At 44.6% G+C, this 95,413-nt stretch carries 76 protein-coding genes, 2 pseudogenes and 1 riboswitch (1 of these 79 running past the window's edge); of the genes and pseudogenes, 62 read left to right on the plus strand and 16 right to left on the minus strand.

What is annotated here, in order from left to right; genetic code table 11:
- The 14 genes from V1L65_RS15335 to V1L65_RS15400 all read left to right on the plus strand — a co-directional run.
- Nucleotides 1-405 carry the final stretch of an extracellular solute-binding protein gene (locus tag V1L65_RS15335; RefSeq protein ID WP_331700064.1) on the plus strand. It extends 957 nt beyond the left edge of the window, so 405 of the gene's 1,362 nt are visible here — the last part of the coding sequence; its start codon lies off the left edge, out of view; the stop codon is at nt 403-405.
- 272 nt (nt 406-677) lie between these two features.
- On the plus strand, nt 678-1,622 hold the full coding sequence (locus tag V1L65_RS15340) for a carbohydrate ABC transporter permease (RefSeq protein WP_331700139.1): 945 nt from the start codon (nt 678-680) through the stop codon (nt 1,620-1,622).
- The gene (locus V1L65_RS15345; RefSeq protein WP_331700065.1) at nt 1,619-2,509 is read left to right on the plus strand and encodes a carbohydrate ABC transporter permease; all 891 of its coding nucleotides are present in this window, start codon (nt 1,619-1,621) and stop codon (nt 2,507-2,509) included. Before V1L65_RS15340 ends, V1L65_RS15345 begins: the two co-directional genes overlap by 4 nt.
- Before the next feature lie 118 nt (nt 2,510-2,627).
- Entirely contained in the window at nt 2,628-4,499 is a 1,872-nt protein-coding gene (locus V1L65_RS15350; protein ID WP_331700066.1) for a sensor histidine kinase, read from the plus strand.
- Nucleotides 4,496-5,821 (plus strand): ABC transporter substrate-binding protein, encoded by a 1,326-nt coding sequence (locus V1L65_RS15355; RefSeq protein ID WP_331700067.1) that lies wholly within the window; start codon nt 4,496-4,498, stop codon nt 5,819-5,821. The genes V1L65_RS15350 and V1L65_RS15355 overlap by 4 nt, the downstream gene beginning before the upstream one ends.
- 5 nt (nt 5,822-5,826) lie before the next feature.
- Nucleotides 5,827-7,419: a response regulator transcription factor gene (locus tag V1L65_RS15360; RefSeq protein WP_331700068.1), complete on the plus strand. Its 1,593-nt coding sequence runs from the start codon at nt 5,827-5,829 to the stop codon at nt 7,417-7,419.
- 292 nt (nt 7,420-7,711) lie between these two features.
- On the plus strand, nt 7,712-8,650 hold the full coding sequence (locus V1L65_RS15365) for an ArsR/SmtB family transcription factor (protein WP_331700069.1): 939 nt from the start codon (nt 7,712-7,714) through the stop codon (nt 8,648-8,650).
- Nucleotides 8,651-8,854: 204 nt separating this feature from the next.
- Entirely contained in the window at nt 8,855-10,147 is a 1,293-nt protein-coding gene (locus tag V1L65_RS15370) for an ABC transporter substrate-binding protein (RefSeq protein WP_331700070.1), read from the plus strand.
- A gap of 17 nt (nt 10,148-10,164) precedes the next feature.
- Nucleotides 10,165-11,052: a carbohydrate ABC transporter permease gene (locus V1L65_RS15375; protein WP_331700071.1), complete on the plus strand. Its 888-nt coding sequence runs from the start codon at nt 10,165-10,167 to the stop codon at nt 11,050-11,052.
- Between the two features lie 3 nt (nt 11,053-11,055).
- Nucleotides 11,056-11,862, plus strand: coding sequence for a carbohydrate ABC transporter permease (locus tag V1L65_RS15380; RefSeq protein WP_331700072.1), 807 nt, complete (start codon nt 11,056-11,058; stop codon nt 11,860-11,862).
- Nucleotides 11,859-13,034, plus strand: coding sequence for a hypothetical protein (locus tag V1L65_RS15385; protein WP_331700073.1), 1,176 nt, complete (start codon nt 11,859-11,861; stop codon nt 13,032-13,034). Before V1L65_RS15380 ends, V1L65_RS15385 begins: the two co-directional genes overlap by 4 nt.
- 16 nt (nt 13,035-13,050) lie before the next feature.
- Complete coding sequence (locus tag V1L65_RS15390; RefSeq protein WP_331700074.1) at nt 13,051-14,838, plus strand: glycoside hydrolase family 2 protein; 1,788 nt, start codon at nt 13,051-13,053, stop codon at nt 14,836-14,838.
- A 469-nt stretch (nt 14,839-15,307) separates the two neighbouring features.
- A complete protein-coding gene (locus tag V1L65_RS15395) occupies nt 15,308-15,751 on the plus strand; it encodes a DUF1641 domain-containing protein (protein ID WP_331700075.1) in 444 nt (147 codons plus the stop codon).
- A 27-nt stretch (nt 15,752-15,778) separates the two neighbouring features.
- A complete protein-coding gene (locus V1L65_RS15400) occupies nt 15,779-16,957 on the plus strand; it encodes an NAD(P)/FAD-dependent oxidoreductase (protein ID WP_331700076.1) in 1,179 nt (392 codons plus the stop codon).
- Nucleotides 16,958-18,065: 1,108 nt separating this feature from the next.
- Here V1L65_RS15400 and V1L65_RS15405 read toward each other — a convergent pair.
- The gene (locus tag V1L65_RS15405) at nt 18,066-19,802 is read right to left on the minus strand and encodes an ABC transporter ATP-binding protein (RefSeq protein WP_331700077.1); all 1,737 of its coding nucleotides are present in this window, start codon (nt 19,800-19,802) and stop codon (nt 18,066-18,068) included.
- A gap of 222 nt (nt 19,803-20,024) precedes the next feature.
- Nucleotides 20,025-20,930 carry a helix-turn-helix transcriptional regulator gene (locus V1L65_RS15410; RefSeq protein ID WP_331700078.1) on the minus strand — a complete coding sequence of 302 codons (906 nt, stop codon included), beginning with the start codon at nt 20,928-20,930 and terminating at the stop codon, nt 20,025-20,027.
- A gap of 126 nt (nt 20,931-21,056) precedes the next feature.
- On the opposite strand from V1L65_RS15410, the gene V1L65_RS15415 reads away from it, so the two are divergent.
- From V1L65_RS15415 to V1L65_RS15435, 5 genes are all read left to right on the plus strand, one after another.
- Nucleotides 21,057-22,178 (plus strand): Gfo/Idh/MocA family protein, encoded by a 1,122-nt coding sequence (locus tag V1L65_RS15415; RefSeq protein WP_432500956.1) that lies wholly within the window; start codon nt 21,057-21,059, stop codon nt 22,176-22,178.
- A gap of 360 nt (nt 22,179-22,538) precedes the next feature.
- Nucleotides 22,539-23,915, plus strand: coding sequence for an ABC transporter permease (locus V1L65_RS15420; RefSeq protein WP_331700140.1), 1,377 nt, complete (start codon nt 22,539-22,541; stop codon nt 23,913-23,915).
- Between the two features lie 14 nt (nt 23,916-23,929).
- Nucleotides 23,930-25,438, plus strand: a complete 1,509-nt coding sequence (locus V1L65_RS15425) for an ABC transporter permease (protein WP_331700080.1) — start codon at nt 23,930-23,932, stop codon at nt 25,436-25,438.
- A 254-nt stretch (nt 25,439-25,692) separates the two neighbouring features.
- On the plus strand, nt 25,693-27,474 hold the full coding sequence (locus tag V1L65_RS15430; RefSeq protein WP_331700141.1) for an ABC transporter substrate-binding protein: 1,782 nt from the start codon (nt 25,693-25,695) through the stop codon (nt 27,472-27,474).
- A gap of 81 nt (nt 27,475-27,555) precedes the next feature.
- Entirely contained in the window at nt 27,556-28,014 is a 459-nt protein-coding gene (locus V1L65_RS15435; protein ID WP_331700081.1) for a hypothetical protein, read from the plus strand.
- Between the two features lie 437 nt (nt 28,015-28,451).
- Here the strand turns inward: V1L65_RS15435 and V1L65_RS15440 are convergent, their stop codons facing one another.
- Nucleotides 28,452-29,222, minus strand: coding sequence for a helix-turn-helix domain-containing protein (locus tag V1L65_RS15440; protein WP_331700082.1), 771 nt, complete (start codon nt 29,220-29,222; stop codon nt 28,452-28,454).
- 154 nt (nt 29,223-29,376) lie between these two features.
- On the opposite strand from V1L65_RS15440, the gene V1L65_RS15445 reads away from it, so the two are divergent.
- The 12 genes and pseudogenes from V1L65_RS15445 to V1L65_RS15500 all read left to right on the plus strand — a co-directional run bounded on the left by V1L65_RS15445 (nt 29,377) and on the right by V1L65_RS15500 (nt 39,492).
- Complete coding sequence (locus tag V1L65_RS15445; RefSeq protein WP_331700083.1) at nt 29,377-30,315, plus strand: nucleoside hydrolase; 939 nt, start codon at nt 29,377-29,379, stop codon at nt 30,313-30,315.
- A 61-nt stretch (nt 30,316-30,376) separates the two neighbouring features.
- Nucleotides 30,377-31,327 carry a ribokinase gene (rbsK, locus tag V1L65_RS15450; protein ID WP_331700142.1) on the plus strand — a complete coding sequence of 317 codons (951 nt, stop codon included), beginning with the start codon at nt 30,377-30,379 and terminating at the stop codon, nt 31,325-31,327.
- Between the two features lie 76 nt (nt 31,328-31,403).
- Nucleotides 31,404-31,612, plus strand: a pseudogene (locus tag V1L65_RS15455) (ATP-binding cassette domain-containing protein); the annotation flags it as partial.
- Nucleotides 31,613-31,677: 65 nt separating this feature from the next.
- On the plus strand, nt 31,678-31,911 hold the full coding sequence (locus tag V1L65_RS15460; protein ID WP_331700084.1) for a hypothetical protein: 234 nt from the start codon (nt 31,678-31,680) through the stop codon (nt 31,909-31,911).
- A 467-nt stretch (nt 31,912-32,378) separates the two neighbouring features.
- Nucleotides 32,379-33,359, plus strand: a complete 981-nt coding sequence (locus V1L65_RS15465; protein ID WP_331700085.1) for an aldo/keto reductase — start codon at nt 32,379-32,381, stop codon at nt 33,357-33,359.
- 127 nt (nt 33,360-33,486) lie between these two features.
- A complete protein-coding gene (locus V1L65_RS15470) occupies nt 33,487-34,830 on the plus strand; it encodes an LLM class flavin-dependent oxidoreductase (protein WP_331700086.1) in 1,344 nt (447 codons plus the stop codon).
- 11 nt (nt 34,831-34,841) lie between these two features.
- On the plus strand, nt 34,842-35,621 hold the full coding sequence (locus V1L65_RS15475) for an ABC transporter permease (protein ID WP_331700087.1): 780 nt from the start codon (nt 34,842-34,844) through the stop codon (nt 35,619-35,621).
- Nucleotides 35,622-35,717: 96 nt separating this feature from the next.
- Entirely contained in the window at nt 35,718-36,755 is a 1,038-nt protein-coding gene (locus V1L65_RS15480) for an ABC transporter substrate-binding protein (protein ID WP_331700088.1), read from the plus strand.
- Between the two features lie 63 nt (nt 36,756-36,818).
- A complete protein-coding gene (locus V1L65_RS15485) occupies nt 36,819-37,592 on the plus strand; it encodes an ABC transporter ATP-binding protein (RefSeq protein WP_331700089.1) in 774 nt (257 codons plus the stop codon).
- A gap of 29 nt (nt 37,593-37,621) precedes the next feature.
- A complete protein-coding gene (locus V1L65_RS15490) occupies nt 37,622-38,476 on the plus strand; it encodes a sulfurtransferase (RefSeq protein ID WP_331700090.1) in 855 nt (284 codons plus the stop codon).
- Nucleotides 38,477-38,859: 383 nt separating this feature from the next.
- Nucleotides 38,860-38,967, plus strand: a complete 108-nt coding sequence (locus V1L65_RS15495; protein ID WP_331700091.1) for a putative holin-like toxin — start codon at nt 38,860-38,862, stop codon at nt 38,965-38,967.
- A gap of 333 nt (nt 38,968-39,300) precedes the next feature.
- Nucleotides 39,301-39,492, plus strand: a complete 192-nt coding sequence (locus tag V1L65_RS15500; protein ID WP_331700092.1) for a hypothetical protein — start codon at nt 39,301-39,303, stop codon at nt 39,490-39,492.
- A 34-nt stretch (nt 39,493-39,526) separates the two neighbouring features.
- Here V1L65_RS15500 and V1L65_RS15505 read toward each other — a convergent pair whose 3' ends face one another.
- Entirely contained in the window at nt 39,527-40,264 is a 738-nt protein-coding gene (locus V1L65_RS15505; RefSeq protein ID WP_331700093.1) for a bleomycin resistance protein, read from the minus strand.
- Nucleotides 40,265-40,460: 196 nt separating this feature from the next.
- Between V1L65_RS15505 and V1L65_RS15510 the strand changes: the two genes are divergently transcribed.
- Both V1L65_RS15510 and V1L65_RS15515 read left to right on the plus strand, forming a co-directional pair.
- A complete protein-coding gene (locus V1L65_RS15510; RefSeq protein ID WP_331700094.1) occupies nt 40,461-41,165 on the plus strand; it encodes a MerR family transcriptional regulator in 705 nt (234 codons plus the stop codon).
- A gap of 395 nt (nt 41,166-41,560) precedes the next feature.
- Entirely contained in the window at nt 41,561-41,776 is a 216-nt protein-coding gene (locus V1L65_RS15515) for a hypothetical protein (protein ID WP_331700095.1), read from the plus strand.
- 122 nt (nt 41,777-41,898) lie between these two features.
- On the opposite strand, the gene V1L65_RS15520 is transcribed toward V1L65_RS15515, so the two are convergent.
- Nucleotides 41,899-44,175 (minus strand): preprotein translocase subunit SecA, encoded by a 2,277-nt coding sequence (locus V1L65_RS15520; RefSeq protein WP_331700096.1) that lies wholly within the window; start codon nt 44,173-44,175, stop codon nt 41,899-41,901.
- Between the two features lie 17 nt (nt 44,176-44,192).
- Nucleotides 44,193-45,161 (minus strand): helix-turn-helix transcriptional regulator, encoded by a 969-nt coding sequence (locus tag V1L65_RS15525; RefSeq protein WP_331700097.1) that lies wholly within the window; start codon nt 45,159-45,161, stop codon nt 44,193-44,195.
- A gap of 109 nt (nt 45,162-45,270) precedes the next feature.
- Between V1L65_RS15525 and V1L65_RS15530 the strand changes: the two genes are divergently transcribed.
- The gene (locus V1L65_RS15530; protein ID WP_331700098.1) at nt 45,271-45,765 is read left to right on the plus strand and encodes a GyrI-like domain-containing protein; all 495 of its coding nucleotides are present in this window, start codon (nt 45,271-45,273) and stop codon (nt 45,763-45,765) included.
- Between the two features lie 86 nt (nt 45,766-45,851).
- Entirely contained in the window at nt 45,852-46,316 is a 465-nt protein-coding gene (locus V1L65_RS15535) for a phage tail protein (protein ID WP_331700099.1), read from the plus strand.
- A 208-nt stretch (nt 46,317-46,524) separates the two neighbouring features.
- On the opposite strand, the gene V1L65_RS15540 is transcribed toward V1L65_RS15535, so the two are convergent.
- On the minus strand, nt 46,525-47,883 hold the full coding sequence (locus V1L65_RS15540; protein WP_331700143.1) for a catalase: 1,359 nt from the start codon (nt 47,881-47,883) through the stop codon (nt 46,525-46,527).
- 178 nt (nt 47,884-48,061) lie between these two features.
- Here V1L65_RS15540 and V1L65_RS15545 point away from each other — a divergent pair, with 178 nt between their 5' ends.
- The 5 genes from V1L65_RS15545 (at nt 48,062) to V1L65_RS15565 (ending at nt 53,483) form a co-directional block, all read left to right on the plus strand.
- Nucleotides 48,062-48,649: a uracil-DNA glycosylase gene (locus V1L65_RS15545; protein ID WP_331700100.1), complete on the plus strand. Its 588-nt coding sequence runs from the start codon at nt 48,062-48,064 to the stop codon at nt 48,647-48,649.
- 1,540 nt (nt 48,650-50,189) lie between these two features.
- Nucleotides 50,190-51,203 carry an HNH endonuclease gene (locus tag V1L65_RS15550; RefSeq protein WP_331700101.1) on the plus strand — a complete coding sequence of 338 codons (1,014 nt, stop codon included), beginning with the start codon at nt 50,190-50,192 and terminating at the stop codon, nt 51,201-51,203.
- A 51-nt stretch (nt 51,204-51,254) separates the two neighbouring features.
- Nucleotides 51,255-51,764 carry an SMI1/KNR4 family protein gene (locus V1L65_RS15555; RefSeq protein WP_331700102.1) on the plus strand — a complete coding sequence of 170 codons (510 nt, stop codon included), beginning with the start codon at nt 51,255-51,257 and terminating at the stop codon, nt 51,762-51,764.
- Between the two features lie 470 nt (nt 51,765-52,234).
- The gene (locus V1L65_RS15560; RefSeq protein ID WP_331700103.1) at nt 52,235-52,711 is read left to right on the plus strand and encodes a GNAT family N-acetyltransferase; all 477 of its coding nucleotides are present in this window, start codon (nt 52,235-52,237) and stop codon (nt 52,709-52,711) included.
- 70 nt (nt 52,712-52,781) lie between these two features.
- Nucleotides 52,782-53,483: a hypothetical protein gene (locus V1L65_RS15565; protein WP_331700104.1), complete on the plus strand. Its 702-nt coding sequence runs from the start codon at nt 52,782-52,784 to the stop codon at nt 53,481-53,483.
- 316 nt (nt 53,484-53,799) lie between these two features.
- On the opposite strand, the pseudogene V1L65_RS15570 reads toward V1L65_RS15565, so the two are convergent.
- From V1L65_RS15570 to V1L65_RS15580, 3 genes and pseudogenes are all read right to left on the minus strand, one after another.
- Nucleotides 53,800-54,789, minus strand: a pseudogene (locus V1L65_RS15570) (IS3 family transposase); the annotation flags it as partial.
- Between the two features lie 122 nt (nt 54,790-54,911).
- Nucleotides 54,912-55,112, minus strand: a complete 201-nt coding sequence (locus V1L65_RS15575) for a helix-turn-helix domain-containing protein (protein WP_331700105.1) — start codon at nt 55,110-55,112, stop codon at nt 54,912-54,914.
- A 187-nt stretch (nt 55,113-55,299) separates the two neighbouring features.
- Complete coding sequence (locus V1L65_RS15580) at nt 55,300-56,325, minus strand: hypothetical protein (protein WP_331700106.1); 1,026 nt, start codon at nt 56,323-56,325, stop codon at nt 55,300-55,302.
- Between the two features lie 327 nt (nt 56,326-56,652).
- On the opposite strand from V1L65_RS15580, the gene V1L65_RS15585 reads away from it, so the two are divergent.
- Nucleotides 56,653-58,521, plus strand: a complete 1,869-nt coding sequence (locus V1L65_RS15585) for a leucine-rich repeat domain-containing protein (protein WP_331700107.1) — start codon at nt 56,653-56,655, stop codon at nt 58,519-58,521.
- 174 nt (nt 58,522-58,695) lie between these two features.
- Here the strand turns inward: V1L65_RS15585 and V1L65_RS15590 are convergent, their stop codons facing one another.
- Nucleotides 58,696-58,866 carry a hypothetical protein gene (locus V1L65_RS15590; protein WP_331700108.1) on the minus strand — a complete coding sequence of 57 codons (171 nt, stop codon included), beginning with the start codon at nt 58,864-58,866 and terminating at the stop codon, nt 58,696-58,698.
- Nucleotides 58,867-59,017: 151 nt separating this feature from the next.
- On the opposite strand from V1L65_RS15590, the gene V1L65_RS15595 reads away from it, so the two are divergent.
- The 6 genes from V1L65_RS15595 to V1L65_RS15620 all read left to right on the plus strand — a co-directional run bounded on the left by V1L65_RS15595 (nt 59,018) and on the right by V1L65_RS15620 (nt 63,992).
- Nucleotides 59,018-59,650 (plus strand): TetR/AcrR family transcriptional regulator, encoded by a 633-nt coding sequence (locus tag V1L65_RS15595; RefSeq protein ID WP_331700144.1) that lies wholly within the window; start codon nt 59,018-59,020, stop codon nt 59,648-59,650.
- Between the two features lie 14 nt (nt 59,651-59,664).
- The gene (locus V1L65_RS15600) at nt 59,665-60,171 is read left to right on the plus strand and encodes a DUF4188 domain-containing protein (protein ID WP_331700109.1); all 507 of its coding nucleotides are present in this window, start codon (nt 59,665-59,667) and stop codon (nt 60,169-60,171) included.
- A gap of 372 nt (nt 60,172-60,543) precedes the next feature.
- Nucleotides 60,544-61,452 carry a helix-turn-helix transcriptional regulator gene (locus tag V1L65_RS15605; RefSeq protein WP_331700110.1) on the plus strand — a complete coding sequence of 303 codons (909 nt, stop codon included), beginning with the start codon at nt 60,544-60,546 and terminating at the stop codon, nt 61,450-61,452.
- A 21-nt stretch (nt 61,453-61,473) separates the two neighbouring features.
- A complete protein-coding gene (locus V1L65_RS15610) occupies nt 61,474-62,475 on the plus strand; it encodes a hypothetical protein (protein WP_331700111.1) in 1,002 nt (333 codons plus the stop codon).
- A gap of 26 nt (nt 62,476-62,501) precedes the next feature.
- Nucleotides 62,502-63,476, plus strand: a complete 975-nt coding sequence (locus tag V1L65_RS15615; RefSeq protein WP_331700112.1) for a hypothetical protein — start codon at nt 62,502-62,504, stop codon at nt 63,474-63,476.
- 222 nt (nt 63,477-63,698) lie between these two features.
- Nucleotides 63,699-63,992, plus strand: a complete 294-nt coding sequence (locus V1L65_RS15620; protein WP_331700113.1) for an RNA polymerase alpha subunit C-terminal domain-containing protein — start codon at nt 63,699-63,701, stop codon at nt 63,990-63,992.
- 290 nt (nt 63,993-64,282) lie between these two features.
- Here V1L65_RS15620 and V1L65_RS15625 read toward each other — a convergent pair whose 3' ends face one another.
- Nucleotides 64,283-64,888, minus strand: coding sequence for an SGNH/GDSL hydrolase family protein (locus V1L65_RS15625; protein ID WP_331700114.1), 606 nt, complete (start codon nt 64,886-64,888; stop codon nt 64,283-64,285).
- Between the two features lie 432 nt (nt 64,889-65,320).
- Nucleotides 65,321-66,202 carry an AraC family transcriptional regulator gene (locus V1L65_RS15630; RefSeq protein WP_331700115.1) on the minus strand — a complete coding sequence of 294 codons (882 nt, stop codon included), beginning with the start codon at nt 66,200-66,202 and terminating at the stop codon, nt 65,321-65,323.
- A gap of 281 nt (nt 66,203-66,483) precedes the next feature.
- Here V1L65_RS15630 and V1L65_RS15635 point away from each other — a divergent pair, with 281 nt between their 5' ends.
- The 11 genes from V1L65_RS15635 to V1L65_RS15685 all read left to right on the plus strand — a co-directional run bounded on the left by V1L65_RS15635 (nt 66,484) and on the right by V1L65_RS15685 (nt 87,700).
- On the plus strand, nt 66,484-71,034 hold the full coding sequence (locus tag V1L65_RS15635; protein WP_331700116.1) for an S-layer homology domain-containing protein: 4,551 nt from the start codon (nt 66,484-66,486) through the stop codon (nt 71,032-71,034).
- Between the two features lie 248 nt (nt 71,035-71,282).
- Nucleotides 71,283-72,323, plus strand: a complete 1,041-nt coding sequence (locus tag V1L65_RS15640; RefSeq protein ID WP_331700117.1) for a LacI family DNA-binding transcriptional regulator — start codon at nt 71,283-71,285, stop codon at nt 72,321-72,323.
- Between the two features lie 274 nt (nt 72,324-72,597).
- Nucleotides 72,598-73,953 (plus strand): ABC transporter substrate-binding protein, encoded by a 1,356-nt coding sequence (locus V1L65_RS15645; RefSeq protein WP_331700118.1) that lies wholly within the window; start codon nt 72,598-72,600, stop codon nt 73,951-73,953.
- A 78-nt stretch (nt 73,954-74,031) separates the two neighbouring features.
- Nucleotides 74,032-74,913: a carbohydrate ABC transporter permease gene (locus V1L65_RS15650; protein WP_331700119.1), complete on the plus strand. Its 882-nt coding sequence runs from the start codon at nt 74,032-74,034 to the stop codon at nt 74,911-74,913.
- Nucleotides 74,906-75,736, plus strand: coding sequence for a carbohydrate ABC transporter permease (locus tag V1L65_RS15655; protein ID WP_331700121.1), 831 nt, complete (start codon nt 74,906-74,908; stop codon nt 75,734-75,736). Before V1L65_RS15650 ends, V1L65_RS15655 begins: the two co-directional genes overlap by 8 nt.
- An 18-nt stretch (nt 75,737-75,754) precedes the next feature.
- On the plus strand, nt 75,755-76,984 hold the full coding sequence (locus V1L65_RS15660) for a Gfo/Idh/MocA family protein (RefSeq protein WP_331700122.1): 1,230 nt from the start codon (nt 75,755-75,757) through the stop codon (nt 76,982-76,984).
- A gap of 18 nt (nt 76,985-77,002) precedes the next feature.
- Complete coding sequence (locus V1L65_RS15665) at nt 77,003-78,985, plus strand: alpha/beta hydrolase family protein (RefSeq protein WP_331700123.1); 1,983 nt, start codon at nt 77,003-77,005, stop codon at nt 78,983-78,985.
- A 25-nt stretch (nt 78,986-79,010) separates the two neighbouring features.
- On the plus strand, nt 79,011-80,303 hold the full coding sequence (locus V1L65_RS15670) for a Gfo/Idh/MocA family protein (protein ID WP_331700124.1): 1,293 nt from the start codon (nt 79,011-79,013) through the stop codon (nt 80,301-80,303).
- Complete coding sequence (locus V1L65_RS15675; RefSeq protein WP_331700125.1) at nt 80,284-81,021, plus strand: glucosamine-6-phosphate deaminase; 738 nt, start codon at nt 80,284-80,286, stop codon at nt 81,019-81,021. The genes V1L65_RS15670 and V1L65_RS15675 overlap by 20 nt, the downstream gene beginning before the upstream one ends.
- Before the next feature lie 31 nt (nt 81,022-81,052).
- Nucleotides 81,053-82,318: an N-acetylglucosamine-6-phosphate deacetylase gene (gene nagA, locus V1L65_RS15680; protein WP_331700126.1), complete on the plus strand. Its 1,266-nt coding sequence runs from the start codon at nt 81,053-81,055 to the stop codon at nt 82,316-82,318.
- Nucleotides 82,319-83,032: 714 nt separating this feature from the next.
- Nucleotides 83,033-87,700 carry a DUF4838 domain-containing protein gene (locus V1L65_RS15685; protein ID WP_331700127.1) on the plus strand — a complete coding sequence of 1,556 codons (4,668 nt, stop codon included), beginning with the start codon at nt 83,033-83,035 and terminating at the stop codon, nt 87,698-87,700.
- Between the two features lie 341 nt (nt 87,701-88,041).
- Here the strand turns inward: V1L65_RS15685 and V1L65_RS15690 are convergent, their stop codons facing one another.
- The gene (locus V1L65_RS15690; protein WP_331700128.1) at nt 88,042-88,809 is read right to left on the minus strand and encodes a class I SAM-dependent methyltransferase; all 768 of its coding nucleotides are present in this window, start codon (nt 88,807-88,809) and stop codon (nt 88,042-88,044) included.
- Nucleotides 88,810-89,234: 425 nt separating this feature from the next.
- Here V1L65_RS15690 and V1L65_RS15695 point away from each other — a divergent pair, with 425 nt between their 5' ends.
- Nucleotides 89,235-90,329 carry an alcohol dehydrogenase catalytic domain-containing protein gene (locus V1L65_RS15695; protein ID WP_331700129.1) on the plus strand — a complete coding sequence of 365 codons (1,095 nt, stop codon included), beginning with the start codon at nt 89,235-89,237 and terminating at the stop codon, nt 90,327-90,329.
- Nucleotides 90,330-90,417: 88 nt separating this feature from the next.
- Here the strand turns inward: V1L65_RS15695 and V1L65_RS15700 are convergent, their stop codons facing one another.
- Both V1L65_RS15700 and V1L65_RS15705 read right to left on the minus strand, forming a co-directional pair.
- Nucleotides 90,418-91,053: a cyclodeaminase/cyclohydrolase family protein gene (locus V1L65_RS15700; protein ID WP_331700130.1), complete on the minus strand. Its 636-nt coding sequence runs from the start codon at nt 91,051-91,053 to the stop codon at nt 90,418-90,420.
- Complete coding sequence (locus V1L65_RS15705; protein WP_331700131.1) at nt 91,046-91,909, minus strand: bifunctional 5,10-methylenetetrahydrofolate dehydrogenase/5,10-methenyltetrahydrofolate cyclohydrolase; 864 nt, start codon at nt 91,907-91,909, stop codon at nt 91,046-91,048. Before V1L65_RS15705 ends, V1L65_RS15700 begins: the two co-directional genes overlap by 8 nt.
- 74 nt (nt 91,910-91,983) lie before the next feature.
- Nucleotides 91,984-92,067, minus strand: a riboswitch (ZMP/ZTP riboswitch).
- Between the two features lie 756 nt (nt 92,068-92,823).
- On the opposite strand from V1L65_RS15705, the gene V1L65_RS15710 reads away from it, so the two are divergent.
- The 3 genes from V1L65_RS15710 to V1L65_RS15720 form a co-directional block, all read left to right on the plus strand.
- Nucleotides 92,824-93,585, plus strand: a complete 762-nt coding sequence (locus tag V1L65_RS15710; RefSeq protein WP_331700132.1) for a DeoR/GlpR family DNA-binding transcription regulator — start codon at nt 92,824-92,826, stop codon at nt 93,583-93,585.
- Nucleotides 93,586-93,722: 137 nt separating this feature from the next.
- Nucleotides 93,723-94,817 (plus strand): alcohol dehydrogenase catalytic domain-containing protein, encoded by a 1,095-nt coding sequence (locus V1L65_RS15715; protein ID WP_331700133.1) that lies wholly within the window; start codon nt 93,723-93,725, stop codon nt 94,815-94,817.
- A 362-nt stretch (nt 94,818-95,179) separates the two neighbouring features.
- A partial coding sequence (locus tag V1L65_RS15720) for an ATP-binding cassette domain-containing protein (RefSeq protein WP_331700134.1) occupies nt 95,180-95,413 on the plus strand: 234 nt, incomplete at its 3' end.

Raw genomic sequence — 95,413 nt, forward strand, 5'->3', positions numbered from 1 at the left:
ACGCAAATGCCTGAAGGTGCAGGCAACTGGGGCGGTTCCTTTATTTCGCTTCCTAAGGAAGGCAAGCATGCGGATGAGGCATATGCCTTTATTTCCTGGCTGCTTGCAAAGGAGCAGCAAATCAAATCATTCCAGTCCAACGGCTTGATGCCTTCGATTCCGTCGCTATATGACGATCCGATTTTCACTTCCTATACGGATGAATTCTACAACGATCAAGAAATTGCCAAGGAGTTCGGCATTGCAGCGAAAACAGTTCGCCCGATTCGCTACGGCAAGCTGCATGACGCTACAGACGCCTTATTCAAGGAAGGCCTGCAAAACATTTTGGTTAAAAAGGCTGACCCTGCTAAGGAATGGGACGATGTTATGAAGAAGATTAACGAGCTGAACAAGCGCAGTTAAAGGTATTGTCTAACGAAGCTGGAGAGGCTGTCGATTAATTGCGGCAACGATAGATAAGCAGCTCTTTCGATTGCTTGTTGCCCTATTCACAATGAATCGACAGTCTCCAGAGATTCGTTACAATTACCAAACGGGGATTTTTCAACAGTTTGCAAATAACAGCTAGATGGCTGCAATTGTTATGAATGTAACAGCGTTCGAGCATGGCCGCTACTGACGGTTCACTGCTCGGACGCTTGCTTTCTATGAACGAGAGAATGGGGGTAATCTTTATGAGCCGATCAGCTCCTGCGGTTTCATCGGCCCGGTTAGCTGCCAAACCGCCTTGGTTAACGGAAAAACGGAGAAGCTCGCTGGCAGCCTATATGTATATCTCGCCGTTTTTTATTTTATTTGCCGTGTTTGGTGTGTATCCTATTTTTTTTACGATCTACTTATCCTTCTTCAAGTGGAATGGTCTAAGTGCGATGAAGTTCAACGGCTTTACTAATTATGAGCTAGTTCTCGGCGATCCGCTCTTTTGGTCTTCCTTTTACAACACCTTGATTATGGGAGTGCTTGGTACTGTGCCCCAATTAATCATTGCACTGCTTTTGGCTGTCATTCTTCATAACGGCATCAAGCGGTTTAAAAAAACACTGCGGGCCATTTTTTTCTTGCCTAACATTACATCAGTCGTCGCGGTTACGATCGTTTTCGGCGCCTTATTCTCGGCAAGGGGCATGGCTAACCAGTTTCTGGATTGGATCGGTCTTGATTCCGTTGCTTGGACAGCCGATTACTGGGGAGTCAAAGTGGCCGTGGCAATGATGGTGATGTGGAGATGGCTTGGATACAACGCAATTATTTATTTGTCAGGCTTGCAAAGCATTCCTCCGGAATTGTACGAGGCTGCCAAAATTGACGGAGCAAGCGCAAGCAAAGCTTTATTGTACATTACACTTCCTTTACTGAAGCCATTTATCGTGTTCACTGTACTGATCTCGACGATAGGAAGTCTGCAGCTGTTCACGGAGCCGTTTGTCTTTCTTAGTCCGGGCGGCACCGGTTCGACGAGAGAGGAAGGCATCACTATGGTTATCTATATGTACGGAGAAGCATTCCGCAACGGGTTCTTTGGTACGGCTGCCGCAACCTCTGTCATTTTGTTCATATTTACGATCCTATTTTCTCTATTCAATATGTGGATTACGAAGAAATCAGGAGGGGACGCATGATGAATGGAGCGCAAGGCAATTTGGCAGGGAAGCTGAATGGAAAAGCTGCAGGGGCAGGGGCAGAAGGCTGGCTGGCACGGCTTATTTTGTATGTATTAATTGGGCTCGGGGCGCTAGTGTCCGTGTTCCCGTTTTATTGGATTCTTGTCATTGCGAGTCGAACACGGGATGCCGTCTATCATATTCCGCCTGTCGTTACGCTCGGTGATCAAATAAGCAATAATTTTAACAATGTGCTGGCTAAAATAACGTTTTTCCGTGCTTTATGGAACTCCTTTTTCGTCTCGGGAGCGAGCACCATTTGCGTGCTTTTGCTCTGCTCGCTGGCAGGTCTCGCTTTCGCAAAGTATAATTTTCCAGGCAAAAAATGGCTGTTCGCTATCGTGCTCGGTACTCTGCTAATTCCGACTCAGCTTAATATCCTTCCCAATTATGTGGTGATGAGCAAGCTCTCCTGGATTGATTCGCATAAAGCGATTATCGTTCCAGGAATGGTTACGGCATTCGGCATCTTTTGGATGCGCCAATATATTAGCTCTGCCGTTCACAATGAGCTTATGGAAGCGGGAAGAGTCGACGGCTGCAGTCATTTTCGGATTTTTTGGAATATTGTGCTTCCCATTATTACCCCTGGCCTTGCCACGCTAGGCATCTTTAATTTTTTAAACGTGTGGAATGATTTTTTCTGGCCGCTAGTTGTACTGAAAAATAAGATGAATTTTACGATACAAATCGCTATGCAGCAGCTATACACGATCAATGACGGGATTGATTATGGAACAATTATGTCAGCGATCTTTTTCTCTACTTTACCTCTTCTCATCGTATTCATCTTGTTCAGCAGATGGTTTATAGCAGGGATTTCGACAGGTGCAGTAAAAAGCTGACAAATTTGTCTCACAAAGTGAAGGATTAGCGATGGCTGCATAGAAATGTAACAATATGTAAGGAGACTGATAGTTTGACAGTCTCTGTGATGCTAAATCCGGGCGGTGAGTTCACGGTATGACGCTGCGCAGAAAGATCATGCTGGCAATTATTGTTCTAATCTGTATACCCGTTACGATTATGGGGTTGTTCTCGTATCTATACTTTTCTTCGGTAATGGAACGGAAAGCAACTGAGTTTTACTCCAACTCCTTGCTGGAGACGGATCGCAAGCTGCAGTATGTCATGGGAGAAATCGAAGGGATTTCGGACTTATTCATTGTTCAGCCGCTCGTACAGCAATATTTGAAGCAATCAAGGGGGAAGGCGGTCCAGCCTTTGTCCGGCAGTCTAGGGGAGGATCGGCAGCTGGCCTCGGATCTTACCAATTTGTTGATGGCTCATCCCAAAATCCATTCCTTGAATTTATATTCGAATACTCACTTGCTTTATTATTCGAATGATACGGCTAACGTCAGCATGGCTGAGCTTAAGGAGCAGCCTTGGTTTGGCGAAATGGCTGCAAGACGAGGCCAGCCTTATTGGATTGGGCCGAGTGATAATTTTGGAATGATGGAAGGCGGCAAGCTTTTAACCCAGGTTCGGGTTGTAAAGGACTATTATACGCTTGAGGATATCGGGGTGATTATGCTTACTGTAAAAACCGATATTCTTGAAAATTTGTTTTGGGAAGCGGCGGCCGACAGCAGGGGAGATATTCTTCTCGTTAACGCAAGCGGCGAGATAATGTACAGTAAGTCTGGAGATATGCTTGGCCGATCGATCGACTTTCCTTTTCTCCAGCCGTTTGATACGCTGCTCCACAGCTCGTATACTGACACGATTGACGGGAACAAAATGTTCATTACCTATGTTTCCTCGCAAATTGCGGGCTGGCACTTGGCAGCGGTTACGCCTAAACAGGAGCTCCATGCGGAGTCCGTTAATATTAGAAATATTGCACTAGGACTGCTTATTCTGTCCTTGATTTCCGTTTTGGTCTTCGATCTGCTGTTTGTTTCGCCGGTCGTTCAGAGCATGAGCCGGGTTGTTTCGGGTATGAAGCAGGTTGAAAACGGTCGATTTATTGAGGTTCCTCGCTTCCGCCGAATGACGATGGACGAATCGGGTTTGCTGCTTCAAGGCTTTAATCGGATGAGCAAGCAGATCAGAGAACTGATCGGCCGGGTTGAGGAAGGGCAAAGACGGAAGAAGCAGGCTGAGCTTCAAGCTTTGGTGGCGCAAATTAATCCTCATTTCATATATAACTCGCTCGAATCTATTAATTCTATGGCTGTGCTGCAGGGTAATAAAGAAATCAGCCGAATGGTTATTTCGCTTGGCAAGCTGCTGCGCATAAGCATTAGCGAGCATCAGGAAACGATTACTTTAGCCAAGGAAATGGAGCATGTCGAGCATTACTTGCGCATCCAAAAAATCCGCTTCGAGGATAAATTCAAATATGAAATTGTCGTGCCTGGAGAGCTGAAGCATGCATCATGCATGAGCCTTATCATTCAGCCGCTCGTGGAGAACGCCCTATACCACGGCATAGAGAGAATGAGAGGAAAAGGATTTATTCGTATTGCTGCGCATGCATCCAAGCTTCATAATGATTTATTCATTGATGTAGCCGACAATGGCCCAGGCATGACAGAGGAGCGATTGCATCAGCTTTTTGTCGAATCCCTTGAGGAGGCCGTCAAGCATAAGCAATCGGGTGTGGGGCTGCGCAATGTCCATGAGCGCATACGGATTCATTATGGCGATCCATATGGCTTAATAATTTGTTCGGCGGCAGGAGAAGGGGCGGTCGTTCGTGTCAGAATTCCGCTCGAAGGCATGTTTGCAGAATTGCGGCATATGCTGCCTTCGGATAGGCAAAGCGCTGCTGCTACAGAAAGACAAGGCGCCGGGCAGGCACGCATAAAGGAGGCAGGAGAATTATGAAGCATAATCAGCTAATTGGAATGGTTTTTCTCCTATGCGTTTTTATGCTTTTAGGCGCTGGCTGCAGCACGCAAGCGGAGCTTTCTGAGCGAAAAATGACAATTAAGCTTCGTCATTTCTGGACGAAGGAGCATGACTTGCCCGTTGCCCGTATCATTGAGGACGTTGTGCGGTCGTATGAAGCTGATCATCCTAATGTAAAAATCGAATTCGAAGGTATGGATCAGACGTTCTATCGGGAACAAAAGCTGCGCAGCGAGATGGTCACTGGCAACCCTCCGGACATTTTGGCGTTATTCGGGGGTGGTGAGATAGAGCCTTACGTGCGAGCGGAGCGCTTAATTGACTTAAAGCCATTTTTGGCGGAGCGAGGAATGGATAAGCAGTTTATTGATCTTAGCCCTTGGAGCTTTGGAGACGGTATATATGGACTGCCGACCGAAGGATTCGCAGAGCCGATATTTTATAACAAGACGATATTTGCGAAGCTGGGCATCGCACCTCCGGAAAGCTGGGATGAGCTGCTCAACGCAATAAAAGCTTTAAAGGAAAATGGGTATATCCCTTTCGCGCTCGGAAACAACGAGAGATGGCCGGGTGCAATATATTACCACTACATTCTGCATCGCAATGCAGGTCCGGAATTGATTAACCAGATTGTAACCGGGCAAGAGAGCTTTAACAACCCCTTCTATAAAGCGGCTACAGAAGCATTTGCGGAGCTGATCGAGATGGATCCCTTTCCGAAGAGAAGCAATGATATGAGCAAAGAAGCGGCAGAGGAGCTGTTTATGTCCGGCAAGGCGGGCATGTATTTGAACGGCAGCTGGGTCATTAATGTGCTGCAGGGGGATTCGGCAGCGGAATCGTTCAAAAATGAAGTCGGAGTTATTAATTTCCCTTCAGTTGATCCCGCGTGGGAACTGGCGAACGGATTGACAGGCGGCTATACGATCGGGCTCGCTCTTTCATCGAAACTGCAGGGAGAACGGCTGCAGGCGGCTTATGATTTATTGGAGGATATATTTGCCCCCGAAGTGCAGGAGCGTATGGTATACGAAGCGATGCGATTCCCTTACTCGGCAAACTTTCAGGTCGATTATGAACGTACTGGACCTATATTCGCCGAGCTGGCTGAGCTGATTCGCAGTACGCCGCACCCGTTTATTGCCTATGACAACTTGCTTCCGCCATCCGTTTCATCGACATTTTTCGATGTGACGCAAAGCTTGATCGAGCAGGAGATGGATACGGGTGAAGTATTGAACAAGATGCAGGAATCGATTATTCAATACCGCGAATTAATTCGCAAAGGGGGCTAAGGATATTGGGGGACAACTATCGCGTATTGCTTGTAGATGACGAACCTATTATATTGCGCAGTCTTAAGGTGGTTATTCCCTGGGAGCAGCTCGGCATGGAAGTGGTCGGTGAAGCCCGCAATGGAGAAGAGGCCCTTGAGCTTATTGAAGAACATCTGCCGCATATTGTGTTAAGTGACATCAGGATGCCTTTAATGGACGGAATTGAATTAATGAGAAAAACGATGGCGGCCGACTCTATGCTTGTGTTCGTTATTCTCAGCGGCTATGGAGAGTTTAAAATTGCTCAAGAAGCTATTCGCTTAGGCGCCTTCGATTACTTGCTTAAGCCAATTGACCATGAGGAGCTGCTTCGAGTGGTGGGCGAGGCGAAGCGCAAGCTCGATGCTGACCGCGTTCAGCAATCCGAGAGAGAATATTTGCGCAACTCAGCGCAGGCGCTCTCATCCTTGCTCCATGAGGAAATGATGGCAGGAATTATTAAGGGAGTCAAGCCTGCCGCTGAGCGGCTGTACTGGATGAAGGAATGGGAGATTGAACACCCGTATCATCTTATTAGTATCGCCCTTGACGATTTCGAGCGTTTGTCTGATGAATGGGGAAGCGAGGATCGCAGGCTTTGGCTGTTCGCCGTCCAAAATATTTTGCAGGAATTCGGCAATGAACAGCATTATTTGACCTTGTTCACGCTTCATTACGGAGAATGGATTATGATTTTTCAAAATAAAGAACAGCTTGAGCTGGAAGAAACGGGTCAGACGGTCATTCACCTCGTTAAGAAATTTACAAGATTGTCGTGTTCGGTCGCTATCAGTTCGGCGTATGAAGGAGTAGCCAGTCTGAAGTATGCTTACCAAGATGTGCAGAGAACCTTAACGAAAAGATTTATTCAAGGAAAGGGCAAAGTGTACAGAAGCAGCAACGGCGACCGGGGGACTGAGTCAGGACCAGGACCGGGCATGGAAAACTTCGAAAAGTCGCTTCTGCAGTCCATGCGAACTCTCGACGATTATTTATTTGGGAAAACGATAGAGGAGCTTGAGCAAAACTTGATCAAGGCCGCGATATCCAAACAGACAGCAGCCGCAGCTTTAATCGAGCTGGCGATTATAACGAAGCGAAGCTTGACTAGCTTCAGCCTCAAAATGAAGCATGACGATCGCACCTTGCTGCAAAAGCTGCTGCTGTGCGGCACGCTGCAGGATATGGTGACGCTGCTTCGCGATGAGCTTGCCGGGTGGATGAAGCAAATGCGTGAGGAAGAGTCTGAATTTAACAGCAGGCAGCTTATTGCCAAAGCCAAAGAATATATCGACGGCAGGTACCATCACGATTTGGGGATTGACGAAGTATCTGAATATGTCGGTCTAAGCTGCAGCCATTTCTGCGTGCTGTTCAAGCAGGAGACCGGGGACACTTTTTTGGAATATTTGACGAGGCTGCGAGTAGAGAGAGCTTGTTCTATTTTAAAATATTCAGATGTAAAAGTGTACCAGATTGCCCCGCTGGTCGGCTATCGGGATGCAAAATATTTCACCCAAGTATTCAAGAAAACGATGGGCATGACGCCTACGGAATATCGCACTGCTTATGAATAGGCAGAATTCAAATTGTGGAAAAGTTAAATAATAGAGACGTAGTATAGATACTGTCCTATGGCTGGCTTTCGGTCCGTTAGGCAGTCTCTTTGTTATGCGGTCAGATAAATGTTTCGTTCTATTCGAATAGCTTCTTTTCGAAATTATATTTCCTTTCCCTTGTAATATTTGTTACATAAATATTGATTTATTACAAAAAAGTAATCTATAATTACTAGAAGAACAGCAGAATGCTATATCTGAAATTAGTCGGCTGTTGCCACAAAAATTACTAGGATGGTAGGTGAAGGCAATGTTACAAGTAGGAATGAACGAGCCGGAAAAGCTTGTAAAGGTTGCCCATGCCTTGTCGACGAGGGCGCGGGTGGATATACTCCGGCTGCTCAGTGCCAGGAGCATGAATGTGATTGAAATTGCTGAAGCGCTGTCTTTGCCAGTTTCTACAGTGGCTAACAATGTGAAAATACTCGAAGCGGCGGAGCTTATTTATACGGAGCTGCTCCCGGCAGTGCGCGGAGCGATGAAGGTATGCACGCGCAGCTATGATGATGTTCATATGATTCTTAATACGACGATTCGTGACTCGCAGGATGATAAGCAGGTATATGTAATTGATATGCCGATCGGCCAGTACAGCGACTGCGAAGTGTATCCGACCTGCGGGATCGCAAACGCAGAGGCGATGATTATACAAGAGGATGAGCCGGCCAGCTTTTATCATCCCAATCACATCGGCGCGGGTATAATTTGGTTTCGCAAAGGTTATGTCGAATATTTGCTGCCGCTAGAAATTCCACAAGGCTCGCAGATTGACTCTATAGAGTTTTCGATGGAAATTTGCTCGGAGGCTCCTAATTTTGATCATGATTGGCCTTCAGATATTTCTGTATGGGTTAATGGCGTGGAAATCGGCATGTGGACTAGCCCTGGCGATTTCGGCGATCGTAAAGGCAGGCTTAATTCTAACTGGTGGGTGCAGCAGACTACGACGCAATATGGTCTTTTGAAAACTTGGAGAGTCGATGCTGAACGGACGACGCTTGATATGAAAAAGGTGTCGGATGTAACGCTTGCGGATTTGAAGCTGGAACAGGGTCCGAGCGTTAGATTGCGTATTGGCGTAAAAGCTGACGCGCTTCATAAAGGCGGAATCAATTTGTTTGGCCGATCCTTTGGTGACCATGAGCAAGATATTGTCATGAAGGTGCATTATACAGCTGCAGAGCAGTAAAAAAATGAAGTGAGACGAGCATTAGTTGCAATTATATTGTAACTAATGCTTTTTTAATTAATTTATTACAATAAAACGATATGAAATCGTTGACAATTACCGTTTGTGATTCTATAATCGAACCGAAGATGCTAAATATTTGTATTAAAACAAATATTTTGTTTCATATCTCGACAAAATTTTCAATGTAAAGGGGATGAAGGAATGAAAAAATCGTTAGGGACGTCAATTTTACTGCTTTTGTCAATTGTTTTAGTGCTCAGTGCCTGCAGTGGAAGTAACTCTGGCTCTGGTGGAGGCTCGTCAGGCGGGAAAAAGGTTACGTTATCTTTCTGGACGTTGTTCTCAGGAGGGGACGGCGACAATATGCAAGCGATGATCGACGCGTTTAATAAAGAGCATCCCGATATTCAGATCAAAAATACGAAGCTGGAATGGGGAGAGTATTATACGAAGCTCATTACGGCAGTAGGTAACGGCAATGGGCCTGACATCGGCATTTCCCACACTTCACGACTCCCCGATTTAATTGATCAAGGCATCGTCAGCGAGCTGGACGCAGTAGCCTCGGCTGCTGGAGTTGATTGGTCCTCTTACAATCAGAACCTGCTAAATGCAACAATCGTTGATAGCAAGCATTACGCAGTCCCTATCGATACACATCCTTTCATCATGTACTACAACAAAAAGCTGCTTAGTGATGCAGGCTTGCTCGGTCCGGACGGAAAACCAGTGCTTGAGCAAGGAGCAGACAGTTTTGTAGCCTTCCTGAATACATTGAAAGAAAAACTCCCTAACTCTGTAACCCCATTTGCATTATCGCCTAGCAATGATGATCCATTCCGTTTTTGGTGGGCGCTGTATACCCAGCTCGGCGGCAATGATGTTATTTCTGATGATTTGTCGAAAGCGGAGCTGGATGAAGCGAAAGCAGTTCAAGCGGCCAAGTATATTCAAGATTTGTACCACACCCACAAGGTGATTAAGCTTAATGATCCTGACTTCTACAAAAATTTCCAAAGCGGCACAGCGGCGATCATGATGACTGGCGTGTGGGCTACGGGAACGTGGGAAGCGACGGAAGGATTGGAATTCGGAGCGATGCCGATTCCGCAAATTTATAATCAGCCAGCGACATGGGGCGACTCTCATACGATCATTCTTCCGGTTACAAAGAAGGAGGATCAGGCAAAGCGCGAGGCTGCGATGACCTTCGCCAACTGGATGGCAGACAATGGGCAGGTATGGGCAAAAGCGGGGCATATTCCAGCCAAGCCATCCGTGCTTGATAAGCAGGAATACAAAGATTTGCCATATCGCAGCGATTACGCGGCTGTAGCCGATACGGTGAAATTCAATAAGCCGTCAACAAAAAACTGGCAGGTTCGCGATATGGCGATGTTCAAGTTTTTGAATGAAATTTGGGCAAATAAAATGCCGGCAGAGCAGGCAGTCAAGGAAATGCAGGCGGAAATACAGAAGGTGCTGGACAAATAAAATAGAGGAGTATCGACATGAAGATGAGCAAAATGAAGGCGGATCTGCAGGCGTTGCTGTTCTTGCTCCCCTTCCTCGCCGTTTACTTTCTCTTTACGATCTGGCCTATGCTCAAAGGTGTAGGAATGAGCTTCTTCAAATGGACGCTTATTAAGAAAATGGAGTATCTGGGCTTTGGCAATTACGAAAAGTTATGGCATGACCAGGATTTTTGGGCATCGGTATGGCATTCCTTTTTATTCGTCGTATTAACTACGCCTACGATGGTTGTGCTTGCCATTGTGCTGGCGCTGATCGCCAATCGCAATTCGCGGCTGAAGCGCTTGTATCGCAGTGTGTTTTTCTTGCCCAGCGTCCTGTCGGTTGCGGTTGCGTCCTATTTGGGATTGTTTATCTTCCAGCCGTACACCGGATTTTTGAACTCATTGCTGCATATTCTGCATATTTTGCCTGAAGGGAAAGAAATATTTTGGCTGACGGAGCGGAATCTTTCCTGGATTGCCATAACGCTGTTAACGCTTTGGTGGACAGTAGGATTTAACTTCATTCTTTATTTATCGGCAATGCAAAATATTTCTGATGATGTTTATGAGGCTGCCCGCCTCGATGGGGCGGGCGACAGTCAAGTATTCTGGCGCATTACGCTGCCGCTGCTGGGGCCTATTACACGGACGATCATTATGCTGCAAATTATCGCTTCCTTCAAAGTGTTTATGCAAATTTACATTATGACCGGCGGGGGGCCGCTCGACCAGACGCGTCCAGTTATCCAATATATTTGGCAAACTGGCTTTAGGCATAATGATCTCGGCTATGCTGCAGCGATGTCTTATGTACTGTTCTTTATTTTGCTGGCGATGTCGGCGGTGCAATATTGGGTTAACAATCGGAAGGAGGCGAGCTGATCGGTGAAATGGCTGTATCGTATCGTGTCTATTGGCTTCGCTGCTCTGTTTGTTATTCCGCTTATTTGGATGCTTGTCGTGTCAATAAAAAAAGAAGGCATGAAAATCGTAACCGTCATAGACTGGTTCACCCCCCCATATTCGCTGGCAGTTTATGATGAGGTTATAACGGGCACGAAGCTTGTGTTATGGTCCTGGAACAGCTTGTTTGTAGCGGCGCTCGTTACACTGTTTACGATTTTGATTGCAGCAATGGCAGGCTTTGTTTTATCCAAAATACCGTTTCGTTACAAATCCTTTATGTTTTTGTTTGTACTGTCCGGACTGTTAATTCCTGGCGAGGCGACGCTTATTCCTCTCTATCAGGTCGCGAAGGATATGGATATTCTTAATTCTTATTCCGGTCTTGTGCTTCCTGCACTCGCATCGCCTATTGCTATTATTGTGCTCAAAAGCTTTTTTGACGGGGTTCCGAATGAATTGCTGGAGAGCGTGCAAATGGATGGCGGCGGCACTACGCGTATTTTTTGGAGCATGATGCTGCCGCTTACCAGACCGGCGCTGGCCTCAATGGCAATCTTAACGTTTATTGGCTCCTGGAACAATTTCTTGTGGCCATTCCTGTCGGTGACCGATGATAACCTGTTTACACTGCCAATGGGAATCCCGACTTTGATGGATCAATTTACAGAAGATTATGTGAAGCCGATGGTTATTAATACAGTTGCCTCGCTTCCGATTGTCGTCGTGTTCCTAATATTTGAACGTCAAATCATTAAAGGAATAAGTCTGTCGGGGATAAAAGGATGAGCGCGCTTCGGCATGCCGCTGCTGATGAGGGGATAGGTTATTTGCTGGAGGACCAGGCGATCGCAGCGGATAGAAACGCGATACCGGATGAGAAGGTAAACGTATCAGAGCTAGATATGCCTCAAATGGGAAAGGCAGGTGGATTGTCTCAAAGTGCACCTCAGCGTGATCAGGCAATTGATATTTTCAAAGGTATGCTGGTGCTTGGTATGGTGTACTGTCATGTCCTGCAATTTTTTAGCGATACACAGCTGTTTGCGAGTGCGTCCTATTGGATTGAAGCAATGAATTTAATTACTTTCTCGGGCTTCGTGTTTAGTTTTGGTTATGCCTCGCAGCTGGCTTATTACAGCAAGCCGCTGCAGCGTGCCGCCCCGCGCATGGCTGTAGCCGCGTTAAAGACACTTATAGCCTTTTACATGTCTGGCTTGGCTTATCGAATATATATTGACGGGCGAGCGATAAGCTGGTCGACATTGAAGCCGATTATTCTGCTTGATGATATGCCGGGCTGGTCGGAGTTTTTGATTTCTTTTACTTATTTAACCCTAGTAGGACTGATCTTATTTAAGCCTCTGAAATGGCTGGTTGAGCGGCGGCGGATAGCGCTGCTGACTGCTGCTGCCTTGCTAGCCGCAACCTGGATGCCATACGGCTCAATCCATGTTACTCAACTGGGACCACTTGTTGGTACGAGAGATTTTGCTTCCTTTCCTGTTCTGCAGTATTTTCCTTACTATTTGACAGGTATGCTGTTTGCCAGGTATCGGATAGGCTGGGACTGGCGTGTGCTGACAGCAGCAGCTGCCGCCACTGGTTTATTTGTATGGAGATGGCTGCAGGAGGATGCGCTGCCGGAGCGTTTCCCTCCTTCCATTTGGTGGATTATAGGTGCAGCATTTTTATTGTATCTCTACTATTTGATCGCTCGGTATGTGGGTCGTTATATGATGGTTAGCGCGCCAATCGAAGCGATGGGGCGCAATGTGCTCTGGTTTTTGATTATGAGCAATTTGCTTATATTTTCACTCAAGAGCAGACATGGGGATTTGCTGTTTAGTCCTCTCGAAGGTTTTATAATGACCGTATTGTTGCTGGCGTTCTCTGGATTTGGAATTTGGATCATCGCCAAAAAAACGGCAAAGCATGGACTAACCAAAACAACAACCTAAGGTAAGGTGAGCTGCAATGGCATTGAAGGATCACTATCGCAAGGACTATCCGCGTCCACAATATGTGCGCAAGGCTTGGCTTGATTTGAACGGCGCTTGGGATTTTGCATTTGATGATGATAATAAAGGGGAAAGTGAAGGCTGGCAGGCTGGCTTTGCGCCTGCACATACGATACAAGTGCCGTTTGTTTACGAAACAAAAGCAAGCGGTATAGGCGAAGAGAAGTTTCATCCCTATGTCTGGTATCAAAAAAAGGTGGCGGCAACGGAGGAGCAGCTTGCAAAGCGGGTGGAGCTTCATTTTCAAGCTGTAGATTATATCGCTAAAGTATGGATCAACGGTGTTTTTGCAGGCAGGCATGAAGGAGGCTATTCCGCTTTCTCCTTCGATATTACGTCCTATTTGCATGCCGGAGATGACAACATCATTGTTGTAAAAGCAGAGGACAGCGACAGCTGCACGCAGCCGCGCGGCAAGCAGCGCTGGAGAAAGGATAACTTTGGCTGCTGGTATGTCCAAACGACAGGAATATGGCAGTCCGTGTGGCTGGAATATTTGAGCAAGCAGTTTGTATCGCGGGTTAAGATTACGCCTCAACTAGACGATAACGCTGTTCATTTTGAATATGCGCTAGCTGGCCATGATTCGTCCAACGCAGCTTTACAGCTGACTACGATTGTTTCCATGGACGACGAGATCATCAAGGAAATAACGATGGCTGCGGATCGCAGCAGCCTGTCGGCGAGTGTGAGCTTGCTAAGTGAGAAGCGCGAGTGGAAAGTCGAACGCTGGAGCCCGGAAAATCCTAAGCTGTATGAAGTTGAATTCATCCTGAGAGCTGGCGATCAGGAGCTGGACCGTGTGCACTCCTATTTTGGACTTCGCAAAATATCGATTCAGCACGGCAAGGTGCTGCTCAATAATCACGCATATTATCAGCGGCTTATTCTCGACCAAGGCTATTGGCAGGACAGCCATTTGACTCCGCCTTCGGAGGAAGCGATTCTCGATGATATTCGCAACATTATGGCAATGGGCTATAACGGCGTGCGCAAGCATCAAAAAATAGAAGATGCGCGCTTCCTGTACTGGTGCGATGTACTGGGATTGTTAGTATGGTCTGAGGCAGCGGCTACCTATGAATTCAATGATGAAGCGGTTGATAGATTTACTAGAGAATGGCTGGATATCGTACAGCAGCATTATAACCATCCGTGTATCGTGACGTGGGTTCCGTTCAACGAGTCATGGGGTGTGGCCAATATATTTGCCGATGTGAAGCAGCAAAAATTTACGGAAGCAATCTATCATTTGACCAAGTCGATCGATCCTTATCGTCCAGTCGTTGTTAATGACGGCTGGGAGCATACGGTGTCCGATATTATTACACTGCACGATTATGAGGAGTCGGGCGAAGTGTTAAGCCGCCGCTATGCGGATAAGCAAGTGATCGTCAATAATGAAATCGCCTTTTCCAATTGGAAATATGCAATGGCGCAGGGTTATGAATATCGCGGGCAGCCAATTATGATTAGCGAATTTGGCGGTATTGCCTTCAAGAGCGAAACAGGCTGGGGATACGGCAATCAGGTTGCGTCTGACGAAGCCTTTATTGAAAGATTCCGCTCGATTACACAAGCAATTAAGGATCTGGACTATGTCGTCGGCTACTGTTATACCCAGGTCTCGGATGTTCAGCAGGAGGTTAATGGGCTGCTCACTGAAGACCGCAAGCCTAAAATTGATTTGGCCACTATAAAAGAAATTAATCTGGCGCCAAGAAAGAGCGCTCATGAACGTTAGAATTTGTTAGCAGTAATCTAAAAACCCTTGCCTTGCGCCTATAGGTGCGAGGTCTTTTTTTGAAAAGAAGCAACGCATAAGAGTTCAACTTACGTCTGTTTCTATATTTTTATTGATAAACGATTCTGTCCAACGTTCGGCGAAATGATAAATATCATTGATTCGACAGAAAATAATAAAATTCTTGAAAATAGGAATTGAACATTTTGAGAAAAAGGCATACTATAAACATATAGTAGTAAACGGGCTGTTACAGTTTGCGAGTTGTGAAAAAATTCACAATCTCAGCTATTTCAAAATATAAGAAAATATAAGTTTCCTGCTTATACCTGATCTTATATTTCTCCGGAATGAAACGCGCGATCGCCAAAAGATGGGGACAGCCGTTTCACCTTGAGTAGCTGTTAAATATGATTTTAACAAGCTTGACTGCATACAGTACGCTAAATTTAGGGAGGCTGCAATTCGAATGGTCGAAACAGAAACAAAACAACCTGAGAGCAGTACGGAATCAGTATCTGTACGTGAACTGGATGTGCTAGAGCAATTGTTGAAGCCGGAAGTTCAAAGTTCGCTTAATGTATTGGTAGAAAATTTGCCGAAGCTGGCAGAAATGGTTACAATGCTGACCAAAGTCTACGATGTTGCTGTTACAGTAGCTAACGACAAGGTTTTGGTAAACGACATGATTCATGGCGTTGGCGAGTTCGTTAAGCCGGTTCAAGAAACGGCAAAAGGAATCGCTTCTGCAGCGATAGAAGCAAATGACAGAGCACAGGCGGATGCGGCGGCGACGATCGGTCTTTTTGGACTGTTGAAAATGATGAAGGATCCGCAAGTACAATCTGCATTCCGTTTTGCGCAAAAGTTTTTGGATGTATTGTCCGAGCGCAAGCAAAACGCCAATTCATAAGCATTTAAACTAGAACGGAGGATTAGCATGTCTGAACAGATTTTAATTTTAGGTGGCGGATACGGCGGATTGCTAAGCGCACTTACTGCCCGTAAACATTTTTCAGCTGAAGAGGCGTCAATTACGCTTGTGAATCGTGTTCCTTATCATCAAATCGTAACTGAGCTTCATCGTTTGGCGGTAAATGGCCTGGATGAGAAAAACGTTGCACTGCCGCTTGATAAGCTGCTCAAAAATAAATCGATTAACGTAATTATTGACAATGTAGACAAAATTGATCCAGACAATAAGAAAGTTCAGCTGTCTAGAAGCGGAAACCTTGGGTATGATAAGCTTGTCGTAGCACTTGGCGGCGAGACAGCATTTTTCGGCATACCTGGTCTGGAAGAAAACAGCATGACCCTGAAATCAGTTGACGAAGCTAAGCGTGTTTATGCACATATACAAGCTCGTTTGGATGCTTATGCGAAGTCGAAGGACGAGAAGGATGCTGCGATCGTTGTTGGCGGCGGCGGCTTGACTGGTATTGAATTGACCGGAGAAATTGCTGACAAGCTGCAGGAATGGTGCGAAGCAAAAGGCATTAATCGCAGTGAAATCAAGCTTTACAATATCGAAGCAGGTCCAACAATTCTTGCTGGCTTCCCGGCTGAGCTATTGGAGCGTGCAAAAGCAAGCCTTCAAAACCGCGGTGTTAACCTAATTATGGGTGTTGCGGTAACAGAAGTACAAGGCACAAAGGTTATGCTGAAGGACGGAAGCTCGATCGATACGAATACATTCGTATGGACAGGCGGCGTAACTGGAAACCCTGTCGTTGCAGACTGCGGCATTGAAGTGAATCGCGGCCGTGCAACAGTGAACGAATTTTTACAATCGACATCTCATGCAGACGTATTCCTTGCTGGCGATAATGCTGTTGTATTTGGTCCAGAAGGACGCCCTTATCCGCCAAGTGCGCAAATCGCATGGCAAATGGGCGAGGCGATCGGCTACAACCTATATGCTAACTACAAAGGTATTCCTATGAAGTCCTTTGAATTTGTAAATTCCGGCGTATTGGCAAGCTTGGGACGCAAGGATGCAATCGGTACAGTTGGCGCAAGCCAGCTTCGTTTGAAAGGCGTTCCTGCTTCTCTAATGAAGGAAGCAAGTAATGTTCGTTACTTGTCGCATGTGAACGGTTTGTTCTCTTTGGTTTATTAATATTAAATGATAAGAAAAGCCCCATTCAAAAGAATGGGGCTTTTTGTTTTTTTGAGAGTCGTAAGAAAGTATGGATAAGCACATGTGGTGCACATATTGTTTGTTGCCCTTTCTCCAAGGAACCGACAACTTCGCTAGATGGACAGTCGTTCCGTTATTACGCCCAAAATCACAGTTTTCAGGTGGCAAAGTGACAGACGTTCCGTTATTGATCCTTAAATCGCAGAAAATGCTCCATTTGGAGACGTATAGCGGAATGAGTGACCGCGAAATAAAGAAAATGGCTGTTTTTAGGCAAATAACGGAATGAGTGACCACGTCCATTCATTGTGAGCAACATTTGGTAAGCAAAAGAAAAGATAACGGAGAGCAAGATTGGGATTCGTAAATCAAAGTGCATGAAATGTAGCCAAGTGAAGTAGAGTTAGGTGAAGTCAGATGAAGTCAGGTGAGAAAGGATACGTTAGCACTCATGAGGCTTAGCGATAGGAAGAGCCCCATTCAAAAGAATGGGGCTCTTTGAAGTTTTGCTGGTTAGCAAAAACTCTAACGAATCCTGGAAGCGCTATTTGGCCTAAAAAGCATCTTTTTAAAATCTAACGTAGATATACGATCTTATTGGTGCTCTAAGACGGCTGAAACGATGGTTTGTTCACAGATAGCGTAAACAGGATTCGTTACAATTTCAAAAGGGCTAATTTCGATGAAATAGCGCTTCTGAGCTTCGTTAGAACTTGGCGAGAGTCTGAACACTGCGCGTGTCCAATACGCAGTAGGTCCAGAGCATCTGAGCAATCAGCGACCAGATACAGCACCTAGGTACCACTAGATACGCGCCCAGGTATCACCAGATACAGAATCTAGGTACCACCAGATACGCGCCTAGGTATCACCAGATGCAGCGCCTAGGTACCACCAGATACGCGTCTAGGTACCACTTGATATAGCGCCTAAGTACCACCAGAGTACAGCGTCGCCTAGGTACCACCAGAATACAGCGCCTCAGGTACCACCAGAATACAGCGCCTCAGGTATCACTAGATATAGCGCCTGGATGTCACCAGATACTGCACCCGATACCGCGCTAGAGACCCGGCAGCATCCAATATCAGTTAGCAGCCATTGCTACCCAATGTCCTTCGTTAACCTGAACGAAGCTGGACTGCTCCAGCCCGTAAGGATCTGGATGCGAGTTGTCTTTCAGCGGCACAAGTTTTTTCTTCGCTTCAACTTTAGGGTCAGGAATTGGAATCGCTGCAAGCAGCGATTTGGTATAAGGGTGGATCGGGTTGGCATACAGCTCCTCGCTCTCAGCCAGCTCGACAATTTTTCCTTTATACATGACTGCCACTCGATCGCTTATATGCTTAACCATCGACAGGTCATGAGCGATAAACAGATAGGTGAGGCCGAGCTTTTGCTGCAGGTCCTCCAGCAGCTTCACGATTTGCGCCTGGATCGATACGTCCAATGCGGAGAGAGGCTCGTCGCAGACGATGAATTCCGGCTCGACCGCCAATGTTCTAGCGATGCCGATCCGCTGGCGCTGTCCGCCGGAAAATTCATGCGGGTATCTGAGCGCATGGGAAGCATTTAGCCCTACCATCTCGAGCAGTTCCTCGACTCTGCGCTGGCGTTCCTGCTTGCTGCCTGCTAATTTATGAACATCGAGCGCTTCTCCGATAATGTCGACAATCCGCTGTCTTGGATTAAGGGAAGCATACGGATCCTGAAAAATCATGCCCATATGTCTGCGCATGACCTTCATTTCTGAACGGTTAAGCTGCTGAAGCGGAATGCCTTTGTACAGCACCTCACCGCCTGTTGCTTCGTTCAGTCTGAGAATAGCTCGTCCCGTTGTAGATTTGCCGCTGCCTGATTCACCGACTACGCCAAGCGTTTCGCCTGCTTTTATATCAAAGCTTATATCGTTAACGGCTTTAATAATTTGACCCTTGCCCAAATCGAAATGCTGCTTCAAGGAGCGAACCTGCAGAAGCGGCACATCGTCCTTCTCAATAACAATGTTAGGAGCCTGCTTCGGTTTTTTCTTCTCATCCAAGCGGGGCAAGGCATTGAGCAATTTCAACGTGTAAGGATGCTTTGGACTCGCGAATATTTCTTCCGTCGTCCCGGTTTCGACTATTTCGCCATCCTTCATGACGACGACACGGTCGCACATGCCGGCTACTACGCCAAGGTCATGAGTAATAAGAATAATAGCAGTGCCAAGCTTCTGCTGCAGCTCCTTCATCTGATTCAAAATTTGGGCTTGAATCGTTACGTCAAGCGCAGTGGTAGGCTCGTCCGCAATAAGAAGCGAAGGACGGCATGCGAGCGCGATCGCAATCATAACGCGCTGGCGCATACCGCCGGAAAATTCATGCGGATATTGCATATAGCGTGCTTCGCTATTCGGAATGCCGACCATTTTGAGCATCGCGATCGCTTCTTTACGAGCTTCCTTCTTGCTTAGCTTTTGATGCTTGATCAGGCTTTCTTCGATTTGTTTGCCTATGCGCATCGTTGGATTGAGCGAGGACATAGGATCTTGAAAGATCATGCCGATATCCTTGCCGCGAATGCTTTCCATCTCTTTATCTGATTTGAATGCCAGGTTCTGGCCGTTAAAAAGCACCTCTCCGTTTTTAACCATGGATGGCGGTGAAGGCAGCAAGCGCATAATGGTGCGAGCGGTAACGCTCTTCCCGCTGCCTGACTCTCCTACGATGCCGACAGTTTCGCCCTTGTGAACCTCGAAGCTGACATTGCGGACAGCCTCAACCTCATTCTCATGAGAGAAGAATGAAACGGATAGGTTATTCACTTGCAATAATTTGTTCATATCGTCACCCACATCGTTGTTTATTGATAAATCGTAAAGCTATATATTTCGATCAAGCCGTTTGTCTTTTGAAAGATACGGCGTACTTACCTATTTACACTTACTTTATATTGTACAATGAATGAGCAATTGAGCCAAACAAAGTTTAAACATAATCCCACCTCTCTATTTTAAAAACATACTATACAGATGGGAATTATTCAATTGAAATAAAAGGAAACATCATTTATTCATCCGCGCTTTTACAGAACGAGCATACTCTGTAGGGCTCATGCCGTTTTCCTTTTTGAAAACCTTGGAAAAATAATGAATGCTGGCAAAGCCGAGCAGCTCGGAAATTTCCGTCAGATTATAGCAATCTTCGCGAATAAAGGCTTTGGCCTGGCGAATACGAGCCTTTGTAATATAGGCAACAACCGTACAGCCCAAATATTTGCGGAACAAAAGCTGCAGACGAGTGCGGCTGACAAAGAAATGACTGCATATATGGCCAATCGTAATAGGCTGGCTTAAATTCGCTTCAATATAGCTGCATATATGCTGAACGAGCGATTCTTCGCTATTTTCCCGTGCTGCCGTACTGAGGGTAGCTGCAGCATCCTCGGAGCGGTGCATTCTGCGCAGCAGCGAAATAAGCAAAATTTCCAAATAACAGCGAAGCAGCTGCTCGCTGCCGGGGATAGCGTCAGAACGCCGCTGCAATGGATGCTTAAATGGATATTCAAAAGCATTTTGCCCTTCGTTCATCATTTGTACAAGAAGCTTGCGTTCTTCCTCACCAAGCTGAATGACTTTATTCTCAAATCTTTGCATGGCGATGCTATGGCAGTCAAAGGTGAACACAATGACATTCGGAGCGATGCCATCAGCTGCGTGAAAGCTATGAAATTCATTGGGCTTATGAAAAATAATCGAGCCCTGCTTAAGAACATGCTGCTCATCATCTGTGCGCACTTCAATTTCTCCGCGGTCGACATAGAGCACCTCCCAAAAATTATGGCGCTCCCCTCGAAAAACATAATTTTTGCCGAATTCGAAATAGTAGAGGGTAATCAACTGCTCAATTACAATCGTTTGCTCAAGCAATGTTCTTTGCAAAGTATCAGGGTTATAGCCAGAACTTGTCATATCCGTCTTCCTCCATTACCCGCAGGCGTAGCAATAAAACAAATAACTGTGCTTATTGTACAAATCCATTTGAATCGTTCCTTATTATACTACTGTTATTCTACTATTTATTATAATCATTGGGGAGTGACTGTTTTGAATATCGGAGTAATTGGCTTAGGGTCTCGGGCACAAGGGGTATTGAGCTTTATTCAGAAGGCGGATAGTACTTGCAAAATAGCGGCGATTGCCGATCCGGGCAAAATGCAGGAGCAAGCCCAGAATCCATCAATAAATTATTACGAAAATGCTGATGATATGCTGCAAAATGAGTCTTTGGACGGCGTATTGATTGGCACTCGCTGCAATCTTCACACCGAGCTGGCGATGAAGGTATTGCCGACAGGCATTCCATTATATTTGGAGAAGCCGGTATCTACTACAATGGAAGATCTTCGCAAGCTGAAAGCTGCCTATGAGAAGCATCCATCACCGAGTCTTGTATCCTTTCCGCTTCGTTTTACGACGATTGTGCAATTAGCAAAAGAAATTATTGATTCCGGCAAAATAGGAACGGTAGAGCATGTGCAGGCTATTAACAACGTGCCATATGGAGGCGTGTATTTTCACAACTGGTATCGTGATGAAAGTATTACAGGCGGTTTATTTTTACAAAAAGCTACGCATGACTTTGACTATATCAATGCTGTGCTGGGCATGCAGCCAGTGGAGATTTGCGCGATGACCTCCAAGCAGATTTTTAAAGGAGACAAACCAGCGGGCTTAACGTGCAAGACGTGTGACGAAAATCGTACATGCGAAGAAAGCACAGCCTTCGATCCTGATTTGGCCGACGTATGGACGCATTGCGCATTTGGCGAGGACACAGGCAATGAGGACTCGGGCAGCGCATTGATCCGCTATGAGTCGGGGATGCATGCTTCGTATTCCCAGAACTTTTTTGCAAGGCGGGGAGCGGGGACAAGGGGCGCCCGTTTTCTTGGATACAAGGGTACATTAGAGTTTGATTTTACGACAGGGAAGCTGCAGGTTTTCATGCACCATACGCCACGTGTTGACACGTATCAGTATGAAATGAGTGAGGGGCATTTCGGCGGGGACGACGAGCTGGCTCGTAATTTTATTGAAATGATGCAAGGGAAGGCGGAATCAAAAGCTTCGCTGCAAGAAGGTTTGACAAGTGCACTTATGTGCTTGAAAGCGAAGGAATCTGCTGAAACGAGACAGTTCTGTAAAATTGAATGGTAAATCAAGGATATGATAAAAAGGCTAGGCAATATGCAGCAATGCTATTGCTTGGCTTTTTTTGATAGATAGGGAGGTGTAGGTTTTCGACGTATACCTGTTCCTCTATTTTGATTCTATAAATTTCTTAGATATTAAAAGGAAAGTATATAACTAAATGATATCTCTATGGAATGAAATATTGTATAATGAATGATATGTTGCACAATATAAGTATAGTTGACATTTTTCGACCGCTACAATAATATCTAGTATATCGATCGGAATTATATATTTAATTTTATAAAGGAGCGGAACCCATTGAGCGGACAAGCAGCTAGCAGTTTTAATCTAAATGAATCAATTTCAACCGTATACCGCAAAATGCTAATGCATCCTACCTATCGATTTTTTCTGCTCTTGGCCGGCGCGCCGGTTACGATCATTGTTTATTTTATATATTTATACCGCAAATCAAACAACGGCTATACTGAAGCTGCCTCTAAAAAACGTGAAGCCATGCTTGCCGAAGGGGTTATGGACAGGCTGCTGGCTGAAGCGCGCGACCAATTGACGCGCAAGCATCGTTTTTTTAACCAAAAGATAAGTTCAGATCAGCTCGAGCGGGAAGCTCGCCGATTAGCGGATAAAAAATTTGATGAAGAGCTCGCGGCAGCATTAAAGCAGCAAATTGTAGAAGGCAAAATAGACAAGGTAACCTTCGGAGATGCTTTCGAAGCATTGATCAGCAATCCCTTGATGCTTGCACTTTCTATAATAATAGGCTTTCCGATGTACATATTGGCATGGATTTTTTCTAATCCGTTTTCCAAGTACATTTTTGAACGTTTGCTTATGACTGTATTTGTCATTTTCGGAGTAGCTTTTTTTGTGTTTACGATTCTATATATTTCACCGATGAATCCTGCAGCCAACCTGCTTGGCGAAACGGCGACGAATGAGCAGATTGCAGCATTTAATCATCTTTACGGGTTGGACCAGCCTTATCTGGTTCAGCTTTGGAACAATTTGAAAGGAATACTCACCTTTGATTTAGGCAGGTCGTTTGCGGGTAATGAACAGGTGACAACCGCAATTGCCAATAAATTTCCCGTAACAATTACGCTTACTGCAATCGCAACATTGCTTGCCGTTATAGTTGCACTTCCTATCGGCATTATTTCAGCTACTAGATCCAATTCCTTTTTTGATTACACGTTTATGTTTATTGCCTTGTTAGGCTTATCTATACCAAACTTTTGGCAGGGCTTAATTTTTATACTTAACTTTTCAATTAAGCTGCCTTGGCTGCCTGCCACGTATAATCCGAACAATTGGCTTTCGGCTATTATGCCGATCGTTGTATTGGGTACGGCGCTGACAGCATCCGTATCGAGGATGACTCGCTCATCGACGCTGGAAGTTATCCATGAGGATTATATTACGACAGCCAAAGCGAAGGGCCTTTCCAGAGGACGAGTCCTTTGGAAGCATGCTATCGGCAATGCGCTTATTCCAATCGTTACCGTTATAGGCTTGCAGTTCGGCATTATGCTTGGCGGTGCCGCTGTTACGGAGCAGGTGTTCAACGTCAGCGGTATTGGAAGCTATATTGTAGTGAAGCAGTTTATTCCCGATATTCCTGCTGTGATGGGCGGGGTTGTATATACAGCGATAACGATTTCGATCGTTAATATGTTTATTGATTTGCTCTATGCTTTCTTTGATCCAAGAATCCGTTCCAAAATGAAACAATATTAAGGCAGGTGCTGCCCGTGGCAACTCTTTCATTAGTAAAGCAAGAGATACAGTTCCGAATAAAATCATGTCAAGAATACGCGCAAGCCAGCTTTGCCGGAGTTGTAACCTTGGCCTTGGCAGTCGTGCTGTTAATAAGCAGCTATTCACTGGAAACAGGACAATTCAAACCAATTGCACTTATTATTAGCGGAGTATATTTTGTATTTGCGCTGCTGCAATTTGGGGTATGGTTAAAAATCCGGACGGACTTGATCCGCCGCGGCGAGCTGAGCCGTTCAACACGCAGTCTCGGCTATGTCCTGCTGCTTAGCTTGCTGTCAGCGAATGTATTTATTGCGACAGCTGCTTTTCAGCTGATCAAAAAGAACAAGAGCGCGCTTTACACGCTTGCCGTGTATACGCTGCTTACAACAATTATTGTCTTTGCTGTATCTGCGCTTAATTTATTCAAGCCATATGTGGCTGATTGGTTTTTGATAGGCATGTTTTTATTAATTTCTGCCGCCGTGCTGCAGCTAATCAGTTTAATTATTGTTGCTAAATATGCGCATTTGCCAGTGATGCCGCGTTGGCTCTATTTCGTAGCTGCCGTATTAATCTTAACCGCTGCAATCGGCAATTTGTTCGCTCTGTTTTTAGGCATACTCATTATTTCTAAGCTGCGCGACAAGGATCATACATCAGGCTCAAAACTTGGCGAAGTTATTGAGCAAATATCGAGAAGCTCGACCTCGATGCTGGGCATGTTTTTCATTTTATTTCTTGTTCATTTGGCGATATCCAGTTATTTGACGTTTGATTATGATATGGCTATCGTTAATAATTACAGTGCCATTTTGCAATCTCCGAATTTAACCTATCCGCTTGGTACGGATAATTTCGGCAGAGATTTATTTTCCCGAATCGTATTCGGTGCTAGAATATCGCTCGTTGTAGGCTTGCTGTCAACGCTTATCCCGTTTGTAGTCGGGGGGCTGCTGGGCGTTATTTCTGGGTACTATGGACGTCAGACAGACAACATTATTATGCGGCTGCTTGATATTTTGTACGCAATTCCTGGTATATTGCTTGCTATCGCGATTATCGCAGCATTTGGAGCTAACACATTCAATCTGATTATGGCGCTTAGCGTAGGGTCGATCCCGACCTTTGCACGTACGATGAGAGCGAATGTCATGCTCGTATCCACCCTTGAATATGTACAAGCCGCGCGTGCATTCGGCGCAAGCGATATGCGCATTATGTTTAAGCATGTTGTACCGAATTCATTGGCTCCAATGATCGTAAAGTCCACTTTGACAATAGGTACCGCCGTCATTGCCACGAGCAGCTTGAGTTATTTGGGACTTGGCGTTGAGCCGCATATTCCAGAGTGGGGGAATATTTTGAAGCTGGGCAGCGCATATTTGGAATCACATGCTTTTACAGCGATCTATCCTGGCCTTGCGATAATTGCATTGGTGCTTTCGTTCAACTTTTTGGGCGACGGGCTGCGCGATGCCCTTGATCCAAGACATGATTAGACTGCAGCTTTACAGGCAAAGTTATTTTTCTAAATATAAGAAAGTATAAGTTTTTCCCTATACCTGTTCTTATATTTCATCGGTAAACGCGCTTGTCCAAAGGACGGCGATAAACGTTTATCCTTGCATCCGTGTATGAACACGAATTCGTACACGAATGGGAATTAGCATAAAACAAAAAAAGATTAACGGAGGGGTTCATCGTGAAGAAGCAAAGAAAGCTTATAGCTCTGCTGCTGTTAAGTATCGCCATTATGCTTAGCGGCTGCAAAGTAACAACAAAAGGCGAGGTTAATGAATCGCCGACTCCAGATGGCGGCAAAGAGGTTGTTACCGACAACAACCCGGTAGAAATTGAAGTGCTTGGCATGAGCAGCCAGCAGGATGATATTAATATCATTCGCGACCAGCTTGCCAGAAATGGCTTCACTGTAAAGCTGAACGTACAACCGGATTACGGCACGTACAAAGCTCAGCAGGATGCAGGAAACTTTGACATTTCTGTTTCCAGCTGGACAACGGTAACAGGCAACCCGGACTATGCCGTTCGTTCCTTGTTCAAAACAGGCGGCGACTACAGCATTTTGGCTGATCCTGAAATTGACAAGCTAATTGACACTGCAGGCACGCAAACACCTGAGCAATACGGCGAAACTTATAAGCAGTTCGAGCAGCAGCTTGTGCTGGACAAAGCTTATATCGCTCCTATGTATATCTCAAGAAAAGCACAAGCCTTCAACAAAGAAGTGTTGAATCCTGCTTCTGTACGTATTTCCAAATCCCGTTCTTTGCCTTGGGAAGAGGTTGATTTCAACGATACAAGCAAGCGTGACACACAAGCTATAGTGTTCCAGTCGACAATCCCGGTATTGACTTCTTTGGACCCAATCAAAGGTAATGACGGCTCCATCAACATTATTAACACGAACCAATATGTACGTCTTGTTAATCTGACGGATGATGACAAGGTTACTTCAGAAGGCTCTCTATCGTACAATCATGCGATTGCAGAAGGTAATTCCGAGTACTACTTTATTTTGCGTGACGACATTAACTTCGCCAAAATTGAAAACAAAAAGGTCGCAGATTCTGGCGAGCGTGTAGGCGCTGACGATGTTATCTTCTCGCTTGATCGCGCAAAAAATAAAAACTCTGTGCCAGATCACCGTACCTATACCTTGCATGAGCATATCAAAACAGCAGAGGTTGTAACTGATGTTGCTGCGCTTGACGCGATTAAAGTATCCGGCAGCAGCGAAACTGTAAAGTCTGCGCTTGAAAAAGGTCTGGATGCCAAAATTACTGAGCTTGTTTCCGATAAAACGCAATCCAGCAGTAAAGATGGCAAGTATCAGGTTGTAAAAGTGACAACAACACAGCCGTTCCCGCAAGTATTGAACTACCTGGCTCACCAATCAGCAGGTATCGTATCCAAGCAGCAAGTAGAAAAAATCAACACTTATGAGGTTGATAAGTTCGATATTAACAAAGACATTCCTTACGGCGACCAAAATACCGTAACAGAAGGCAATGCTTACAACAACACTTTGTATACAAGCGGTCCGTACATTTTGTCCCACAAAAATGATTATGAGGCTATTTTCTACAAAAACCCTGCTTACATGAAGGGAACTAAGCATGAGCCAAAAGTCAGCACGATCAAAGTACGTTTTATCAAGGATGCTGACAGTAACTTGTCCGCACTTCGTGCCGGCGAGATCGATCTGTTTTATGGTATTACAGAAAATAAATATGATACGATCAAAGGCGACAGCAAGCTGGAGCTGCAATCTATTCCAAGTAATGCTGTATCGTACTTGCTGTTTAACACAGCTAACCGTCCAGTTGCAAAAAGTGTAGATCTGAGAAAAGCTGTCCTTTATTCCATCAACCAGGATGACTTCATCGCATTCTATAGCGGCAATAAAGTAAAGGCTATGACCACTCTTTCTCCGCTTGTAAATACAGGTCTTGAAGTTAAAGCAGATGCAGCTAAAGTAAAAGAGCATCTTGCAGCTTATAAAGCAAGCAAATAAATTAGCTTAGTGTAAAGGGACTGTAGCCTGTCTGCCGATGACTGGGGCAGTCCCTTTGGCTATAGAAGGAAGGACTTATACATGACAACGAATCAAGCAAAAGTAAAGCTTTCGCAATGGGATGCGATCACACTGGAAACCTTGCGTGTTCATGGGTGGCCGGCCGACGAGCTGATCAGCCGTGTAAAAGCAGGCGAACTGCCTAAGGATGAAACCAAGTTCCAAGTGAAGTATGAGGAATTGACCAAGCTTGCTAATGAGCAGCCGGAGTTGTTCGAGCAAGCGGTTAAAGAAGGATACCAGATTAAATTCAGCACGCTGCGCGGTACACACAGCTGGATGCTGCTTGCTTTGCAAAAGGAAGGCGAGCTGCTGCTCGAGCCAGGCAAGGAGGCTGTTCATATTGCTTTGACTGAGGAAGAAAAAGCGAAGGTTGAGCAGACGTTATCGTTCGGCTGGCATGTTGTGGATCATGATGCTGCTGAGGCGGCGGATGGCAAGAAGGCGTACCGCATTGAGCCGATCACTCGTGGGGTATAATCCAGGCCGCTGAGGTTACCTACCTACAATGAATCGAAATGGTCACACGTTCCGTTATTTGCGTCAAAACCGTCATTTTTTTAATTTCGCGGTCACAAAATCCGCTATTTGGCTCAAAATGGGACTTTTTCTGCGATTTATGGATCAATAACGGAACGTCTGTCACTTCGCTTACTAAAAACTATGATTTTGAGCGTAATAACGGAACGACTGACCAGCTAGGGAGGAAAAGGCACAAGCAACTGTTAGGGATGCTGGCGGTTTTTGCATTACTGCTTTAAATTACAAGAGTCCCAGGGCATGCATCGCAGCCTTGGGACTTTTTCTATAAGATTTGCGCTCTACTGATAAGTTTTTTGTATATTAACAGTTAACGCACCTACCCAAAGGAGCACGTAGCTTCTTCCCCTCTTCCCCTTGCTTAGCTGCATGTTTTTTTATAAGCTTTTTTTGCTTATCGTTCCCTTATACTGCAGCGGACTGACGCCAAACTGTTTTTTGAACATCGCGCAAAATTGCGGCGTGTTGGAAAATCCGCATTCCAGTGCGATGGTCGTAATGGACTCACGGCTTTCGGCAAGCAGCTGCTTTGCCTTTTTAAAGCGATGTAGCATAATATATTGCATAGGCGAGTAGCCAGTGTTCTCTTTAAAAAGATGGCGGAAATAATCGTAGCTATAACCGTGCGTCTCCGCTAGCTTCGGTAAATTAATTTTGTCTGCTGCGTACTGCTCAATATAGCTTTTGGCGTAAAGAAGCTGATCTTCCGGCTCCGCATGCTGCAATTTCTCTCCTGATATTTTGCCAATCTCAACAATTAATTCTGTTAAATAGCAACGGAGCAAAATCGGCGAAAAGCTGTTTTTTCGCAGCATTTCCTCACCGAGCTTGTGCATCAGCTGCTTGATCGGCGCGTCCCCGGGCTCTGTATACACATGATTGCGCAGCGCAATCGGGTAATTGTTATAGGAAAATACGAGGAAGTGCACCTCGGTAGCCGATTCACGATATTCATCATGAGGGCAATTTGGCTCGATAACAGAAAATTGTCCTGCTTGATAAGGGTACACTTTATCGCCGATCGTTGTTCGCCCGTGTCCGCTTGCATAATAAACCAGCTCATAGCCATTATGGCTATGGAAATCAATATAGCTCTTTTCCTTCCTCGTATCCTTCGTAAAAAAATCCAGCTCACATTGAATATTCATAATAGCCTCCCCAGGAAGTGGCGTGTTTCAAAAAAGCCGAAAAGTATAATTTATTCTCCGAAAGATTATATAGCAGATGCCAATAAAATGGTAGATTAAAATAAGCATATTCCGTAATTTAATTATTAAAAACGTTTAAAGGAGAGGGCTGACTATGAAACAGCTGTCCAGTTTAACAGAGGAGCAGCGTTTGAAAAGATTAAATCCGCCGCAGGGAAAAATAAGCATGGTGCTTGATACAGATACGTTTAATGAAATTGATGATCAGTTTGCTATCGTGTATACGCTGCTGGCTAAGGAACGTATTGACCTAAAAGCGATATATGCGGCGCCTTTTCATAACTCCTTGTCCGACGGAGCAAAGGATGGCATGGAAAAAAGCTATGAGGAAATTCAACATATACTTCATCGCATGAATGTTTCAGATCATAATTTTGTTTTTAAAGGGTCTGAAAGCTTTATGTTGAAGGAGAATGAACCAATTGACAGCGCAGCAGCGCGAGATTTAATTGCAAAGGCAAAAGAGGCCAGTCCCGAATCACCGCTTTATGTTGTGGCCATTGGGGCGATTACGAATGTAGCTTCCGCCATTTTGTTAGCGCCAGAAATTATTAATCATATTGTCGTTGTTTGGCTAGGCGGTCATGCGCTGCATTGGCCGCAAACAAAGGAATTTAATTTGGTGCAGGATATTTGGTCTGCAAGAACGGTGCTGGATTGCGGTGCTCCGCTTGTGCTCATTCCATGTGCAGGTGTCGCTTCACATTTGATTACAAGCCTGCCTGAAATTAATGAGTATGTTAAGGACAAGGGGGCTATCGGACAATTTCTGGCGGAGCGCTATGAATCGTGTGCTAACGATCATTTTGCCTATTCGCGTGTCATTTGGGATATTTCAGCTATCGCTTGGCTGCTTCAGCCTGATGCAGTGCCTACTGATATTGTCCATAGCCCTGTTTTGACGGATCAGGTAACGTGGAGTGTTGATCACAGCAGGCACCTGATTAGAGTTGCAAATTTCGTTAACCGTGATATGGTTTTTAAAGATTTGTTTGGAAGATTGGATGCTGCATACAGGGAAGGCAAGTTATAATAAGGTACGTGTTAAGTTTGTTTGTTCAACTTTTAAAAGTACATGAGGAGCAAAACTTGTGATGGGAAAAACGCCTGTAATTGCCGTGTTAGGCAGCTTAAATATGGATATTGTAGTAAAAAGCTCAAGATTTCCGGTACCTGGGGAAACGATATCTGGTCAAGAGGTGCATTTTGTTCCGGGCGGCAAAGGCGGCAATCAAGCGGTCGCGGCTGCTCGTTTAGGCGCAGAAGTGCGTATGATTGGGTTTGTAGGAAATGATTCGTTTGGTGACGATTTGCTGCGTTCGCTTGCAGAGAGCGGAGTGAATACAAATGGGGTTCAGCGAGCACCGTTTGCTACAGGCATTGCTTCCATTGTGCTGGCTGACAACGACAATCAAATTATTGTAGTGCCAGGAGCGAATGGCTATTGCTTGCCTGCCAATATTACTGATTTGGAAGAACAAATTGCTGCAGCGGATATTTTGCTGATGCAGTTGGAGGTGCCGTTAGAAACGATCTGCTGTGCAGCTGAGCTGGCTAAAAAACATCATAAAACGGTTGTGCTAAATCCTGCGCCTGCTATGAAGTTGCCTGATGAGCTGCTGCAGCTCGCTGACTATATTACACCGAATGAGACTGAACTATATGCTTTGACTGGGCTGAAAGCAGATGAAGCATCGCTTGAAGAGGCGATTGATTCGCTGTTGGCGCAAGGTCCGGGCTGTGTAGTTGCTACACTTGGTGAGAAAGGCTCGATCTATAAGCAGAAGAATAAGGCTGCGCTGCACATGACAGCTTATCAGGTAGAAGTAGTTGATACAACAGGAGCGGGCGATTCTTACAATGCCGCGCTTACTTTTGGCATAGCTTCCGGTTATGATGAGGCAGCTCAGCTGCAGCTTGCCACTAGCGTCTCCGCACTGGCTGTGACACGCTTCGGCGCGCAGCCCGGCATGCCGACGATCGAGGATGTGCAGCAATTTCTGGGCAACAATAATGAAGAGAAAAATTACAATTTCTCGGGTTGATAATGCAGGAAAGCCCACATAAATAGCAGCATCGATGGCTTTGGATAGTCTTGCAATTTTTGTTCAATCGGCCTCCACCTTTGTACCGGAAATGCCTTTTTGGCGAAAAGCACCGGGTCTATTTTCCGAAAGCGAAAAAAACGGGCATTAATGGCTTTGGATCAAGCAGGTATTTTGGAAAAAGCATATGTGCGTGTGAATCAGTTGTCCGGCGGGCAGCAGCAGCGTGTTGCTTTTGCAAGAACTTTGGCGCAAAATCCACGCATCATATTGGCGGACGAGCCTGTCGCTTTTGTTATCCGGGTTGTGTTAATTGTGATTCGGACAATTCGAGCCATTTTTATGGCCTGATGTTTATTCGCGCAACTGGTCCGGGACCGCTCACGGGTGTGCTCACGATGTCGCTGGTAAGCATCAGCATGCTGTCCAACCAAGCTGTATTTGGATGTTATTGTGGATTTGGATACGTCTATATTGGAATCAATGGAGTCGCTTGGCTGCAATTTGATGGAGAAAATTCTCTTTGGCATTTTGCGGCAGCTACGCAATGTTTTTGTCGATCGTCATTTACAGATTTGATATGAATCTGCGCGATGCCGTCATTCTCGGCTTGTAGGCGCCGGAGGGATCGGTGCTCCGCTGATCTTTGCATGAATGCGTACCGCTGCTCTGGGCTGGCGCGATCCTAATCGGTCTAATAGTACTTATCTTTATTGTAGAGTATGTGTCGAGTCGGATTCTCAGCAAATTAATGAGAGGGTAATCAAGGTTAAAATAAATAGTGTGATTTCACAAATACCTCTGCAGTATACAGCTTTTTTTAGGCTGTTACTGGGAGGTGTTTTCTTTGTTTGAAGGCAGGAAATGTTGAAATCAAAGATAGCAGAGGGAGAATAAGTATAGATCCTGCCCGAATGAGGAATTTGTATTATTTTCTAAAAATAGGGTTGCAATATTAAAAACTCCGCTATATAATCCAACATAACCAATAAGTTAACTGTGGATTGACTGCATATTTAACTTCTTAGTCAACGAAGGGATGGTGGCAACGATGGAATATAAGTCATGGGGAAGAACAGGGTTGAAGCTTTCGCATATTAGTTTGGGCACAATGGCATTCGGCCGCTGGATTGATGAGCAGCACTCTGCAGCTATTATAGATGCCGCGCTGGAAGGCGGCATAAACTTGATCGATACAGCCGATGTATACGGCAAAGGCATGGATAATGGCAATCTGCGGCAAACCGGTGAATCGGAGCAAATCATTGGCCGGGCTTTGAAGGGCAAGCGCCATGATGTGATTCTCGCTACAAAAGTGAAAAATCCAGTAGGAACGGGCATTAACGACAAAGGGCTGAGCCGTTATCATATTTTTCGGGCGTTAGAGAAAAGCCTGCAAAGATTGCAAACCGACTATATCGATATTTATCAGGTGCATGGCTTTGATCATGAAACACCGCTCGATGAAACGCTGCGTGCGCTGGATGATCTGGTGCGGGAAGGAAAAGTAAGATATATTGCCTGTTCAAATTTTGCGGCATGGCAGCTGGCTAAGGCGCATGGCCTCAGCGCGCTGCACGGGTTTAGCAGATTTGAAGGCATTCAATCGGAGTATAGCTTGATCACTAGAGATATTGAGCGTGAGATCGTACCTTTTGTACAGTCAGAAAAGGTGGGGGTTATGGCTTATAGTCCGTTAGGCAGAGGCATTCTGGCAGGAAAATACAAGCAGGATGTACCGCCGCCGCCTGATTCGCGGCTTGCTGCTGGCGAGAAGCGGCTTGAGCTGCTGCTGAACAAAAGATCTGCTTATGATGTCGTCGAAGCTATACGTCCGCTTGCCACTCAGCGGGGATGGTCGCTCGCGCAATATGCATTGGCTTTTGTGCTGAGCCAGCCGGCTATTACTACTGCGATTGTCGGTGCTTCCAAGCTGGAGCAGCTGCAGGAAGCCTTGCACCTTGTTCAGTCTGGTGAATATCGCTTAAGTGAACAGGAGCTTCATGAGCTACTGTTGCTAACAGATAAATGACAAGTAGGTCGAAAAATTATATTTCATCTGGGAACTGCGCGTCTTCAGGCAAAAATGCCGAGAGACGTTTCTATTTACGGAAAGACTAAGTTTTCATATACGAAAAGTTTGATTAGGAGGATTATTCATGACGAGTCAATCAAAGAGAGAACTGCATTTAGGATTGTTTTTATTTTCGACAGGTTATCATCCTGCCGGGTGGAGATTGCCTGAGGCGATTACAGATGGGGCGTTTGACAACAAATTTCTGAAAAGGGTAGCTCGCAAGCTGGAGGAAGGGAAATTCGACTTTTTCTTCCTTGGCGACCGGCTCTCTTCGAGCCCTGAAATGCAGCATCAGTTTCCTTCCCAGATGATTCGTCTGGAGCCGTTTACGACACTGTCCTATCTGGCTGCGGCAACCGAACAGCTCGGATTGATCGTTACGGTGAATTCCACCTATTCAGAGCCTTATCATATTGCACGCATGACGGCATCATTGGATCATATTAGCGAAGGAAGGCTGGCGCTTAATATGGTCACGGGAGCTGATCCTAGCTCTGCATTCAACTTCAGCAGAGAAAAGCATTGGGATAATGCCAAGCGCTATGATTATGCGGAAGAATTTGTAGGGGTAGTGAAGAAGCTGTGGGATTCATGGGAGGACGAAGCGCTAATTCGCGATAAAGAATCCGGTTATTTTGCGGATAGTGAAAAGGTGCATCGGCTGGATCATAAGGGAGACCATTTCTCGATTGCCGGTCCGCTTAACGTGGCTAGGCCGCCGCAAGGGCAAATTCCATTGCTGTCTGCCGGTACTTCCGAACGCAGCAGGCAACTCGGAGCTGCCTATTCCAGTGCGATATTTACTGGCGATATTTTATTTGAGGAAGCTAAGAAATTTTATGCCGATATGAAAAGCAGGCTGCGCGATTACGGACGCGAGCAGAATGAATTGTTCGTACTGCCCGGTCTGTCACCGCTCGTAGGCCGAACCGCTGAGGAAGCGCGCGCCAAATATGCGGAGCTGAATTCGCTGCTGGTCACTAACTATGACTTAGGCCCATTATCGCAGCGTATTGGCATTGATCTAAGCGATTATCCGCTGGATGGTCCGCTGCCAGACCTATCGCTGTCTACTCAATCCGAAGAAAAGGTTAAACAATTAGTGGGACTTACTCAAAATGCTGTCGGTTATGAGGATATAACGGTACGCGACTTATTCCATTATTTCTCGGCGACATCACGCGGACACTTGCTTCTTGTAGGTGATCCTGTACAAATTGCCGATGAAATTGAACGCTGGTTCGTGAACGAAGCTGCTGACGGGTTTAACATTTGCCCGCCTTATATGATTGAAGCGCTGGAGCTGTTTGTTGACCTGGTTGTGCCGATTTTGCAGGAGCGCGGTTTGTTCCGCAAGGAATATACAGCCTCCACCTTCCGCGGCCACTTCGGCTTGTCGAAGCCGGCTAATCAATTTGCAAAGTAGGGAAGCGCATCATGAAAAAGAGCAAAAGAAGCTGGTTTAGCGGTATACGCATCGGACAGATTGCGCTGCTGCTAGCTGTGCTTGGCTTATTGGAGTTTGCAGTCAGGCAGGGAATAGTCGGCAGATTATACTTGTCGGAGCCGACTGAGGTACTGAAGCATATCGGGATACTATTCGGCAGCGGGCAAGTGTATGAGCATATTTGGATTACGCTCACAGAGTTTTTAACAGGATTTTTGCTATCTTCAGTATTAGGTATTGGAACAGGGATGGCGTTAGTGCTTATAAGAGGAGCAGAAGAGTTTTTTAGGCCGTTTCTATCCGCACTTATGGCGATCCCGAAAGTTACTATTATTCCGCTGCTTGTACTTTGGATTGGTATGGGCGTTACGCATAAAGTTGTTGTTGTATTTTTATTTTGCTATTTTACGATCGCCTTCAATACCATTACCGGAATTAAACAAACAGCTGACAATCATTTGAAAGTAGCGAGGGTGCTGGAAGCTTCCCGTGCTCAAACGATCTGGAAAGTAATTTTGCCTTCAGCAGCGCCGACTATATTTGCTGGCTTGCGGGTAGCAGCGGCAACGGGACTTGTCGGGGCGCTGTTCGGAGAAATGATTGCATCGCAGGCGGGCCTTGGCAACATGCTGGTTCAGGCTACTTCACTGTACGATACGGTTAAAGCATTTTCCATTATTGTGATCGTGACGGTCATCTCTGTTTTTATCATATGGCTGATCGATTTGCTGGAGAAAAAGGTTGTGTTGCGCTGGAAATCCACGTTGTAGCGGGGCGGCTGGCAGGGCAGGCATGCGTGTGCGCATTAAAAAGAGAGAGAACTGGGCATAGAGGTTAGATAAGCGAGAGAAAGGGAGAGGAAAGGAATGAAGAAAAGGTCTGCAATACAAAGAAGAAAATTAAGCATTCTTATAAGCGGCTTGCTTACGATGATTTTGATCGCTGGGTGCGCCAGCGCAGGAAACAGCGGCAAAGGCAACACAGGCACAGGAGAATCCGAGCTTGATCCGACTAATAAAAGCGAGCAGGAGTCGCTTATCAAAGTGAGGTATAACGCTTTTACAGGTGTGAGCGGGCTGGCCGTTCATTTTGGAGCGGAGAAGGGCTTTTTCAAAGAAGAAGGGCTTGATGTGCAATTTATTACGACGGATAATCCGGTGCCCGGCTTAACGAGCGGCGATATTGATATTGCGGATTTTTCGACGACTAGAGCGATTGTTGCTGCCGGCAAAGGAGCGCCATTCAAAATCGTATCCTCTCTATTTCGAACAAAGGGACCATTTTATTTGATAGCCAAAACAGATATTGCCTCAGTTGAAGATTTGAAGAGGAAGAAGGTTGGCGGCGCGGTATTCGGCTCGGGGCTGGATGCATATGCGCAAATTATTTTAAAAGAGCATGGGCTGTCCAAGGAGGAAGTAACCTATGTGGCTAACGGTGTGCATGAGGCAGCTTATGCTTCGCTTACTGCGGGCCAAGTGGATGCCACGATTATCCATGAGCCCTTTGTTTCCCTGGCTGAGAAGGAAGGCAAAGGCAAGCTGTTGGCTAAAGGCTGGGATTATTTGCCGAATTTCCATACAGGCGTTCTAGTAGCGAGTGATAGCTTCATCGCGAAAAACCCGGAAGCCATTGAAAAGCTGCTTCGTGCGTATTTGAAATCGCAGGAGTATGCCAAAGCAAATTTGGATGAATATAAGCAGTATTTTTCGCAGCATGTAAAAATTGATGCAGAAGTGCTTGACGCCATGTTCGAGCGCGAGGATGTGCTGTGGGAAAACAATTTGAATGTAGATCAGGCGGCGCTTCAGGAAACACAGGAAATTCAAGTACAGCTTGGTTTCCAGGATAAGGTATACGGACTTGATGAAATTTTAGATTTGCGATTTATTCCAAAGCAATAACGGATATCAATTCATTGCGGGGCAGGCTCAAATCTATAAGTAAAGAGCGATGGAGGTGTGACGATGCCTGGCTTTACAGTAGAAAATGTATCCAAAGTGTATGAAGGAAATCCGCCGGTTGAAACACTCTCCTCCATTCATTTGACGATAGAAGACGGCGAATTTGTAACGATACTAGGCCCAAGCGGCTGCGGAAAGAGCACTCTGCTGGAAATACTGGCAGGGCTGCAAACACCTTCAAGCGGCATTGTGACGTTTGACGGTGTTCCTTTTAAAGGACCGGATAAGCGAAGAGGTGTAGTGTTTCAAGACCCCTCCCTTTATCCTTGGCGCACTATTGCCCGGAATGTCGAGCTGGGGCTGGAGATTCGCGGTGACAATAAAAAGCAGCGAAGAGAAACGGTGATGCAGGTGCTTGAGCTGGTAGGGCTGGGCGGCTTTGAAAATAAATACCCGCACCAGTTGTCTGGAGGAATGAGGCAGCGGGCAGGAATTGCCCGAGCGCTGGCCAACCGGCCGGAGGTGCTGCTGATGGATGAGCCGTTCGGTGCGGTCGACCATCTTACCCGCTTGCAGCTGCAGGATGATTTGCTGCGAATATGGGAGGAAGAGAAAAAAACGGTTGTATTTGTTACGCATGATGTTTCGGAAGCCGTGTTTTTGGCTGATCGAGTTGTGCTTATTTCGCCGAGACCGGGAAAAGTAGCAGCCCAATTCAAAATTACACAGCCGCGCCCGCGCAGGCGGGATGATTTGCAGCTGCATGAAATTCAGACGCAAATCTATGCAGCTATTCATGATGTGAAAACGCAGGAAAATCTGGAGTTTACGATTTAGGAATTTAGGACAAAAAGGAGTGGGCTGTTATGGCAGATCAAGCAATTGTAGATGTAAACTGGCTGCAGAGGCATTTAGCTGATGTTGTTGTGTTGGATGTTCGCTACTCTTCCAAGGAGCAACAATACGGCAGAGATGCTTATGAGAAAGGACATATACCTGGGGCTCAATTCGTTGATTTCAAGCTTGCACTAACGGCACCGGCCCAGCAGCATGGCGGACGCAGTCCGCTTCCATCGCCCGAGCAGCTTGCCTTTACGTTCGGTCAGTTAGGAATTGATGAACGAAGCATAGTTGTTGTCTATGAAGATACCAATGGACCTGCTGCTTCCCGTCTTTGGTGGGCGCTTCGCTATATTGGGCTGGATCGTGTTTATGTGTTGGATGGAGGAATTATGGCTTGGGAAGAAGCGGGTTTTGCTTTGTCTACAGAAGAACCGCAAGTGGAGGCAAAAATATTGGCGCTGCAGCTGCGTGACAATTGGCTGGCTAATGTACATGATGTGCGTGCGGCAATTGCAGACGGATCAGCAGTGCTTATTGATTCTCGAGATAGAAGCCAGTACGTTGGCGAGACATCCCCATTCGATCCAGTTGCTGGACATATTCCAACCGCACGACACTACTTCTGGAAGGAAGCGCTGAATAAGCAGGAGCGATGGTTGTCGGCGGACCTGTTGCAGCAACGCTTCGGCGAGCTGAAGCCGGCAGGCAATTATATTGTGTATTGCGGTTCTGGCATTTCGGCTACGCCGAATGTTTTAGCGTTAAGGCAAGCGGGCTTTGAGAATGTGCGCTTGTATGCGGGAAGCTGGAGCGACTGGATTAGCTATGAGGGGAATCCGGTGGCGGTTGGGGATGAGGAGAAGGCGGAAAAAGAATAGCAGTTTTTACTCGATGAAAACATCGCCTTGCGGCTTATGAGCCGAGGCGATGTTTTTTTTGCTTCGAAGTCAACAGGGAATCAACGCTTGTGCTATGAAAATACTTAATTGAAGCCTAGAATCCAATGCAAGCCTGTATCCGTCACCTGGCCTTGATGCATCTTACTACTTTGTACGAATTTTTAGGGCTCTACATGCCTAATCAACATTAACACTAAGAGACTCCAGAGGAGCGAACAACAACGAATTAACAACCGTATTACAAAGGATAGAAAACCATAATTCCCTGCTTTCGCACTTACAAATTATGCTATAATTAGACAGGCACGTGGAACGGCTTGCAAGGGTGGTCGGCTACCTCTTTATAGAAGGGAGGGATGCCCATGGAGGTTAAAGATGCTTTGACGTTAATGATCGGATTCGGTGCGTTAATTGTAGCGCTGCTGACGTTGGTTGTTGCCATCATTGCAATAGTTAACCAAAAGAAATAGACCGCCCCCCTGCAAGGAATGCGGTCTATTTCTGATCTCATACCCGAAGCCGACCGCCTTTGAAGCGGTCTACTGTGCTGCCGGAGTCGTGTTAGTGCACGGCTCCTTCTTTAGTTTTATTATACCGCCCCCTGTTTATACGCGCAACATACAGAATTATTGGTATTTAATTTGTATCGAAGAGAGGGGACTATCATGAATTTGTATTATTCTATGATCTGTCGATTGCTGGACGGTAGGACGTCGATTCAAAATGAGGGCTATTACTACTGCCTATGCTTTTACAAGAGATGATTGCACGGATTATGGATTCGTCATGACAAAGACGATCGAATGAGACTTGTTTTACAGGGTATTCCCGGATATTCAGGAATTGATGAGCAGTTTAACGAGGAAATGAACCGGAATCGGCATTTGTCGGTTGCCAATTCCATCGATTATTGGTCTGACGCCATTCATAGCGATTATAGTTTAGAACCACCATTTACTTATATACAAGAACCAGGAGAAAGAAAGGGGCAGTGATTCTCCCGAAGTCCTCCTGATCCTCCTATGAAGATTAGCTTTGTCCTAAAGTCATTTTGAGTTCATCTAATCGCTCGGTTGCCTCCATCACTTCTTCAAGCTCTTGTTCAGATAGCGATAATTTCTCTGCTTCTCTAATAAAAGTCATCGCAAGATTTAGCTCGTCCATTGAAATTGCGACATCGGCTCGTAATACATAAGCTTTGTAGCGAAGCGTTATTGATACTTCTTCGGTTTTCGAAAAAACAAGCTCAAGTACTCTGGCTGCTTCTGCAGGTTCGTCTTTGGCATATGCTAATCGGTATGCGGTTTCTAATGCATTTGTAAACCTTGACGGGTGCACCACCATGTATTGATCGTTCTGGATTGGCTTAGAGGAGGCATGCTTTTGACCAATCAGCAAGCGATTTCCGGCAGGATCGATGAGGTTAAATCTTCGATCTTCTGCAAGATTGTTGAGCTTGGTGATTCTGGGAAATCCCTGGGAGGGGACTTTCTGATAAGTCTTTTTTAAATTTCCGCAAAATTCTTTGTATACGGAATCCACATCAGGAACGCTTACATAGCACATGCTGTATGAGTTGGATGGCTCTAATTGTTTCAGAACAAAAAAATGTAATTCCACGATACTGTGTCGGACACAAGCATATAGGTTTGGCTTAGCTTGCCGATAAGTTAGTTCAAACCCCAATGCTTGGTAGAAATCCAAATGTTCGTCGATGGACCTGCAAGGGAAAATAGGAATAGCTACGCCAGTTCGATTTGTTGACAAGTTATCAACCTCCATTTACTAGGTAATTTCATGCCGTAATCACCTTTTTTTCAGTGAAATCATCTTACTCCCTTATCGTACATCATTAGGGCAAATGCTAATGTTTAATTGAATTTATCCTTGTAGTACAATATGTAATAATTAAAACCCGTCATATGCTTTAATTATCATTTGTAGGTTTAAGAAAGGAGTTCAGATGAACGGTATTGAGATCGCCAAGAAATTGAATATCAGCACGAGTGCGTTAAGGCATTATGAATCTTGGGGTATTGTTCCTAAAGTTGAGAGAGCTGCGAACGGGTATCGCATCTATACAAAGGAACATGAGGCTTATTTTCAATGTATACGTGCGCTTATTCCCGGATTTGGGATGGAATTTGTTCGAGAAGTTATGCCACGCATTATAAAGGGAGATAAACTTGAGGTTCTGTGGCAAATGAACAAGGCACAAGTTGACCTCCATTTTGAAAAGGAAACCTTACAAAAAACAGTAGAAATGCTTGACTTAAAACAACTGGCTAATATTCCGAAGTACTCCAATAAAGATTTTTTTACAATTGGAGAGGTAGCAAAAATAGCGAATACATCTGCTTCCTCAATTCGTCATTGGGAAAAGGAAGGGTTAATAAAGCCCAAGCTTCAAAATGGAAATGGATTTCGAATATACAGTTCCTCTGATATTCGCAAGGTACTTATCATCCGAGCCGTTCAAAGAGTTGCTTATTCCTTAGATATTGTCCGTGAAGTATTATCGGAGCTTGATAAAAATAACATGTCTCAGGCTAAGGAAATTGCTCTTAAATCTCTTCAATACATTGATTATGCATTGGTTGAGCAAGTGAGAGGTATCGCATATTTGCACAGACTTCTTGAAGTTGTGTCAAGGAAAGAAGAACAATAGGTGCAAATAAAAATCTCTATTTGCAAACAACCGCCAGCAAGTTGCATGCAACAGCAGTGCAACCTCCGTCTGTTCACAACACAGACCATCCAGCCTCTGGGTACCTAAATATACAGTATAGGACTCGAAGTGCATCGTATGTGTGGCGATGTACTTCTTTGCGTTGGTGAAAAATTAACCGTTTGAGGGTTTTGACCGTTCTGCTGCGCAGGTTCTGTATTTGCTTGTTGTCCATGTTTTGCATGTTGCTTATGCTATAATTTGTTGAAAAAGTTGTATCCTTTTAGGTGTTCGGTTGTCTAATAGGTAGCTGAGAGAAGGGAGGGGATGGGCTGGAAAGCTTTGCTGATGTCTATAAAGCGTACGCGGATCAGGTTTTCCGTAATGTGCTGTCGTTGACTGGGCAACGAAAGACGGTTTACAGCTATCAGGCAGACATTCGCTTGACTGATAAGCACGGGACGGAGCAATCCGCGCGAATGTCCTTGGTTACCCATCCTTATTCTGACGCACCTCACTCCTTCCAGATCGGGGGGTATATCGCCTTGGACGAAGGAAATCTGATTGGGGTACTGGCACGGCAGATGGATTATTGGGACTTGGGGAAATAAAGTAGACTACGGTCGTGCCGGGCAATACACGAAAGACAAATACATCGCCTTGTGCCCAAAGGGCTTGGGCGATGTATTTTATGCTTTAAAATCAAAACGGAGTCAACAAACGGTCTTAGAAATCAAAATTTTTCCCACCCAAATACTGGCCTCAAAACCCTGCGCATCCAATAAGCAATTATCATTCCTGGGTTCCATGAGCCGCGACTATGCTCCATGTATTGATCGTTGATGGTATAAGTCCAGGTGGATGTAGGGCTTTTCAGCCCAAATTTTTCCCACTCCGCAGGATCATTCGAACCTCCGAGCTTTGCGAGCATTTTTACTGACTCTCTATTTATTTTAGCCGGAATTTGCTCGTATGCCCGGATGATTTGAACATGAAATTCGTCGATCGGATTGCGGTTAACAAGACCCTCCAAGTGGATGCCTTCGCGAATGTAAGAAACGTATGCCAGATGGTCAGCCCAGCACTCGTCGATATAATAAAGCCGCACGCGCTGCTCCGAAGGGCTCATTGGCGTCTCGCCTTTCAAAATTTCGAGCCGCTCCCCGTATAGAATACGCCTCTGTTCCTCCACCATATCCGAATAACGGTTCAGTTCCTGGCGGATATGGAAGTTTTGGCCCATAATGACGCGCTGAATATGTGCAATTTTGCTGCTGAGTACTGACTCTTCGAGAGCTTCATCCTGTCTAAGATTGCGAATTGCTTTATCGATGCCGAACTGAAGGATCAACTCGTCCTCGAGGCTTACAAAAAATATGGAATCTCCCGGGTCGCCTTGGCGGCCGGAACGCCCGCGCAGTTGGTTGTCGATCCTTACACTTTGGTGGATATGCGTACCAATCACGTACAACCCGCCGAGCTTGGCAACCGCTTCTGCTTGCGTGGGGTTGCCGCCGCCGAGCCGAATGTCGACGCCGCGTCCCGCCATGTTGGTAGATACCGTCACGGCGCCGATTTCTCCCGCTTTGGCGATGATCTCAGCTTCTTTTGCGTCATTTTTCGCATTCAGAACATGGCAAGGTACGCCCGCAACCGCTAGCGCCTCCGCCAGCATGTCAGACTCCTCGACGCTAGACGTACCAATGAGAATCGGGCGTCCCATTGAATGGACGGACAAGATTTCTTGTATAAGCGCCTTAAGTTTGGCATATTTATGGGTATAAATCCGATGCGGATGGTCGATACGTATGTTTGGCCGGTTAGTCGGAATTTGCATGACCTGCAGCATATAAATATTTTCGAATTCCATTGCGGAAACGTGTGCGGTGGCGGTCATGCCGCAAATCTTTGGATATAGGCTAAGGAAGTGTTGAAGGGTAATCGTACCGAGAATTTTTCCGCCGGCCCTTGGCTGCAGCCCTTCTTTGGCCGAAAGTGCGGCTTGCAGACCGTCTGGCAAATGCCTGTTCTCCGCCACGCGGCCGGTATATTCGTCGATCAGCTCGATTTTACCGTCCCTGACGATGTAATTGACGTCTTTTTTCAATAACAATTCTGCATGCAGCGCGCAATTTAACGACATTAATAAATGACTATTTTGGCTTTCATACAAATTGCCGCATCTCAACAGCGATTCTGCTTTCGCTGAGCCTGCTTCATTTAAATAAACGTTTCGTTTGAACTCGTCAAAGTCGTAATGCTCATCTTGCTCGAGCTGCCTAACCACTGCTGCAAAACGAATGTCGTCGTTGCCGGAAAAGCCCGGCTCGCCGGCGATGACTAGCGGTACCCGCGCTTCGTCGAGAAGCAGTGAATCCGCTTCGTCAACAATGACATAGTGGAAAGGACGATGCACGGTATCGGCTTCGTTTAGTGCGATCGTGTCGCGCAAATAATCGAATCCTGCCTCTTTGGCCGTAACATAGGTTATATCTGCAGCGTAAGCTGTTCGTTTCTCGGACAAGCTCATGCCCGCTTGAACCGAGTCTACTGTTAACCCGAGGAAACGATAGATTGGACCCATCCATTCCGCATCTCGATTTGCTAAATAGTCGTTAAAGGTCAGCACATGAACGCCCTCGCCGGTCAGCGCGTTAAGATAAGCAGGCATAACAGCAGAGAGTGTTTTTCCTTCACCAGTATGCTGCTCGATCAAAAATCTCTCGTGCAAAGCAATGGCCGCCATGATCTGGACATTATAAGGCTGTAAACCGAGCTTTCTCTTCGCTGCCTCGCAGACTAGCGCATAAGCATCGACAAGCAGCTCATCCAAAGGCGTACCCGATTTTGCTTCTTTTTTCAGCCGGAGGGATTCCGCTTGAAGCTGCCCATCGTTCCATGCTTCTAAATTCCGTTTTCTGATAATCTCCACTTTGTTCTGATAGACCTTTAACTTATTCCGGGTCTCGCGGTCTTTGAATTTTTGCATCAACTCGACAGCTATATTCATAAAAATTTAGTCTCCCCTCAGTTTAATTGGCAAAGTAAGCTTAATCTCTCTCGTAAGCCTTCTAAAACTTCATCCGGTACTTCCCTGAACTTGATATCCTCACCAAGAAAAAGCAGCCAACTTGTTAGTTCGATTAATTCTTCGGGCATATTAACATTGACAAAAGTCTTTAGAATGGCTGTGGTTTGATAAGGATTCGTATAGGAAATCGTGATTTTTAAAGGATGATATTTTTTGAACTGGGCAATCGCTTTTGGACCAAGTTCAATAACAAGATTGATATCTTCTTGCTGTTTACTTATTTTTTCTAAAATCTTTTTCTTACTTAATCTATTTTTTGTTGGATAGGGTTTGACATCTATAAGATGATCGACAGGAAAGATTTGCTTCTTTTCTTCTTTTAAGTTAAAGCCTTCAATCAGCCAAAAGCTTTTTTCACGATAAAGGTTCATCAGATAAATGGGGTAAAATGTTATTACATTCTCTTCATTGATGGCAAGCAATAAATAGCGATCCAAAAGAAGGGTTTGGATGAGTTTTTCTAATATGGGATGGGGAAGGTCTGAAAGTTCAAGCAGGTCGGGATTATTTGGGTTGGTCCCTTCAAAAAGCAATGTTTGATTTAAAAGAACTAGGTCATCTTGCTGGTTTTCCGAAATAAGACCTAGTAATTTTTCAGCTAAAGACTGACGGCTCTTTAGATAAGGAAGTTGTTGATTTCTTGTCGCCAAAAAGGCAATAAAAAGGGCTTTGACTTCATTGTCGGTAAAGCGAACGACGGGCAGGACAGAGTTTTGCATGACAAAATAGCCCCCGTCCCTTCCCACTTCAGAGACGAGTGGCATCCCCATGGCTTCAATTTCTCTGATATCTCGAATAGCGGTCGAACGGGAGATATTAAATTCCCGCATAATTTCAGATATTGTAAAATAGGCGCGGTTGTTGATATACCGCATGATGATATTAATTCGTTCAACTTTTTTCATCAGGACTCCTAAACAGTATCACTTTTTGACATGATTTAAGGTTATCATAAACTCATCAAGTGAAGAAGATAATATTAAAAAAATTTAAAAAAAAGGAAGGTTTTTGAATATGGCGAATTATTTTTTAGAAGAAAAAGACAGCTTTACCGTTGTAAGTATTGGAACTGAGCTTAAGAGTCAATATACAGACTTTGCTGGCATAAACAAGGAAAAGTCAGACTTTTGGCAAGCCGCTAGCCAAGATGGAACACTTGACGATTTAAAAGCACTTGCAACAAATGACTACGTTTTTATTGTGAACGAAGCAGTGAATAACAAGATGATGCATTATGCTGGCGTTATGTCAGAGGCACCGGCACCAGCAGCAGGAGAATCTAGAGAATCCAGAGTGGTTCAATTTCCTAAGGGGGAATACCTGGTTGTTAAAGGAGAAGGGAACACTATTGAAGAATTGAGTAATACTGTTACGGGCATTGCGTTTGGTCAAGCCTTGCCTGAAGCAAATCATGTTGCCTATGTTGGCGGTCCAAATGCAGCGGTTGTTATGGGACAGCGAGACGGCTTGTTTTATGGCGAAATGTGGATCCCTGTTGTTAGAAAATAAGAGATATGTGAATGCTTCAGTTGTAGGTTGCCCGAGGCAGGTTCTGATAAGAAGGGAAGCTCACAAAACTTTTAGGAGGGATGCATATGTCCTATATCGTTGATTTTAAAAATGTGTCTGCGATTGGTTTAGAGTCTTCACCTGTAGCAGAAACGCTTGCTGGTTTACGTGCTAACGAAGCCCGTTACTTTATGAATAAATACAAGCATGAATTTGCGGTTGTACCAGCCAGCGAAAGCCAGGAGACCGTTGATTATGTGAACCGAATTTTGAAAGAAGAACGGGATATTGAGTTTGCAGCCAAACCTTTAGAAACGTCGCGTTTTCAAGTGGAAAATATCAAAATGGCCTACGTCTTTTATGAGGATGGTCTTGAGGTCAACGTTATGTATACAGTTGATGAACCTAAGAAGAGGGCCGTTGGCTTTAAGCTTTCTGAGGGGATGGAGATACCTAAGGAGTTAGAAGAGAAGTTTAAGTTTGCCAGGCAGAAGTCTAAGCTAGCTGGAACTATTCGGGGCTCGTTTTTTGTAATTAAAGGAGAATATTAAAGAAAGCCAAAGTGAAGATGCGCAAGTTATTGAGGCTTGACCCCGTGTTGACTTCAGACAAAATACATTGCAAGGGTGTAGAAGCCCTGTGGCAGCGATTCTTTCCCTATTTGATCGGGAAAGAATCGCTGTTTCGGTTTTTATCCGAAAATGGAATTTAGAAAACACATACTGGTGAACTTTATCAAAAGTAAAGGCAAGATTTTGCTCAATGTGATTCGTAGTGCAGGATCTTTTGTGCGACACGTTCTCCAAGCTCAGGGGACGCTTGGTACAGGTAGCCGAGGACGGTTTTTTGCGTCTCGGGTGATATGACGGCCAGTTCGATGGCTATGTTATCTACCAGGTGCTCTTGCTGTAATGGGGCAAGCGTATGATAATACTGGCCAGCTTGTGTAAAGTCGTCTTGCTTGGGAATGGCGGACCGCACGAGGTGACCTTCAACAAATCTTCCATTGCCGCTGGTTACAAGGGAATCGGGCGTCCAGTTCTGCTGATGATTAATTGGAATCTTGCGGAAATCCGGACCAAGACGCCTTCGCTCCGAATCCCAATAAATATTTGCGCGGCCCTGCAGTATTTTATCGTCCGATAACTCTGCGCCTTGGAGCAGGTTGGAAGGAGAGAAAGCCAACTTTTCTACTTGTTCCATATAATTATCCGGATTTCTATTGAGTACTAATATTCCAACCGGGAGCAGCGGATATTGCTGCTCATCCCATACCTTTGTACTATCCAATGGATCATAGGGGAGAACGGACTCGTCTTGAGGGTTCATAAGCTGTACATAAAGCCCGTATTCAAACGTTTTACCCGTATTCAGCGCATCGAATAAGTCCTTGCCGGCATAATCCGGATTCTCGCACGCGAGTCTGGCCGCTTCTTGACGGTCGATATACTGCACCCCTGCAAGAGGCAACCAATGATATTTCACGTAAGTGCGGACCCCTTGAGCGTTTTTCCAGACGAAAGTATTGACGCTGTGCCCCGGGATGTGTTGAAGACTTTTGATTGTGCCCGAGTCGGAGTAGAGCCGGACTAGAAAGCTTGTCGATTCTGGTGTTCGGGCGACGAAGCTCCAAAATCGTTCCGGATCGATGAGGTTGTTAACTGGCGATGGCGAGAGCGCATTAATAAACTCGGGAAAGCGCATGGCATCCCGGACGGGGAACACAGGGATATGGTTAAAGACAAGATCGAACACACCTTCATTCGTATAGAACTTGGTGGAAAATCCGAATACGTTACGGGAAGTATCAGGCGTGCCTTTGTTGCTGACGGCAAGCGAGAATCTTACCGTGATGGGGACTTGCTGTCCCGGATTTTGCAAGAAACAAAGCTCTGTGTAAGCCGTCATGGCATGCACGGTCTGAAAGTAGCCGAATGCGCTATAACCTTTAGCATGCACAGGCCTTTCCAATATTTTCGAATGAATGAATGTCTCCAGCTTTTCATGCAGCACGCTGTCCTGTTCCAGTACAGGGCCTCGTTCCCCCACTGTCTGTGAATGCAAAGCGGGGTTATCTCTGGACCATTTGTTAGGGCCAGCTCCTTTGTTCTCGTACATCATCCAACCTCCCATGCCCACTTGTGAATTATGTAGATATATTAAAATGTATGAAGCGCTATTATGCGAATATGCCAGCACGGCGTCGAATAAGGCGTACCGGATAACGGCAAGTTTTTGTTGAGGGTGGGCATAATAGAGTCATTGTATGTAAATGGAAGGAGCTGCATGACTGGAAATGGATCATCCTTTTGTAATCTTACCTGAAGAACAAGCGCCAGAAGGTGTCGAGCATTGTGAGCTTTGTGAACTATCCAAGCAGCACAATCGTGTCATCTGGGGTGAAGGGAATTCGAAAGCCTCGCTAATGATGATTATGGATAATCCCGGTGCCCGGGAGGATCAACAAGGAAATTCATTTCTATGCGGTACCCGCGAAACTCTTCAATTCGGCATGAGGGAGGCAGGGATAGATACAAACGATGTTTATGTCACCTATTTGTTAAAATGCCGGCCGATGCGTGCCTACAATAAGCCTGAGGCTAGAGCGGCTTGTTTTCCACATCTGCAGATGCAGCTCCTGCAGAAGCAGCCGCTTGTTTTATTTGGTTTTGGCAATGTCGTAGCGGAAGCGGTATTCCCGGATAAGGAGAGCGCCAGTGTCAAGGAGTTACGAGGCAGCTGGCATGAGTTCCAGGGTACGCCAATCAGCTTCACTTATCATCCTCTTGCAGTTAGAAGACGGCCTAATCTGCTAAGGTTCTTTGTAGAAGATTTAGTATCTTTGAAGGAGAAGTGGAAGGAGATTCAACGCGCACGGATGTAGAATGGTGAATTTCTTTGAGGACTTGCCATTGGAGCGATGCGGAGAAATGCATTGTATTTGACGGTGAAGGAATGATTGGAGTTGACAATTAGTATAACGTATTACGCATATTTTACAATTAAAGCTGTAATCCTGTCTGTAGTCAGCGCCAAACGAGAAAGTCTGCAATTGTGACCCCTCCAGCGGCAGACCTATCGCTCTCCAGAGTTTAATTACTGAGTGTGATTTGTGCAGCTTATAAGTTCGCATTCAACTTATCGTTTATGTTTTGTAATCGAAGTATTTCCAAAGTGAAATTTAATATTAATATCTGGGACTAAATACTTTACGGTTAATTCGAGCAGTGCCCCATGGTAATTTGTTAATAATTTTAGTTCAAAGGAAGAATCTCATTGAGTTATTGATTCATTCTATGATCAAATAAACCTAGTGATTTACAACAATACTCGCAGTTTCGCTTGCTCTTTAAAGGTCACTGGGGAGATTATATCCCGAATCATTTTATTCCAATTTGTAATACCGTGTAACAAATGCAATCTGAGTCATTTAGCGCACACTCCTAATAATAACGATTTCCTAAAAATACACATTGGAGTGAGTATACTTCTTACATATTATTTTCCTTTTCCGTTACTTCTAAGTAAACAACCTCCTATGTGCCCGATCTATCACCCTTCAGTACTACCTTTCTTCACTTGGCCTTTTTCGGTATTTCATTTGGCTTGACCTAGCCACAGGTTGATGACTCGTCTTGGCTCAGTGATATTATTTCGCAACACCTTCCTTTTAGGTCTTTTCCCTTAATGAACCCAAACGCAGCCAAGGGGGGCGTGACGTATGGACACTGCCATGTTCTCCGAGACATTCCCACCTTGCTGTTCTAATCTCCCATCTTTTTATGTATAACCTCTCAAGCATGTGGAGTCGCGGGGGAAGACGCGATTTAATTACTTAATACCCCATAGCTACCGGGAAAGAGGATGAACAGAGAGACGATTAACAGTTACAGAGCGGAAAGGTGTTCTTTCACAAGGGCTTGAATATGGTTTCTGAATATATTAAAGCGTGGGTTGAACCGATCATTTGCTCATGTGCATTCTTATATACAAAGAATGCCGGAACTCTTCGAGGAATCCGGTGTTACAACCAACTAAACCCATTCTGTAAGGACTCATAAGAAATGTAATTCTCGCAACGGCATGGGCTTAGGAATCGTGTGAAAGCGCACACACGGTTGTCTGTATGATTTTCATTATTTAAGCCTTGCTTCTTAGAAAAAGTATTATTGATGTGTCATTAGAACTAAAAACAATTATTTACATCTTTAAATCAATATGCCAATAATGATGAATATATGGTTATTTTTTACTATAACTATATCGAAAATTAAATACATGGAGATATTTAACGATTTGTATAGGGACTAAAACTCTATTAACATTACCATAATTTTCATTTAAAGTTATTATGTATTAAAAATGTTTGGAAAAAGGGGGATAGCGGTAAATAAAAATAATTGAACTAAGGAGTGGAAGTAAAAGTGAAAAGAAGAATGTTGGTATCTGTATTTACTCTATTATTAGCATTAGTATTGGGTGTACTTCCTGTATTTGCAACTCCCTCAAATGAGTCAGTACAATCAAGGGATCATTTAGATCTTGCAGAATCATTAAACTTGTCTGCTGGAAGCTATGAAGAATTAGGATCGGATCCAAATGCCTCCAGGGATACATATTATTATATTGAATATTCTTCTGAGCAGAACTCAATAAATCCTTTAAAATCAGATGAACTTAATGTAACTGTTGTTCCTTCAAATGAACATCATAAATTTATTGAAAATAAGGAAAAAAAATATTTATATGAAAAAAACACACTATCAGTAAGCCCAAAGAATGCCGGTGGTATTCTTGTTGTTGTTTCACTTGATACAGAAGCATTTCCTAGAATTGTATCAGAAGCTAAAGTTATTAGTATTATCGGTGATAAACCAAAGGGATTGGAATTTCATACAACTTTTTACAGTAGCGATACTAGAAAGTTTAGTGGTTCCGCAAAAAGTTCTTCGTTTAAAAAGGAGTTCTGGAAGTCGGAAGTTAAAGTAGGAGCAACTGCCAAACACTATTACTCAGTAAGTGAAACTGGTTTTTATTATTCAGTCGCAAAACTGAAAATTCTTGACGGAACAATTATTGTATTGCCTGTTGCAGAGTATGATTTCCTGAGCAATATGATGCTTCTTAATTCAAAAGGAGTACCGTATCCTTATTACTATGATCCATATGCAAGTCGTATTATGCATGAACCTGCTTCTGCTTCATTACCAAAAGGATACAATCCTAATGTAAAATGGACAACAACAGAAAGAGAAGCATTTAAAGATGCTTACAATAAGACATATCCATTAAATACCATAAACTGGGCTGGGGAATATACTGAGGTTCATCATATAAAGCCAAGGAATAGATATGGTGATAATAGCTTTTACAATTTAATGCCTCTACCTAAAGCATTTCATAGGTCGGCCGTGAACCCATGGTGGTTGGCATATTAATTTCTTGGTATATAATGTAATAAAAGAAATTAAGGTGAAGGGTGAAATGTGATGATAGTAGAAAAAACGATAAAATCTTTGTGTGAGTTATATAAACACGGTACACGAAAAATTCAATGTGAAGAGGGGTTTGTGTATGACAGCGAACTTATATTTTATGAACCATCTTCAAGCGAAATTTCTCGTTTACTAGAGTCATATTCCCCTTTGCCTGAAGATTATTTGAAATTCTTAAGTATAACTAACGGATTTAGACCATTTTCGAATGTTGGATGTTCCGGGGAAATCGATATTTTCTCGATTGATGAAATTTTTAGAACCAATGAGCCTTATGATAATCCTTTTAAACTTATAGTTGCATGTGTATATGATGATAACATTATTATTGATATAGAAGCTGTAGCTAAAGGGAAGAACGATTATATGTACCTGACAGAGGGACCTTGTGATTTCGATGATGCTCGATCATTGTATTGTGACTTCCAGACATGGCTAGATCGATTTGTGATGTCTCAAGGTAATAAATACTGGACTTGGCGAGTAGAAGATCGTAAATATTGAACAAATGAATGGATTGCAAGAATGCTTTTTTCATAGAAAAATGTATAGTAACACCAACGAATAAGATGGGAGCAAAATCATTATCGTTTGATTAGCTCTCATTTTTTTACATTAAAATTAGTGAGAATAATTATCGACAAAAGGTAGTGGGAAATGGCTTACATAAGCTTTAGCATTTTGAGTTGAGTTCTTTGATTTTTCATCAGTCTTCCGTTGAGACTTGATGGGTGTATTGCTCGAGCATAACTGGTCTTCTGATAGAGATATTAGAGATAGGCATGCTGTGGCTTTGAATAAAACCGGCACAGATGTGCCGGTTAACCGCGTAAAAGGATAACTCCTAAAAAAGGCATGGATACATAATAGTCTATAAAAAAATTCGATATAAGTCTATTTCTTTTTTTGCGAAAATTGTATGTTATATATGCGACCGCGGCGCAAAACGATCCATGAAGGGAGAAGTCCTAGTTATGATTTCACTCAGAAAAATAACCTTGGAAAACCGGCGTGCCATATTTAATCTCGAGGTCTCGGAGAACCAACGCCGTTTTGTTGCGTCCAATTTGTCGAGCGTCGCTTCGAGTTATGTGCTGGCAACCAATGGAGGTCATCCGTTTCCGTTTGCCATCTATGCGGATGAGCAGCCGGTCGGTTTTGTTATGCTTACTTATGGAACTACCGGATACGATCAACCAGCAATCGCAGACGACAGCTATTGCATCCTGCGGCTCATGATTGACAGGCAGCACCAAAATCGGGGCTACGGCAGGGAGGCTATGACAAAGATTCTGGCATTTATTCGCACCTTTCCGGCTGGTCCTGCACAATACTGTTGGATTCCATATTCGGCCAATAACATTGCCGCCAAAAAGCTTTATGAAAGATACGGCTTCCGCGATAATGGAGAAATCTGCAATAATGAGAATATAACCGTTTTACGGCTTTAATTTGCTGGGAAAATTACGTAACTTTATTATGATCCTACTCGTTATGATTACTAAAAGGGGGCGAGAGATCATGTATCGAGTAATCGCAGCTTTGGTTATTTCAGCCATTTTTTTAGCGGGATGCGCCGAGTCCACGGAATCCTTTCAGGGTAATACTTGGGAAATTGGAACAAGTAGTGTTGTTGTCGACTGTTCAGATGAAGTAAACAAAGGGAAGAAAGGTCCGATCAACGCCATTGGGTATGGCTGTTCGGTCGAATATACAAGTAACACGACTTTTAAAGACGTAAATGGGAAGTCTATAACGATTAATGACTTAATACCAGGCTCCGAGGTAAAGGTTGTCCTTTCCAAATCCGTCAATATCCGACGAAATATAGAAAGTAAAAATCCTAAGCCGCTTATTGCAAAAGAGATTGTTTTACTAAAGCAAGCTGACATGTCGTCAAGGCAACCGTTTGATTTTAAACGCGATGAGGTTAGTAAGGCAACCATTTATATTGGCGGCGGCTCGAATGAAGTTATCGCTGAAATCGAACAAACGGAGCAATTGAACAAATTGTCTGAACTCCTTCATCATGCCCCTCCGTATTCGGGAGCAGCACCTGCTGATTGGAACTATACCATTGCGATCGAGTCAAAGGATGGAAGTGAAAGAGTAATAGTGGTAACGGGTAATGGTCATGTTTTTATAGATGAGTCTACAAAGCGTGCTTACTCCCTGGATAAGGAAAAGTTTAATGAGTTTGTTAGTGGCTTTCAAAACAAGTGATCGTTTTCAGATATCTTGCCATGCACCAATGAGCCCGTTAAAAACGGGTTGTTGAATCGCGACTTCTATGCCGGAAAAAGGCCATTTAGGACAAAATGTAATCTATATGCGATTTGTGGTTTGTAAATGATTTATCGACACTTTGCCATAAGAAGATTGCTTTGCTAGAAGCCTCGCTAGATGCTTCGCAAGGCAATCTTCTTTACGTTCATTGCCTCCAAGTGTAACCTGTTCAGAATTAATCCTGCAAAAGTGCAGGATTTTTCTGGGGCTTAAGACAATTTGAAGGTAAATCCTGCAAAAACGGCTAGGCCCCCTAAATCCGGAGTCTTATCCACCAATAATTAAGTTTACGCAGCGTATCGCTTTTTTTTGAGCTATTACACTGCTTTATGAATGCGGAAGAATCCTCCAGCGTTTTAACCCATTCTGAAAAGACGGCTGGTGGCTTCCGTTTTAAACTACCATGCATTCTGCGGTTATTGTAAAAATCCATGTAGCTATCAAGAGCTTCATAAGCCTCCTCAAAGGTCATGAACTCTCTTTTGTTGAATAAGCCACGTTGGAGTATGCTATGGAATGATTCAATGTAAGCATTCATATCCGGGGTGCGGGGCGGAATTCGTTCATGTATAACTTCGAGGGATTCACACATGTCCCTGAACAGTTTGCTGACGAATTGCGGCCCATTGTCGGTACGAATGACTGGCATTGCGTCACCTGGTTGTACGCGGTCCTGTAGAGCATAGCAAAGGGTTTGCACGGCATGCTTTGCCTCACAAACCGGTCCTCTGTATTGCTTAACAACAACACGATCAAATACATCAATAATGCTGAGCACAAAAAGGAAACGCTTTGACTCGATGACATACCCGTACTTAATATCCATTTGCCACAGCTGGTTAGAACCCGTCACGACACGATTCTTCGGCAGTCTTCGCGGGTGCGATTGAACACGCTGGCGCGGTTTTTGAAGAATTCCTAGCTCTGAACATAACCGGTGCGATTTCTTTTTATCCAGTCTCACTTTATACTTGTCGCGGATACATTGGGCAAGAAGCTTGTAGCCATACTCTTGCTCTTCCCCCTCGATGAGTTCAAGAAGCCATTCCTTGATCTGTTCGTCGCATACACGCTCGCCTGTGAAGGTGAGAGAGTAACCGGGTATTGGGCGACCTCGCCGATTTTCTACAGGTCTCTCCGATGAAGAAGATGCCCGTTTTTTTTGATCGTAATAGGTGGATTCTGAGATACCTAGAACGCGCAGAACCAATGCAACTGGCACCCCCCGCTTAATAAATGGTTCTGCTACTTCAAGTTTTTCAGATAAGCGGGGTCTTTCTTTTTTAGCAGCTCTCTGAGAATCTCATTTTCGAGTTCTTTCTCACCGAGTACTTTAACGGCCTTTTCATACCGTTGCTCAATCTCTTAGAGTCGTTGCATTTCTTGTAGGTGCTCGTCAGCAACTGGAATTTCCTCCGCTGGAATAGAGTCACGGTAATCTCTTATCCATGTTCGGATCGTTTCAGGATGGATGTCATACATGCGGGCTAGCGCCCCTACCTTTATTCCAGCCAGTGCTTCTTTAACAATTTTAATTCGTGTTTCCTCTTTCAGCCTTTTCCCCATTCTGAATCATCTCCCTTACCCTAAGTTTAATTTATTGGGTGGGAGGACTCCAGCTTAATTAGGGGGCCTAGCCGCTTTTGCATCATTATTGTATTGGCAACGGGTTTGAGCGAGCCTATTGGATCAGCATCGGCAAAATCTGCTTACAAAGGCGGACGCCGCTTCTCTAGTTCCTATTCGGAGTGCTTTACATTGAAATTTTTGACAGATGCGAAATAGCCATTGAGGGTATCTGCTTTTCTTCAGGAATATTCTCGTATAATAGCTGTTCTTTACCTGTTTCATACATACGCTTGCTCATGGCGGCAATCCGACTCTTGTTGAAATCAATAAAACGGAAATCGACCTGACGCAGACTGTCCATTTCTGTAATGCGGCTTAGGTCTTCCGCTTTTATTCCGTTATTTATTTCTCTAAGCTCCAAAACCTCCAAACGGTCTGCTGTCCACAGGTTCTCAATCTCTCGCAATGATTTCATGAAATGCAGTTCAAGCTGCCGAAGCTGCTTCATATTTGAGAAATCGCATAGCCGCTCGACTTTGGGCAGCGTTAGATGAAGATAGGCCAGATTATGCAATGCGCCCAGTGCATCAATATTTGTCAGATTACGAACGGAGGACAGCTTCAGCATACTAATATTTGAATTAGCCAGCGCATCCAACGAACTATTCAGAGTACAGCTGTCTATTGACAAATACTTAATAAGAGGCAATTCTGAAACAAAATCCAGTTGGTCAATCGCACAGTTCAGAATAAGTGTATTCAGCATCATGCAATCGGCAATCGGCGCGAGATCAACAAACTTCCCGCTGAGCCAAAGGTATTCTAGCTGTTTATAATTTCTGATGAAATCAAGATTTTGTGACTTTTTTGATCTAATGATAAGAAATTTCATCTGCCTGAGCGCAGACAGGATACTCAAATCTTGTGGTTGCTTGACACTCAGGTCTAAAGCGGCAACATGCTTCAATCCTGCGAGTATCTCCAGAAATTTTTCTGTATAACGGCCTTTTTCCTCAGGATTGTATACACTCAAAATCAAGTCAGGTCGTTTGGAAAACACCTGTTTATCTAGAAGAAGCAGGTCATCTGTTAAGTCCGATCCAACCACAAAGCTGATGGTTGCTCGATTCCGCAGCTGTTTTACAGCACTGTTCATTTTGGATGCGGTCCAGGGAACACCGCTCATCGAAGCAGCCCACGGTTCACTCATTCATAATCACCCTCCATTCTTTCGGCTCTGCCTAATATTTCTATCCTATCAACTATTCTTCATTTCTTAAAGAGAAATATTAAATGGAGGGCGGCCACTGCAACCGACCATCTTTGCAATTAATAAATCCTTCAGTGGTATGGGAGCAATGGAAACCTTGTGTTCTCTTCCTACGTATATTATTTACCAGCAAAGCTGAACTTTGCCATGGGAGTGGTATCTTGACATTTGTATTTTGGGCAACTAAGCTTAATTGGAAAATAATTATAACAGGTATAGGGATGTTGAATGTTCCTTTCATAGATATGGAGATTAGGTGGGTGGCCAGTGGAATTTATTAAATTAACTTGTCCAAATTGTAATGGGAAAATTGAAAAAAAAGAAGGGAAAACATTCAAATGTCCTTTTTGTGAAACGGAATTATTATTGAAGGAGAATAAGGTCTATTTCGTTGAGCAAACGATAAATAATTACTATGGGACATCTCCCGCCTCTGTAAAACGCCAGAATGCGAATACGAATGCAAAGCGCATTTTAATCGTACCGATCGTACTCATTGGCGCATTCTTTCTATATTTTTTCTTGAACAGCAATCAAACGGAATACAGAAGCGAAACAAAAATTCCTATTCGAACTATGCCCGAAAGTGAAGTTGTTTTGTCCTTCTTAAAAGATATATTTAATAAAGGCGAAGCGATGCCGACAGAAGAGGAAATCGCAACAATCCGATATTTGTCTATCGGCTATAAAGAATATCAGTGGCACTTTGCTTACAGTTTGGACGATCCATTTACGAATAAGCAAGCTGAAATTACAGATTATGTGATTACTGACAAGCTACTTAATACACAAAGAATTGAACAAAAAGACTTTGAGGCATTTAGCGGGCTATCCGTGTTACATCTGAATAATGTATACGAAATTTCGCAAAGTGAGAAAGTAAGCTTTAAGAATATAGAAGGGTTAAAAAGTTATACAGGCAGCTTTAACGAATCGTTTAGGGAAATCGCTCATTATTTTGATGATAAAGCTAAAGTAACTGAACTTTCCATACAAATTCGAAATAACAATGAATTGGCTTTATTATTAGAGTTTCCGAATTTGCAGTCGCTTGACATTTCATATGCCGATGAGTCCGTTACCGACTTTCATATCCTGAATCAGCTGTCATCATTAAAAGCATTATCTTTAACAAGGATTAATGATTTGAAGTGGTTATCTGGATTATCTGGTTTGAAATCATTAACACTTAGTTATAGTGAAGCGACAGATTTCAGCTTGTTTTATTCCCTGAGTCAGCTGGAAGAGTTGAAGTTTTCGTTCGTAAAAAATTTAAAAACACTGGATTTTATACAAAATATGCCTAACTTGCAATCGCTTGATCTTGAGTCAGTAGATATTACAAATTTAGAACGCCTTAGAGATAAGTCGTCGTTGACAAAACTGCGTTTATCTTCTCTTTATAAATTGGAGTCTATTGACGTTGTAAATAGTTTAACTTCGCTGACCGAATTGGAGATAAAAGGATATAGTGGCACTGTATCACCGATCGTAGCGCCGAATTTAAAGAAGGCTGAATTAAAAGGTTCTTTTATACCCATGTTAAAGGCGCCTGCTTTAAAATCTTTAACTGTTGACGACACAGATTTGGATGGAGCAGATTTAGTGAAACACCCGCAGTTAGAACAAGTTTCAGTGATGGATTCTGGAAGCTTTACAAATATTAGTTCTTTGAATCGTCTGCCAAAGCTGCAAACATTAAATGCAAATGATACGTATTTTTTTGATGAAACGAGTGAATTATTTAATTTGCAGCATCTAAAAACATTAAATTGTTACGATTGCAATTTCCAAATAAATAGCGAGAATCCATTTGCGAATAACACGCTGGAGCATTTAACTTTGACGAAACCATCGTTTCGAATAGGTAATGGTGACTGGCTGCATGATTTGGATAAGTTGACGCCTTACTTTGCAGATTTTACAGCTTTACGATCATTTACAATGCAAGACGGCTCCATTCAATCATTAGCATTCATGAAAAATTGGCAGCAGGTTGAAGAGCTTCATTTAGAAAATAACGCTATTTCGAATATTGAGCCTTTAGTGAATTTGCCAAACTTAAAAAAGCTATATATTTTAGGAAATCAAGTGCAGAACAAGTCTGTACTTGATAAAGGAATCTTGATTTATTAATGTAATGAAACAATCATAGCCGCTGAAAAAAAAAGCGTCAAATAATCCGCTACAGGAGGGGACTATTTGACGCTTATTTTCGTTCAAATATAAGTTTTTGTATCCCTATACCAGTTCTTATATTTCATCGCTAAAATTCGCCTGTCCATAGGACGGAGGAGCCGCAGCTGCTGCCTATGATTCATTTTTCGGAATATTATTTAAACTTGGCACAAAATCGGCAGCTTTATTGCTAGTCAATGTTTGAGCTTCTTCAGTGAAATGAGCATTGTTTTGTTGATTGTTCTTTTTATCTGCACGATTATCCGCGCGGTCCATTTTAGGATCGGCACTATTTTTTGGCATGACATTCACCTCCATTATCTAACACATAGTATGAGAAGGCGGATTTCTTTTTATTCTGGTATCCTTGACGCATAATTCTTACTTGACTAAATAAATTAACTCGTGTTAATATTTTTACTGAAGGAGTAAAAGGTGGGTGGAATAATCGGTGATGTTTTCAAATATTTCTTTGCGAGAATTAAAAAAAGCCAGAACGAAAGTTACATTATACGAAGCTTGTTTATCCTTAATGGAAGATAAGATGTTTCGAGAAGTAATGCTTGATGATATTTGCAGAAAGGCAGAAGTATCACGGGTTACTTTTTTTAATTTTTTTCAAAGAAAAGAGGATTTGCTTATTTATTTTATGCGTGTCTGGTTAACAGAACGTGTAATCGAGATTGAAGCGGAGCAGAAACGAGGCTTCGCGGTTATTAGGCATCTATTGAACAAAGTGGCGCAGCAGACTAGGGAAAAACCTGGTTTAATGCCTAGCTTGATATCATTTTTAGTCGAGATGAAAATGCATCCTTGCATGCCGGAACTAAGTGAAGCCGAAATCGGGTTATTATTTCCTGGTCATGAGGAGCTTGGAGCTGAAACACCTGATATGTATAAAATATTTTATCGAAGTATGTCTGAGGCGATTGTTGATGGTGAGCTCAAAAATGAGTTTACGGCTGAAACTGCTGTAAAGGTATTGTTTACTGTGTTCTACGGGGCATTTTTGACCGCTCAGCTGTATGACTCCTCGGATATTGCAGATTTTTATGAAACCCATCTTCAATTGCTTATTAATGATTAAGGAGTACTCAAATTATGAGCAAAGTTATATCCGGTCGATATACAGCGCAAATGGAAGGCCCCTTTGTTGTTTTTATCATAGGTATGCGAGTGAATAAAATATGGGCTGTACATAAGTGGCTGCCGGTTTTCAAATCGATGAATCCTATGCTTCAAGAATTGTACCGTAATCCTGATTTAGGTTTTCTAAGCGCCAGTTTTCACTTATCGTGGAGAGGAATCTCTATTATACAGTATTGGAAGTCCTTTGAGCAGTTGGAACAGTATGCAAGGGAAGGGGCTGCCCATCTGAAGGCATGGCGTAATTTTAATCAAAAGATAGGTACTAGCGGCGTCGTTGGGATTTACCATGAGACATATCTCGTTCCTGAAGGACAGTACGAATGTCTGTATAACAACATGCCCGTTTTTGGGCTTGCAAAAGCAGGCAGTCATGTTCCAGCTACTGGAAAACGTGAAACAGCAAGCAGAAGGCTTGGCCGGGATGGAGAGCCAGCTGTCCCAACGCCAGCTAATCCATGAGATAGACAGCAATTAAACGAATAAAAATCATTATATAACAAGTGGTATGACATTTTATGTCATACCACTTGTTATATAATGATGGCATCAATAGAGAAATGGGGTTGGAATAAATGCCAAAAACAAAAAGAGGCCGTGTGCTTTGGAAGCTTCCGTCTCGCGGGAGAGGCACCTGCCCGTTATGTGGAAGTACAAGAATTAAACTTTTGTATACACAGACAAACTCAAATGGGAAATCTGTTCAAGTATGCAAGCGATGTGCAAACGCTCCACAGGAAAAAGTGGACGCTATAATCTTCTAACTTTTGTTGCAGGCTAAAGCATTCAATGCTGTAATGGAAAGAGAGGAAGGTTGGAAGGGGCTGTTAGGGTATGAGCAATATGCATCGTATAGGATGGTTTGATCAGCAAGTGCGTGCGGGAAAATACCCGAACAGCAGTCTTCTTGCCGAGCAATTCGAAATTTCTAAACGACAGGCTGCACGTGATATTGAATATATGGAGGTGTCCCTCCGTGCACCTTTGAAATATGTAGCTAAACATAGAGGCTATTGCTACCAAGATGAAACCTTTGTTCTGCCTTATGTGTATATGACGGATGAGGAGAAAGGGATATTGAAATATCTCGCGCTTCGTTATCGGCATTACAATTATGATCATTCGGAATCTGTTCGTCGTGTTGCCGATTTGCTTGGGCGATTCGAAGGCGAGGAGGAGTGGAACGAAAATCAGCTTCAGCTGCCGGTATTTCATGTGAATTCACAAGTGATGCAATACATAGAGCTGCTGTCGCATGCGATATCAGAGAAGCTGTCGGTTCATATTTTATATAAAGATCATGAAGGCGAGCGTTATTTTCATGTAAGCCCGGTAAGGTTCGCCGCCCGTTACCATGCTGATTATATTCTTGTATATGATGAAGCAGATGATAGGTCACTCAGCTTGAGGTTGGACGGTATTCAACAACTTTCTGTCGCTGGTGTTTCTTCAAAGCGCGATCAACCGGTTCCGGCGGTGTATGGCGAAGGACAGAAACCTGTGCGCACGCCATATGCTGCCAAGGTGAAATTGGCAGCACCGCTTGACGGGGACAGCTGGAATGGCTACCGTGTACTGTCTAAGGAGCAGCTAGTGTATTCCATTTCCTTTTTCGATACAGACAGCTTTTTGCAGCATTTGATCGTTAACGAGTGGGAGGAGCTTATTTCTCCGAAATGGCTAAAGCAGAAGCTTCAAAGCAGATGTGAACAGGCGTTGAACCGGTTGAAGCGTACAGAGTAGAAGGCGAAGGAGGGGAAAGGAATGCCGAGTATGCTATTGGAACGTTTGACGATGAAGCGGGAATCTAAATCCTATATTGACAGTCTCCATGCGATATTGACGGATGCTCATTTATTTGACGGCCCAAAATACAGGCTTTCCGGTCTTACCGGGATGGCGTTCAAATTTACAGTCCACGAGAGGCTGCTGCCGTTATCGGTAACAGCTTATGGCCAGTGGACTGCAGAGCATAAGCCAGCGATCGATAATTTAGGCTTATTCACGGTAATGGATGCCGGACGTACGAGACATCCTACATTCCGCCATTACCAACAGGATGCGGTGAACTGGGTGAAAGGCAGTCTGGAGCAAGGGATCGGTGTGATTTACTGGCTGCCGGAGTTTGGTGTTATTAGCGGCTATGATGATGAGGATCGCGTGTTTTTCGTACAGGATGGACGATCGACGGAACCGCAGATTGTACTTTATGACAATTTTGGCATTAACTTTACCGAGTTCTGGTATTGTCAGATACTCGGGGATAAGAAGGTAGATATTCCATACGAGGCGATGCTTCTGGAATCGCTTCGCCTTGCTATTTCTGACTGGGATACGCCTTACAAAACATTGCCGAACAAGGATATAGCTTCTGGCAAGCTGGCCTATGATTTTCTTATAAGCGCTCTCAACAAAGGTGATTATGACGAAGGGGGCGCGGTTTATATTCTGGACTCCTACTTCCATTCTCGTAAAGAAATTAATGCTTATTTGCATGAAGCCTGCGGTATTTGGCCAAAGTTGGACGATGCTTCTGCTTGTTACGATCAATTGGCGGAGGCTATCCCGGATATGAAGAGATGCATAGCTACGACGAAAGAGGGGCGGAAAATTAATCGGGCCCAATGTAGCAACTTGATCAAAAGGCTGGCAGAGGCTCAATTGTTGGAGGATCAGGCAGTTGGGTTATTTCGTGAAGTTTCGCGCACTTATCCTGATCTGAAGCGGTCCATCGTCCCGCGTTGGGGAACACATACGCCAAAGTAATTAAATTGGCACAAAGAGGTGAACATATGGCGGTCATTATAGCCGATTTGAAAATGTCGATAGAGTCGGAATCTTATATTGACGCAATGCACGCTATTGTAGCTTACAAGGGATGGTTTTCATTCTCCAAGCCGGTGCTGGCAGGAATGACGGCGTCAGCATTTCGGTTTACGGTCAACCGGCGGCTAACAGCAGAGTCGCATACAGCCTATAATTGGATAGCAGAAAATTTCCTTGCTGCGGATTTCATTGGAGTGGCCGCTTCTTCAGCTGCAGGCTTTAGCTTCGATGCAACCTTTCCGCTTTATAAGCAAAATGCTATTGCACAGATTAAAGAAGCGATAGCTGACGGTACAGGAGCGATTATATGGAACGATAAATTTGTGCTTGCCGTTGGTTACGATGATGCGCAAGAAATATTGTTCCTATCGAATGGCCGCACGGAGGAACTGGAGCTCCTGCCCTACGAGTCATTTGGCAGCAATGCTTCGCCTTATTGGTATTATCAAGTATTCGAGTCTCAAATACCGCTTGATCATCTGGAAATTTGCCGAGAATCGCTTATGCAAGCGATTAATAAATGGGAAACTCATGATCCAATGCTGCCCGAGAAAGATTATGCCTGCGGCAGAGCGGCTTATGATGCCTTAGTCATGGCGATAAAGAGCGGTGATTTCGACCACCGGGGATTGACTGTCGTTATACGCAGCTATGCTGCCGCCAAACGAGATATCAGACTATACTTTGTCGAGCTGAAGACGTATTGGCCTAAGCTGCAATTAGCAGAGGAGCAGTATGTGTTAGTCGAGGCGGTATTTCGTGAGGCGGAACAGCTGGCGGGTTCGATTTGCAGGCGCAACGGGCTGGATTTTGAAGCTGGCAAACAGCTTATTGATATACTTGCTAAAGCTCAGCAAGCAGAAAATAGAGCGATTGAAATCATCAAAGTATTTATGCGCGAAACGATAGATATTCGGAGAAACGATATCGCTTTAAGATAAGGATATTTCAAACATCATCACTCCTTCAGGTGGTCGGCTCCGGAGGGGGAAGCCACTATAGCAAACCGCATAAAGCTCAAAATCTATAAGTTTGTTAATGGGCAGCTTCAGGTCACTATGGCCTGCAGCTGTTTTATTTTTGATGTCCATAGCGAGTTGGTTTATAATCAAAATACTTCAATATTTAGTTGGACGAGCTATATAACAAGGAGGCGTAAGAGTATGGCGACTTCGCAAAAAAATGTAAGAACCTGCAGCAAAGGGCACGAGTACTATAAAAGCAGCGATTGTCCCACATGCCCAGTCTGCGAGCAAGAACGCAAGCCTGAAAACGGATTTTTAGCTCTTCTTTCAGCACCTGCAAGACGTGCATTGGAGCATAATGGCATCACGACGCTGCAGCAGCTTGCAACCTATAGCGAAAAAGAGATTATGAAGTATCATGGGATGGGGCCGGCCTCGCTGCCAAAGCTCAGAGCTGCTTTGGAGGAAAATGGGCTGTCTTTCAGAAAATAAATAAACGACAATTTGTGGCATGAACACTAACATTTCAAATGTAAAAGAAGGTCGCCATCCGGCTTGATAAGCAGGCAAGGAAGGCGATCTTTTTGTTCAAGTATAGGAAAGTATAAGTTTTCACCTTATACCTGTTCCTATACTTCATCGGTAAACGCGCCTCCTTCGTTCAAGCGAAGGACGGCGGAGCCGTTTATCCTTGGTTGCAAAGCTTAAATAGCTGGAAACCAGACCGATGAGAAACCTGTTTCGGTTTCGACAGTGTAACGATTGCCGGAAGTCTGCCGGTGCTAGTAATGGCTCAGGTAACCGGCGATATACGCAGCTTGCTGTTGCCGTACTTCTTCATTAAAGTGCACATGATCGCAATAGGCGGCTTCCCCGAATACTTGTGTGAACTGGTACAAATCGATGGAAGGGACGGCGCTTGACGACATAATTTCATCCGCAGCGGCATTATAGGACACTACATCTTCATGGAAACGGTGAATCCCCGGACATCTGCTATTATGGATTTCTTCCAAGGCATCGGTCGTTCGAATCCAGATGAAAGAGCGCGCCATCTCTTGGGCAATGCCAGCAATCTGCGATAAGTTGTCACGGTATTTCGCAAGTTCAACTTGTTTATCGCCTGTTGCGGGATCCGTCTTAATATCGTGCAGCCCGCAATTGATTAGCAGTATATCGTACTTGATTCCTTTGCTCTGTTCCTCTCGCAAATATTGCAAAACCATTCCGCTATCGCCGCCATTGGCCCCGACTGGATTGTTCAGATCGATGAGCGCTTGTTCTTCACCCCGCTTGCGATCATAGTGAAAGCGGCCTGCGATCATTTGCTTCAAATACGGTCCATATTGGATCGATATGCTGTCTCCTATTACAAAAAGACTTCTCATAATTAATCCCTCTTTTCCAGTTTATTCAAGTTTTTGGTTGGATTCTCGAACGATAATATTGAATTCTAAATGAAACAGGAGGCCTTGTCTAACTACAATTATGAGACTGTCGATTAACTGTGGATAAAAGCAACAAGCAATAGAAAGGGGGCCACTGCGATCAAAATGGGATTCCACCGCTGTTGTAGTCCAATTTATACGAATAAATATCCCCATAAAGGATAAAATTGGCCTATAAAGGCGGACGCTGCCGCTTCTCCATTCCCATTCTTGCTCTCCGTTCCCCCTTTCTTATTGCTTATCAATAGTTGCCCACAATTAATCGACAGTCTCATTGTAGTTGTTGGTCTGTCCTGCTGGGTAGACGATAATAACAAAATTAATATTTCTTCAGGAAATTGGTTGAAAAAAATAGTAGATTTCCGCAAAGGACTATAGATCAAATCCTTTGCGGAATTGTAACGGTGTATATCCATTTTTTTGTTTAAAGACTTTGCTGAAATGCCCCACATCATAAAATCCTGCCAAATTTGAAACTTCTGTAATGCTAGTATTTAAATCCAATAATAAGCGTTTTGCACGGTGGAGCCGGACGTCAGTAACCATTTGCATCGGAGTCATTCCGAACAGCTTCTTAAACTCTCGTGTGAAATGATACGGGCTCATGTTGGACTGACTACTAATTTCCTCCAAACTCATTTTATTTGCATAATGTTCCTCAATGTAATCGAGCGCAGGCTTTAATTTTGAATATCGTTCTATGTACCGGCTTGGATTTACATCCGAGCTTATTTCATTAGCGTATATACGTAGAATCGACATGATTAAAGTATAAATTTCAGAAATAATAATTAATTCATATCCGATAGGCTTTGTCGTATTTTCTTCAATGACGGTATTGAACCCTTCATTTAATTTTGGCCAGAGCTCATGGGCAGGCGTATATTGATTTTTTATCGCTCTATGTCCCAGAAGTGAAGAAATCCATTGCTCAGTCTGTTGGTTTGCCATAGCACGATACAATAAAATTCGATCAAAGATCATACCATGAATTCTTGATTCTGTATCATGATTCATAACAGAAACGGAATGAATTTGACAACTATTGAAGAAAAAAATATCTCCTTCTTCACCAATGAATGTTTGACTATCGACTTTAACCTGTACGACACCTGTAACGATTTTGATTAATTCTAAATGTTCATGCCAGTGCGGGAGTACGAGGTAATGATCGACCATTGCATTTTTCCCTACATTTGAAATTCTGAACGGAAACCGCTGCTTATAATCAACAATTTGTCTTTGAGTTGTCATTATAAGAAACCTCCTTCATGTAACCGCTTTACCAGATGAATTTTATTATACTTGAATTTCTTAAAAAATGTGAAGTTGAGCAAGAATATACAAAATAATAGCAAGAGCTTCCATAGACGACCTTTAATTTTGGTTGCTATGATTGTTAATAAGATAAGAATAGAAAACGATTTCTATACAAGGAGGAGAAACGCAAAATGTCTCTTGTGGACGTTAGTTTTTAGTAGTAGTCAGGTACGACAATCATGAAAGGCTAACAACTATAATTCGGGAGGTTGCATATGAAAGGCTTTCGTCATTATAACCGTCATTTGGCGGTAATAATCATAGTAGGATTGATCGTATCGCTGTTCAGTACATCCATAGGAACAGCCGCAGACAATACTGTTAAAGCTGGGCAAGGTAAAAACGCGTTTCGAGATATTCAAGGTCATTGGGCCGAGGAAGCCATTGCAGCATGGTTGGAACTGAAGCTGGCTTCAGGCTATACAGATGGTACATTCAGACCGGATCAGCCGATCAATCGCGGCGAATTCATTACCCTGATCAATCGAGCGTTTCAGTTTGAAGCAATGGCTGAAATCAGCTTTCAAGATGTTCCTGCTGGAAGCTGGGTATATCCAGAGATCTCCAAAGCTGTTCATGCAGGCTATATTGTCGGTCGCTCTGATGGGACGGTGGGAGCAAATAGTCCGCTAAGCCGGGAAGAGGCGGCTGTTATGACAGCTCGTCTACTGCAGCTTGATACGTCAGCAAATTTGTCGGGCGCTGCAGGCTTTATTGACGCCGTAAACATTGCCAACTGGAGTATCGGTGCCGTCAAAGCTGTAGCTGCTGCCAAAATTATGCAGGGCAATCAAGCAGGAGCCTTTATGCCCAAGAAAACTCTGACAAGAGCGGAGGCGATTGTGCTTTTGGATCGCGCGATGCTGTTCAATCAACAGACTGGACAGCAGGATCGGTCTTATAATAAGCCGGGAACATTCGGTCCGGGCACCGACGCCGAAGTGGAAGTCATTAATGGAAATGTGGTTATTGAAGTAGCTGGGGTAACGCTCCGGAATCTCCACATCAAGGGCAATTTGGAGCTGGCCGAAGGAATTGGCGAAGGCGACGTTATACTGAAGCAGGTGACAGTAGATGGCACAACTGTTATGAATGGCGGAGGTGCGGAAAGCGTTTATTTGGATCAATCCAATCTGCAAAAAGTAATTATCGCCAAAAAATCAGGTCAGCTTCGCGCTGTTCTCGACAATAATACGCGGATAGCTATTCTAATTATCCAGTCTTCCGTTATATTGGATATCCCGAATGGCTTTATTCAGGAGCTCATTATCGATAAAACGGCAGGCATAAGCCGGGTGCATGGCGAAGCCCAATCCTTGATTGAGAAATTGACGGTGGATCAAGTTATTGCTGTAACAGGGAAGATTTGCATAAAAAGGGCCATTATCAACGAAAATGGACGCGGCACAACCTTTGAACAAAGGCCAGAACTTGTAGAGGGTGCGGGAACTGTTCCTGTTATGGTAAGCAACGGAGGAGGCTCTGCAGCGACGCCAGGACCGAGCCCGACTCCTGATCCTGGTTCAGGTTCCAATATTGGAGTCGAGCTCGTCAAAAATGGAGGATTTGAGCAAATCGGTGCTGAAGGAGTACCGCTAAATTGGGGAGTAATAGGGGATAAATGGAATGAAGGTATCAGCGCTGCAAGTGAAGCTGCAAAAACAGGCAGCTACGGAGTAATTATTGAAACCGCTAAAGCCAATAATCCATGGGTCAATCAAATGTTTGCGGTGGATGAAGGAGCAACTTACGAGCTTCATTCCTGGTTCAAATCGGCTGGAGCAACCGGACAGGTAGGATTTAAAATCGAGTTTTATTCCTCAGAGGTTATGACGGACGAAACCTTGCTTCAAAACTATAACCACAGGGCGCTAGCATCTGAAATGGATGGCCAGTGGCACGAAATGACAACCGAGGTTGTTGCGCCGCCAGGTTCAAAGTATGTAGCCGTATTTCTCAGATTGTACGGAATCGGCAAGGTATATTTTGATGACGCTTCTGTAAAGAAAATAAAGGATTTACCTCAGGTAGAGCTTCTGCCTAACCAGATTTACTATTACAAAGATCTGACAGAAGGACAAATTCAGGTTAGCTTCACCCCGCGGGATGGGAGCATGGGCGGAAAAACATTGGACGTGAAACTTACGGATCCGGATGGAGGGAAGGTGCTCTTCTCGAAAAATGCTGCAGCTGCTTCAGAGTGGAGTACGGCATTCGATCCTTCCGTAATGACACTGAATAAGTCTTATGTCTTATCGGCGGAAATCAGAAGCGTGTCGGGCACTTTGCTGGAGCGCCAGGAGAAGAAGCTGCAACGTTTGGAGCGTCCACAATCCCTGCCGGCAAGCGGACCACTCATGGTCGATGGAGAACCGTTTTTTCCGGTTATCGCCTATCACGCCAACGTTCCCGACTATCCACTGCTGCAGCAAATTGGTATAAATACCGTTCAAGGAGTGAACGGATTGACCGACGATGCTCTACAGATGATGCTTGATGCTGCGCATGCTAATAATTTGAAGATGCTGGTTACGTTATATGAGGGCATGCAGGTTAAAGAGAATCTGGAAAGAAACATTGAGATTGTGACCAAGTTTAAAGATCATCCGGCAGTGCTTGGTTACATGATTATGGATGAACCGAAATTGAATGGAATTAACCAGTCAGAGCTGTTGGATGCTTATGAAATGATCCGAAGCCTGGATCCGATCCATCCGGCATACATGGTAGAGTCGGAGCTGGACGCCTATCGCTCGACTGGCCAGGCAACCGATATCCTGGTTACGGATGTATATCCGTATTACAGCCGCAATAATCAACCTATATCAGCTGTTGGCGACGGAGTTCGCAAGGCGGTCGCAGATGTTGACGGCATAAAGCCGGTTTGGACAGTACTGCAAACGTTTCTTATGCCGGCCACGGGCTGGGACTATCTGCCAACCATTACACAAGTGCGCAATATGGGGTATCAGGCGCTGCTTGCCGGAAGCAAAGGTCTGGCATTCTACTCGATCAATGATCCGGGCTGGAGGCTGCCTGATTCCGAATTATGGGCCGGGCTGCAAGATTTTAAAAATGAACTGCCGCTTTTTGGAGAACTTGCCATGCAAGGAACAAAGCTGTCCGAGCATGTTGACGGCCCTGTACAATGGGGCGTTTGGCAGAAAGGAACAGAGCAATATGCAGTAGCGATCAATACGACGCAAAATGTGCAATCCGCTGTAATCACTTTGCCGCAGGCCGGCAATTATATCGAGCTGCTGCACGGGGCGCCTGTAACCCAATGGAGCAGCGGTGATAACCAGCTGCAAGTCGCACTGCAATCGGAGCAGGCTGTGGTTTATCGTATATCTCCATTTTCCATGAGCCTGGCCCATATGTCTGACCGCCTGCAAGAGGCATCTGCATGGATTGAGGATAGTGCTTGGTCTGAAATGATCGCGTCTTTGCAGCAAAATGCAGACAGCCTGCAGCAGAAGCTTGCAGAGGGAGAGCAGCAGCTGGATATGGCTCAGACGCTGACACATACGGCAGCGATATTGAATCAGATTACGGCAGCGGAGGCGTGGGTAGTTGACCATGCAGGAGAATGGGATGCGGAAACAAACGCAAAGCTGAAGGATTTGTTTAATGAGCTGAAAAACGGCATGCAGCGAATCATTCAAGCGGTGCTTCGTGTTGAGGCGGAGCTTTCTGCCGAACAAATTGTGGCAAACGATACACTAGAGTTGACGGTACGTTTGCAAAATCATAGTCAGGATTCGTTCGGCAACATAACAGTTACGATTACGTCTTCACTTGACGGCGTTCAGCCGGAAACGAAGGAATGGAATGAATTGGCCAGCGGTGAAGAAACAGCATTTACTCGGCTGATTCCAATACCCGCTCCGGCGCTGACCGGCAGCTATGCAGTGGACATTACAGTAAATTATCTTTATAAAGATAATGAATTAACGACAATTCTAACAAAGAACATAAAAATTTCTGAATTACTGTCTGCCAAAATAAAGCTGGAAAGGATGACTCTTCATGCTCCTGGCATCTATCCGTTCACGCTTGAGCTAAGCAATCGTGCCACCCGGAGTGTTAATGCAGCATTGGGCTACACGGGTGAAGCTGATCAATTGAGCATAGCGTTGCCACCCTCCGTAGATCTGGAGGGACAGAAGACCGTTATTGTAAATGGTAATATTGTAGTGCCTGAAGGCATTGCAGTAACAGAGGCCGTATATGAGCTTCAAATCGAAGTTAGTGCCGAAGGAGACGTAATCAAGCGTATTCCGTTGCAAATTAAGACAGATCCGAATCAAATCTATAATCCGAGCTTTGAAATTGCTATACCGAACACAAGCTCACTGGACGGCTGGCTGCTGCGCCCGGATACTGTTTGGGACCATACGGTGTCTTATAGCGGCAACTCCTCCATCAAGATATTACCGAATGTTAATAATACTTGGAATGTAATGAGTTCAACAGCAGGTCGAACAATCGATACAGAACCCGGTAAGAAATATATTTTATCCGGCTGGATAAAGAATAGCTCGACGACCGGACTGATCGAACTTGGGGTGCGCGAGGCAGGCGCCAATGATGTCTCGGTGAAATATTCATGGGTCGCAGCTTCCAAAAGCAGCGACTGGACAAAATACGAACTGCCAATCACAGTTCAGCCAGGCACAACAAAGTTGTGGATCTACTTCAAAGCAACAGCGGATGTTGGTGGTCCGGCTTGGCTAGATGATGTCGAACTGAGAGAAGTGCCTTAGTAAGAAGCACCATAATAACATATTAACGCGTAGAGCCGCTGTATACGGTCTACGCGTTTTTTTTGTGTTGTTAGAAAAGGAAAAATAAACATTTTCTAACTGTTAATCATGTTTAGCTCAACAGTATCATAGAAACAAAATAGAAAACGATTGCTTTCATACTCTTTCTATTGCTATAATCAAATAAACTTACAAGTGGTATTGCATACACTGAAGTTTCGCAATATTGATTACGAGAGAGGGACATTATGAATAAGCCTACAACAATACATGATATAGCAAAAGCGGCGAACGTCTCATCGGCGACGGTGTCGCGTGTGCTTAGCAATAGCAACTATCCGGTCAGTAAAATAAAGCGCGAGAAAATATTATCTCTTGCGAAGGAGATGAATTATGTTCCCAATCTGCTTGGCCGGCAGTTGAAAGGAAGCAAGAGCACGACGATCGGGGTTATTGTCCCTTCGGTCATGAACCCGTTCTACTCGTCTGTCTTGTTCGGGATTGAAGAAATTGCCCGAAAAAATAATTTTACTGTAATAGCATGTAATTCACTGCATGATCCACTGTTGGAAGATGAGTATATTCGGACGATTATGGAAAAACAAATTAAAGGTCTTGTGATATCCTCTATCTCCAGTGACAAGTCTCAACTCAAGAGCATGATCAAAGCAGGTGTGCATGTGATTGCCATTGACCAGAAGATTGAAGAAGATCAGATCAACCAGATCGAATTCGATTATCATAAAGGCGGTTATTTGGCGACGAAGCATCTTCAATCGAAAGGACATAAACGGATTGGCTATGTGACTTCGAAGATAGATCGGCCCAGTCGCAAAAGCATAATGCTTGGTTATATGGAGGCTATGAAGGCGGAGGGGCTTGAACCATTGTTGGAAGAGTCAAAAGTAACATTTTCCGACAATCCGCTATCAGAATTTGATACAGGGAAGCTCTTGACGAAGAGGCTGCTGGATGGCGCTGTGCCGCCAACGGCGATATTTGCTTGTAATGATATGATGGCATTCGGCGTCATTAATGAATTGTCGGAGCGGAATATTCGAGTGCCGCAAGAGATATCGGTAATGGGTTTTGACGGAATCGACTTTGGCCAGATGATGAATCCGCAGCTGACAACAATTAAACAACCGGATTATGAGATGGGAAAGCTGGCTTGTAAAATGTTGCTTGATAAAATGAATGAAGCAGACGTTCCGTCGTTTGATATTATTCTTCAGCCTGAGTTGGTAGAACGAAGTTCTGTTGCAGAGTGCCAGTTGCAGTTAACTTAAGAATATGAGGATGATAGCGATTTAAAAGCTAAAGTCCCGCACTAAAAAGTACTCGATTACAGTATTTTGTAATAAAAAATCGAATAAAAGAAGAAAATCAGCAGATAAACCTTGAATAATTAATAAGTTATTGCCGTGTAAGGGGTTTCATGTTATAATTTTTATAGAAATCGATTACCAACAATGTGTTCGTAAAGTGCTCCTAAGTTATAACGATTTCTGAATGAATTTTGAATGAAAAAGCAATTAATTCAAAAAAGGGAGTTGGTATGTTTTGAAAAAAAGATCTGGTTTATGGATTATGATGTTGGCTTTGGTTCTGGTCTTCACAGCTTGTTCGTCTGGCGGCGGTGGCTCCAACAATACACCATCTACTTCGCCGTCGAGCGCTCCTTCGTCAGGAACTGAATCTGCTGCACCGTCAGAGAAGCCCCCTAAGCAATTGTCACTGACGATTGGTTTGCCGGGCAGTTATGAAGTTACAAAGAAAGAAATCATTGACAAGTTCATAGAAACTCATCCGCATATTACGGTAAAGATTGAAGATGCTCCTTGGGGTGATTTCACGTCCAAGATCGCAACGCAAATTGCGGGAAACACGATGCCTGATGTGTGGTTCCAGGAGAATGCCACCATTCTTGGCTATGGCAAACGCGGCGTCGCTGAAGATTTGAAACCTTACATTGAGCGCGATCTGAATGCTTCGGATTATGTCGATGCTCTATTCTCGGCACAGACGTCTGATGGCAAGGTGTGGGGGATTCCTCATGGCATCAACTCCGTAGCATTGGCCTACAATAAGAGTGCGTTCGAAGCGGCCGATGTTGATTTGCCGACAGATGATTGGACATATGCTGATTTGATAGAAGCGGCGAAGAAGCTGACGATTAAAGAAGGCAATAATGTGAAGCAATTCGGTTTTATTGGAACGGCTTCTATTACAACTGGCTGGTTCCCTTGGATAAAGCAAGCAGGTGGTATGGTTCTTGACGATACAAAAACCAAGTCGATGCTAGATGATCCGAAAACACTTGAAGGCTTGAGCCAATTGCGCCAAGGTATTGAAGAAGGTTATTTCACAAATAACGATTTTTTGAAAGCCAATGGCGGCGCACTGGAAGTGTTCGCAACAGGCAAATCAGCAATGTATATGATGCAATATAGCGAGCAAGTGTCTATGAATTCGAATTTCCCAGATGCGGATTGGGATATAGTGAAAGCGCCGAAAGCTGTAGATGGCAAACGTTATGTGCCGTTTGTTACGAATTCCTGGCTGGTTTCATCCAGAGCATCGGATGACAGCAAGGAAGCGGCATGGCAGTTCTTGAAGTTCTATCTGGGGGATGAAGCGCAAACTATTCTTGCTGAAAGTGGCTCATCACTGCCAGTAAAACAATCCGCTTATACTATTTTTGACAACAGCACGACTAAACCGTTGAATAAGAAAGGCTTCACCGAAGGTGTAGCCGAGGGCGGTGTAACACTGGATGAGAACGCTAGCTGGGCAGAGTGGAGATTGCTTGTTCAGCAAGAGGTGAATGAGGCGATTGTACAAGGAAATAAAAGTGTAGCAGATGCTTTGGCGGCCGCTCATAAAGGTGTGCAGCAAGTATTGGATGAAAATCAATAATTAATAGTTTATATCATGTTGAAAGGTGCGGCCTCGCTGGGACCAGCACCTTTCAATGCATAGAAAGGCAGGTCTTTCATGCGTAAGCAAAATTACTGGGGTTATATATTTACACTGCCATTTGTCATTAATGTTGTTGTATTTCTGATATTCCCTGTTGTTTTCTCCGCCTATATTTCGTTTACGCAGTATGATTTATTCAACGCTCCCAAGTGGACGGGGTTAACGAACTGGATCAATATGTTCAAAAAAGATGAATTTTGGATTTCCATGCGAAATGTTTTCGCATTTGCGCTTATATTCGTTCCTTTACAAACGTTATTTGCTTTTTTGATCGCCTTCCTGCTAAACCAGGCGCTTCGTGCCAAATCTTTGTTTCGACTATTATATTTCATGCCGGTCGTGACGCCGTGGCTTGCGGGCGGGGTTGTTTGGGCCTGGATGTTTAACCATCAATATGGTGTTATAAACTGGTTTCTTGGACTGTTAAATATTGATCCGGTGCGCTGGATAGATAATAAATCATGGATCGTCGTTATGGCCAGCATTGCAATTGTGAATGTGTGGAAAGGCGTGGGACAATCGATGATTATACTGCTGGCGGGCATGCAGAATGTTCCGAAGGAAGTGCTGGAAGCAGGTCAGATTGACGGTGCCTCCGGCTGGAAGCAGCTTACTCATATCGTCTTCCCGATTGTGACGCCAATGGTTTATATGGTTGTGATTCTATCTACGATATCTGCATTTCAAGCGTTTGATATATTTCTTGGTTTATTCGGGGGCATTCAGGCGGGCATTCCGCAACAGAGTGTGGTGCCAAATCTGGTTGTTTATCGAGACTCGTTCGTACTATTCAAGATGGGTCCTGCATCAGCGATGGCCTGGATATTATTCTTTGTTATTCTTGTTGTGACGCTGTTCCAACGTTACTTTGAGAAAAGGTGGGTGCATTATGACTAAGTCGACTCCCCTGCCGATTAAAATAATCATTTATCTGTTTTTAATAGTTGGTGCTGTCGCCATGTTTTTTCCGTTCCTCTGGATGATTTCAACATCACTCAAGACAAGCGGTGCAGTGGCAGCGATGCCGCCGCAGCTTATACCCAATCCTATTGATTTTGGGAATTTTGCGGAAGTATGGAATAAAGTTAATTTTGCTCGTTACACGTTTAACAGCTTCTTTATTGTAACCTTGGATATGATTGGGGCATTATTGTCCTGTGCGGTTGTGGCTTTCGGTTTAGCCATGTTCGAGTTCAAGGGGCGCGCTACTATTTTCATTATAATGTTGGCGACTTTGATGATCCCGGGTCAAGTAACAATGATTCCGACTTATTTTATCTGGAAACAGTTTGGCATGCTGAACACTTATTCTCCGCTTATTATTCCAAGCTTCCTGGCGGGCGCGTTCGGAATTTTCCTGATGCATCAGTTCATCAAGTCGTTGCCCAAGGAGCTTTACGAATCTGCGGTCATAGACGGCTGCAGTCCTCCGGGCATTTTCGCAAGAATTTATTTGCCGCTATGCAAACCGGCACTTGCAGCGCTTGGTGTATTTACCTTTATGGGCGCCTGGAATAATACGCTGGGACCGCTTATTTATTTGCAATCGAATCATTTATATACGCTGCCGCTGGGGATGTTGTATTTGAAATCAGAAAATGTTAATCAGGCACTGCTTATGGCTGGTGCGGTGATTACGACAATGCCGGTAGTAGCTGTGTATCTTATTGCGCAGAAGCAGTTCGTGCAAGGAATCGCATCTACAGGTATGAAGGGTTAGGACAAGGAGAGAGCAACCATGACAAAGAAAAAGTATGTAATTGTCGGTGCCGGCGGAAGATCGCTATACATGTTCGCCAAACCGATGGCGACAGAATTGCAGGATTATGTAGATTTCAGAGGCGTGTTTGATACGAATCGGACGCGAGCGAAGTTGCTTAGTGAAGAATGCGGGCAGGTGCCGGTGTATGCTGATTTTCATCAAATGCTTGCTGAGGTGCAGCCGGATGTGGTTGTAGTCGCCAGTACGGACTATACCCATCATTTCTATATTATTGAATCGCTTGAGGCAGGATGTGATGTCATATCCGAGAAGCCGATGACGATTGACGAAGAAAAGACACGAGCCATTCTTGAAGCTGAGCGGAAAAGCGGCAAGAAAGTAACCGTGACATTTAACTTGCGGTTTGCTCCTTATTTTGCCAAGGTAAAAGAATTGATTCAATCCGGAGCAATTGGCGACGTTTATCATATTCAGTTTGAATGGTTTCTTGACCGTGACCATGGCGCGGATTATTTCAGAAGATGGCATGCGGAGATGAAGAACAGCGGCGGGTTGCTAGTGCATAAATCGACCCATCATTTTGACATTATTAATTGGTGGCTGGCTAGCAGACCTAAGCAATTGCAGGCATTCGGCGCCCGGCGAGTATATGGCGATCAAGGCCAGCCCAAAGGCGAGCGCTGCATGACTTGCGAATATACAACAACTTGCGAGTTCTATAAGGATATTACGCAAGACCCGTTCATGGATCAATATTATGTGGGCGCTGAGCATGAAGACGGTTATTGGAGAGACCGGTGTGTGTTCGACGAGCGAATTGATATTTATGACACGATGAGTGTCAATCTGGAATACACGAGTGGGGCATTGCTCAATTATTCTTTAGTTGCCTATAGTCCGTATGAAGGCTGGAAAGCTGTTATTAATGGAAGCAACGGAAGGCTGGAGGTTGGTAATGTGCATCGCAGCGCTGATATGAGTGCGATCGAGGCTAGCACAATTACGCACCATAGGCTGGATGGTACTACAGAGCTTATTCAAGTATCCACACAAATGGGCGGACATGGCGGCGGTGACGAAAAGCTGCGCAAGGCAATATTCATAGGTGATGTCGAGGATCCTCTTGGTCAACAGGCAAACAGTTTGGCGGGAGCGGACTCTTGCTTGATCGGGGCAACAGCCAACCGTTCGATTGCAGAAGGGAAATTGCTGCAAGTGCCTGATTTGCGGTCATTATGCCAATAATGGGGAGTGGAATTTGGGATGATGGAACGTATCAAGGAACTTGAACATTATATATGTACGTTATATGAGACGAAGGATCAATTGCGACGGCACATCTACAAACGCGCTGATCAAGCTTTCGAAGCCGGCGATGAGCAGCGGGATCGGATCGATAACTGCGAGCTGTTGGAAGAACGCCGCCAAGCGATGAAGCGGGCGTTTGTCAAGTCGATTGGCGGCTTGCCGCCGAGTGATACACCTTTGAATGCTGCCGTTGTGAATGTGGTAGCTGCTGAAGGCTATAGGATAGAGAACATTGTTTTCGAATCCAGACCCGGGGAATATGTGACAGGCAATCTATATTTGCCTAGGCAGCTAGTGGAAGTTGCGCCTGCTGTCTTGTTTCTTAGCGGTCATGAAGCGCAAGCCAAGCACAGCATTCGTTATCATGAAGTGTGTTTGCGCATGGTACAGGCGGGGCTGGTCGTTTTCGCTATTGACCCAATCGGTCAAGGAGAGCGGTTATCGCTGCTGCGTAATAGCGAAGGAGAAGAAGTATGGGGGACGGCGGAGCATCAGCGTCTGGGTATTCAGTGTTATGCGCTTGGACAAAGCGTTGCCCGATATTTTGTCCACGATGCCATGCGGGCGGTAGATTATTTGGCAATGCGTCCGGAGGTCGATCCTACTCGCATCGGAGTAACAGGCAATTCCGGCGGCGGGACGCAGACGGCTATGATGATGGTTTGCGATGATCGGATCGCTGCTGCCGCGCCTGCCACTTTCATTATGAACAGACAACAGTATATGCATGCTGGCGGTGTGCAGGATGCGGAGCAAATATGGCCGGGATTGAGCGGGCTTGGCTTTGATCATGAGGATTTGTTGCTGGCATTTGCGCCCAAACCGTTGCTCGTTTGCGCTGTGAAATACGATTTTTTCCCAATCGAAGCGACACGCCGCACTGTTCAGCGCTGCCGCCGATTCTGGGAAATGTCTGGGCAGGGTGAAGGCTTGCGCTTGGTCGAAGATGAATTCACACATAGCTATACGGATGTGCTGGCAATCGCGGCGGCGGATTTCTTCACTGAGCATTTGCTGGAGCAGGGTGATGCGGAGCGGGATGCTTATCGGAGCAAAGCGCAGCGAAGCAAGCTTGCGCCGCTTGCATCTGAACAATTGCAATGTACAAGAAGCGGGCAAGTTATGAGGGAATATGCAGATGCTAAAGCGCCAAGCGATACATTCAGTATTCTGGCTGCCGAGCTTGCAGAAGCTCGTACTGCTGCCAGGGATGAGCAATCCGCTGCCGCGAGTGAGTGGTTGAAGCGAATCGTGCTGACGGATCGTGAACGCTGTGAGTTGAATCCGCGTTTCATCCAAATGCCATCGCTCGCTGGTCTTAATATCAAGTATGTGCTGTGGTGGTCGCAGCCTGAAGTGATGAACAGCGGATACTTGTTCAGCCCAGACTGTGGCACAGACGATGCGAGCGGCAGTGATCTTTCACGGGCAACGATAGCAATCGCGCTTTGGCAGGACGGCACAAAAAATTTGGTGCAGTGGTGGAACTGGATTCAGTCGATGTGCGCTTCTGGTCGCACAGTGCTTGTGCTGAATGTTTCCGCTGTTGGACCGCATGAACCGCATTTGCTATACGGCAAGCCAAATGATCGTTTCTTCGGGATGACGCATAAGCTTGCTGATGAATTGATATGGCTTGGCGACAGCTTGGCTGCGCTGCGCATCTACGATGTGCTGCGGGCAGCGGAATTTGCAGCGTCTTTGTGTAAACCGGATGATTGTCAAATAGAGTTGTATGCTGCGGGTTTATTTCGGATTTATGCTGAACTGGCCATTAAATTGGACGCAAGATTACAGGCCGGAAAGTTGCCGGGCGATGCAGGATCTATCCGCTTGTCAGAGTGGCTGGCGCAAGGCGTTGCTGATGAGCGCGATGTGATGAGCGTAATTATACCAGGAATATTGCAATATTACGATTTACAAATAGACAAGAGATAAGCAGGATAGGGAAGGTGAAATTGTGATGAAGCCAATTACAATTGCATTAATCGGCGCAGGTCTTAGAGGGATGAGATATAGTGAGTATGCCAGCAAGCGACCGCGAGAGATGAAAATTGTAGCTGTCGCGGAACCGAATGATTTCAAGCGGGAGCGTGCCAAAGCGGCATTTAATATTCCCGAGGAGAAATGTTTCAAAAGCTGGGATGAGTTGTTTGCCGCCGGCAAGCAAGCTGACGCTGTGTTTGTTTGTACGCAGGATCGGGATCATTATGTGCCGGCTATGAAAGCGATGGAAGCCGGTTATCATGTGATGCTGGAGAAGCCAATGTCGCCAAGCTGGAAAGAATGTATCGAGCTTGAGAGGACGGCGGAAAAGCATAATCGCATTCTGACGATTTGTCATGTGCTGCGCTACGCTCCTTTCTTCCAGACTATTAAACAATTGCTGGATGATGGGAGAATCGGCCGCTTGATGTCCATTCAGCATAATGAGAATGTCGGCTACTGGCATCAGGCGCACAGCTTCGTTCGCGGCTATTTTAACAATACGGAGAAGTCCAGTCCGATGATTCTGGCGAAGTCCTGCCATGACATGGATATTATTCAATGGTTCGCAGGTGGAAAGTGTACGAACGTTTCGTCTTATGGACATTTGTCTTATTTTAACATGCAGAACGCACCTGAGGGAGCGCCCAAATACTGTCTCGATGGCTGTCCGGTTGAAGACTCTTGCGTATATTATGCGCCAAATACGTATTTGATCGAGAACGGCGGATGGAAAGCTGAGGCGGCGAGTGCCGATCCCAGCTATGAAGCTCGATATAAGGCGATAAAAGAAGGTCCGTTCGGTCGTTGTGTGTTCCAATGTGACAATGATGTGGTTGATCATCAAGTAGTGGCGATGGATTTCGACAATGAAGTTACAGTGGCGTTTACAATGAGCGCATTTACAGAGAAAACTAGCCGAACGCTCAGATTAATGGGAACGATCGGTGAAATTCGCGCCACAATGGAGACGAATGAAATTGAAATTCGTACTTTTGGTGCGGGACGAAGCGAAGTGATCAAGTTAGAAGAAGCTGCAGGGCATGAAGGTCATGGAGGCGGTGATAGCCGCCTTGTGCAGGACTTTGCGCGAACTGTTCGTGCCTGGGAGTTGGGACAAGGTGTGAAAGTGAGTCAAACATCAGCCAAAGAATCGGTGCAGAGTCATCTTATGGCATTTGCTGCTGAACGTTCCAGAGTCGAAAAAAGAATGATACAACTAGAGGAATTCTATAAGGAGGGCAATTATTATGAAAATTCATATATTTGAGTCAGCAGATCAATCGGGTTTAGAGGCAGCCAGAGAGAGTGCAAGATTAATAAATGAAGCCATATCCGTTAATGGAACAGCCAGGATTGTGCTTTCGACAGGCGCTTCGCAATTTGAATTTCTGGAGCATTTCGTCAAGATGGATATAGCATGGGAAAAGGTAGAGATGTTCCACCTTGATGAATATATCGCCTTGTCAGAGGAGCATCCCGCCAGTTTCCGCAAATATTTGAAAGAGCGCTTCTTGCAACATGTCAATGTGGGGAAGTATTGGCTAGTGGATGGTGAAGGCGATACCGCAGCGGTGCTCAATAACTTGAATCAGGAGATTAGCAAGTCCCCGATTGACTTGGCGCTGATAGGAATAGGAGAAAATGCGCATATTGCGTTCAATGATCCGCCTGCAGATTTTAATGATGATCGCCCATTCAAGGTTGTTGATTTGTCAGAGACTTGTAAAATGCAGCAGGTTGGCGAAGGTTGGTTTGCTACGATGGAAGATGTGCCTAAGCAAGCGATTTCGATGTCTGTGCAGCAAATATTGAAAAGTCGCAATATTATATCGGTTGTTCCACGTCAATCGAAAGCTCGTGCGATTAAAGATACTTTACAGAATGGGATCGACGCTAATATCCCGGCTACAATTATGAAAACACACGCCAATTGGAGCTTGTATTTGGATAAACAATCTTCTTCGCTTATCTACGAGTGGTGCTAGTTTTATGCCATTGAAGTAACCGATTACCAAGTTGAAGGTAAACAAGACCGCTGATTCGTCGGACGGTCTTGTACTTGTGTTGCATGGAGAGAAGTTCGTTATAGAGGTGATGAAGATGAAATGGCAAGGGAAGCTGATAACAACAGGCGAAGCTGTGCAGATTGAGGGGGAGAACGGCGTTATTACGGGGGTTTCTCCATTAGCGCTGCTCTCGCCTGTGGCTGCCGGCAATCAGACTTTGGGCACGTCTTTGCCTTGGATATCGGCAGGGTGGACAGATTTGCAAGTAAATGGTTTTGGGGGTTATGATCTGAATGCAGAGCAGACGACTGTCGAGGATGTTGAAGGAGTAACTCGAACGCTGCATGTCAAGGGTGTAACAAGCTATTTGCCTACCGTAATTACCGGAAGTTTTGAACGGATGCGTCAAGCGATGTCAGTTATTGCTGACTACTGCCAAACGAATCAATATGCCGCTGCTTCTATAAGAGGCATTCACATGGAAGGGCCGTATTTATCGAGCGAGGACGGAAGCCGGGGAGCGCATCCGCGAGTTCATACCAGGGACCCGAACTGGGAGGAGTTCATGCGTCTGCAAGATGCTGCCGAAGGGCGAATTCGCATGGTGACGTTGGCGCCGGAACGCGATGGAGCTATAGCGTTCATCGAACGCTTGGCGGAATCAGGCGTAGTGGTAGCTATCGGACATACGGCGGCAACAGCTGAGCAACTGGATGATGCTGTTCGAGCCGGTGCTACGTTATGTACGCATCTGGGCAACGGATCTCATCCTATGTTGCCGCGTCATCCTAACTACATCTGGCATCAACTGGCGGATGATCGTCTATGGGCGGCCTTTATTCCGGATGGCCATCATTTGGCTCCGCCGGTGCTAAAGGCAATGCTTAGAGCCAAACGAGACAAAAGCATTCTAGTTAGTGATACAACGCAGTTTGGAGGCATGCCTCCTGGAGAGTACAGCAGCCTGATTGGCGGCAAAGTTGTACTGCATGAAGACGGCTGGTTGCATACAGCCGAGAATCCAGACATACTGGCAGGCTCTGCCGCATCTCTCGACACGGGCATTGCCAATGCAATTCGCTATACGGATATGGATTTAGCGGAGACGGTCGAAGCTGTGACGTTACGACCGGCGAAGGTAATGCGGGACGAGCGGGCAGGGCGGTTGCAAGTTGGCAGCCCGGCAGACTTAACGTTGTTCGATTATGACGCGCAGAGAGGTATGATTTCAGTTAGGGAGACAGTTGTGGCCGGGCAATCTGTGCATAAGTCATAAACAGTTGTGTGTAAGTCATAAATATATGTGCATAAGTTATGGATAAACTGTTGGTAAAGTGGAGCTCAGGCGATGAAGCATGAAAAAACGTTGGCTTACTTGGCGATTATAGGAAAAGCGCTCTTTGTACTAGCAGGATCCATTTGTATCATGGTATAATGGTTGCCAAGAGTCACCTATAGAAGCATAATCTGTCGACCGTTCATTGTTGAGCGGAAGTGACGACGAACGTGAAGCACACATTGTGAGCGCCTTGAGCGCTTGCGGGTGTGCTTTTTTTGTAATGCCGGAAAGATGAATGGACAGCCTTACAGCTATGAATTAATTGATAAATTGACCCAAAAAATAAAAAAATGTGTACAAAAAAGCGTTTTCATGAAAATCTATTCCAGAAATCGATTACTATATTCTGTGTCATTTCTAACTTTAATGTGGTCAAAAAGACTTATAGCTGAGTACTTGCTGTTTGATGAGCATGTGTTGATTTAAAAATGAGATATTAAGCTATCAAACTGGAGTGTTTAGCGGGTTGAGAGAGACATCAAAAGTAATTATTTTATAAGACAAGAAATAGAAATCGACTTCTTTTTTTATAGACAAATTATCAATCCAACAACACGACTGTGTAAAGGAGGGGAAGGAAAACTATCTGACTTGAGAAAATCATATTGGCGATTTGAGAGTAAACGATATTGTATTACAGGGAGGAAAAAGATGATGAACTTGAAGAGAGTATCAGAGAAGCCTGCTATCATACTATTTTTCTTTGTATCTTTAATCATAATTATGTTAACGCTTACAATTATGGACCGTTCACATGCGAATGCAGGAGAGATGGCAGGGACGGCGATTATTGGTGACGGTGAAGCTCATGCTGTTATTCTGATTGCGGACGATGCTGATGCCGTAACGCAAGATGCTGCTGACACTTTGATCGAATATTTATTTAAGTCAACCGGGGTATCGTTGCCCGTGCAGAAGCTAGGTCAATTTGATGAGTTGGCTTATGATGAGTCCGTTGTTCGTATTCAAATTGGCGCCGGCTCTTATCCGGCAGATCAGCATATTGCCGACGGATTGGAAAATTTGCATCCGGACGGTTTTTTCATCCACCCGGACAGTGATTCCCTTACGATTGTGGGTCCGACATCAATTGGAACACGCAACGGCGTAGTTGACTTTCTTGAAAGTTATGTGGGAGTAACCTGGTTGATGCCCACTGAAGATTGGGAAGATGTGCCGCAATTAAATGAAGTGTTGCTTCCCGAGCAAGATGTACGAGATGAACCGACTTTCATGACTTTGCGCCGTACGATAAATATGGGCAGTACAAGCAAGTATGGCGATGTTCGCAAGAAGTGGCTGGAACGGAATAGGACGGTATCGGAACAACCAATTGCATTGGGGCATAATCTGTATGCTTTGTTTCCGGTAGAAATCTATGGACAAACCAACCCGGAGTTTTATCCCAACAATACTCCTCCCGCACCGGGAGCGATACACAGCTGGCAGCCTTGCTTTACTGTGCCGGCAACGGTGGACGTAGCTGTAGAGAGAATTAACGCTTATTTTGATCGAAATCCTGAAGCCACCTCGTATTCTTTGGCCGTCAATGACAAACAAGGTTATTGTGAAGATGTACCCGGTCATCCGGACAGACCTGACCGGATAAATTCTTACGGCAGAACCCATATGTCTGAAATCTATTATAAATGGGTTAATGACGTGGTTGAGCGAGTGCTTGTGGAACATCCGGATAAATGGTTTGGCGTTTACGCTTACGATCAAGTTGCGGAGCCGCCTCAATTTGAGTTGAATGAACGGGTAATTCCGGTTATCACGAAAGACCGTCTTGCCTGGATGGATGATGAGATCAGACAAAAAGAGCAGGACCTGATGGATCAGTGGAGCGAGGTTGCTTCGCAACTGGGTTGGTATGATTATATGTTAAGTTACCACTACCCATTGCCTCGTGTGTATCCGCATTTGCTGGCTGATTTATATGAATATGCGGAGGAAAACAATGTTCTGGTGCATCATTGGGATATGCATCCTATACTTGGGGATGGACCTCAGCCATGGATTATTGCAAAATTGCAATGGAATCGGGATCAAGATGTGGATGAACTTTTACAACATTGGTATGAACGCGCTGTTGGTGAGGAAGCTGCTGCCGATCTGAAGGAATATTTTGAAATATGGGAAACATTTTGGTATGAGAAAGCGGTAAATACAGGTTGGTTCCAAATATCCAAGGACTATATTTATTTATCGTTTAATGAGAATGGATACCTTGCACTAGCGAAAGATGAGATTCGGAGAAGCAGGGAGTTACTGGACTCGGTGCTCGCCAAAGCCGAAACGGAAAAGCAAAAATTACGGGCGGAGCAGTTGCTTCATCAGTTTGAATACTATGAAATTTCAGTTTTAAGTTATCCGGGCAAAATAGAACAGCCGACAACAGAGCAGGAAGCTTTGGACATATTGGATGAGTTGGAGCAGACGTTGGAATTCCGATTGAATGTGGTTCAACGGCGCAATGAATTGCTTGCAGAATACGAGGAGATCCCTGCATTGCGATATCCTGCTACTCCGGTGGGAGAGAGCTGGTCGGGTTGGAATGCATATGAGTTCTGGAACTTGGTGAAATATATTGAGCAATATGAGCCTGAGGGCGGGACGATAACAAATAAGCTGCAATCCTTATTGCAAAGTTATGAAGCGCCTAAACTGAGAGAGTTTTCAAGACTGCTGCTGTCACTTGACTCAGTGACATCGCTGTCGATTAATCCATCGTTTGAATTAGGGGACGACAAGCCTGATTCCTGGAATATTTGGAACCCGCATCAATCTGCACAAATTACGAGGGTGACGGATGAGCAGGGAAATAGCAGTATGCTTTTTGAGAATACGCTGGCCGGCGGCGTGTATCAAACGATTCCGGTCACGCCGGGATTATTGGCGTCTTCGGTTCGTTATTATACTCCTGAGGGGTCGGAGAGCGGCGGAACACTGCAAGTTGTTATTGAGGCCTATAACACTGCCGGAAAAAAGCTTGTCTATAGATCGGATAGAGTTGCTTTTGCAGATACAGCCGGAACATGGGCAACTGTAAATTTCCTGGAAGAATTGCCGGAGCATTTTAATGGCGGCGACCTTACCAGTATTTTGATCAATACACAGATTAGCAGTACGGAAGACGTTCCTGTGTATTTGGATGATGTAGTTGTGTATCAATCCGCATCTTCTGTGGGAGATTTGAGACCGCTCGTTAATCTGTTGGCTGAAGATGAAGAGGTACTTGCATCCGCCCTGCTGCAGCATCTGGATCTGGCGGAAAGGCATTATGATCAAAATGAACCGGCCTCTTATATACAACTATTAGGTCAATTCCTGGCTCTATTGGAACAGCGGATAGAAGAGGGTCAGCCGAGCGAGCTTGTCGATGTCCTCTATAATGATGGCAATAAAATATTGAACCAATCCCTTACCGTGCAATTGGATTCGAATGATATACGTGTGAGTGTCAGGGGAACGCATCCGATTGCGATTACCATGCACAACAAAGAAACGCAGCCGCTTGAGCTCTCATTGGAAGGCATAGTGCCGGAAGGGATGCAGTTGGCTTTTAACAACCCGATTCAGATCCCTGCCGGTGAAAAAATTACCGTTGCAGGCAATCTGACCATTACTCCGGGACTGGAAGAAGATCGGTATGATGCTGCATTAACAGTCAACATAGGCGGTGTGTTGGTAAAAGCTTTTGATTTTCAAGTAGATTATACCAGCAACCTGATTGGAAATCCGGGTTTTGAGAACGGGATGCCCGATAACCCGGCAATTCCGACAGAGTGGAGAATAAGCAGTAATGACGTGGGACGTGTTGATGACAAAGCTCATGACGGAAATTATTCTTTCAAGTTTGTGCCAGGTTCTGCGGTGAAGCAAAGTCGATCCAACGATGTTGCGGTTATTCCGGGCAAGACGTATCTTCTTAGTGGCTGGATCTACAGTCCGTCAGGTGATGTGGATTTTGGACTAAGGGAAACGAACAATGCGGGAGCGACAATAAGCTACAAGTGGGCAAGCGGGATTCAAGGTGCGGCAGATTGGGTTTATTACGAAATGGAGCTGACTCCGCGAAGCCAGACCGAGATTTTACAAGTATATGTGCGCATACCTGCAAACGCAGGCTCACCGATATGGTTTGATGATATCCGACTGGAAATAGTCTCTGAAGAGGAAGAGCCAACACTGCAAAGCATTCAAATCGTCGGCGCTCTTGCTTCGATGGAAGTCAATGAGACGGTGCAACTGCAAGTGACGGCTGCGTACAGCGATGACAGCAGTGAAGAAGTGACAGCTGCTGATGGAGTTGCGTACACAAGCAGCAATCCAGAGGTGGCAGAGGTGAGCGCTAGTGGTGTTGTAACGGCGAAGACGTCAGGTACAACGACGATAACTGCAGCCTATGAGGGAATGACAGCTTCATATGAATTGGTTGTATCGAATACAAATGAAGGACCGCAGTTGCTTCGTCTGGAGTTGAACGGCCTGGATTTGTCCGCATCGGCAGGCGGTTCGGGACAGGTAACGGTTCATGCTGTTTACAGTGACGGCACACATGAAAATGTAAGCACAGAGGTTGTGTATTCAAGTTCAGATAACACAGTTGCTGAAGTGCTGTCTGATGGCATTGTACTGTATAAAACAGCAGGTACAGCAGTCATTGGCGCAGCCTATGGCACGTACGCAGCAGAGGGAGCTTTGGTTGAAATTGTCGGCGCCGCGGCAAGCAATGCTGCTCCGGGCAAGCCGACATTGTCCGATAATAATGGTCATGATACTGGCCTTCGCGATGGCGATTATACCATTACCATGAATATGTGGTGGGGAAACAATGGTTCTGTTTACCGTTTGTATGAGAACGATGTATTAATAGAAACAAAATTACTGAGCGATCAGTCGCCGGGAGCGCAAACGACGGCAACCGCTATTAGCGGACGAGCGAACGGTGTCTATGTGTATCGCGCAGAACTGATCAACGGTTTTGGAGTGACGACCAGTAATACATTGACTGTCACGGTGACTGATGCAGCGCCGGGTGTTCCGGTTCTCTCTGATGACAACTGGGATGGAGACGGCAATTACACGATAACAATGAATATGTGGTGGGGAACAAACGGAAGCATGTATCGTTTGTACGAGAACGGAGTACTGATCAATGAGCAGTCTCTTGTTGCGGCAACGCCAGGCGTACAGACAGCACAGACACAGATCAATGGCAAGCCAGCCGGTACGTATGAGTATCGCGTGGAGCTTATCAATGATGCGGGTGTGACTTCCAGTGCAGTGAGAAGCGTAACAGTGAAGAAGGATTGATAATGCGATGAATAATAGAGTAGATACGTAACGAAAACGCAGAAACATATCAAGAATAAAGAAGGGGCTGCCCAGAAAGTCAGTGTATACTGACTACTGGGCAGCCCCATTTGGTTGCGTATGCGGCGGGAATGGCGGCGGGAGAGCCGTGAAATGGGGAGAGGGCGAGGTTTCAATAAAACTAAAAGCATGAAATTCATTTAGAATCGTTTTTTCGATAAAAAAGGGGAAACTAGATGCACAAAATGCATTTACTTAGCGTTAGTTGTGGCAAGGCATTACGTCGACTGAAGACAAATGAAGAAGAGCAAGGTGCTGGACCGCCTTGCTCTTCCTCGTGATTATGGCTTTACAGCCTCATAAACAAAGCATTCGCTATTCGAATCAGGCGTTTTGCCGTATTCAAAATCGGCGGAAATAACGATATCTTGAAACCCGATATGCTCAAGTAAGAGTTTAAATTCTTCTATACCGTACCAGCGAAGGGCGAAGCGCTGCAGCTCTGTTTGAATAAGCGCGCCTTCGCGCCATTTTTCATACTTCAAGTAAGAGACCTTATATTGGTGGAAGAAGCTTGTCTCCACTAATGTGCTTTCCATCGTAATCATATCGCCGTCCGGCATATGATAGGTCGAGATCGGGCTTGTTTGACCAGCTTCAAATTGATTGTCAGGCAGGAACAAGTCCAGGATGAGCCGTCCTCCGGGCAGAAGGTGATCATATAGCCGCTTAAGGGCTTGAAGTGATTGCTCGCGGTCTTCTATTAGAAGAAAAGAGCCAGCAGGTATAATAATGGCCGCGTATTTATGCGGTAAAGACAGCTTTTGCAAATCGGCTTCATATAGATTAGCATGCAGGCCGCGCTCGGCTAAGCGATTACGGCAAGATGCAAGCATTTGCGAAGAGTAATCGGTTCCTTCAATATTTAGTCCCTTTTCAAGCAGCGGGATAGTGACACGCCCGGAGCCTGCCATAACTTCTAAAATCTTTCCCTCTGTTTGTTCGAGTCTACTATAGTAGTATTCCAAATCGCCATTAATAGACTGGCCGACCTTTTTGGTTAGATCATACACTTCTGTACAAAGCTCACCATAATAGCTGAAAGACATAATATAACCTCCTTGGATGTGTGCGCAAATGCCATTCTAGCGCAACATCGTATTGCTTGTATTCAATAATGAATATAACTATAATCCAGAATTTGGTCAATTGCTGTACCGGTCTAGCCGTAATGAGATAGAGTTATAGTTGAACAAAAATGAGCATGGATTATATTAATTTTATTAACATTTGAGCAGTATATTGGGACGTACGTGAAAAATCAAGGCGAAAACTTTGCCTTAAATATATCTTGACAGAAGCAACCTCTACTTTTATCCTTTATTTAAGCAGTAATTGAACTTTATTGAGCAATAATGAGCACAAAGTGAACAATTATATAATTACCCAGCAATATTTAATCCGGTGAATCTCTCGGATCTTTCTTCGAGATTTCATATAAATAGCTTTGGTACAACTTCAGGAGGTGTCCGGAATGAGTAATGAATCTGATTCAAAAGTTATGTCAAAAGTATTTCGATTAATTAAACCCGGAGAAATTACTGAGGTTTCTATAGAAAGAGAGGTGAAGGACAAACAGGTTGTAATTCAACCGGATGTAACTAGTATATGCCACGCGGATTTGCGTTATTTTACAGGCCAAAGACGGCCGGAGGCGCTCGCCAAAAAGCTTCCGATGGCTCTTCTTCATGAAGGGATCGGCCGAGTAGTTGAGAGTCGTTCTTCAAAGGTGGAGGCTGGCGATCGTGTCGTTATCGTTCCCAACCTGCCGGCCTATGCCAGAGAAGGAATTCCGAAAGAGGAATGCTGCTCTGCTTGCCGCTCTGGATTAAGCGACAATTATTGCTTGAATGGCGGATTTTTGGGCAGTGGAATAGATGGTATGGCTCAAAACAGACTCGTTATGCCAGAACAAAATGTGATTCGCATCCCTTCCAGCATCCCTGACCGTATTGCGGTTTTGGCAGAGCTTTGCAGCGTATCCTATCATGCGCTCGCTATTGTTAAAGAGCAATTGGCTAAGGGCCGTGCTGTAGTATTTGGCGATGGACCGGTTGGTTATATGACTGCAGCAATGGTTCATCACTGCTTCGGCCTTGACCAGAATCGCCTTACTGTATTTGGCGCTATGGAGGAGAAGCTTGCAAACTTTGATTTTGCTAATCGCGAAATGGTGCAAACCTTTGACTTCGAAAACGCTGAAAAGGTTGATGTTGCAATTGAATGCACAGGCGGCAAGTTCAGCGAAAGTGCAATTAATCAAGCGATCGATATGCTGGCGCCGGGCGGACATCTTATATTGCTTGGTGTAACAGAAGACCGTGTGCCAATCAATACAAGAGATATTCTCGAAAAAGGAATTACTGTGCACGGCAGCAGCAGAAGCACCTCATATGATTTTGAACAAGTTATTCAAGCAATGGAATCGCCAGCTTATCAAAAAACGCTGGACAAAATTGTTCCTGAAAACTTTGAATATGTCAGCACTGCAGACCAACTCGCCAAAGTTATGGAAGCTGCAGCAGCACACAGAAGCTGGGAAAAGACGATTATTCATTTTGAATGGTAACAGTCCTAATAATTAACCTTACTAATAGTACAAAGAAGCAGATGGCGATGGCGATATCTGCTTCTTTGCGTTTGGCTCATAGGCTGGATCAGTTTGCTATACGCTGGCGAGCAGCCTGAATAACGTTATGCTTCAAAGCTGAGATTTCTTGCATGAGGGAGGAGGCTTGAAGCGCATACTGATCTTTAAGCGCGTTATCCTTTAAGGCTTGGATATTGATCTCGACGGTCAGAAGTGCGGATTGTGCAGCTGCCTCCAGCAAAATAGCGCCGATTCCCAGATCGGAGATAACGTTTCGGTTAGCCTGCGCAGTGATGCTGCTCGTTAGCTGAAGTCCGTCCTTGCAGGCTTCAATAAGATGGAGAGGGACGAGCAGCGCTTGTATGGTTGCTTCCTGCAAAGCTTGTTTTCTTGCAAGCTTTTCTTCAGCAGAATAGCATTTTAGCTGCAAAATGTTCATGTAGGCGTTAAAACAGGCGATATCCTTTGCCAGCAATTTCTCGCTTTCCTGGATTAAGCTGTACATGCCTTGAATCGCTGCAGTAATTTCGGGCTCATGAGCAGCAAATTTTTCTCCTTGTGACAAATTGCCAACCATAGCTGTCATTGATGCACCAAGAGCCGCGACTAATGCTGCAACGCTCCCGCCGCCTGGAGTCGGCTTTGCGCTGGCGGCGTCGGCAACAAACTGGCGAATGGATTGCTCCCAAATGCGATTACTCATTGGACTCCGCCTCCTGTTGCTGAAGCATAACCGCTTGCATTAAATTATTGAACAATATGGCGGTTGTTAATGTTCCGACACCGCCTGGAACAGGGGACATCGCTTCTACGCAATCCGCCGTTTCTTTAGCAACGTCGCCGGCCATCTTGCCATCGCTGTTTTCATTAATGCCCGCATCGATAATTACAAGCTTAGAATGTACGAGCGCAGGCACAATCATGCGCGCTTTGCCGACTGCGACAAAGGCGATATCAGCCTTTGCTAAGTGTGAAGCGAGATCGGCGGTATGGGAATGACATACTGTAACGGTTGCATTTTCACGCTGCAGCATATGAAATAAGGGCATGCCAACCGTTTGGCCGCGTCCGACCAAGGTGACATTTTTGCCATACAAGGAATATCCATAATGCTTAAGCAGCATAATGCATGCTTGCGGGGTTGCAGGATATAATCCGGGAGCGCCTGTCATTGTCGCAAGTTTATTAGCTGGTGTGACACCGTCAATATCCTTCATGGGAGCGATAGCAGCTTCTACAGCGGCTGTTGAAATTTGCTTTGGAAGCGGCAGCTCGACCATAATGCCATGCACATTTGTATCCATGTTAAGCTCATGAATAAATTGGAGCAATGCTGCCTCGGCGGTATTTGCTGCCAGGGTGTGCAAAATAAACTGTACCCCTAGCTTCGAAGCGAGCTTATGCTTGGCCTGCGCATAGTAAAGGGAGGCGGGATCGCCTTCTACAAGAATAACTGCCATTTGCGGATTTATATTCTCCCTTTGCAATTGCTCAACTTGCGTTTTCATTCGTTCATACATTTGTTCTGCCGCATCTTTTGCCTTCATTAATAACGTCATCAATCTGCCTCCTTCATAATGAAATACAAAAAAAAGCATCATCGAGCACACAGCAAGCGCGTGGCATCGATTGACACTTTTCCCCAGGCGAACGGTATATTTATGCTGCATGCTCCCTTGTGGTCAATTCCACTGCTTCGCCAGTTACATACAGCCTGCTTTAATTCTAATATGCTTATCGTATCAAAATTGCAAGAAAAAGCAAATAAGAATGAGTTATGAATATAGTGCTTCTTTACAAAAAATATAAAATGGAGCGGCTTAATAAGCATAATGAGCAAAAAAAAGCGTATATAAAATTAAATAATGTACTAATAAAACGAGTGGATGTATTGTCAAAATAACGACAAACATCAAAAAACAATAAAAATATTGGATTGGATATTAAAAGAGACCATGTTTCCATTAAACTGTTCCACTTCTATTTCATTACACTGAGTGTAATTGATATAGGTTAATGGATTGAATTCGTCAAACAGGAATTGCAGCAACGTGCACTAGCATTCATTTTAATAGTCGAAAGCAAAGGATTATGGAATGAAGTGGAAATAGAGTGGAGAAAAGTATCCCTATGAATTCTGCGAATTTAGTTTTGTTAAGCAATTGTTAATGCAAATGTTTTATTTTTTGATGTTTGATATTGATTTTTGTTATTTAATGATGTTTAATTATCATAACGAGTGTAAGTTGCGAATATTAAACAATGTAACCCTTTACAATTTATTAATAATTCTTATATTCAACAATTGGCGAAAACAAACGATAGAGGCATTGGTTGTAATTAACAATCAAAAAAGTTTGTAGAATGTTCTTGACAGATCTATTGCGTGAATTTATTCTTTAATTAAGCAAAAGAAAGCTTAAATGAACATTTATGAACATTTTGTAAATCCGTTTGTAAAGGAGGGGTATTGGTGTTAGCAGTTGAAAGAAAAGCGCGAATCGTAGAATATGTGCGGAAAAACAGAGTCGCTACGATATCTGAACTGGCTAATGAATTTTCTGTTCATGACGCAACGATACGCAGAGATCTGTCGGAGATCGAACAAGAAGGTCTGCTTAAACGAACGCACGGAGGTGTGACGATCGATGAGTGGGCTAACGTCGAGGCTTCCTTCAACGATCGCTTCAACGATCAGCTTGATCAGAAGATGCGCATCGGCAAGCGTGCAGCAGAGCTTGTTAAAGACGGCGAGCATATCATTATTGATTCGGGGACTACGACGCTTCATATCGCCAAAAATTTAGTTCACCGCACGAATCTTACTGTTGTAACTAACGATATGAACGTTGCTGCTGAACTGCGAGATTCGCCGGGCATTAAAGTAATTCTAACAGGCGGCGATCTATATCCCTCAAGTTATATGCTTAACGGCATGTTTACAGATCGAGTGCTGGAATCGCTTCACGTACACAAGGCATTTATCGGGATTCCGGTCCTTCATTCCAAATTGGGCTTAATGCATCCGGAGGCTCAGCTAGTCCCAACCAAAATTGGCATGATTAAAGCGGCTCAACAAACAATTGTTGTAGCGGATTCAAGCAAAATTGGGAAGGTGTCGCTGCATTCGGTAGCGCCTAATAGCGCTATCCATACTTTGATTACCGGGAATGAAGCTTCAGAGTTCGATATAAAACAATTTAACGAGCATGGCGTAGATGTTATTACGGTTTAATGCTTGCTTGCGGTGGTTCTAAAATTGGTGAGTCTCTTGGTTAAGATTGCTTTAGGCATGAACTGCGATTACAATCTGATGCAGTCTTTCCGAGGTTTCATATACATCTTGCAGGTCACATAAGGGAGGTGCATCAGGTGAGCAGTTCGATAGGAGTGAACGTTACATCTAAGGTGTTTCGTTTGAATCAACCAGGTGAAATCTCAGAAATCACAATCGAAAGAGAGGTGAGCGAAGGGGAGGTTGTAGTAGAGCCGGAGATAACAAGTATCTGCCATGCGGATTTGCGTTATTTCACCGGGCAAAGACGACCAGAAGCATTAGCAAAAAAATTGCCCATGGCACTATTGCATGAAGGGATTGGCCGGGTTATTGAAAGTCGAGCTGATCATTTACAGGTTGGGCAAAGAGTGGTTATCGTGCCTAATCTTCCAGGTTTTGTAACTCGAAGAATTACGAAAGAGGAATGCTGCTCGGTATGTCGAGCGGGGGTCGGCGAGAATTATTGCTTGAACGGCGGATTTCTAGCCAGCGGCATTGACGGAATGGCGCAAAGCAGGCTAGTAGTGCCGCATGAGAATGTCATCCCTATACCGGACAATATTCCTGATGAGATCGCAGTACTTGCTGAGCTATGCTCCGTATCGCATCAAGCACTTGAAATGGTGAGTGGAAAGCTTGCAGCCGGAAGCGCAGTCGTGTTCGGCGATGGACCCGTTGGCTATTTGACAGCAGCAATGGTACATCATTGCTTTGGTCTCGGCAAGGATCGGCTTACTGTATTCGGAGCAATAGAAGATAAGCTTTCGAACTTCGATTTTGCAAACCGTGAAATGGTACAGACTTTCAATTTTGAACAGGCTGAAAAGGTCGATATTGCGATTGAATGTACTGGGGGTAAATTTAGCGAAAGTGCAATTAATCAAGCAATCGATATGCTTGCTCCAGGCGGACATCTCATCTTAATGGGGGTTACGGAGGAGCTCGTTCCAATCAACACACGCGATATTCTTGAAAAAGGAATTACCGTGCATGGAAGCAGCAGAAGCACATCACATGATTTCCGGCAGGTTATTCGTGCAATGGAGTCTCCTGACTATCAAAATACGTTGCGCAAAATTGTTCCAAAAAGCTATGAGAAAGTGAGTACAGCAGACCAACTCGCCAAAGTTATGGAATCTGCTGCAGCTCACAGAAGCTGGGAAAAAACGATTATTGAATTCCAATGGTAATTGAAATAATCTAATCGCAATTCCTCATTTACATCATACACGAAAAAAATAAACATTGGAATGCAAGTATTTGTCAATGTTATGCAGGAGAGCTGTGGCGCGCACAACACAAAACAAAATGAGCAATGAATAGAGCGCGTCATTAGCAGGAGGAACAAACGATGGCGAAGAGATATCCTTTGAATCGAAGTCATCAACGTTATCAATATAAAGAAATTGTAAACGTTTTAGAATTTGTTTAAGCTAAGGCACATCATCAATTACTAACATCAATAAGAACCTAGGCACAGCTCGTACTGGAATTATCATTGAACTTAAGTAAGATATATAAGCGCGGCTGGATAGCTAAGGAGGCTGAAATAATGGCATCAATTGAACTGAAAAATGTAACAAAAACGTTTGATAAGCACAATGTCATCGAAAATCTCAATCTGACGATTGAGGACGGTAAGTTTACCGTTTTGGTTGGCCCTTCCGGATGCGGCAAAACAACGCTGCTGCGCATGATTGCAGGCCTTGATCCGCAAACCTCCGGTTCTGTGCTGATTGACGGCAAAGATGTTTCGCAAACGGCGCCCGGCAAGCGCGGGCTCGCA

The sequence above is a fragment of the Paenibacillus sp. IITD108 genome, assembly GCF_036541265.1.
Taxonomy (GTDB): Bacteria; Bacillota; Bacilli; order Paenibacillales; family Paenibacillaceae; genus Pristimantibacillus.

What these genes read in the sequence shown, in the direction of transcription:
- V1L65_RS15385 (WP_331700073.1), top strand. Translation starts at nt 11,859, where the DNA reads ATGAGCGCGCTTCGGCATGCCGCTGCTGATGAGGGGATAGGTTATTTG.
- V1L65_RS15365 (WP_331700069.1), top strand. Translation starts at nt 7,712, where the DNA reads ATGTTACAAGTAGGAATGAACGAGCCGGAAAAGCTTGTAAAGGTTGCC.
- V1L65_RS15460 (WP_331700084.1), top strand. Translation starts at nt 31,678, where the DNA reads ATGTTTATTCGCGCAACTGGTCCGGGACCGCTCACGGGTGTGCTCACG.
- V1L65_RS15630 (WP_331700115.1), bottom strand. Translation starts at nt 66,202, where the DNA reads ATGACAACTCAAAGACAAATTGTTGATTATAAGCAGCGGTTTCCGTTC.
- V1L65_RS15475 (WP_331700087.1), top strand. Translation starts at nt 34,842, where the DNA reads ATGAAAAAGAGCAAAAGAAGCTGGTTTAGCGGTATACGCATCGGACAG.
- V1L65_RS15370 (WP_331700070.1), top strand. Translation starts at nt 8,855, where the DNA reads ATGAAAAAATCGTTAGGGACGTCAATTTTACTGCTTTTGTCAATTGTT.
- V1L65_RS15635 (WP_331700116.1), top strand. Translation starts at nt 66,484, where the DNA reads ATGAAAGGCTTTCGTCATTATAACCGTCATTTGGCGGTAATAATCATA.
- V1L65_RS15555 (WP_331700102.1), top strand. Translation starts at nt 51,255, where the DNA reads ATGATAGTAGAAAAAACGATAAAATCTTTGTGTGAGTTATATAAACAC.
- V1L65_RS15525 (WP_331700097.1), bottom strand. Translation starts at nt 45,161, where the DNA reads ATGAAAAAAGTTGAACGAATTAATATCATCATGCGGTATATCAACAAC.
- V1L65_RS15660 (WP_331700122.1), top strand. Translation starts at nt 75,755, where the DNA reads ATGACAAAGAAAAAGTATGTAATTGTCGGTGCCGGCGGAAGATCGCTA.
- V1L65_RS15675 (WP_331700125.1), top strand. Translation starts at nt 80,284, where the DNA reads ATGAAAATTCATATATTTGAGTCAGCAGATCAATCGGGTTTAGAGGCA.
- V1L65_RS15605 (WP_331700110.1), top strand. Translation starts at nt 60,544, where the DNA reads ATGAGCAATATGCATCGTATAGGATGGTTTGATCAGCAAGTGCGTGCG.
- V1L65_RS15490 (WP_331700090.1), top strand. Translation starts at nt 37,622, where the DNA reads ATGGCAGATCAAGCAATTGTAGATGTAAACTGGCTGCAGAGGCATTTA.
- V1L65_RS15495 (WP_331700091.1), top strand. Translation starts at nt 38,860, where the DNA reads ATGGAGGTTAAAGATGCTTTGACGTTAATGATCGGATTCGGTGCGTTA.
- V1L65_RS15565 (WP_331700104.1), top strand. Translation starts at nt 52,782, where the DNA reads ATGTATCGAGTAATCGCAGCTTTGGTTATTTCAGCCATTTTTTTAGCG.
- V1L65_RS15445 (WP_331700083.1), top strand. Translation starts at nt 29,377, where the DNA reads ATGAAACAGCTGTCCAGTTTAACAGAGGAGCAGCGTTTGAAAAGATTA.
- V1L65_RS15345 (WP_331700065.1), top strand. Translation starts at nt 1,619, where the DNA reads ATGATGAATGGAGCGCAAGGCAATTTGGCAGGGAAGCTGAATGGAAAA.
- V1L65_RS15580 (WP_331700106.1), bottom strand. Translation starts at nt 56,325, where the DNA reads ATGAGTGAACCGTGGGCTGCTTCGATGAGCGGTGTTCCCTGGACCGCA.
- V1L65_RS15655 (WP_331700121.1), top strand. Translation starts at nt 74,906, where the DNA reads ATGACTAAGTCGACTCCCCTGCCGATTAAAATAATCATTTATCTGTTT.
- V1L65_RS15685 (WP_331700127.1), top strand. Translation starts at nt 83,033, where the DNA reads ATGATGAACTTGAAGAGAGTATCAGAGAAGCCTGCTATCATACTATTT.
- rbsK (WP_331700142.1), top strand. Translation starts at nt 30,377, where the DNA reads ATGGGAAAAACGCCTGTAATTGCCGTGTTAGGCAGCTTAAATATGGAT.
- V1L65_RS15355 (WP_331700067.1), top strand. Translation starts at nt 4,496, where the DNA reads ATGAAGCATAATCAGCTAATTGGAATGGTTTTTCTCCTATGCGTTTTT.
- V1L65_RS15600 (WP_331700109.1), top strand. Translation starts at nt 59,665, where the DNA reads ATGAGCAAAGTTATATCCGGTCGATATACAGCGCAAATGGAAGGCCCC.
- V1L65_RS15465 (WP_331700085.1), top strand. Translation starts at nt 32,379, where the DNA reads ATGGAATATAAGTCATGGGGAAGAACAGGGTTGAAGCTTTCGCATATT.
- V1L65_RS15540 (WP_331700143.1), bottom strand. Translation starts at nt 47,883, where the DNA reads ATGTACGAGAACAAAGGAGCTGGCCCTAACAAATGGTCCAGAGATAAC.
- V1L65_RS15670 (WP_331700124.1), top strand. Translation starts at nt 79,011, where the DNA reads ATGAAGCCAATTACAATTGCATTAATCGGCGCAGGTCTTAGAGGGATG.
- V1L65_RS15340 (WP_331700139.1), top strand. Translation starts at nt 678, where the DNA reads ATGAGCCGATCAGCTCCTGCGGTTTCATCGGCCCGGTTAGCTGCCAAA.
- V1L65_RS15530 (WP_331700098.1), top strand. Translation starts at nt 45,271, where the DNA reads ATGGCGAATTATTTTTTAGAAGAAAAAGACAGCTTTACCGTTGTAAGT.
- V1L65_RS15560 (WP_331700103.1), top strand. Translation starts at nt 52,235, where the DNA reads ATGATTTCACTCAGAAAAATAACCTTGGAAAACCGGCGTGCCATATTT.
- V1L65_RS15705 (WP_331700131.1), bottom strand. Translation starts at nt 91,909, where the DNA reads ATGACGTTATTAATGAAGGCAAAAGATGCGGCAGAACAAATGTATGAA.
- V1L65_RS15700 (WP_331700130.1), bottom strand. Translation starts at nt 91,053, where the DNA reads ATGAGTAATCGCATTTGGGAGCAATCCATTCGCCAGTTTGTTGCCGAC.
- V1L65_RS15610 (WP_331700111.1), top strand. Translation starts at nt 61,474, where the DNA reads ATGCCGAGTATGCTATTGGAACGTTTGACGATGAAGCGGGAATCTAAA.
- V1L65_RS15435 (WP_331700081.1), top strand. Translation starts at nt 27,556, where the DNA reads ATGACAACGAATCAAGCAAAAGTAAAGCTTTCGCAATGGGATGCGATC.
- V1L65_RS15695 (WP_331700129.1), top strand. Translation starts at nt 89,235, where the DNA reads ATGAGTAATGAATCTGATTCAAAAGTTATGTCAAAAGTATTTCGATTA.
- V1L65_RS15650 (WP_331700119.1), top strand. Translation starts at nt 74,032, where the DNA reads ATGCGTAAGCAAAATTACTGGGGTTATATATTTACACTGCCATTTGTC.
- V1L65_RS15440 (WP_331700082.1), bottom strand. Translation starts at nt 29,222, where the DNA reads ATGAATATTCAATGTGAGCTGGATTTTTTTACGAAGGATACGAGGAAG.
- V1L65_RS15390 (WP_331700074.1), top strand. Translation starts at nt 13,051, where the DNA reads ATGGCATTGAAGGATCACTATCGCAAGGACTATCCGCGTCCACAATAT.
- V1L65_RS15665 (WP_331700123.1), top strand. Translation starts at nt 77,003, where the DNA reads ATGATGGAACGTATCAAGGAACTTGAACATTATATATGTACGTTATAT.
- V1L65_RS15595 (WP_331700144.1), top strand. Translation starts at nt 59,018, where the DNA reads ATGTTTTCAAATATTTCTTTGCGAGAATTAAAAAAAGCCAGAACGAAA.
- V1L65_RS15420 (WP_331700140.1), top strand. Translation starts at nt 22,539, where the DNA reads ATGCTAATGCATCCTACCTATCGATTTTTTCTGCTCTTGGCCGGCGCG.
- V1L65_RS15350 (WP_331700066.1), top strand. Translation starts at nt 2,628, where the DNA reads ATGACGCTGCGCAGAAAGATCATGCTGGCAATTATTGTTCTAATCTGT.
- V1L65_RS15430 (WP_331700141.1), top strand. Translation starts at nt 25,693, where the DNA reads ATGCTTAGCGGCTGCAAAGTAACAACAAAAGGCGAGGTTAATGAATCG.
- V1L65_RS15410 (WP_331700078.1), bottom strand. Translation starts at nt 20,930, where the DNA reads ATGACAAGTTCTGGCTATAACCCTGATACTTTGCAAAGAACATTGCTT.
- V1L65_RS15500 (WP_331700092.1), top strand. Translation starts at nt 39,301, where the DNA reads ATGAGACTTGTTTTACAGGGTATTCCCGGATATTCAGGAATTGATGAG.
- V1L65_RS15395 (WP_331700075.1), top strand. Translation starts at nt 15,308, where the DNA reads ATGGTCGAAACAGAAACAAAACAACCTGAGAGCAGTACGGAATCAGTA.
- V1L65_RS15520 (WP_331700096.1), bottom strand. Translation starts at nt 44,175, where the DNA reads ATGAATATAGCTGTCGAGTTGATGCAAAAATTCAAAGACCGCGAGACC.
- V1L65_RS15620 (WP_331700113.1), top strand. Translation starts at nt 63,699, where the DNA reads ATGGCGACTTCGCAAAAAAATGTAAGAACCTGCAGCAAAGGGCACGAG.
- V1L65_RS15545 (WP_331700100.1), top strand. Translation starts at nt 48,062, where the DNA reads ATGGATCATCCTTTTGTAATCTTACCTGAAGAACAAGCGCCAGAAGGT.
- V1L65_RS15400 (WP_331700076.1), top strand. Translation starts at nt 15,779, where the DNA reads ATGTCTGAACAGATTTTAATTTTAGGTGGCGGATACGGCGGATTGCTA.
- V1L65_RS15480 (WP_331700088.1), top strand. Translation starts at nt 35,718, where the DNA reads ATGAAGAAAAGGTCTGCAATACAAAGAAGAAAATTAAGCATTCTTATA.
- V1L65_RS15625 (WP_331700114.1), bottom strand. Translation starts at nt 64,888, where the DNA reads ATGAGAAGTCTTTTTGTAATAGGAGACAGCATATCGATCCAATATGGA.
- V1L65_RS15590 (WP_331700108.1), bottom strand. Translation starts at nt 58,866, where the DNA reads ATGCCAAAAAATAGTGCCGATCCTAAAATGGACCGCGCGGATAATCGT.
- V1L65_RS15575 (WP_331700105.1), bottom strand. Translation starts at nt 55,112, where the DNA reads ATGGGGAAAAGGCTGAAAGAGGAAACACGAATTAAAATTGTTAAAGAA.
- V1L65_RS15535 (WP_331700099.1), top strand. Translation starts at nt 45,852, where the DNA reads ATGTCCTATATCGTTGATTTTAAAAATGTGTCTGCGATTGGTTTAGAG.
- V1L65_RS15375 (WP_331700071.1), top strand. Translation starts at nt 10,165, where the DNA reads ATGAAGATGAGCAAAATGAAGGCGGATCTGCAGGCGTTGCTGTTCTTG.
- V1L65_RS15640 (WP_331700117.1), top strand. Translation starts at nt 71,283, where the DNA reads ATGAATAAGCCTACAACAATACATGATATAGCAAAAGCGGCGAACGTC.
- V1L65_RS15690 (WP_331700128.1), bottom strand. Translation starts at nt 88,809, where the DNA reads ATGTCTTTCAGCTATTATGGTGAGCTTTGTACAGAAGTGTATGATCTA.
- V1L65_RS15470 (WP_331700086.1), top strand. Translation starts at nt 33,487, where the DNA reads ATGACGAGTCAATCAAAGAGAGAACTGCATTTAGGATTGTTTTTATTT.
- V1L65_RS15485 (WP_331700089.1), top strand. Translation starts at nt 36,819, where the DNA reads ATGCCTGGCTTTACAGTAGAAAATGTATCCAAAGTGTATGAAGGAAAT.
- V1L65_RS15510 (WP_331700094.1), top strand. Translation starts at nt 40,461, where the DNA reads ATGAACGGTATTGAGATCGCCAAGAAATTGAATATCAGCACGAGTGCG.
- V1L65_RS15615 (WP_331700112.1), top strand. Translation starts at nt 62,502, where the DNA reads ATGGCGGTCATTATAGCCGATTTGAAAATGTCGATAGAGTCGGAATCT.
- V1L65_RS15405 (WP_331700077.1), bottom strand. Translation starts at nt 19,802, where the DNA reads ATGAACAAATTATTGCAAGTGAATAACCTATCCGTTTCATTCTTCTCT.